This is a genomic window from Rhizobium sp. 01T444 (assembly GCF_056398305.1).
In genome coordinates this window covers 545,127-626,821 of the sequence record NZ_JBFTPD010000003.1, presented here as the reverse complement: position 1 = coordinate 626,821, position 81,695 = coordinate 545,127, and the positions used below count along the sequence as shown (strand labels likewise).

Annotated in this window: 74 protein-coding genes, 1 tRNA gene and 1 pseudogene (1 of these 76 only partly in view); 34 read left to right on the top strand and 42 right to left on the bottom strand. The window is 60.4% G+C overall.

Annotated elements, in window-relative coordinates:
- From AC1DTN_RS08400 to AC1DTN_RS08390, 3 genes are all read left to right on the top strand, one after another.
- Positions 1-598, top strand: a 598-nt coding sequence (locus AC1DTN_RS08400) for a heme ABC transporter permease (protein WP_477920386.1), incomplete at its 5' end; no start/stop codon positions are given.
- Between the two features lie 2 nt (positions 599-600).
- The gene (gene ccmD / locus AC1DTN_RS08395) at positions 601-771 is read left to right on the top strand and encodes a heme exporter protein CcmD (protein ID WP_477821925.1); all 171 of its coding nucleotides are present in this window, start codon (positions 601-603) and stop codon (positions 769-771) included.
- Positions 768-1,376, top strand: coding sequence for a DsbE family thiol:disulfide interchange protein (locus AC1DTN_RS08390; protein WP_477920385.1), 609 nt, complete (start codon positions 768-770; stop codon positions 1,374-1,376). The genes ccmD and AC1DTN_RS08390 overlap by 4 nt, the downstream gene beginning before the upstream one ends.
- 42 nt (positions 1,377-1,418) lie before the next feature.
- Here AC1DTN_RS08390 and AC1DTN_RS08385 read toward each other — a convergent pair whose 3' ends face one another.
- The 6 genes from AC1DTN_RS08385 to AC1DTN_RS08360 form a co-directional block, all read right to left on the bottom strand.
- Positions 1,419-2,006 (bottom strand): DUF2585 domain-containing protein, encoded by a 588-nt coding sequence (locus tag AC1DTN_RS08385; RefSeq protein ID WP_439016800.1) that lies wholly within the window; start codon positions 2,004-2,006, stop codon positions 1,419-1,421.
- Positions 2,003-2,647 (bottom strand): septation protein A, encoded by a 645-nt coding sequence (locus AC1DTN_RS08380; protein ID WP_113319771.1) that lies wholly within the window; start codon positions 2,645-2,647, stop codon positions 2,003-2,005. The genes AC1DTN_RS08385 and AC1DTN_RS08380 overlap by 4 nt, the downstream gene beginning before the upstream one ends.
- Before the next feature lie 59 nt (positions 2,648-2,706).
- Entirely contained in the window at positions 2,707-4,263 is a 1,557-nt protein-coding gene (gene ftsY / locus AC1DTN_RS08375) for a signal recognition particle-docking protein FtsY (RefSeq protein WP_477920384.1), read from the bottom strand.
- 15 nt (positions 4,264-4,278) lie between these two features.
- Positions 4,279-5,553 carry a tRNA (N(6)-L-threonylcarbamoyladenosine(37)-C(2))-methylthiotransferase MtaB gene (gene mtaB, locus AC1DTN_RS08370; protein ID WP_477920383.1) on the bottom strand — a complete coding sequence of 425 codons (1,275 nt, stop codon included), beginning with the start codon at positions 5,551-5,553 and terminating at the stop codon, positions 4,279-4,281.
- Positions 5,550-6,452, bottom strand: a complete 903-nt coding sequence (gene dapF / locus AC1DTN_RS08365; RefSeq protein WP_477920381.1) for a diaminopimelate epimerase — start codon at positions 6,450-6,452, stop codon at positions 5,550-5,552. Before dapF ends, mtaB begins: the two co-directional genes overlap by 4 nt.
- 168 nt (positions 6,453-6,620) lie before the next feature.
- The gene (locus tag AC1DTN_RS08360; RefSeq protein ID WP_310385081.1) at positions 6,621-6,845 is read right to left on the bottom strand and encodes a hypothetical protein; all 225 of its coding nucleotides are present in this window, start codon (positions 6,843-6,845) and stop codon (positions 6,621-6,623) included.
- 501 nt (positions 6,846-7,346) lie between these two features.
- Between AC1DTN_RS08360 and ffh the strand changes: the two genes are divergently transcribed.
- The 10 genes from ffh (at position 7,347) to AC1DTN_RS08310 (ending at position 15,799) form a co-directional block, all read left to right on the top strand.
- Complete coding sequence (ffh, locus tag AC1DTN_RS08355) at positions 7,347-8,930, top strand: signal recognition particle protein (protein WP_113319776.1); 1,584 nt, start codon at positions 7,347-7,349, stop codon at positions 8,928-8,930.
- Between the two features lie 16 nt (positions 8,931-8,946).
- Positions 8,947-9,267: a chorismate mutase gene (locus AC1DTN_RS08350; protein WP_477920380.1), complete on the top strand. Its 321-nt coding sequence runs from the start codon at positions 8,947-8,949 to the stop codon at positions 9,265-9,267.
- Between the two features lie 49 nt (positions 9,268-9,316).
- Positions 9,317-9,685 (top strand): 30S ribosomal protein S16, encoded by a 369-nt coding sequence (rpsP, locus tag AC1DTN_RS08345; RefSeq protein ID WP_113319777.1) that lies wholly within the window; start codon positions 9,317-9,319, stop codon positions 9,683-9,685.
- Between the two features lie 126 nt (positions 9,686-9,811).
- The gene (gene rimM, locus AC1DTN_RS08340; RefSeq protein ID WP_477920379.1) at positions 9,812-10,381 is read left to right on the top strand and encodes a ribosome maturation factor RimM; all 570 of its coding nucleotides are present in this window, start codon (positions 9,812-9,814) and stop codon (positions 10,379-10,381) included.
- 5 nt (positions 10,382-10,386) lie between these two features.
- A complete protein-coding gene (gene trmD / locus AC1DTN_RS08335; RefSeq protein WP_310385092.1) occupies positions 10,387-11,088 on the top strand; it encodes a tRNA (guanosine(37)-N1)-methyltransferase TrmD in 702 nt (233 codons plus the stop codon).
- Positions 11,089-11,287: 199 nt separating this feature from the next.
- Positions 11,288-11,824, top strand: a complete 537-nt coding sequence (rplS, locus tag AC1DTN_RS08330; RefSeq protein ID WP_037070794.1) for a 50S ribosomal protein L19 — start codon at positions 11,288-11,290, stop codon at positions 11,822-11,824.
- 146 nt (positions 11,825-11,970) lie between these two features.
- Positions 11,971-12,768 (top strand): basic amino acid ABC transporter substrate-binding protein, encoded by a 798-nt coding sequence (locus AC1DTN_RS08325; protein ID WP_113319779.1) that lies wholly within the window; start codon positions 11,971-11,973, stop codon positions 12,766-12,768.
- Positions 12,769-12,786: 18 nt separating this feature from the next.
- On the top strand, positions 12,787-13,605 hold the full coding sequence (locus tag AC1DTN_RS08320) for an amino acid ABC transporter permease (protein ID WP_477920378.1): 819 nt from the start codon (positions 12,787-12,789) through the stop codon (positions 13,603-13,605).
- A 244-nt stretch (positions 13,606-13,849) separates the two neighbouring features.
- Positions 13,850-15,259, top strand: coding sequence for a 3-isopropylmalate dehydratase large subunit (gene leuC / locus AC1DTN_RS08315; RefSeq protein WP_113319781.1), 1,410 nt, complete (start codon positions 13,850-13,852; stop codon positions 15,257-15,259).
- Between the two features lie 195 nt (positions 15,260-15,454).
- A complete protein-coding gene (locus tag AC1DTN_RS08310) occupies positions 15,455-15,799 on the top strand; it encodes a cell surface protein (RefSeq protein ID WP_113319782.1) in 345 nt (114 codons plus the stop codon).
- Positions 15,800-15,852: 53 nt separating this feature from the next.
- Here AC1DTN_RS08310 and AC1DTN_RS08305 read toward each other — a convergent pair whose 3' ends face one another.
- Together AC1DTN_RS08305 and AC1DTN_RS08300 are read right to left on the bottom strand one after the other, a co-directional pair.
- On the bottom strand, positions 15,853-16,683 hold the full coding sequence (locus tag AC1DTN_RS08305) for an aldo/keto reductase (RefSeq protein ID WP_477920377.1): 831 nt from the start codon (positions 16,681-16,683) through the stop codon (positions 15,853-15,855).
- Positions 16,684-16,828: 145 nt separating this feature from the next.
- Entirely contained in the window at positions 16,829-17,377 is a 549-nt protein-coding gene (locus AC1DTN_RS08300) for a L,D-transpeptidase family protein (RefSeq protein WP_477920376.1), read from the bottom strand.
- 141 nt (positions 17,378-17,518) lie between these two features.
- On the opposite strand from AC1DTN_RS08300, the gene AC1DTN_RS08295 reads away from it, so the two are divergent.
- Together AC1DTN_RS08295 and AC1DTN_RS08290 are read left to right on the top strand one after the other, a co-directional pair.
- Positions 17,519-18,202, top strand: a complete 684-nt coding sequence (locus AC1DTN_RS08295) for a response regulator transcription factor (protein WP_007814583.1) — start codon at positions 17,519-17,521, stop codon at positions 18,200-18,202.
- Between the two features lies 1 nt (position 18,203).
- Entirely contained in the window at positions 18,204-18,659 is a 456-nt protein-coding gene (locus AC1DTN_RS08290) for a cyclic nucleotide-binding domain-containing protein (protein WP_037101863.1), read from the top strand.
- Positions 18,660-18,663: 4 nt separating this feature from the next.
- Here AC1DTN_RS08290 and AC1DTN_RS08285 read toward each other — a convergent pair whose 3' ends face one another.
- The 6 genes from AC1DTN_RS08285 to tesB all read right to left on the bottom strand — a co-directional run bounded on the left by AC1DTN_RS08285 (position 18,664) and on the right by tesB (position 26,314).
- On the bottom strand, positions 18,664-19,467 hold the full coding sequence (locus AC1DTN_RS08285) for an exodeoxyribonuclease III (RefSeq protein WP_439016808.1): 804 nt from the start codon (positions 19,465-19,467) through the stop codon (positions 18,664-18,666).
- Between the two features lie 202 nt (positions 19,468-19,669).
- The gene (locus AC1DTN_RS08280; protein WP_477920374.1) at positions 19,670-20,353 is read right to left on the bottom strand and encodes an outer membrane lipoprotein carrier protein LolA; all 684 of its coding nucleotides are present in this window, start codon (positions 20,351-20,353) and stop codon (positions 19,670-19,672) included.
- Positions 20,354-20,488: 135 nt separating this feature from the next.
- Complete coding sequence (locus AC1DTN_RS08275) at positions 20,489-23,164, bottom strand: FtsK/SpoIIIE family DNA translocase (RefSeq protein ID WP_477920373.1); 2,676 nt, start codon at positions 23,162-23,164, stop codon at positions 20,489-20,491.
- 238 nt (positions 23,165-23,402) lie between these two features.
- The gene (locus AC1DTN_RS08270; RefSeq protein WP_310385116.1) at positions 23,403-24,836 is read right to left on the bottom strand and encodes an ammonium transporter; all 1,434 of its coding nucleotides are present in this window, start codon (positions 24,834-24,836) and stop codon (positions 23,403-23,405) included.
- Between the two features lie 30 nt (positions 24,837-24,866).
- Positions 24,867-25,217, bottom strand: a complete 351-nt coding sequence (locus tag AC1DTN_RS08265; protein WP_007814595.1) for a P-II family nitrogen regulator — start codon at positions 25,215-25,217, stop codon at positions 24,867-24,869.
- Positions 25,218-25,429: 212 nt separating this feature from the next.
- On the bottom strand, positions 25,430-26,314 hold the full coding sequence (gene tesB, locus AC1DTN_RS08260) for an acyl-CoA thioesterase II (RefSeq protein WP_477920371.1): 885 nt from the start codon (positions 26,312-26,314) through the stop codon (positions 25,430-25,432).
- 84 nt (positions 26,315-26,398) lie between these two features.
- Here tesB and AC1DTN_RS08255 point away from each other — a divergent pair, with 84 nt between their 5' ends.
- Positions 26,399-27,613 (top strand): ubiquinone biosynthesis hydroxylase, encoded by a 1,215-nt coding sequence (locus AC1DTN_RS08255; protein ID WP_477920369.1) that lies wholly within the window; start codon positions 26,399-26,401, stop codon positions 27,611-27,613.
- Positions 27,614-27,622: 9 nt separating this feature from the next.
- On the opposite strand, the gene AC1DTN_RS08250 is transcribed toward AC1DTN_RS08255, so the two are convergent.
- The 4 genes from AC1DTN_RS08250 to AC1DTN_RS08235 all read right to left on the bottom strand — a co-directional run bounded on the left by AC1DTN_RS08250 (position 27,623) and on the right by AC1DTN_RS08235 (position 30,134).
- On the bottom strand, positions 27,623-27,811 hold the full coding sequence (locus AC1DTN_RS08250; RefSeq protein WP_007814601.1) for a Trm112 family protein: 189 nt from the start codon (positions 27,809-27,811) through the stop codon (positions 27,623-27,625).
- A gap of 8 nt (positions 27,812-27,819) precedes the next feature.
- A complete protein-coding gene (locus AC1DTN_RS08245; RefSeq protein ID WP_477920368.1) occupies positions 27,820-28,491 on the bottom strand; it encodes an LON peptidase substrate-binding domain-containing protein in 672 nt (223 codons plus the stop codon).
- Positions 28,492-28,593: 102 nt separating this feature from the next.
- Entirely contained in the window at positions 28,594-29,568 is a 975-nt protein-coding gene (gene trxA, locus AC1DTN_RS08240) for a thioredoxin (protein ID WP_477920367.1), read from the bottom strand.
- 56 nt (positions 29,569-29,624) lie between these two features.
- Positions 29,625-30,134, bottom strand: coding sequence for a prolyl-tRNA synthetase associated domain-containing protein (locus AC1DTN_RS08235; protein ID WP_477920366.1), 510 nt, complete (start codon positions 30,132-30,134; stop codon positions 29,625-29,627).
- 256 nt (positions 30,135-30,390) lie between these two features.
- Here AC1DTN_RS08235 and AC1DTN_RS08230 point away from each other — a divergent pair.
- A tRNA-Gly gene (locus AC1DTN_RS08230) sits at positions 30,391-30,465 on the top strand.
- Between the two features lie 44 nt (positions 30,466-30,509).
- On the opposite strand, the pseudogene AC1DTN_RS08225 reads toward AC1DTN_RS08230, so the two are convergent.
- Positions 30,510-30,785, bottom strand: a pseudogene (locus AC1DTN_RS08225) (IS481 family transposase); the annotation flags it as partial.
- Positions 30,786-30,996: 211 nt separating this feature from the next.
- Between AC1DTN_RS08225 and AC1DTN_RS08220 the strand changes: the two are divergent.
- From AC1DTN_RS08220 to AC1DTN_RS08210, 3 genes are all read left to right on the top strand, one after another.
- Positions 30,997-31,668 carry a CBS domain-containing protein gene (locus tag AC1DTN_RS08220; protein WP_477920365.1) on the top strand — a complete coding sequence of 224 codons (672 nt, stop codon included), beginning with the start codon at positions 30,997-30,999 and terminating at the stop codon, positions 31,666-31,668.
- Positions 31,669-31,755: 87 nt separating this feature from the next.
- Positions 31,756-34,218 carry a phosphoketolase family protein gene (locus AC1DTN_RS08215; protein WP_477920363.1) on the top strand — a complete coding sequence of 821 codons (2,463 nt, stop codon included), beginning with the start codon at positions 31,756-31,758 and terminating at the stop codon, positions 34,216-34,218.
- Positions 34,219-34,316: 98 nt separating this feature from the next.
- Positions 34,317-35,636: a glucoamylase family protein gene (locus AC1DTN_RS08210; RefSeq protein WP_477920362.1), complete on the top strand. Its 1,320-nt coding sequence runs from the start codon at positions 34,317-34,319 to the stop codon at positions 35,634-35,636.
- Between the two features lie 656 nt (positions 35,637-36,292).
- On the opposite strand, the gene AC1DTN_RS08205 is transcribed toward AC1DTN_RS08210, so the two are convergent.
- From AC1DTN_RS08205 to AC1DTN_RS08195, 3 genes are all read right to left on the bottom strand, one after another.
- Positions 36,293-37,162, bottom strand: coding sequence for an ABC transporter permease (locus AC1DTN_RS08205; RefSeq protein WP_310385130.1), 870 nt, complete (start codon positions 37,160-37,162; stop codon positions 36,293-36,295).
- On the bottom strand, positions 37,162-38,082 hold the full coding sequence (locus AC1DTN_RS08200) for an ABC transporter permease (protein ID WP_439016818.1): 921 nt from the start codon (positions 38,080-38,082) through the stop codon (positions 37,162-37,164). Before AC1DTN_RS08200 ends, AC1DTN_RS08205 begins: the two co-directional genes overlap by 1 nt.
- A 61-nt stretch (positions 38,083-38,143) precedes the next feature.
- The gene (locus AC1DTN_RS08195; RefSeq protein ID WP_477920361.1) at positions 38,144-39,694 is read right to left on the bottom strand and encodes an ABC transporter substrate-binding protein; all 1,551 of its coding nucleotides are present in this window, start codon (positions 39,692-39,694) and stop codon (positions 38,144-38,146) included.
- A gap of 138 nt (positions 39,695-39,832) precedes the next feature.
- Between AC1DTN_RS08195 and AC1DTN_RS08190 the strand changes: the two genes are divergently transcribed.
- The 10 genes from AC1DTN_RS08190 to AC1DTN_RS08145 all read left to right on the top strand — a co-directional run bounded on the left by AC1DTN_RS08190 (position 39,833) and on the right by AC1DTN_RS08145 (position 52,853).
- Positions 39,833-40,966 carry an ROK family transcriptional regulator gene (locus tag AC1DTN_RS08190; protein WP_113319800.1) on the top strand — a complete coding sequence of 378 codons (1,134 nt, stop codon included), beginning with the start codon at positions 39,833-39,835 and terminating at the stop codon, positions 40,964-40,966.
- An 8-nt stretch (positions 40,967-40,974) separates the two neighbouring features.
- Entirely contained in the window at positions 40,975-42,417 is a 1,443-nt protein-coding gene (locus tag AC1DTN_RS08185; RefSeq protein WP_477920359.1) for a M81 family metallopeptidase, read from the top strand.
- A 206-nt stretch (positions 42,418-42,623) separates the two neighbouring features.
- Complete coding sequence (locus AC1DTN_RS08180; protein ID WP_477920357.1) at positions 42,624-43,349, top strand: FadR/GntR family transcriptional regulator; 726 nt, start codon at positions 42,624-42,626, stop codon at positions 43,347-43,349.
- A gap of 78 nt (positions 43,350-43,427) precedes the next feature.
- The gene (locus AC1DTN_RS08175; RefSeq protein ID WP_310385142.1) at positions 43,428-44,936 is read left to right on the top strand and encodes an ABC transporter substrate-binding protein; all 1,509 of its coding nucleotides are present in this window, start codon (positions 43,428-43,430) and stop codon (positions 44,934-44,936) included.
- Positions 44,937-44,999: 63 nt separating this feature from the next.
- Positions 45,000-45,947, top strand: coding sequence for an ABC transporter permease (locus tag AC1DTN_RS08170; RefSeq protein WP_477920356.1), 948 nt, complete (start codon positions 45,000-45,002; stop codon positions 45,945-45,947).
- Positions 45,944-46,828 carry an ABC transporter permease gene (locus AC1DTN_RS08165; RefSeq protein ID WP_477920355.1) on the top strand — a complete coding sequence of 295 codons (885 nt, stop codon included), beginning with the start codon at positions 45,944-45,946 and terminating at the stop codon, positions 46,826-46,828. The genes AC1DTN_RS08170 and AC1DTN_RS08165 overlap by 4 nt, the downstream gene beginning before the upstream one ends.
- A 21-nt stretch (positions 46,829-46,849) precedes the next feature.
- A complete protein-coding gene (locus tag AC1DTN_RS08160; protein ID WP_477920353.1) occupies positions 46,850-48,634 on the top strand; it encodes a gamma-glutamyltransferase family protein in 1,785 nt (594 codons plus the stop codon).
- 2 nt (positions 48,635-48,636) lie between these two features.
- Positions 48,637-49,392, top strand: coding sequence for a DUF1028 domain-containing protein (locus tag AC1DTN_RS08155; protein WP_477920352.1), 756 nt, complete (start codon positions 48,637-48,639; stop codon positions 49,390-49,392).
- Positions 49,393-49,426: 34 nt separating this feature from the next.
- Complete coding sequence (locus AC1DTN_RS08150) at positions 49,427-51,265, top strand: ABC transporter ATP-binding protein (protein WP_477920351.1); 1,839 nt, start codon at positions 49,427-49,429, stop codon at positions 51,263-51,265.
- 256 nt (positions 51,266-51,521) lie between these two features.
- The gene (locus AC1DTN_RS08145; RefSeq protein ID WP_477920350.1) at positions 51,522-52,853 is read left to right on the top strand and encodes a glucoamylase family protein; all 1,332 of its coding nucleotides are present in this window, start codon (positions 51,522-51,524) and stop codon (positions 52,851-52,853) included.
- Between the two features lie 2 nt (positions 52,854-52,855).
- On the opposite strand, the gene AC1DTN_RS08140 is transcribed toward AC1DTN_RS08145, so the two are convergent.
- The 6 genes from AC1DTN_RS08140 to hglS all read right to left on the bottom strand — a co-directional run bounded on the left by AC1DTN_RS08140 (position 52,856) and on the right by hglS (position 61,166).
- On the bottom strand, positions 52,856-53,893 hold the full coding sequence (locus AC1DTN_RS08140) for an ABC transporter ATP-binding protein (protein ID WP_477920349.1): 1,038 nt from the start codon (positions 53,891-53,893) through the stop codon (positions 52,856-52,858).
- The gene (locus tag AC1DTN_RS08135; RefSeq protein ID WP_477920348.1) at positions 53,890-55,548 is read right to left on the bottom strand and encodes an ABC transporter permease; all 1,659 of its coding nucleotides are present in this window, start codon (positions 55,546-55,548) and stop codon (positions 53,890-53,892) included. Before AC1DTN_RS08135 ends, AC1DTN_RS08140 begins: the two co-directional genes overlap by 4 nt.
- Positions 55,549-55,611: 63 nt before the next feature.
- Positions 55,612-56,637: an iron ABC transporter substrate-binding protein gene (locus AC1DTN_RS08130; protein ID WP_477920347.1), complete on the bottom strand. Its 1,026-nt coding sequence runs from the start codon at positions 56,635-56,637 to the stop codon at positions 55,612-55,614.
- Between the two features lie 205 nt (positions 56,638-56,842).
- Positions 56,843-58,381 carry an L-piperidine-6-carboxylate dehydrogenase gene (gene amaB / locus AC1DTN_RS08125; RefSeq protein WP_477920346.1) on the bottom strand — a complete coding sequence of 513 codons (1,539 nt, stop codon included), beginning with the start codon at positions 58,379-58,381 and terminating at the stop codon, positions 56,843-56,845.
- 25 nt (positions 58,382-58,406) lie between these two features.
- Positions 58,407-59,690: an NAD(P)/FAD-dependent oxidoreductase gene (locus AC1DTN_RS08120; RefSeq protein ID WP_477920345.1), complete on the bottom strand. Its 1,284-nt coding sequence runs from the start codon at positions 59,688-59,690 to the stop codon at positions 58,407-58,409.
- Positions 59,691-59,759: 69 nt separating this feature from the next.
- Positions 59,760-61,166, bottom strand: a complete 1,407-nt coding sequence (hglS, locus tag AC1DTN_RS08115; RefSeq protein ID WP_477920344.1) for a 2-oxoadipate dioxygenase/decarboxylase HglS — start codon at positions 61,164-61,166, stop codon at positions 59,760-59,762.
- A 103-nt stretch (positions 61,167-61,269) separates the two neighbouring features.
- On the opposite strand from hglS, the gene AC1DTN_RS08110 reads away from it, so the two are divergent.
- From AC1DTN_RS08110 to AC1DTN_RS08100, 3 genes are all read left to right on the top strand, one after another.
- Positions 61,270-62,178 (top strand): LysR family transcriptional regulator, encoded by a 909-nt coding sequence (locus AC1DTN_RS08110; protein WP_477920343.1) that lies wholly within the window; start codon positions 61,270-61,272, stop codon positions 62,176-62,178.
- 70 nt (positions 62,179-62,248) lie between these two features.
- Entirely contained in the window at positions 62,249-62,485 is a 237-nt protein-coding gene (locus tag AC1DTN_RS08105; protein ID WP_007825394.1) for an Lrp/AsnC ligand binding domain-containing protein, read from the top strand.
- A 103-nt stretch (positions 62,486-62,588) separates the two neighbouring features.
- Complete coding sequence (locus AC1DTN_RS08100; RefSeq protein ID WP_439016833.1) at positions 62,589-63,755, top strand: glycosyltransferase family 4 protein; 1,167 nt, start codon at positions 62,589-62,591, stop codon at positions 63,753-63,755.
- Between the two features lie 65 nt (positions 63,756-63,820).
- Here AC1DTN_RS08100 and AC1DTN_RS08095 read toward each other — a convergent pair whose 3' ends face one another.
- The 9 genes from AC1DTN_RS08095 to epmA form a co-directional block, all read right to left on the bottom strand.
- Complete coding sequence (locus tag AC1DTN_RS08095) at positions 63,821-67,132, bottom strand: oligosaccharide flippase family protein (protein WP_477920341.1); 3,312 nt, start codon at positions 67,130-67,132, stop codon at positions 63,821-63,823.
- Positions 67,133-67,221: 89 nt separating this feature from the next.
- Positions 67,222-68,400, bottom strand: coding sequence for a glycosyltransferase family 4 protein (locus AC1DTN_RS08090; protein WP_037072541.1), 1,179 nt, complete (start codon positions 68,398-68,400; stop codon positions 67,222-67,224).
- Between the two features lie 46 nt (positions 68,401-68,446).
- Entirely contained in the window at positions 68,447-70,921 is a 2,475-nt protein-coding gene (locus tag AC1DTN_RS08085; protein ID WP_477920339.1) for a glycoside hydrolase family 2 protein, read from the bottom strand.
- Positions 70,922-70,937: 16 nt separating this feature from the next.
- On the bottom strand, positions 70,938-71,918 hold the full coding sequence (locus AC1DTN_RS08080; RefSeq protein ID WP_442205963.1) for a DUF1839 family protein: 981 nt from the start codon (positions 71,916-71,918) through the stop codon (positions 70,938-70,940).
- Positions 71,909-72,817 carry an amino acid--[acyl-carrier-protein] ligase gene (locus AC1DTN_RS08075; RefSeq protein ID WP_477920337.1) on the bottom strand — a complete coding sequence of 303 codons (909 nt, stop codon included), beginning with the start codon at positions 72,815-72,817 and terminating at the stop codon, positions 71,909-71,911. Before AC1DTN_RS08075 ends, AC1DTN_RS08080 begins: the two co-directional genes overlap by 10 nt.
- A 4-nt stretch (positions 72,818-72,821) precedes the next feature.
- Complete coding sequence (locus AC1DTN_RS08070; protein WP_477920336.1) at positions 72,822-74,003, bottom strand: acyl-CoA dehydrogenase family protein; 1,182 nt, start codon at positions 74,001-74,003, stop codon at positions 72,822-72,824.
- The gene (locus tag AC1DTN_RS08065) at positions 74,003-74,254 is read right to left on the bottom strand and encodes an acyl carrier protein (RefSeq protein WP_112564399.1); all 252 of its coding nucleotides are present in this window, start codon (positions 74,252-74,254) and stop codon (positions 74,003-74,005) included. Before AC1DTN_RS08065 ends, AC1DTN_RS08070 begins: the two co-directional genes overlap by 1 nt.
- A 264-nt stretch (positions 74,255-74,518) precedes the next feature.
- Positions 74,519-75,571, bottom strand: a complete 1,053-nt coding sequence (locus AC1DTN_RS08060; protein WP_477920335.1) for a lysine-2,3-aminomutase-like protein — start codon at positions 75,569-75,571, stop codon at positions 74,519-74,521.
- Entirely contained in the window at positions 75,568-76,632 is a 1,065-nt protein-coding gene (gene epmA, locus AC1DTN_RS08055) for an EF-P lysine aminoacylase EpmA (protein WP_439016841.1), read from the bottom strand. The genes AC1DTN_RS08060 and epmA overlap by 4 nt, the downstream gene beginning before the upstream one ends.
- Positions 76,633-76,782: 150 nt before the next feature.
- On the opposite strand from epmA, the gene efp reads away from it, so the two are divergent.
- Positions 76,783-77,352: an elongation factor P gene (gene efp / locus AC1DTN_RS08050; RefSeq protein ID WP_037101953.1), complete on the top strand. Its 570-nt coding sequence runs from the start codon at positions 76,783-76,785 to the stop codon at positions 77,350-77,352.
- Positions 77,353-77,481: 129 nt separating this feature from the next.
- Here efp and AC1DTN_RS08045 read toward each other — a convergent pair whose 3' ends face one another.
- The 5 genes from AC1DTN_RS08045 to AC1DTN_RS08025 all read right to left on the bottom strand — a co-directional run.
- Positions 77,482-78,210, bottom strand: a complete 729-nt coding sequence (locus tag AC1DTN_RS08045; protein ID WP_477920333.1) for an SIS domain-containing protein — start codon at positions 78,208-78,210, stop codon at positions 77,482-77,484.
- A gap of 13 nt (positions 78,211-78,223) precedes the next feature.
- Positions 78,224-79,375, bottom strand: coding sequence for an N-acetylglucosamine-6-phosphate deacetylase (nagA, locus tag AC1DTN_RS08040; RefSeq protein ID WP_477920332.1), 1,152 nt, complete (start codon positions 79,373-79,375; stop codon positions 78,224-78,226).
- On the bottom strand, positions 79,375-80,406 hold the full coding sequence (locus tag AC1DTN_RS08035; protein ID WP_310385192.1) for an SIS domain-containing protein: 1,032 nt from the start codon (positions 80,404-80,406) through the stop codon (positions 79,375-79,377). The genes nagA and AC1DTN_RS08035 overlap by 1 nt, the downstream gene beginning before the upstream one ends.
- Positions 80,403-81,176: a GntR family transcriptional regulator gene (locus tag AC1DTN_RS08030; RefSeq protein ID WP_310385194.1), complete on the bottom strand. Its 774-nt coding sequence runs from the start codon at positions 81,174-81,176 to the stop codon at positions 80,403-80,405. The genes AC1DTN_RS08035 and AC1DTN_RS08030 overlap by 4 nt, the downstream gene beginning before the upstream one ends.
- 117 nt (positions 81,177-81,293) lie before the next feature.
- Positions 81,294-81,695: the 3' end of an aldose epimerase family protein gene (locus AC1DTN_RS08025; protein WP_477920331.1), read on the bottom strand. It continues 621 nt past the right edge of the window; only the last 402 of its 1,023 coding nucleotides appear in the window; its start codon lies beyond the right edge, outside the window; its stop codon occupies positions 81,294-81,296.

Here is an 81,695-nt window from a genome sequence, read left to right as displayed (position 1 = left end):
GGGCGAGACCGTGCGCATCATGTATGTGCATGTGCCCTCCGCCTGGCTCTCCATGATGTGCTATACGATCATGAGCATTTCAGCGATCGGCACGCTCGTCTGGCGCCATCCGCTGGCGGATGTTTCGGCCAAGGCCGCAGCTCCGCTCGGCGCTGCCTTCACGCTCCTTGCACTCGTCACCGGCTCACTCTGGGGCAAGCCCATGTGGGGCACATGGTGGGTCTGGGATGCGCGGCTGACCTCCGTCTTCATCCTCTTCCTGATGTATCTCGGCCTGATCGCGCTGAACCGCGCCATGGATGAGCCCTCGAAGGCTGCGCGCGTCACCGCCGTCCTCATTCTCGTCGGCTTCGTCAATATTCCGATCATCAAGTTTTCGGTCGACTGGTGGAACACGCTGCATCAGTCTGCAAGCGTCCTGCGCCTCGATGGACCGGCGATCGATCCGGAATTCCTGCGCCCGCTGCTGATCATGGCGATCGCCTTCACCCTGCTCTTCTTCACGCTGCATCTGATGGCGATGAGAAACGAGATCTGGCGCCGCCGCATCGCCTCCCAGCGCCGCATGGCCGCCCGCATGGCAAGCCGGGAGGACTGACGATGGGCTCCTACGCCTTCTACGTCTACGGCTCCTATGGCTTTGCCGCTGTAGTGACGATCGCAGTGACGCTCTGGACCTGGACTGACGGGCGTGCACGCCAGAAGGAATTGGCAGCGCTTGAAGCCGCCGGTATCCGTCGCCGTTCCGCCAGACCGAAGGACGACGAATGACTGCGGCTCCACAAGAGAATAGGCCGAAAAGCCGCAGCGTCAGTCGCTATGCGCTTGCCCTGATCCCGCTGCTCGTCTTCGGCGGCATCGCAGCAACGGCAGCCAAAATGCTCTACGACCAGGATTTTCATGGCAAGAATATCGCCGAAATTCCCTCGGCTTTAATCGGCACCAAGGCGCCGTCGCTGAACCTGCCGCCGCTCGAAGGCTCCAATCTGCCGGCGCTGACGGATGAAGCGGTCAAGGGCAAGCTCACCCTCGTCAACGTCTTCGCCTCCTGGTGCATTCCCTGCCGCGATGAACATCCCCTTCTCAAGCAGCTTGCCGAGAATGGGCGGCTGAACATCGTCGCGATCAACTACAAGGACAAGAACGAGAACGCCTTGCGTTTCCTCGGTGAACTCGGCAATCCCTACCACGCCATCGGCGTCGACCCGAACGGCAAGGCGGCGATCGACTGGGGCGTCTACGGCATTCCGGAAAGCTATCTTGTCGCGCCCGATGGCACGATCATCTACAAGCGTGTCGGCCCCTTCGACGATATCAGCCTAAAGGAAGGTCTTTTTCCAGCAATGGAAAAGGCACTGGGCAAGCCGCTTTCCTAGAGTTTTCCTGGTGAGATTGCAGAATTCTGACCAGGAAAGGCTCTAAACACCGCCCTGCCAGACCTTGATCGCTTCGACCGGCCAGATCAGCATCAGCACATTCAGCGTGAGATTGTCCCGGATCATATAACCGGTGAAAATCTCGAAGAAGATGGCAATGGCAACGGTCAGCGCCACAGGCGCTCTCGAGGCGAAAAAGAAGCCGATGGCCATGAAGATCGTGTCCATGGCCGAATTGATGATGCTGTCGCCGTAATAGTCGAGCGAGATCGTCGCCGTGCGGTAGCGATCGATGATCAGAGGCGAATTTTCCAGAAGCTCCCAGCCGGATTCGATGAGAACAGCCAGGAGCAGGCGCGCCGCAAACGGCTTGCCTCGTAGCACGAGATGCGCCAGCCCGTAGAACAGGAAACCGTGAATGATATGCGACGGCGTGTACCAGTCGGACAGGTGCTGGGAATTGCCGCTGGAATTGACCGTGCCTTCCCACAGCTTGACATAGCCGCAAGTGCAGATCGGGACCCGGCCCATCAGATATTCGGCAACGATCTGCGCGACCAGCACCGCAAGGCAGGCGGAAAACCAGAAGATCTGATGCCGTGACCGGTCGGTGCCCTCGATAACAGTCACTTTTCGCTTTCAGCCTCGGTGGAAATGCTGTGCTTCAGCACCAGCGGCATCTGCGCCATGGTGAAGATGATGGTGATCGGCATCGTGCCCCAGACCTTGAAGGTAATCCAGAAATTATCCGAGAAATTACGCCAGACGACTTCGTTCAGCACCGCAAGAAATAGGAAGAAGATACCCCAGCGGATCGTCAGCTTGCGCCAGCCTTCGGCATCGAGCTGGAAGGCGGCGTTGAAGACATAGCCGAGCAGCGACTTGCCGAAGGCGAGGCCGCCAAGCAGGGCAAAACCGAAGAGCGCATTGACGATCGTCGGCTTCATCTTGATGAAGGTTTCGTTCTGCAGCCAGATCGACAGAGAACCGAAGATCAACACGACGATGCCCGAAACGAAGGGCATGATCGGCAGATGGCCGAGCATGATCTTGGAAACCACCAGCGAGAGAATAGTTGCGCCCATGAACAGCCCGGTCGCCACGAAGAGCGGACCGCCGAGTTCGGCCAATGCCGGAAAACGCGCGACAAGCCATTCACCACGCAGATTGGCAAAGAAAAAGACCATAAGCGGTCCGAGTTCCAGCGCCAGTTTCAGAAGCGGATGATGCCGGTCTGCGGCGCTGGGGGTAATATCGCTTTCAGTCGTCATGCTTCTTCAAACCTGCTTTTTTGCAATGCATGCAAGCCATCAACGGCTAATCTGTGGCATCATTGGCCAATGCCGGCAATGGCCTGCGCAAAATCCTCTGCCTCGAACGGTTCGAGATCGTCGACCCCTTCCCCGACACCAATGAAATAGACTGGCAGCTTATGCTTGGCGGAGATCGCTACCAGAATGCCGCCGCGCGCCGTGCCGTCAAGCTTGGTCATGATCAGCCCGCTGACGCCGGCGACATTGCGGAAGATTTCCACCTGATTGAGCGCGTTCTGGCCCGTCGTCGCATCGAGCGTCTGGAGAACGGTGTGCGGCGCATCCGGGTCGAGCTTGCCGAGCACGCGCACGATCTTGTCCAGCTCGGCCATCAGTTCCGCCTTGTTTTGCAGGCGGCCGGCCGTATCAATGATCAGCACATCGCATTTCCTGGCCTTCGCCTGCTCGAAGGCATCATAGGCAAGGCCTGCCGCATCCGCACCGAGCTTGGTGCCGATGAATTCGGACTTGGTGCGATCGGCCCAGATCTTCAGCTGCTCGATGGCCGCAGCACGGAACGTATCGCCAGCCGCCAGCATCACCTTCAGGCCGGAGCCGGATAGCTTCGCCGCAAGCTTACCGATCGTCGTCGTCTTGCCGGTGCCGTTGACGCCGACAACGAGGATCACATGCGGCTTATGCGAAAGATCGAGCTGCAGCGGCTTGGCGACCGGCTTCAGCACCTTAGCGATTTCGTTCGCCATGATACGGCTGACATCTTCACCGGTCACATCCTTGCCGTAACGCTCCGAAGCGAGCGTATCGGTCACCCGCATAGCCGTCTCGACGCCGAGGTCGGCCTGGATGAGCAGGTCTTCGAGATCCTGAAGCGTCTCGTCGTCAAGCTTGCGCTTGGTGAAGAGTGCGGTGATCTGGCCAGTAAGCTGCGAGGAGGTGCGCGCCAGACCATTGCGCAGGCGCTGGAACCAGGAGAGTCTCGGCTGCGGCGCGGCTACCGGTTCCGGTTCAGCGGCCGGTCCGGTGGCGAAGCCTTTGGGAAGGATGGGGTTCGGTGCCGACCTGTCGGAAGTGGCACCCTCCTCTGTCCTGCCGGACATTTCCCCAAGAGGGGAGATCGGCATGGAACTAGAATCCTGCTCTAGCTCAGCCGAAATTTCCAGGGCGTCGCGAGTCGGAATCTCTTCTGGAAATGTCTCAGTTGGCTCGACCCTGCCTTCCGCTCTTACGGCAGCATCATCCTCCAAATGATCTTTCCCCTTGTGGGGGAGATGTCCCGAAGCGACAGAGGGGGGTGCCACCGCGACGTCATCTGCAGCCGCTTCCGCTTCGGCTTCCAGCAGCGACAAGGGCACGACACCCATATCGCTCAGATCATCGKCGATCGGGAGCAATTCCGGCTCGCCTTCAATAGGCTCCTGTTCTGCTACAGCTTCATCGAGATCGGCCGCAGGTCCGCCAGCCGTGTCCATCTCCTCGGCAAGAACTGGATCGTCAGCAACTGGCAGATCTTCGTCGCGCGAGCGCGGCTCCAGCTCCCTTTCAACTGCCTCCGGCACAGGCTCTTCCGCCGGCTTGCCGAAGGTGAAGACCTTTTTGATGAAACTGAGCGCCATGAGCCGTCCGTGAAGTCAGGCCGCCGCGGCAGCCGTCAATTGCATGTGGAGATGCTTGCCGTCGTGGCCTGATATCGTCGCTTCGACGATATCGCGCGGGCGAAGACCGGGGACAGTGACAAGCGTGAAGTTTTCCGTATGGGCAAGACCGTTATTTTCCACCAGCAGCCATTGCCCCGTTCCGACCATCTTGTCCAGATGGCGCTGGTGCAGCATCTGTCCAGTGGCGCGGAGGCGAGCGGCGCGATCCTTAATGAGCGAGCGATCGAGCTGCGGCATGCGCGCGGCAGGCGTGCCGGGCCGTGGGCTGTAGGGGAAGACGTGCAGATGCGCGATGTCGGCTTCTTCGGCGAGGCGCGCCGCGTTCTCGAACATCGCTTCGGTTTCCGTCGGGAAGCCGGCGATCATGTCTGCGCCGAAACTTATCTCCGGCCGCAGCCGGCGCACGTCTTCGATGAAACGCAGAGCATCGGCACGCAGATGGCGGCGTTTCATGCGCTTTAGGATCATGTCATCGCCGTGCTGCAGGGAAAGATGCAGATGCGGCATGAAACGCGGTTCGTCCGCGATGAGGTCCATGAGATGGCGATCGGCCTCGATACTGTCGATCGACGATAGCCGCAGCCTGCGTATGTCAGGCACCTGCTTGAGCAGTGCCTTTGCGAGCAGACCAAGCGTCGGCTCGCCGGGAAGATCTGCGCCATAGCTGGTAGCATCGACGCCGGTCAGAACGATCTCGCGATAGCCGCTGTCAACGAGATTGCGGGCCTGATCGACCACGGCCCCCATCGGCACCGAACGCGAATTGCCGCGGCCATAGGGGATAATGCAGAATGTGCAGCGATGGTCGCAGCCGTTCTGCACCTGGATGAAGGCGCGCACGTGGCCGTCAATATGCTTGACCATCTGTGGCGCGGTGTGGCGCACACTCATGATATCGTTGACACGAAGCTTCTCTTCCGCCGAAACGCCGAAATCCGGAAGCGCGCGATAAGAGGCAGCCTTCAGCTTCTCCTCATTGCCGAGCACGGCATCAACCTCGGCCATTTCCGCGAAGGTCTGCTTTTCAGTCTGGGCGGCACAGCCAGTGACGATGATGCGGGCATGCGGATTGTCGCGGCGCGCGCGGCGTATCGCCTGGCGGGCCTGGCGCACGGCCTCGCCGGTCACGGCGCAGGTATTGACCAGAATGGCATTGTTGAGCCCGGCCGCTTCCGCCTGCGATCTCATGACTTCGGATTCATAGGTATTGAGACGGCAGCCGAAGGTAATGACCTCGACGCCGCTCACCGCGCTTCCGCCCCACGTTCGGCATCGCGAGACCATGTGCCGGTCGAAGGATCGAGCGCACCGGACCATTCCCATTCGGCAGGGCCGGTCATGACAACATGGTCATCCTCGCGCCAGTCGATGACCAGCGGCTGGCGGATCGGGCTGGAGGCGACGTCGATCGTCACCTTGCGGCCGGTGCGGCCGGTGCGCGCAGCACTGACGGCAGAGGCACAGGCAGCCGAACCGCAGGCAAGCGTCAGGCCGGCGCCGCGCTCCCAGGTGCGTGTCCGCAGCGCCGAATCCGAGATGACCTGCGCCAGCGTGATATTGGCCTTTTCCGGGAACATCGGATGGTTTTCGAGCAGCGGCCCGAAACGTTCGAGATCGAAGCTCATCGGATCGCGGTCGACCCAGAAGATCGCATGCGGATTACCCATCGACATGGCCGAAGGCGAATGCAGCACCGGATTGTCGATCGGCCCGATCTGCAGCTCGATGCGGCTCGTATCGTGAAATTCTTCCGCGAGTGGAATACGATTCCATTCGAAAACCGGCCGGCCCATATCGACGGAGATCGTGCCATCCTCATGCTCGACTGCGTTCAGGATGCCGGCGACCGTCTGGAAGGTGAAGGCCTTCTTGCCGGTCTCGGCGGCCAGCGCCTGCACGACGCAACGCGTACCATTGCCGCAGGCCTGCGCCTTCGAGCCATCGGAATTGAGGATGTCGATATATGCGTCGGTTCCCTGGACCTTCGGATCATGGATCGCCATGATCTGATCGAATTGCGTCTCAGCATCGGCATTGAGTGCGATCGCCGCCTGCGGCGTCACCTTGTCGGTCCGCCCACGCATGTCGACAACCAGGATCTCGTTGCCAAGCCCGTTCATCTTCGCGAATTCGACCGTGTTACTCATCTGACTATTTCCGCTGCGTTTTGGCTGTATATGGCGGAAATGCTCGGGGATTACCAGTGGGTGAGCGCCAAGCGAGGTTCGCCCTCTTTCTTACGCATAAAAGCCAGGCCCCGCGAAATCAGAACGGGTACGGCACAGTCAGCCTTTGGAATCACGCAAAATCCAGATCTATCGCACCGTGCCCTCGGGATTGAGAGACGCCGCATGGGCTTCGACGATAGCAGCGGTAATCACCTTTCTGAGCTCGTAGACCAGCAAGCGGGACCGCTTGCGATCCAGGTCTTGTGCCGCCTTCGCCAAATTCAGGCCTTCCCGCAGAACTATATTATGGGCGCGCGCCAACGCCCAGCTTTCTATATCTGGGTTTATCATTTGATATCTCCGCCGATTCATTCGGCATCAAGGATATTCACGAATCATTTTACAGAATTTACTTAAGTAGAAAGTAGAATCAGAAGCTGAATATTTTGCAACTGGCATTCAGCGCGAATTCGGCTTGCCGATCAAAATATTCAACTAAATATGGGTGAATTTTAAAGCGGATATGTTAGTATATACAAATATGTACTTCCGTTGCCGCGACCGGCTGCATAGCGGAATATCCGCGCACCGCTCCTGCCGCACGACTTCAGACCACACGACTTCAGAAAAGTCCGCCACGACGTCGTTGAACGCATTCGCCTTGACTTTCCCGCGGCTTTCCTGTTTATCGCGCCCAATCTGCGACGAGTAACAGACTCCGAGCCGCCGACCGGGACTGGATTCCGGAGGTCAACACCCGACAGCGCGCTGCGCCCTCGGGTGCTTTTTGGCTTTGCGTCTTGTTTTCGTCAAGGAAAAGCACGACGTTCCAGGGCATCCAAAAACTCCCCGAAACGTATCAAGGAAGAGCCGATGTTTGAGAACCTCCAGGACCGTCTTGGTTCCATCCTGAATGGACTGACAGGCCGTGGCGCGCTTTCGGAAAGTGATGTTTCCGCAGCGCTGCGGGAGGTTCGCCGTGCGCTTCTGGAAGCCGACGTTTCGCTGGAGGTGGTCCGCTCCTTTACCGACCGCGTGCGTGAAAAGGCCGTTGGCGCCGAGATCCTGAAGTCGATCAAGCCCGGCCAGATGGTCGTCAAGATCGTCCATGACGAGCTCATCGAAATGCTCGGCGGCGAGGGTGTCGGTGTCGACCTTCATGCGGCCGCCCCAGTCGTCATCATGATGGTCGGCCTGCAGGGCTCCGGTAAGACGACGACGACGGCAAAGATCGCCAATCGCCTGACGACGCGCGAGAAGAAGAAGGTGCTGATGGCATCGCTCGACACGCGCCGTCCGGCAGCGCAAGAGCAGCTTCGCCAGCTCGGCGCTCAGGCAAACATCGACACCCTGCCTGTTATTGCCGGCCAGTCTCCGACCGATATCGCCGCCCGCGCCGTTCAGGCCGCCAAGCTCGGCGGCCATGACGTCGTCATTCTCGACACCGCCGGCCGTACCCATATCGACGAACCCTTGATGGTCGAAATGGCCGACATCAAGAAGAAGTCGAACCCGCACGAAATCCTGCTGGTCGCCGATAGCCTGACCGGCCAGGACGCCGTCAACCTTGCCCGCAACTTCGATGAACGTGTCGGCATCACCGGCCTCGTACTGACCCGCATGGATGGCGATGGACGCGGCGGTGCAGCCCTTTCCATGCGCGCCGTCACCGGCAAGCCGATCAAGCTGATCGGCGTCGGCGAACGAATGGGCGAACTGGAGGAATTCCATCCCCGTCGTATCGCTGACCGTATCCTCGGCATGGGCGATATCATCTCGCTCGTCGAGAAGGCGGCTGAAAACATCGACGCCGAAAAGGCGGCTGCCATGGCCGCCAAGATGGCCAAGGGCAAGTTTGACCTGAACGACCTCGCCGACCAGCTGCGTCAGATGCAGAAGATGGGCGGCATGGGCGGCATCATGGGCCTGATGCCCGGTATGGCCGGCATGAAGGACAAGATGGCCGCCGCCGGCTTGGACGACAAGCTGTTCGGCCGCCAGATCGCCATCATCCAGTCGATGACAAAGGCGGAGCGCGCCAATCCCGACCTGCTCAAGCATTCGCGCAAGAAGCGTATCGCTGCCGGTTCCGGCACCGATGCGGCTGCCATCAACAAGCTCCTGAAGATGCATCGGCAGATGGCCGACATGATGAAGATGATGGGCGGCAAGGGCAAAGGCGGCATGATGAAGCAGATGATGGGCGGCCTTGCCGGCAAAATGGGGCTGGGGGGCCTCGGCGGCATGGGCGGCATGCCTGATCTCTCGAATATCGACCCGAAGCAGCTTGAAGCGCTGCAGAAGCAGGCGGAGGCCGCGGGTCTCGGAAAGCCGGGTGGGGGTATGCCCGGTCTAGGCGGAGGCTTGCCGGGCGGATTGCCCGGTCTTGGCGGCGCAAAGCTGCCGGGCCTCGGTGGTGGTTTCCCGGGCCTGCCCGGATTGCCCAAGAAGAAGTGAAAGGATCGCCTGCCCCATGATTGATCCAGACGTCAAAGCCCAGCTTTCGAGCTACCGCCAGTCGATCGACAATATCGATGCGGCGCTCGTCCACATTCTGGCCGAACGCTTTCGCTGCACCAAAGAGGTCGGCGTGCTGAAGGCTAAGTACAAGTTGCCGCCGGCCGATCCGGCGCGCGAGGAATACCAGATCGCTCGTCTTCGTCAGCTTGCCGAAGATGCGCATCTGGACCCGGATTTCGCCGAGAAGTTCCTGAACTTCGTCATCAAGGAAGTCATCCGGCATCATGAGCAGATCGCTGCGGACCACGCTGAACAGAGCGCCGCAGCCCKATAACCATGCCGCTCAACGAAGCGGTTCAAGAAAAGCCTAAGGAGTAAAGAATATGGCACTGAAAATTCGTCTCGCACGCGGTGGTTCCAAGAAGCGCCCGTACTACCACGTCGTTCTCGCCGATGCCCGCAGCCCGCGTGACGGCCGCTTCCTCGAGAGCCTCGGTTCCTGGAACCCGATGCTCGCCAAGGACGACGAAAAGCGCGTTCAGCTGAACGGCGAGCGCATCAAGCACTGGCTCGACCAGGGCGCGCTGCCGACCGACCGCGTCCTGCGCTTCCTCGACGAAGCCGGCATCTCCAAGCGCGAAACCCGCAACAACCCGGAAAAGGCAAAGCCGGGCAAGAAGGCTCAGGAGCGCGCTGCCGAAAAGGCTCAGAAGGCTGCTGACGCCGCTGAAGCTGCTGCTTCCGCCGAATAATCGGTTTCGACCCAATCCGGACGGGCGGCATGGCGACATGCCGCCCGTTTTCGTTTCCATTCCCACGCACTTCGTTTATGAGAAGCGTGATCTCAGCTTCTTGCCTGCGTTCGAATGAAGGAACCCATGACCAAGCTTGAAAATCCGGTGCTGATGGCAACCATCGGCGGCGCGCAGGGCATTCGCGGCGAAGTGCGTGTAAAGGCCTATACGGCCGATCCGACCGCGCTCGGCGACTATGGCCACCTGCACAGCATGGATGGACGCGTTTTCGAAGTTCTCGAATTGCGCGAAATGAAGAACATCGTCGTCGTCCGCTTCCGCGGCGTCAACGACCGCAACGCCGCCGAGGCGTTGAACGGCCTGGAACTCTATATCGAACGCGACAATCTGTCGGATGAGGAACTGGAGGACGACGAGTTCTTCTATGCCGATCTGGAAGGGCTCGAAGCCTTCGACGATCAGGGCATCAGTTACGGCACAGTGACCGGGGTCTTCGATTTCGGCGCCGGCGATCTTCTGGAGCTCAAAGGTCCCGGCAAACGTCCGGTGCTGATCCCCTTTTCGGAAGCCTCCGTGCTGGAAATCGACCTTGAAGCCGGCAAGCTGCTCATTAATCCGCTTGCAGCCGGCCTCGTCGACAATCCCGACGACCTGAAGGGGCTCGCCCCCGGCAAGCCGAAGAAAAAGAAGTAGGCGCCATGGCTTTCCGGGCGACCGTGCTGACACTCTACCCGGAAATGTTTCCGGGCCATTTGGATTTTTCGCTCGCCGGCAAGGCGGCAGAGCGTGGACAATGGTCGCTCGATACCGTGCAGATCCGCGATTTTGCGGCGGATAAGCACCGAACCGTCGATGATACACCGGCCGGCGGCGGCGCCGGCATGGTGCTGAAGCCCGATGTACTCGCCCGGGCCATCGACAGCGCATCTGAAAATGACAACCGCCCGCGCTTGCTGATGAGCCCGCGCGGCAAACCGCTGACGCAGGAGCGCGTGCGGCAGCTGGCGGTCGGCGACGGGGTGATCATCGTCTGCGGCCGGTTCGAAGGCGTCGACCAGCGCGTGATCGAGGCACGCGAACTCGAGGAAGTCTCGATCGGCGATTACGTACTGTCAGGCGGCGAGCCGGCAGCGTTGATCCTGCTCGACGCGATCGTGCGCATCCTTCCGGGCGTCATGGGCAATGACCTCTCCGGCCTGCATGAAAGCTTCGAAGGCGGACTTCTGGAACATCCGCATTATACCCGCCCGCAGGAATGGGAAGGCCGCGAGATACCGGCGATCCTCACTTCCGGCAATCACGGCGCCATCGAGAAGTGGCGCCATGAACAATCCGTCTCGCTGACAAAAGAACGGCGGCCAGACCTGATTGGGGCGCAGAAGCCCGAAAAAGCGGGCTGATTTCACAAATTTGTCGCCCAAGGGATGACAGGTGGAAGTCTTTCGTGTAATGGCGCACGCGGAAATGGGGTTTAACCCTGTCTGCCAGCAAACAAAGAATGGCGAATCCGCTCCCGCCCGCAAAGGCAAACTCCGGAGGCATCGACCGAAGGACAGTGTGAGCGCTCTGGCTGTTTCAGAAGAACCAAAGGTTAAGACGATGAACATCATTCAGCAGCTTGAGGCCGAACAGGCCGCCAAGATCGAAGCCAAGCGCACCCTTCCTGAATTCTCCCCGGGCGACACCGTCCGTGTCAACGTGAAGGTCACGGAAGGCAACCGTACCCGCGTTCAGGCCTACGAAGGCGTTTGCATCGCGCGCTCCGGCGGCGGTCTGCAGGAAAACTTCACGGTCCGCAAGATCTCCTACGGCGAAGGCGTCGAACGCGTATTCCCGGTCTACTCCCCGATGATCGAAAGCGTCGAAGTCGTTCGCCGCGGTAAGGTCCGTCGCGCCAAGCTCTACTACCTCCGCGATCGTCGCGGTAAGTCGGCTCGTATCGTCGAGAACACCGGCACCCGCGCCCGCAAGCTCAACGATGCCGAGCGTCAGGCCCTTGCCGAGGAAAAGGCACGTATCGAAGCTGAAAAGGTTGCAGCAGCTCAGGCTCTTGCCGCCGAAAAGGCAGCAGCAGAAGCCGCTGAAGCAAAGGCCGCCGCAGAAGCTGCAGCCGCTGCTGAAGGTTCGGCTGAATAAGCAGCTCGCGAAAGCGAAATCATTGCATGGGAAAGGCGGTCTTTGGGCCGCCTTTTCTTTTTTGCGCCAGTGTGCAGCGCTTGCAGCCTTGCCATATCAGCATCTTCCATGACAATTCTGCCGTTCAAATATTGGGGAGCCACACCATGTTCTTTCGCCGCACTGTTCTTGCCAGCCTGACCGCCGCAATGCTTTCGCCGCTCGCAGCTTTCGCCGGCAGCCTGCCGGACCTTGGCGGCAAGACTGTCGTCGTGGTGACGGAAAACGCCTATCCGCCGCTGCAGTTCGTCGACCCCAAGTCCGGTCAGCAGATCGGCTGGGAATATGACGCGATGAACGAGATTGCCAAGCGGCTGAACTTCAAGGTCGAATACCAGAACACCAGCTGGGACGCGATGATCCAGGCCGTATCCGACGGCCAGTACAATATCGGCATGACCGGCATCACCATCAAGGACGATCGCAAGCAGAAGGTTGATTTCTCCGATCCCTATATGCGCTCGCAGCAATTCATGCTTGTTCGTGGCGATGAGAAGCGTTTCACCGACGCCAAGAGCTTCGGTGCCTTCAACGATGGCCTGATCGGCGCCCAGCCCGGCACTTCGCCTTTCTATACCGCCGTCTATGAAATCCTGGATGGCAACGAACAGAACCCGCGCATCAAGCTCTTCGAAACCTTCGGCGCAACCGTGCAGGCTCTGAAGACCGGCGATGTCGATCTCGTCCTGACCGACAGTGTCGCTGCCAAGGGTTATGTCGATTCTTCGAATGGCGGGCTGAAGGTCGTCGGTGAACCGCTCGGCACCGAGGATTTCGGCTTCATCTTCCCGAAGGGTTCCGATCTCGTCGCTCCTGTCAATGCCGCCATTGCCGACCTGAAGGCGGACGGCACCTTTGATGCACTGAACAAAAAGTGGTTCCTCGACTACAAGATGGGCCAGTAGTCCCCCGAGCGATCGCAGATGGCATTACCACCATCCCCGCGACACGAGAAGGACGACCGTCCCTGGTGGCTGGTCGTCCTTGTTCTGATCGGCGTCGTTCTCGCCGTCGTCATCATTACCAACGATATTTACACGCAGGTCTTCCGGACCGTCGTGAATGGTGCCGGCATTACCGTCTTCGTGACGCTCGTCGCCTTTGTGCTGGCGACCATGCTCGGTCTGGGCATTGCGCTACTTGGCCTCTCCGACAATATCGTGCTGCGCCAGATCGCCCGCTTCTACATCGAGATCATCCGGGGCATTCCAATCCTCGTGCTGCTCTTCTATATCGCCTTCGTCGGCGCGCCGGACGTTGTCGCAGCCTATAATTTCCTGATCACCCCCCTGGTGAAGGCCGGTATTGCCGAGCCGATCCTCGTGCGTGATCTGTCGCTGATGTGGCGCGCCATCATCGCCCTGATGATCGGCTATTCCTCTTTCATCGCCGAAATCTTTCGCGCCGGTTTCCAGTCGGTCGATATCGGCCAGATCGAGGCGGCCAAGTCGCTCGGCCTGTCGCGCTACCGCCGTTTCAGGCTCGTTGTCTTCCCGCAAGCGATCCGGGTGATCTTCCCGCCGCTCTCCAACGACTTCGTCTCGATGGTGAAGGATTCCTCCCTCGTCTCCGTTCTCGGCGTCGCCGACATCACGCAGATGGGCAAGGTCTATGCCTCCGGCTCCTTCCGCTTCTTCGAGACCTATTCGATCGTCACCTATATCTACCTGATCCTGACAATCGGCCTGTCGCTCTTTCTGCGGCGGATCGAGAAGAAGATGAAGCAGATGCCGCGACGCTAGAGCCGTCGCACGATTCGAATTGCCGTTTCGATCAAAAATCGCTATATCCAGCGCCATGGAATCCAAGTTCAGATGCATCGGTGCGCATATTTTCGTGCTGCAGGACCATTATCGCCTGCCGGCACGTTTCTTTGCGTCCGTTTCCGGTGCGCTCAACAGCCGACTTCGTTGATCGAATGACGGCCGGCGGAGCCTGTCCGCCATATCCTTAAATTCCATGCTCCAGCCAAAACGGACTATAGCCATGAGCGCACCGCGTACCCTTTACGACAAGATCTGGGCCGACCACCTGGTGGATGAACAGCCTGACGGCACCTGTCTTCTCTATATCGACCGTCACCTGGTCCATGAAGTCACCTCGCCGCAGGCCTTCGAAGGCCTGCGCATGACCCACCGCAAGGTTCGCGCGCCTGAAAAGACGCTTGCCGTCGTCGACCATAACGTTCCGACCTCACCCGACCGCCATCTCGGCATCAAGAACGAGGAAAGCCGCATCCAGGTCGAAGCGTTGGCAACCAATGCGGCCGAATTCGGCGTCGAGTATTACTCGGCAAGCGACAAGCGTCAGGGCATCGTTCACATCGTCGGTCCGGAACAGGGTTTCACCTTGCCCGGCATGACCATTGTCTGCGGCGACAGCCACACCTCGACGCACGGCGCCTTCGGCGCGCTGGCGCATGGGATCGGCACCTCCGAGGTCGAACATGTCCTGGCGACCCAGACGCTGATCCAGAAGAAGGCGAAGAACATGCTGGTGCGGGTCGACGGCCTGCTTCCACCGCATGTAACCGCCAAGGACATCATCCTCGCCATCATTGGCGAGATCGGCACGGCCGGCGGCACCGGCCACGTCATCGAATTTGCGGGCGAAGCTATCCGCGCGCTGTCGATGGAAGGCCGCATGACGATCTGCAACATGACGATCGAAGGCGGAGCCCGCGCTGGTCTGATCGCCCCTGACGAAAAGACCTTCGAATACATCAAGGGCAAGCCGCGTGCGCCGAAGGGCGAGGCGCTGGAACAGGCGATTGCCTACTGGAAGACACTGCAGACCGATGAAGGCGCTCATTACGACCGCGTCGTCGTACTCGATGCTGCCAACCTGCCGCCGATCGTATCCTGGGGTTCCTCACCCGAGGACGTGATTTCCGTGCAGGGTATCGTACCGAACCCTGACGATATCCAGGACGAGACGAAGCGCACCTCCAAATGGCGCGCGCTCGACTATATGGGGCTGAAGCCGGGCACCAAAATGACCGATATCACCCTCGACCGCGTCTTCATCGGCTCCTGCACCAACGGCCGCATCGAGGATCTGCGCGAGGTCGCCAAGGTTGTTGAAGGCAAGACCGTTGCGTCGACCGTCGATGCCATGATCGTTCCGGGCTCTGGCCTCGTGAAGGAACAGGCGGAAGCCGAAGGCCTCGACAAGATCTTCAAGGCGGCCGGTTTCGACTGGCGCGAGCCGGGTTGCTCCATGTGCCTTGCCATGAACGACGACCGCCTGAAGCCGGGCGAGCGTTGCGCATCAACCTCGAACCGCAATTTTGAAGGCCGCCAGGGCTTCAAGGGCCGCACGCATCTCGTCTCGCCGGCCATGGCCGCCGCAGCCGCGATTGCCGGCCACTTCGTCGATATCCGCGAGTGGAACTGATCTTTCTCGCACATCTGACATGACAAAAGCCCGGCGCTCGCGCCGGGCTTTTGCTTTCAAGGACCTGGCAATGACACTCTTTTGATCGGTTTTCACCCTTTCGGATAATCGACTTGGCCATTCGCTTATGTGCGTGATGGGATCCGCGTTTCAGGAATGGACGTGTTCGAGTTGATATCGCCGGGAGTATGATCGATGAGAAAGAGATTGTTGGCAGTTCTGCCGATCGCGGCCCTCACCGCTTTTGCCACCGTGGCGCCGGTCGATACGGGTATTGCCGCTCCGCTCTATGCAGAACCGCCCGCCATTGCTGGCATCGTCTATCTCGCGCAGGCGCAGCGCGGCTACTGGAATGGATATCGTGGCTACCGTACGCAGCGTCCCGGCTACCGGCAGGGACCGGATGGCTATTGGTATCCTTCGCGGGCATTCCGGGGAAGTGCGGACTATACCGGCTCCATCCGGACGGAGCCCCGGCTGAGGAACACCTGTGACTATGGGTTCCGGCCGACCAACGGCTCTCACTACTGCAATTACTAGAAAGCGGATTGAAAGGCGGCGGCCGATTTGACAGCCGCCGCCTGCTTTACCGCTTAGAACGTCGCCGTGTACGGATCCGGGCCCATGCGAGCGCCGGCGCTATCGAGCTTGGCGATCGCGGCCATGTCTTCGCCATCCAGCTTGAAATCGAAGACATTGAAGTTCTCCTCGATGCGCGAGGGCGTCACCGACTTCGGAATGACGACGAGGTCGGTATCGATGTGCCAACGGATGATCACCTGCGCCGGCGTCTTGCCGTGCTTGGCAGCAATCTGACCGATGACCGGATTGGAAATGAAGCGGCCCTGACCGAGCGGGCTCCAGGATTCCGTGACGATGTTCAGCTTCTTATGCGCTTGCTGCGCCGCCTTCTGCTGAAAGTCCGGATGCAGTTCGATCTGGTTGATGACGGGAACCACGCCTGTATCGCCGACGATATGGTCGAGATGGTCCGTATAGAAGTTCGACACACCGATGGAGCGGACGCGACCTTCTTCCCGCAAGCGCACGAAAGCCTTCCAGGTTTCGCGATAAAGTCCGCGATGTGGCGACGGCCAGTGGATGAGATAGAGATCGATATAATCGCTACCGAGCTTCTTCAGGCTGACCTCGAAGGCACGCAGTGCATTTTCATAGCCCTGATCGGTATTGCGCAGTTTCGTGGTGACGAAGATATCCTTGCGGTCGATGCCGGAGGAGCGGATGCCTTCGCCGACGCCCTCTTCGTTGTCATAACCGGACGCCGTATCGATGTGGCGATAGCCGGCGGCCAGTGCGGTGCGCACGGTCGGAGCCGCGATATCTTGCGGCGTCTGCCAGACGCCGAGACCTACCTGGGGAATGGAATGTCCGTCGTGGAAAGTAATGATGGGCTGAGTGGTCACAATATATCTCCGGAAGTTTGAAGGAATGGCCAAGACACGAATTGAATGGGGCATGAATTGAAGCCGTGAAGCGGTTTTCCCTGGACGCATCGCAGCCCGCGCGTCCGGTCGAAAGTCCATATAGGACAGAGAGCCCGCAATACAATCAGAGAACGCGGAGGATCGTTCCCTTCCTGAGGTGAGGCAGAATGCGGCGCATGTCGCGAGCGTTGATCGCAACACAGCCGGCGGTCGGCTCGTATCCTGGCCGGATCAGATGGAAAAAGATCGCCGAGCCGCGATTGCGCGCCCGAGAGGTCACGTTCCAGTCGAGCACCAGGCAGATATCGTAAAGCCCGTCCTTCCGCTTCATCTCCTCATGGCTCGGTTTGAACGGCGCCTTGACCAGCCTGTTGTAATTCGCATCGGCGGGCTGATCGCACCACAGCATGTCAGAGTGGATGCGCTTTATGGGCAGCGCTGTAGGGAGATGGCCGTTCCGTTCACCGCGCCGGAAACCGTAGAGCAGCCGCATGGCAGCAATCGGCGTCGCCCCGTCGCCTTCCCGCTTGATCACGGTTCGGCCGCTACGGCCGATCGCAGCAGGCAAGGTAAGCGGGCCAAAACAGACAATAGCTCTGTTTGGCTGGCCCGGCGCGGCACGCACCACGAGCGTTGAGGGCTGCCCATTTCGCTCTCGCCTTGCTTTTTCCATTTTTCTCGCATGTTCTTGAATTGCCTTGGGCTTCGATTGAAACCATATGAGACCCTAGGCAGCAACAGCTGCAGATCGCCAATCCTTGCCAAATGTGGAATTTGGCGTAGGAGTATCTGACCAACGCAAGGACGCACCCGCATGACCGCACGCACCATTCTTCTGGTGGATGACGACGACGACCTTCGCCAGACGCTGACGGAGCAATTGTCGTTGTATGAGGAATTCTCGGTCCTGCAGGAAGCGACCGCGGGCAAGGGCGTCCAGGCCGCCCGCTCCAATCCGGTCGATCTGCTGATCATGGACGTCGGCCTGCCCGATATGGACGGCCGCGAGGCGGTAAAGCTGCTGCGCAAGGGTGGCTTCAAGGCGCCGATCATCATGCTGACCGGTCATGACACGGATTCAGACACGATCCTTGGCCTTGAGGCCGGCGCCAACGACTATGTGACAAAACCTTTCCGCTTCGCCGTGCTTTTGGCTCGCATCCGCGTGCAGCTTCGCCAGCACGAGCAGAGCGAAGATGCCACTTTCACTGTCGGCCCTTATCTCTTCAAGCCGAGCCAGAAGCTGCTGACCACAGACAACGGCCAGAAGATCCGTCTGACGGAAAAGGAGGCGGCGATTATCCGCTACCTCTACCGCGCCGAACAAAAGGTCGTGACCCGCGACGTGCTGCTGGAAGAAGTCTGGGGCTACAATTCCGGCGTCACGACGCACACGCTGGAAACCCACGTTTACCGTCTGCGCCAGAAGATCGAGCGGGATCCGTCCAACGCCGAGATCCTCGTGACGGAAAACGGCGGCTACAAGATCATCCCGTAGCATGTCTCTTTCCGACGATATCCATCTGCTGGCGCAGCTGCCGCTCTTCAAGGACATGAACGACGACCAGTTGCGCCTGATTGCCTTCGGCGCAGACCGTCGCGTGATTGCGGCCGGGCAGATGTTGTTCCGTCAGGGATCGCCCGCCGAAAGCGCCTATGTGATCACGAGCGGCAGCCTCGAACTCAGCGTGACGGGCTCGGATGGCATGGCGCGGACCGAAGCCATCGCCGGCCCCGGTGCATTGATTTCGGAGCTGGCTCTTATAACGCTGGTGGAGCGCAAGTTCACGGCAATTGCCCGCGAAGATACCGGCATCATCCGCATTACGCGGGCGCTGTTCCTTCGCCTGATCGAGGAATATCCCTCGGCGGCGCGCATTATGGAAAACCGTATCCGCGACAGCATTGCCGATCTCGCGGCACAGGCCGCAAGCCAGTTTCACCGTTTCAGCTGACGTTTCAGAGGTTGAGATGTACGGTCACCGGCACATGGTCGGACGGCCGCTCCCAACCGCGTGCTTCCTTCAGCACCTCAATGCGCTGCAGATGCGGACCGAGGTCGGGCGAGGACCAGATATGGTCGAGGCGCCGGCCCTTGTCGGCAGCTTCCCAATCCTTCGCGCGATAGCTCCACCACGTATAGAGCTTCTCATTGGCAGGTACATGCTGGCGCATGAGATCGTGCCAGCCGCCACGCTTCATCACCTCGAGCAGCCCGTCGGTTTCGACCGGCGTATGGCTGACGATCTTTAAAAGCTGCTTGTGCGACCAGACATCATGTTCCAGCGGCGCGATATTGAGATCGCCGACGAGAATGGCTGACGTGTTCGGCTCGGCGCTCGCCTTGAGGTTCTTCATCTCCTCGATGAAATCGAGCTTGTGGCCGAATTTCGGATTGATCATCCGGTCCGGCTCGTCGCCGCCGGCAGGAACATAGAAATTATGCAGACGGATGCGCCGGTTGCCGCGCTCGAAGACCGCCGAGATATGGCGCGCATCGCCGACATTGCAGTAATCCTGCCGGTGATCCTCGGTCAGCGGTAGGCGCGAGGCGATGGCAACGCCGTGATAGCCCTTCTGGCCGTGGATGATGATGTGCTCGTAACCCATGGCGCGCAAGGGTGCCAACGGGAAGAGATCGTTCGTAACCTTGGTTTCCTGCAGGCAGAGGATATCGGGCCTGTGCTTCAGCACGAGCTGCTCGACGATCGGCATGCGCAGCCGCACCGAATTGATATTCCAGGTGGTGATGGAGAAGCTCATGCCATACCCTTTCAGATCCCTCTGAAAAGGCTTTAGAGCAAAGGCGTCAGCGAGAAAACCGGCCGCAGGCAAAAGCGGTCGGCGATCAACCGAAAAGCGCTACAGCACCGGCCCGAAAATCGGGATCGATTTTCGGAAAGCCTGATGCGTGGATTCGACGAGATAGAGCGTCCTCTGTGCGCCCGAATGGACACACGGGGCTCTAGTCGCGGTTTGCCGATGTGCCCTTGATATCCTCGTAGGGCACGCGGAAGACGCGCTCGTCGAAGGCAACTCCGGTCTTCACGTTGAAGATCATCACCGACGTGTCCTTGCCCTGGTTGTCGGTGATCGTCCACTGGCGCAAGTCATAGGTCTTCGGGTCGAACATCATTGTGATGGTCGAATTGCCGAACACCGTATTGTTTCCGAGCGAGATCGTCGTCAGATCGGACTCTTGCTTCACGCCCTTCACCATGCCGGCGGAAAGGTCGATATGCGGCGCGAGGAGTAGGCTGAGCGGCGTCTTGGAAAGCGGATAGAGATCCCAGGTCTTCAGCTTCACATTGCCGATCGCGACGTTCCTGCCGTCGGCAATGACGCGCATCGGCGACGGATCGTCATAGTTGAAGCGCAGCTTGCCGGGACGTTCGATGAAGAACTTGCCCCCGGTCTGTTCGCCACGGGGCCCAAACTGTACGAACTCGCCCTGCATGGTGGCGACACTGGAGAAATGATCGGCAATCGCCTGTGCCGTGGCGCTGTTGGCAGCGCGTGCTGCCGCCTGAGCGACCTGGGCGATAGCGGGAAACGGAACGGCGCTTGCAACGGCCGCAACAGCAAAGACGCCAAGAACGTCACGGCGGGTTACCGGCAGGCCGGAAAAGATGGACGCGGAGTTGGTCATGTGAACCTCCTGTATGCGGTCTGCATGCCGCCGAAAGGCGGCGTCTTCAAGGCGCCGCGATCGCCCGGTGAAAGGTAACGGATTACATCCTCCGAGGTTTCCACCGAATGGGCTGCACCATCAAATATTCTTTCCTCAACGGTCGAGGATATCTCCATCTGTCGGCACAAGAATCTCGCGTTTACCGGCATGGTTGGCAGGGCCGATGATGCCCTCTTGCTCCATGCGCTCGATCAGCGATGCCGCACGATTATAGCCGATGCCGAGCCTGCGCTGAACATAAGAAGTTGAGGCCTTTCCGTCGCGCAGCACGATGGCAACGGCCTGGTCATAGGGATCTTCCGAATCGGCAAGATTTGACGTACCTGCCGGACCACCACCATAATCGCCATCCTCGTCGTCATCGGCAGTGATGGCATCGAGATATTGCGGCGAGCCCTGTGTCTTCAGGTAGGAGACGATCTCTTCGACCTCGACGTCGGACACGAACGGACCATGGACGCGCTGGATGYGACCGCCGCCTGCCATATAGAGCATATCACCCATGCCGAGCAGTTGTTCGGCACCCTGCTCGCCGAGGATCGTGCGGCTGTCGATCTTCGAAGTAACCTGGAAGGAGATGCGGGTCGGGAAGTTCGCCTTGATCGTGCCGGTGATGACGTCGACTGACGGACGCTGCGTTGCCATGATGACATGGATACCGGCCGCACGCGCCATCTGCGCAAGGCGCTGCACCGCGCCTTCGATATCCTTGCCGGCGACCATCATCAGGTCGGCCATTTCGTCGATGATAACGACGATATAGGGCATCGGCTGCAGGTCGAACTCTTCGGTCTCGTAAACCGCTTCGCCAGTCTGCCGGTCAAAACCGGTCTGCACTGTGCGCGAGATCGTGTCGCCCTTGGCAAGTGCCTGCTCGACGCGCGTATTGAAGCCGTCGATGTTGCGAACACCGATCTTCGACATCTTCTTGTAGCGCTCTTCCATCTCGCGGACGGTCCATTTGAGCGCGACGACCGCCTTCTTCGGATCGGTGACGACAGGGGAAAGCAGATGCGGAATGCCGTCGTAGACGGAGAGTTCCAACATCTTCGGATCGATCATGATGAGACGGCACTGTTCCGGCGTCATGCGGTAAAGCAGCGACAGGATCATCGTGTTAATGGCGACGGACTTACCCGAACCGGTCGTACCGGCCACCAGCAGATGCGGCATCTTGGCGAGATCGGCGATCACGGCTTCGCCGCCGATCGTCTTGCCGAGCGCCATGGCAAGCTTCGCCTTGGAGCCTTCGAAATCACGCGAGGCGATGAGCTCGCGCAGATAGACGGTTTCACGCGTCTGGTTCGGCAGCTCGATGCCGATCGCATTGCGGCCCGGCACGACGGCGACGCGGGCGGCAATCGCACTCATCGAGCGGGCGATGTCGTCGGCAAGGCCGATGACGCGGGACGATTTGATGCCGGGTGCCGGCTCCAGTTCATAGAGTGTGACGACCGGACCGGGGCGAACATGGATAATCTCGCCCTTGACGCCGAAATCTTCCAGTACGCCTTCCAGCATGCGGGCATTCTGCTCCAGCGCATCGGCCGAAAGCGTGGAATCGCGCACGACATTCTTCGGCTCCGCAAGCAGATGCATGGAGGGAAGCTGGAAGCCTACCGGCCGGATGAACGAACCTTGCGCCTCGCGTTCGACACGGGCGCCGGGCTTTGGACGGGCGGAGGCAGGAATGACACGCGGCTCGGGTTTACCGGCCGATTTGGCCGGCGCGCGGATCATCCAATCGTCATCATCGTCATCAGGCAGGATATCGGCCGGACGCGGCGGCATGTCGGTATCGAATGGCGGATTGTCGTCCTCGTCCTCATCTTCGTTGAGCGAGACGGACGGCGCCGAAACGACCCGACGGCTCGAAGCGGCACGCGGCTCCATGGAAGGATCCATGCGCTCGCCGCGCGCTGCGGGCTTGGCGCGCACCGGCTCGTTCAGCGTACCGAATTCGTCATCGTTGAAGTCATAAGGCGATTCGAAATCGCTCTGGCGGCGCTTGCGCGGTCCCATGCCGAAAAGCCGTCGGAAACGCGCCTGGTTCATATACCAGGCGTGAGTCATGGCACCGCTAAAGGCCATCCAGCGGGATCCATCGTCCTCATCGTCCTCATCGCCGACGACACGCACCTTGCTGCGTGTATCGACATAATCCTCTTCTTCGTTTTCCTCCTCATCGAGTTCGCTGCGGCCGACGATGCCGGCTGCAAAGAGCATCATCCACGCGGTCGGGACGGCGAAGATGCAGCCGACGGCAGTGGCGAAAACGCCGGTCGGATAGGCGCCGACGAAGAGTGCGGGAAAACGCAGGATCATGTCGCCGATAACACCGCCGATACCGTTCGGGATCGGCCAGGTGAGCGGTGGCGGGAAACAGCCGATGACGGCGGAGGAAAGTATGGTGCCCACGAGCCAGGCGCCGGCGCGCGCCGGAATACGGCTGATGCGACGGCCGGAAATCAGCGCCAGCGCCCAAGCGACGATCGGCAGCATCGAAACGACGCTCGCGAGCCCCAGGAACTGCATGGCGACGTCGGCAAAGGCAGCACCGCTATAACCGAGTATGTTGGTCGGCAGGTTGCCCGTGGCGTAGGAATAACTGGGATCGGTGACGTTCCATGTCGCAAGCGCCGCAACCGCGAGCGCTAAGACCAGGAAGACCGCGAAGCCGATGAGAGCCTGGATCTGCCGCAGCATGAATGCCGAGAAGGAGAACCGGTCAGGACGACCATCCATCGCCGGCGACGTGCTTCTTGCCATGTGTCTAACCCGTCCAATGCCTGGGGGCACGCGAATCGCCAATGCTTCGCCGCGCCAAATGCGTCCGCTCCACCTAATCAAAGTAGAGTTAAAGCGATGTTAACCATGCATATGCCGGATCACTAAAAAGAAAAGGGCCCGAACCTGTGAAGGTCCGGGCCAAGAGCGGCTTATGGTTAGATAGGCCGCGACGGGCCGTTCAGCGGCGCCCTTGTGCCAGGCGCCGCAAACCCTGTGATCAGGAGTGGTAAGCGGCTTCGCCGTGCGTTGCGAGGTCGAGACCTTCGCGCTCGGCTTCGACCGAAACGCGCAGGCCGATGATGACATCGACGATCTTGTAGAGGATCGCCGAGCCGATGCCCGACCATAGCAGCGTCGTGAGCACGCCCTTGGCCTGGGCCAGGACCTGCGTAGCCGTGCCGGCATAGGAGGCAGCGAAATCAGCTGTCGAGTAGTCGACGATACCGGCGCCGCCGAGGGCCGGGTTGACGAGGATGCCGGTACCGAGAGCGCCGATGATGCCGCCGATGCAATGGACACCGAAGACGTCGAGGCTGTCGTCATAGTTGAACTTGTTCTTCACGACGTCGACGAAGAAGTAGCAGACCGGCGAGACGATGAGACCGAGAACGATCGAACCCATCGGGCCGGCAAAGCCTGCCGCCGGAGTGACAGCGACGAGGCCGGCGACGGCGCCGGAAGCGCCGCCGAGCATGGAAGCCTTACCGCGAGCGAAGCTTTCGACGATGCACCAGGACACGGCGGCGGCGGCCGTCGCGACGAAGGTGTTGATCATGGCGAGCGATGCATAGGCATTGGCTTCGAGGTTAGAGCCGGCGTTGAAGCCGAACCAGCCGACCCAGAGCAGCGATGCGCCGACCATGGTGAGCGTCATCGAGTGCGGAGCCATGATCTCCTTCTTATAGCCGGTGCGCTTGCCGAGCATGATCGCGCCGACGAGGCCGGCGATACCGGCATTGATGTGAACGACCGTGCCGCCGGCGAAATCGATTGCGCCGTAGGAGAAGATCAGGCCGGCCGGCGAGGTGTAGGAACTCGGACCGCCCCAGAACCAGACCATGTGCGCCATCGGGAAGTAGATAAAGGTAACCCAGAGCACGACGAACAGCATGACGGCCGAGAACTTGATGCGCTCGGCAAATGCGCCGACGATCAGGCCAGGCGTGATGCAGGCGAAGGTCATCTGGAATACGATGAAGGTGTATTCAGGGATGGCGACGCCCTTCGAGAAGGTCTCTGCGAGCGATGAGGTGTTGACCCCGGCGAGGAAAGCCTTGGAGAAGCCGCCGACGAAGCTGTTCAGCGAGCCACCGTCGGTGAAGGCGAGCGAATAGCCGTAGGTCACCCAGATCAGCGCCACGACGGCGGTGATCATGAAGACCTGCATCAGCACGGAGAGCATGTTCTTGGCACGCACGAGGCCGCCGTAAAAAAGCGCAAGGCCGGGGATCGTCATCAGGAGGACGAGCGCCGAGGAGACGAGCATCCAGGTATTGTCACCCTTGTCCATGGTGAAGGCCGGAGCAGCAGCGGCTGCAGCATCGGCGGCTGCCGGGGCTGCTTCCTGCGCGAAAGCGACGACCGGCGCCAGGAGAGCGGCCGAAAGGGCGCCTACCCGTGCGATGTTGGAGGAAAACTTCGAAATTGACATTGGAAATAGCTCCTTGATCTGCCGTTCTTTTTACAGCGCTTCTGAATCGGTCTCGCCCGTACGGATGCGCACGGCATGGTCGATCGAGTAGACGAAGATTTTGCCGTCACCGATCTGGCCGGTCTTGGCAGATGCTGCGATGGCCTCTACCGCCTTGTCGACGATTTCGGATGCGACCGCGATTTCGATCTTGAGCTTCGGCAGGAAGCTGACCGCATATTCAGTGCCGCGATAGATTTCAGTGTGCCCCTTCTGGCGACCGTAGCCCTTCACTTCGGTCACAGTCAGGCCCTGAATGCCGATCGCCGTGAGGGCTTCGCGGACCTCATCGAGCTTGAACGGCTTGATAATGGCCATCACAATTTTCATCTGGTTTCCCATCCTTCGTTATCCTCGGCGCGGAGCCGACTCTCCTTGCCGCTGACGGTTTCTTGACCAGCGACCGGCGATAGACATTCAAAGGACGTGCCAGATTCGTGGCAGTCGATAAGTTATTGAAATATAAAGATTATAATTGAAGACGCCAATAAACAGGCAAATGATGGGCCAATAAGCGCACAAATAATGCGCAAATTTATAAATATGCACATTTTTTATTCATTTGCCTTTTTCCGAATCAGACCCTCCTGCGCCACCGACGCGATCAGGACGCCGGATCGCGTAAAAAGGCTACCGCGAGTCAATCCCCGAGCGCCCGAAGCCGACGGACTGTCCTGCGTATAGAGCAGCCAATCATCGAGCTTGTCGGGACGGTGGAACCACATGGCGTGGTCAAGGCTTGCAACCTGCAGGTTCTGATCGAAAATGGATGTTCCGTGGGCATGCAGCGATGCATCAAGCAGCGTCATGTCCGAGAGATAGGCAAGCACGGCGGCCTGATAGAGCCTGCTGTCCGGCACGGGACCGGTAGCACGAACCCAGACATCCTGCCGCGGCTCGAGCTTCTCACTCGTAAAATAGTGCTTGAGCGAGATGGGCCGGATTTCGATCGGCCTTTCGCGCTCCCAATATTTGCGCACCGCCGCCGGAGCATGAGCGAGATACTGCTCCTTGATCTGCTGTTCGCCGAGCAGCGTTTCCGGCATCGGTACCGGCGGCACAGGCATCTGGTGGTCGAAGCCCGGTTCCTCGACCTGGAACGAGGCCGAGAGCGCGAAGATCGCCTTGCCGTGCTGGATCGCGACTGCCCGGCGTGTGTTGAAGCTCGACCCGTCCCGGATGCGCTCGACCTGATAGATGATCGGCACGGACGGATCGCCAGGACGCATGAAATAGGCGTGCAGCGAGTGAATGAACCGCTCGCCTTCCACAGTGCGCTGCGCCGCCATCAGCGCCTGGGCGATCACCTGACCGCCGAACACACGCTGCCAGCCGACCTGCGGACTGCGGCCGCGAAAAATATCGACCTCGATCGGCTCGATATCGAGCGTCGAAATCAATGTTTCCATGGCAGTGGGCTTGCCCGTTTGTTCCGTCATTTGTTCGGCTCCCGGCGGTAGGAAGTGGTAACTTGATGATCTATATAGATCGCATCTGATCGTAGAAAGTAACAGGAGCGGACGATGCTTGACATGCTGGTTGTAGGCGGAGGTTATGTCGGCCTGTCCGTGGCCGTGGCCGTCAAGCAGGCCGCACCGCATCTCAATATCGGCGTCGTCGAGGCGGCACCTGAGCATGCCTGGAAAAAGGATATGCGCGCTTCTGCCATCATTGCGGCGGCGACGAAGATGCTCGAAGTCTTCGGTATCTGGAACGAGATCGAGCCGGAGGCCCAGCCGATCACAAAGATGATCGTAACCGATTCCAAGATGTCCGATCCTGTCCGCCCGATCTTCCTGACCTTCGACGGCGAAGTGGCCGACGGCCGGCCATTTGCCCACATGATCCCAAATGTCGTTATGGTCGGCGCGCTGCGCGGCGCCTGCGAGCGGCTCGGCATCGAAATCCGCCATGGCTTGAGCGCCACCGGCCTGAAGACGGGTGATACCGATATCGAGATCAGCTTGTCCGACGGCAGCACGCTGCAATCGCGCCTGCTGGTTGCCTGCGATGGCGTGCGCTCTAGACTGCGCGATTTTGCAGGGATCAAGACTGTCACCTGGGATTACGGTCAGTCCGGCATCGTCACGACCGTCGAGCACGAGCGCCCGCACCACGGCTGCGCCGAAGAACATTTCCTGCCATCCGGCCCCTTCGCCATCCTGCCGCTGCGCAACAACCGCTCGTCACTGGTCTGGACCGAGCGGACGAATGATGCCAACCGTCTCGTCGCCGCCGACGATCTGGTTTTCGAGGAGGAACTTGAACGCCGCTTCGGCCACAAGCTCGGCGCTCTAAAGGTGGTTGGCGATAAGCGCGCCTTCCCGCTCGGCCTTACACTTGCCCGCTCCTTCGTCGCGCCGCGCTTTGCGCTCGCCGGTGATGCCGCACACGGCATCCATCCGATTTCCGGCCAGGGCCTCAATCTCGGCTTCAAGGATGTGGCGGCACTTGCCGAAACCATCGTGGATGCCGATCGCCTTGGGCTCGATATCGGCGCCATCAATATTCTGGAGCGCTACCAGAGCTGGCGCCGTTTCGACACTTTCCGCATGGGCGTCACGACAGATGTGTTGAACCGGCTGTTTTCCAATGACATGGCGCCAATCCGCATCGCCCGCGACTTCGGCCTCGGCATCGTCGATCGCCTGCCGGGCCTGAAATCCTTCTTCATCGGCCAGGCGGCAGGAACGACCGCCAAGGACAATCCGCGGCTGCTGTCGGGCGAAATGATCTGATATTACTCTTCAGTCTTCGAGTGTGCGCGCTTCCGAAACGAGCATGATCGGAATGCCGTCCCTGATCGGATAGGCAAGACGCGCCTTTTCCGAGACCAACTCGTTGTGCTCGCGGTCATAGGAAAGCCGTCCCTTGGTAAGCGGGCAAACAAGAAGTTCGAGAAGTTTGGGATCGACCCGGCTCAGTTTTTCGTCCATCGCGCCCTCTACTGCAGCACGGTATCGGAATCGCCGAAAACGCGGGCAAGCACGATTTCGGTGATGGCTATCAGGGTTTCCGCCCTCGTCTTGAGATCGGGCGCTTCGAGCAGCGCCTGTTTTTCGGCCGGGCCGAAAGGCGACATCATCGCGAGCGAATTGACGAGGGTAAGGTTGCTCGCTCGCTCCACGCTCTCCCAGTCCGCCTCGAGCTTATTGGCATCAAGATAGGCCTTGAAAGCCGTCAGCAGAGCGCTGCGGTCAACAGCATCTTCTTCGTTCTCGGCGGAGAGATCTGATATGAACGGCGCGATGCGAAAGCTGCGAAATGGTTGGCCATGCGGTCTCTCTTCCAGCAGCCGGAAGCGGCACACGCCCGTGAGCGAGACGATATAGCGCCCGTCACCGGTTTCGGCATAAGAAGTAATCCGGCCGAGGCAGCCGACAGCCGCAAGCTCGGGGGCATGCGTCTTGTCTTCATGCTCGCCATGTGCCGGCTGCACCATGCCGATCAGACGGTTTCCGGTCAGTGCGGCATCGAACATCGCAAGATAACGCGGCTCGAAGATATTAAGCGGCAGCTGCCCGGCAGGCAGGAGAAGCGCACCGGTCAAGGGAAAAACTGCAATCTCATCCGGTAGATCGCCGGGCTTCAGATATCTCGCATTGCCGACTTGCATGAAGACTAGTCCCGCGCTCTCTCGGCGCGCACATCTGCGGCGCCCGTCCTCACGAGAAATGTGGTGTCCTTGCGTAAAAACGCAAGGGCGGATGCGGCAAACTCAGGAAAACAGGATCGATGAAAGCTTGCGGCGGGCCGAAACCGTCGCCGGATCCTTGAAGCCCCAAACCTCGAAGAACTGCAGAAGCTGGCGACGCGCACCATCATCATCGAAGGCGCGATCCTTGCGCATGATGGTGAGCAGGTGTTCGGCCGCCTCCTCGCGCTTGCCTTCGACATTGAGGATCTTGGCTAGTTTCAGGCGAGCTTCATGATGATCGGGGTTCAATGCCAGCTCGCGCTCCAGGGCGACGGGATCGCCAAGCTTGCGGGCTTCCTCGATCTGGTCGAGCTTCTTCAGGACCGCCTGGATGCCGGCATCCTTGCCAAGCTCTTCCGGCAGCTCGCTCAGCATCTGGCGGGCTTCACCGTGCTGGTCGGCTGCGATCAGGCATTCGGCCATGCCGGCAAGCGCCTTGGCATTTTCCGGATCGGCCTGCATGACCGCGCCATAAAGCTGACCCGCTTCGTTGATGTTGCCGGCAGCAAGCAGTTCGCCAGCCTGCGCCAGAGCACCTTCGATTTCGGCAGCCTGATCCGCACCCTCAGGACCTGCAAGACGATCGATGAACTGACGAACCTGGCTTTCCGGCACCGCGCCCATGAAGCCATCCGCCGGGCGGCCGTTGACGAATGCGATGACGGCTGGAATGGACTGGATGCCGAGCTGGCCGGCGATCGAGGGATGATCGTCAATGTTCATCTTGACGAGCTTGACGCGGCCTTGACCCTCATTGACAACCTTTTCCAGGACCGGCGTCAGCTGCTTGCACGGGCCACACCATGGCGCCCAGAAATCGACCAGCACCGGCTGGTTGCGTGATTCCTCGAGAACGTCCTTGGTGAAATTCGCCGTCGTTGTGTCCTTGATATAGCCGCCGTCCGCTGCCGCAGGCTGAGGTACCGCGCCATAACTTGCCGTTGCCGACATCTGGTTGCCGAAGGAACCGTTATAAGGATTGTCGCTGCCGCTCATAGGTGTCTCCCGCCGCGCCGATCTGCCGGCGTCTCTGATAGCGCTAAAATCGTATGTCAGGACGTCACTTTCAAGACAAGCGGCTTATGCCCTGTCGCTTCCATGAATCGTATCAGATCGGCGCTTGCGATCGAGGTCGTCGCATCATTGGAAAGCGGATGGCAGTTGATGATGTCATCGTGCATCAGATCCGCATCGAGCACGAAAGTGACATTGTTGCCGGCATCGTTGATCGCGCCGAGCGCGGTAACGGCGCCCGGAATGACACCAAGATATTCCATCAGCTTCTCGGGTTTGCCGAAAGAGACGCGGCCTGAAGCACCGATAAGAGTATGGACCTGTTTGAGGTCGATGGCGGCATTTTCTTCCACGGTCAGCAGGAAATAACGATCTTTCTTGTCCTTCACGAACAGGTTCTTGGTGTGCCCGCCCGGGATCTCATCCCGCAGCGCGACCGATTCGGCCACCGTGAAGACCGGCGCATGATCCTTGGTGCTGTGGACAATGCCAAGGCCATCGAGAAAGGCGAGAAGATCCTGGCGAGTCTTGGGCTTGTTTTCGGTCATCGTCATTCCATCAGACAGGAGAGGCAGATTGGACTGTCTGCTTACGTCTGCCTCATGAGCTTGGCAATCTTCACGACCGACGCTTTGCCCTGCTTTCGCGGCGTTTCCGAAGCCGGTTTTCCACCGCTAGAACTTTTCTTCGTTTTTCCATCATTTCCCTGTTGCATTTGAAAATCGTTTGGGCGATATAGCGCCCGTCGCCGCAAGGTGGCGCCCACGGTCCGCTACTTACTACCCCGGACTGCTGTGGATTTGAGCGGGTGTAGCTCAGGGGTAGAGCACAACCTTGCCAAGGTTGGGGTCGAGGGTTCGAATCCCTTCGCCCGCTCCAGTTTTCTCCTTGTCCATACCGAAGACATAGGTAACAGAACGTACCTAACACATGGGTGACACCCTCGTGCCGAACGGGTTGTCGATGGTTTGCAAAGTCCTCTGTTCCAGGTCGATATATCCCAGATCATAGTGCATGAAGCTGACGAGCCAAATGCCGTCATCGACTTCCTTGATTCCAAGCTTCTGTCCGGCCAGTACGGTGGAGATGTTGATCTTCTTGCGATAGATGCAGAGGCGGCCGCAATTGGTGACGAGCGCCTCCCTATCGTGGAAGGGATAGTCGATCTCCGGCAGGCCCCGATAGGGGCGTGACGATGCGACAACTTTCGGCGCCGATTGATCCTACTCAATGCAAACGACGGCAGTATCTGGCTAGGTTTTTCCACACCTTGCGCAGGCAGACGGAGTCCGCGTCGTTCTGCCTCCTCACGACGTATGGCGAACGCCTATTGCCGAACCCAATAATGGATTTAAATTAGCGACAGCTAACTGTAGTATCTTGAGAGGATATAGCCGGAGTTATATCGACATGCTGGTCAAAGATGTAATGACGACAAAGGTCGTCGGATTATCACCTGACCATAGCGTTCGGCATGCAGCCAAGCTGATGTCCGATCAGCACATAAGCGGCGCTCCTGTCGTTGACGACGGTGGGCGCCTGCTGGGCGTCATCAGCGAGGGCGATCTGATCCGCCGAACGGAACTGTCGAGTGGCGCATTCGTTCTGAAGGCGGACATGGGAGTTGGCGCCGATGAGAGAGCGAACGCCTTCGTCAAGCGATGCGCCTGGAGAGTGGGTGACGTCATGACGCCCGATCCTGTGACAATCGACGAGGATGCCCCCCTTTCGCGTGTCGCCAGTCTCATGCAGGACCATGGCATCAAGCGCATTCCGGTTCTGCGGGACGGTAAACTGGTCGGCATCATCAGCCGCGCCGACCTTCTGCAGGTAATCTACTCCGCAAAACCAGACGACACAGCAGCTGGGGACGAAGCCATTCGCCGCAGCATTCTCGTTCGGCTCGGTGAAAATACCGGCCTGGAAGGATTGGACGTGTCCGTCACGGTCACTGACGGGATCGTGCATTTGTGGGGCAACGTCGAAACGGCGGCTTGCCGCAGGGCCGCGCGGATTCTGGCGGAGGGCGTCAACGGTGTCCGCGGCGTGGTGGAGCATTTCCCGGAATCTCCTCCGCAATAGTGCCACAGCGCCGACATGAGACTGCCCCGGCCTTCATGAAAAAGGCCTCATGAGATTCAGCAATGTCATTTTGATTGGGAGACTCAGATGGTTTCGCCCGACACGGCAGTGATGAAAAAAACAGCCTCGGTAGCGTCGCATGGAAAAGCAACGCTCTCAGCCGAGGAACTCCGCCTGATGGATGCTTACTGGCGCGCATCGAACTATCTGTCGGTCGGGCAGATCTACCTGCTCGACAATCCCTTGCTCAAAAAACCCCTCGCACGCGCGCACATCAAGCCGCGGCTGCTCGGCCATTGGGGAACTTCGCCGGGCCTGAACATGCTCTATGTGCACCTTAACAGGGTAATCAAGCGCGACGATCTCAACATGATTTATGTAATCGGCCCCGGCCACGGTGGACCGTCGCTCGTTGCACATGCCTATCTGGAGGGAACCTACAGCGAATTCTACCCGAATATTGGCCAGGACGAGGAGGGCATGAAACGGCTTTTCAAGCAGTTCAGCTTTCCCGGCGGCATCCCGAGCCACGTCGCTCCCGAAACACCGGGGAGCATCCATGAAGGTGGCGAGCTCGGCTATGCACTCAGCCACGCCTATGGCGCAGCCTTCGACAATCCCGATCTGATCGTCGCCTGTGTCGTCGGTGACGGGGAAGCCGAAACCGGCCCCCTCGCCACGGGATGGCATGGCAACAAGTTTCTCAATCCCGCTCGCGACGGATGCGTTCTGCCGATCCTGCATCTCAATGGCTACAAGATCGCCAATCCCTGTTTCCTTGCCCGTATTCCCAGGGAGGAGTTGGAGAAGTTTTTCGAGGGCATGGGGTATGCGCCTCTCTTCGTCGAAGGCCATGAGCCCGATCAGGTGCAGCAGCAGCTTGCCCCAGCCATGGACACCGCCGTCGCGACGATCAAGACAATCTGGGCGGAAGCGCGGGACAAGGGGAATGTTACCCGCCCGGCTTGGCCGATGATCGTCTTCCGCACACCGAAGGGCTGGACCTGCCCGTCAGAAATCGACGGCAAGAAATGCGAAGACTATTGGCGCTCGCACCAGGTTCCGATGGGCGATATGGACAAACCGGACCATATCAGGGTGCTTCAACACTGGATGAAGACCTACAGACCCGAAGAACTTTTCGACGGCGACGGAAGGCTGCGGGCTGAATTGGCCGCCCTGGCACCGACGGGACATCGCCGGATGAGTGACAATCCGCACGCAAACGGTGGTTTGTTATTACGCGATCTGAAGATGCCGGATTTCCGCGATTATGCCGTCTCGGTGCCCAAACCCGGAACGGTGACCGCAGAATCCGCTCGCGTCATGGGCAAGTTCCTGCGCGACGTGATGAAGCTGAACCTTCGCAACAATAACTTTCGGCTATTTAGCCCCGACGAGAACAATTCCAACCGTTGGCAGGACGTGCTGGAGGTCACCGATCGTTGCTATATGGCCGAGATCTATCCCGAGGACGACCACCTTTCCCCTAACGGCCGCATCATGGAGGTCTTAAGCGAGCATCAATGCCAGGGCTGGCTTGAAGGCTATCTGTTGACCGGGCGTCACGGCTTCTTCTCCTGCTACGAGGCGTTCATTCACATCATAGACTCGATGTTCAATCAGCACGCCAAGTGGCTGAAAGTGTGTAACCACATTCCCTGGCGGCGACCGGTCGCCTCGCTGAACTACTTCCTGAGTTCGCATGTCTGGAGGCAGGATCACAATGGGTTTTCTCATCAGGATCCGGGCTTCATCGACCATGTGATCAACAAGAAGGCGGAGGTTATCCGGGTCTATCTTCCGCCGGACGCCAATACACTTCTATCCGTTACCGACCACTGTCTGCGCAGCCGCAACTATGTGAATGTGGTTGTGGCCGGCAAGCAGCCCGCGCCCCAATGGCTGACTATGGATGAGGCCATCAAACACTGTGCCGAAGGCCTCGGCATCTGGGAATGGGCCAGCAATGACCGAGGCTCGGAACCGGATGTGGTCATGGCCTGCTGTGGCGATGTGCCGACTCTGGAAACGCTCGCTGCCGTCCAGCTGATCCGAGAACACCTCCCCCAATTGAAGGTGCGGGTCATCAATATAGTCAATCTGATGAAGCTGCAGCCCTCAAGCGAACATCCCCATGGGCTTTCGGACCCTGACTTCGATGCGCTTTTCACAAAGGACAAGCCGATCATCTTCGCGTTCCACGGATATCCCTGGTTGATTCACCGGCTGACTTATCGACGGACCAACCATAAGAATCTGCATGTTCGAGGGTACAAGGAGGAAGGAACAACCACGACACCGTTCGACATGGTCGTTCTGAACCAGCTCGATCGCTTTCATCTCGTAGAAGACGTGATCGATCGGCTGCCGCAACTTGGCGCGCGCGCGGCCTACTTCAAGCAGGCGATCCGCGGCAGGCTGATCGAGCATCGCCAATATATCGAAGCGCACGGTGATGACATGCCGCAGATCAGCGGCTGGACATGGGGCGTCAAGAGTGCGGAGAAAGCGAAGGCTGCGACCTCCACAGAGGGAGACAATGCCTAGGCTACGCGTTGCGCGCAAACGATCATGCCGGCAGGCGTCCTATCGAGGCCGCCTCCAGATGCTCGACGAAACCATCTGATCTCCTCGGTTAACCTATCATGTCGGAGTTACTGTCCACCGATCCCGAACTGAACCGAATGCCGACGGAGGAGGATCTCGGTCGTCTTCAGTTCACGACATTGCTCTACTATCTGCATTGCACGAATCCGGATAACGGATTGGTTCGGGACAAGACACAGGCCGGCGCACCGGCAAGTATTGCTGCCGTCGGCATGGCGCTTGCCACCATTCCTGTCGTCGTGGAGCGCGGCATCGTCATTCGCGAGTTTGCCGCTAAGATTGCCCGGCGTCGACTGGAATTCCTGATGTCCTGCCACCAGGGACCGGAACCTGACGCGTCCGGCTACAAGGGCTTCTTCTACCATTTCCTGGACATTGAGACAGGACGACGGGTTTGGCAGTGCGAGTTGTCAACCATCGACTCGGCCTTCCTGTTCGCAGGTGCTTTGACCGTCGCGGCCTATTTTGACGCAGACACCGAAGACGAGGCAAAGGTTCGCGCACTCGCCAAATCGCTCTATGAGCGCGTGGACTGGAATTGGGCGCGTGACAACGGGGCTACCCTCACCCATGGCTGGCGGCCGGAAAACGGATTTATTCCCTATCGGTGGCGCGGCTATGACGAAGGTCTGCTTCTTTACATTCTCGGACTCGGCTCGCCCAGCCACCCGCTGCCGCCCGAGAGTTACAGGGCCTATACGGAGAGCTACGAATGGCGAAACATCTTTGGTCGCGAACTGCTCTATTCCGGCCCGCTCTTTACGCATCAGCTTTCGCATATGTGGATCGATTTTCGCGAAATTCGCGACACGTTCATGCGCGAGCATGACAGCGACTACTTCCGGAACAGCCGACACGCCACTTTCGTTCAGCAGGAATATGCAATCCGCAATCCGCTGAACTTCAAAGGCTACGGCGAACATTGCTGGGGTTTCACAGCAAGTGATGGACCCGGTTGGACAAAGCGAAACGTGGACGGCATCGACAGGGAATTCTTCGACTACGTTGCGCGTGGCGCACCCTATGGACCGGATGACGGAACCGTATCTCCGTGGGTCGTGGTCGCCTCCCTGCCATTCGCTCCGGAAATCGTTGTCCCAACCGTGCGAAACTTTGCTCGAATGCAGCTTGGCATGACGCGCCTCTATGGATTCAGACCATCGTTCAATCAGACATATACGATGGAAGACAAGGATGAAGGATGGTGGGTCAGCCCCTACCATTTCGGCATCGACCAAGGGCCTGTCGTCCTGATGATCGAAAACTACCGAACGGGCTTGCTGTGGAACATCATGCGTCGATGCGAGCCGGTCGTCGTCGGGCTAAGACGAGCGGGCTTTTCAGACGGCTGGTTATGACGGCGCTCGCGAGCTCAGCTGTTCAACCTCCGCCACCGGCTCTGATCCGATGGCTCGATGAAGGACGAGTCGATCATGAACAAGGTATCCCAGCCCCTGGAATAGTCACTCCTTCCGATTTTGGTCGATCCACTTCCAAGAGCCGTCCGAACGATATTCGAGAACAGCATCATAGGCTGCGCGTGGAGCACCCGGTTCGGCGAAGTTGACGCACGCAATCCCTCGTTCCGCCAGGAGCCCGACGATGTCGGGCAGAAGTTCGTAGCCGAAGATGGCATCGGCCTTCTCAGCAGAATATGGGATGGAGCTGCGATAATCGCGCTTGCAAGTGCAACGAGCCTTTGTTCGCGTGGCGACAGCAAAGTGGACCAGTCTTGCTCGCTGTCTAGGTCGCCAGGTGTGAGAGGATGCGCCAGGCCCAGCTTTTTCAACAGAGCGAGGATTTTTTCGTCTGTTTCCTCCATCGAGCGATTTTGCAATGCCAGGATCTGGCGCAGGGTTCCTGGGCCGGGCGACGGAGAATGATGCGAGAACGGATGAGCACGGCCTTCTCCGTGGCGATGGTGATACATCGCAGGCAGGGCTCCAAACGAGGCTCGACTCCTGGACAATCGGTCCTGCTTACCGCGCAACACATTGCGCATTGCGTTTATTTGCTATTTTCGCGGATCGAGTAGATCGCGCAGGCCATCGCCGAGAATGTTGAAGCCGAGCACGGTGACCATGATCGCGAGACCCGGAAAGAGCGACATGTAGATGTTGAGACCGAGATAGTTGCGGCCGTCGCTCATCATCGCACCCCATTCCGGAAGCGGCGGCTGCGCGCCGAGGCCGAGGAATGACAGGCTTGCGGCCGACAGGATGACGGTGCCTGCCGTCAGCGTCGACTGCACGATGATCGGGCCGATCGCGTTGCGCAGGATGTAATGCGTCATGATTCGATGGCGCGAAACGCCGAGCGAAATTGCCGCCTCCACATAGTCCATCGCCTTGAGGCCGAGCGTCAGGTTACGGCTGAGCCGCGCGTAAACTGGGACCGAGAAGATCGCGATGGCAATCAGCAGGTTGACGAGACTGGTGCCGAGCACGCTGACGATCAGGATGGCGAGTACGATGCCTGGAAAGGCGAAGAGAATATCCATGCACCACATGATTGCCTGGTCGACATAGCGCCCCGTCATGCCCGAGACAATGCCGAGCGGCACGCCGACCATGATGGCAAGCCCGACGCTGAGAATGACCTCCAGCAGCGAAATGCGAGCGCCGTAGAGCACGCGGGCGAAAATGTCCCGGCCGTTATCGTCGGTGCCGAAGGGATGTTCCCAGGATGGTTCCAGCATGGTCGAAAGCAGATCCTGCGAATAAGGATCGGCCGAGGTGATGAGTGGCGCAAAGATCGCCATCAGCACAATGATGCCGATAAACCCGCCGCCGATGGTGATGCCCTTATGCGTCGCAAGCCAGCGCAAGGCGCGGCGCAAGCCGCTGTTGCCGGTCGAAACCTTTTCCGCTTCGCTCATTGCCATCAGTCGAACCTTATCTTCGGGTTGAGCGCGGCGATCGCCATTTCCGCCAGGAAATTCATGACGACGACACCCGTGACAGCGACGAGCGTCACACCCTGGATGACCGGATAGTCGCGATAGCGCACCGAATCGACGAGCAAGCGGCCGATGCCAGGCCAGTTGAAGACCGATTCGGTGACGACGGCGCCGCCGATCAGACTGCCGAAATTCAGCCCCACGATAGTGACGATCGGGATCAGCGCGTTTCGCAGCGCATGGCTCCAGTAGATCGACCTGGGTGCCACACCCTTGGCTCGCGCCGTGCGGATATAATCCTGTGCCAGCACTTCGATCATGCTGGAGCGCGTCATGCGGGCGATGACAGCCATCGGCAGCACCGCGAGTGTGATCGACGGCAGGATGAAGCTCTTCCACGAGGTGGCGCCAAGAAGCGGCAACCAACCGAGGCTGACGGAGAACGTGTTCATCGCCATCAGCGCCAGCCAGAAATTGGCAATGGAAGCGCCGGCGATGGCAAGCAACATCACGGCCTGGTCCGGCCAGCCATGCCGGTAGATCGCGCCGATCATGCCGGCCGGCACGCCGATCGCAATCGCCAGCAGATAGGCGGTGATAGCAAGACCCAGCGTAAAGGGCATCCTCTCGGCGATTTCATCGACGACAGGCAGCTTCGACTTGAGGGACATGCCGAGATCGCCCCTGACGGCGCCATAGGCGAACGAACCATATTGTTCGGCAATGCTGCGATCGAGCCCCAGGCGGGCGCGCATATTATCGACCGCCTCCTGCGTGGCTTCGGGGCCGGCCATCATGCGGGCCGGATCGCCGGGAAGCGCGCGGATGGCGATGAAGATGAGCAGCGACACGCCGATCAGGATCAGCGGCAATGCGAGCAGCTTCTTGAGAATATAGGCTTTCATCGGACCGTCATTGTCAGTGAAGCAGGCGGACGGCGCATTGCGCGGCCCGCCCGGTTACGCATCAGTCCTTGGTGGCTTCCTTGACCACGACCTGGCCTCCTGGGATGACCCAGGCGCCCTTCACATTGTTGCGGGCGGCATAGAGATCCTGCGTCGTATAGAGGAGAACGTGCGGTGCCTGCTCGTTGACCTCCTTTTGGGCATCGACATAGATCGCATTGCGCGCCTTTTCATCCAGCGTAGAGGCTGCCTTGTCGATCAACTCATCGAGCTTCGGATCGTTGAAGAAGCCGAGATTGGCGCTGGCAGGCGAAGCACTTGCCGAATAATAGAGCGGACGGAACTGTAGGTCGGCGCCATTGACGCCCGAAGACCACGACGCGATCACCGAACCCGTATTGGCAGCCGCCTTACCGGCCGGATCGGCAAAGGCCGCCTTCGCCCAGACGCCGCTTTCCATGCGCTGCACGTCAAGCTTCACGCCGGCCTTCGCCCACATGGCCTGCAGCAGTTCGCCGATGCGTGCCTCGGGCTCCTGCACGATGGTTGTCATCGAGAAGCCATCAGGATAGCCGGCATCGGCGAGCAGCTTCTTCGCCTTGTCGACGTCATAGGTGTAAGGCGCAAGCGTCTTGTCATAGCCTGGTGTGACCGGCGCCAACGGCGAATTTGCAGGCGTCGCATTGCCCTGCATGATCGCCTTGACGAGACCGTCGCGGTCGGTCGCATAGTTCAGAGCCTGGCGCACACGCGCATCGTCGAGCGGCTTCAGCTTGGTGTTGAGCGAAACCCAGAACACTGCCGAACCGTCTGATTTGTTGACCTTCATGTCCGGATTGGCTGCGAGCTGCTTGGCAAAGGCCGCCGGCAGCGGGTTGACGATATCGGCATCACCCGTCTGCAGCGCCATGTTCATGACCGACGGCTCGGCCGTCCAGGTCCACTTGATCTCGTCGGCACCCTTCGGCGCGCCTCCCCACCAGTGGGTGTTCTTCGTTTCCAGCACATATTCGCCGGACTTGTATTCCTGCAGCTTATAGGGGCCGGTGCCGACGGCCTTGCTGCCGATCGTGCCGGCAGCATCCGCGGTCGGGCTGACCATGAGGCAGGCGCCTGTGGTCAGCAGCGCGAGAAAGGCCGGGTAAGGCTTTTTGAGCTTGAACTGGACCGTGGAGGAATCGACGGCGCTGACGCTATCGATGAAGGTCCGCAGGCGACCGCTGGCGGCAAGACCGCGCTTGGTATCGAGATGGCGGGCAAAGTTCTTCGCCACGGCATCGGCATCGAAGGGCGTGCCGTCATGAAACTTCACGCCCTGGCGCAGCTTGAAGGTCCAGACGATGCCGGCGGCATCGCTCGACCATTCGGTGGCGAGCGCCGGCTGGAGGCTCAAATCCTTGGCGCGGGAAAGCAGGCCCTCATACATCGGGTCCAGAACCGCGGCCGTAAACGTCGCCGTCTGATCACCCGGATCCATCGAGCGCGGCGCTTCTGTCTGCATGACCGTCAGCGTGGAAGCGAAGGCCGAAAACGGCGCAAACAGCGCTCCGGTAACAGCGCAGCTCAATGCGAAATGGCGAGTACTGATAAATCTCTTGCGAATGATTTCCATTGGTTCACCCTCTTGTTGATTCTTGAAACCGGCTCTCAGGTCGGCTTTGATCAATTTTGTAATTTATTTTGGTTGATTGGTTCATTTTGTAAACTTATTGTCAAGGCAAAATAGCACGTCGGCAGATCGGGAATTTGTATGTTCAATTCGTCGCAGCGCGAGCTCCTGCGGGTCATAAGCGAGTCGGGCCCTTTAAGCCGGACCGATCTTGCTTCCGCGATCGGGCTCAGCAAAGCGGCGATGAGCGGCATTGCCCGCGAGCTTATCGATCGCGGCGTGCTGCACGAGACGGAGACCATCTACGGCCAGGGCCGGCCCTCCGTGCTGCTCGACCTGAAACCCGAATGCGCCTTCTTCATTGGCATCTCGCTTCTTGAAGATCCCGCTCCGATGATCCTCAGCGATCTCAACGGCAATATCATCGCCCGTCAGCAGTTGCCCCATTCCCGTGATCCCAAGGTCATCGCCAATGCCATCGCCTACGGCCTGCCGGAAATCCTGAAGGGCCACCCGCAGGCAAGCTCGAAGCTTGCCGGCATCGGCGTGGCGCTGTCCGGTTTCGTCGATGAAAAGCAGGCAACCTGCGTGCAGTCCACCCTGCTTGGCTGGCAAGATGTGCCGCTTGCCGAAATCATCCGCCACGCAAGCGGCGTCGATACCTTCATCGAAAACGACGCCAAGGCCGTCGCCGTCAGCGAGAAACTGTTCGGTATTGCCCGCGACACGCCGAATTTCTCGGTCGTTTCGCTGGGAGACGGCATCGGCTGTGCCCATTTCATCGACGGCAAGCTCTATCGCGGCAATCATGGCGGTGCGGGCGAAATCGCCCATGCGACGATCGAGCCCGGCGGTGCACCCTGCCGTTGCGGCAAACGCGGTTGCCTGGATACGATCGCCTCCATGAAAGCGATCAAGGAGATGGCCAGAGCCGCCGGCCTGAAATGCACCTCGCTGTCGGAATTGGAAGAGGAAGCATCGCACGGCACGGCCGAAGCGATTTCCATCATCCACAAGGCCGGCGCGGCTCTTGGCCTGGCGATCTCGCATCTGATTCAGATGAACGATCCGGGCATGATCCTCGTCACCCATGTCGAAGGTTCCTTCGAAGGCTTGTTCGGCACGGTCGTGCAGCAGGCGATCGAAGCCAATGTTCTTCCGCGTTATGCCGGCCAGACGCCGATCCGCACCCGTCGCGTCGATAGTGACGTCTGGGCGCGGGGCGCCGCCAGCATCGCCGCCCATAATTTCCTGATTGGTCCCAATTTAAGCTGAGGTTTCCCATGCGCATCGCCGTCGGTGGCATTCACATCGAATGCAGCACATACAATCCCGTCTTGAACGAGGAGAAGGATTTCCGGGTGGTGCGCGGCGAGGGACTGTTGGCAGCCCCCTATTTCGCCTTCCTTGGGGACTACGACGCCGAATTCCTGCCGACGATCCATGCTCGTGCCATTGCCGGCGGCCCGGTCGCGCGCCACACCTATGAGGCCTTCAAGACTGAGTTCCTGGAACGCTTGAAGCCCCTGCTGCCGCTCGACGGCCTCTATCTCGCCATGCACGGCGCCATGTATGTCGAGGGCATGGAGGATGCAGAAGGCGACTGGATCAGTTCCGCCCGCGCGCTTGTTGGCGATCACTGCACGGTTTCGGCCAGTTATGACCTGCATGGCAACGTCACCCAGCGCATCCTCGATGCGCTCGATATGTATTCCACCTATCGCACTGCGCCGCATATCGATGTCGAGGAGACCATGCGACGCTCGGTCTCCATGCTGGTGAAAAGCCTGAAGACCGGCGTGAAGCCCACCTTGCTCTGGGCGCCGATCCCCGCCGTCCTGCCGGGCGAACGCACCAGCACCGTCGATGAACCGGCAAAGAGCCTTTACGCCGAACTGCCCGGCATCGACGCGCTAGACGGCGTCTGGGATGCTTCGCTGATGGTCGGCTACGTCTGGGCTGACGAACCCCGCGCCACCGCTGCCGCCATCATGACCGGCACCGACCGCGCGGTGCTGGAGCGCGAGGCAAAGCGCCTGGCAAAGGCCTATTGGGACGTCCGTGAGGAATTCGTGTTCGGCTGCGAGACCGGCTCGATCGAGGAATGCGTCGCCAAGGCCATCGCCAGTCCCACCGGCCCCGTCGTGCTTGCCGAATCCGGTGACAACCCGACTGGCGGCGGCGTGGGCGACCGAGCCGACGTATTGGCCGAACTGATTGCGAAGGGCGCCACCGGTGTCGTCTTCGCCGGCATCGCCGATGAGGCGGCCACCGAGACCTGCTATACTGTGGGCGTCGGTGCCACTCTGGAGCTGACGGTCGGCGCCTCGCTCGATACCAAGGGCAGCAAGCCGGTGACGGGACGCTTCATGGTGAAGTTCCTGCACGAGACCGCTGACGCGGCCGACCGCCAGGCCGTTGTCTCGATCGATGGCATCGATCTGGTGCTCTCCGCCAAGCGCCGCCCCTATCACAACATCGCCGATTTTACCCGCCTCGGTCTTGATCCGCGCACGGCAAAGATCGTCGTCGTCAAGTCGGGTTATCTCTCGCCGGAACTCGCACCGATCGCCAATCCCAATCTCATGGCGCTCTCGGCCGGCGTCGTCGACCAGTTCGTCGAGCGCCTGCCGCGCCTGCGCAAAGAGCACCCGACCTATCCTTTCGACAAGGATTTCAGCTTCGAGCCGCAGGCTTTCCTTTCTGCGCGCTCCGCGAACCGCTGAGGCTTGAAAGGCGAACCAATTGATTTTTGGTACCGCACGCTTGCCTGGCGTGCGGTTCTCGTCAAAACGTGCGCCTGCCTTTGGATCTGCCGCAAATCCAGCCATTCGACCAATAAACAGGCAGATATTTATTTGCACAAAAAAGCGCTTGACGATCTGCCGGATTTGGTTTGCATTGAACCAATATTAAATTGGTTCAGTCAATCATGGACGAAACGCAAGGCAATTCGAACTATGCGCTGGAGAAGCTGAGAGCTCTCCTCCAGTCGAATAGTCTCGATGCCGATGGCAAGCTGCCAACCGAGCGTACGCTCTCCGAAATCCTTGGCGTCAGTCGCCGCTCCATCCGGCGCGCGCTGGAAGTGCTGGAAGCCGAAGGCCGCATCTGGCGCCGGCAAGGCTCCGGCACCTTTGCTGGCAAGCGGCCGGACGGTTGGAGCAACCATGTCGATTCCATCATCGCCGACACCGATCTCATGGAAATCATGGAAGTGCGCCTGCGCGTCGAACCGCAGCTTGCACAGCTTGCGGCCATGCGCGCCAAGGCCGCCGACGTCGAGCGCATGTATGATCTGGTGAAAAAGATCTACGAAAGCACGGATGCCGACGGCCGCGAACTCTGGGATGGCGCGCTGCATCGCCAGATCGCCCAATGCGCCGGCAATACATTCTTCCTGACGATCTTCGACGTCATCAACCGAGTGCGCCAGGACGAAGCCTGGCAGACGATCCGCGAGCGCGCCCGCAGCGCCAGCCGCACGCGCGAAGTCACCCATGGCCAGCACACAGCCATCGTCGATGCTATCGCCGCCCGCGATCCGGGAAAAGCCGGCGAGGCCATGCGCCAGCATCTGCTGACGCTGCAGGAAAGCCTCATCCGCATCACCTCTCTCGACCACAGCGAAACGGAGGTCGAGAAGGAATCTACCTGAGCGGGGAAAAGCACGGCGGAGATAACCGCCGGCTCGACACGACAAACGTGAAACAAAAACATAACAGAGGAGAATGAAATGAAATTCGCCAGATTGCTGACCACAGCCACAGCGGCAGCGCTCTTTGCGCTTCCCGCTTTCGCGGTCGAACTGAAGATCGGCCTGCAGGACGATGCAGACGTGCTTGATCCCGCGCAGTCGCGCACCTTCGTCGGCCGCATCGTCTATACCGCAATGTGCGACAAGCTCGTCGACGTCTCGCCCGACCTGAAGATCGTGCCGCAGCTTGCGACGGAATGGAACTGGTCGGCCGACGGCAAGGCGCTCACCATGAAGCTTCGCCAGGGCGTGAAGTTCCAGGACGAAACGCCCTTCAATGCTGAAGCCGTCGTCACCACCATCGAGCGCAACATGACCCTGCCGGAATCGCGTCGCAAGAGCGAGCTGAGCTCCGTCCAGAAGGTCGAGGCGACGGGCGAGTATGAAGTCAAGTTCACGCTGAAGAGCCCCGACGTCACCCTGCTGGCCCAACTTTCCGACCGCGCGGGCATGATCGTCTCGCCGAAGGCCGCAAAGGAACTCGGCGCGAAGTTCGGCGACCATCCCGTCTGCGCAGGCCCCTTCAAATTCGTCGAACGCGTCCAGCAGGACCGTATCGTGCTCGAAAAGTTCCAGGACTACTGGAACAAGGACAATGTCTTCATCGACAAGCTTACCTATCTGCCGATCCCGGATTCGACCGTACGCCTCGCCAACCTGCGCTCCGGCGATCTCGACATGATCGAACGCCTGGCCGCAACCGACGCCGAGACGGTCAAGAGCGATCCGAACCTCGTCTACAAGGATGTCGTCAATACCGGTTGGCTCGGCATCTATGCCAATGTCGGCAATGGTGCGCGCGCCGACAACCCGCTGGGCAAGGACAAGCGTCTGCGCCAGGCCTTCTCGCTGGCAATCGACCGCGATGCCGCCATGCAGATCGTCTTCGAAGGCACCGGCGTTGCCGGCAACCAGCCCTTCCCGCCGAGCAGTCCGTGGTTCGACAAGGATGTCCCGGTTCAGGCTCGCGACGTCGAAAAGGCAAAGGCCCTCGTCAAGGCTGCAGGCTTCGACCGCGTGTCGGTCGAAATGCAGGTTCCGAACAGCCCGGTCACGATGCAGATGATGCAGATCATCCAGTCCATGGTTGCCGAAGCCGGTTTCGATGTCAGCCTGAAAGCGACGGAATTTGCGACCCTGCTCAATGAGCAGACCGCCGGCAACTACCAGCTCAGCCGCTCCGACTGGTCCGGCCGCGTCGATCCTGACGGCAATATCCAGCAGTTCGTCACCTGCGGCGCCGGCCTGAACGACAGCAAATATTGCAATGCTGACGTCGACAAGCTGCTGAACGAGGCTCGCCAGTCCCCTGACGATTCCGTGCGCAAGCAGAAATATGATGCTGCGACCGCAATCCTCAATGACGATTTGCCGATCATCTTCCTTGGCCACCAGTCGTGGATCTGGGCGCTGCACAAGAACATCACCGGCTTCGTTGCTTCGCCCGACGGCATGATCCGCCTCGTCGGCGTGAAGAAGGAAGGCTGATAGCCACACGCTTCAGGAACGCGGCGACCCTCGCCGCGTTCCGTTGATGGTATCGGAGCGCCCATGTACAGGTTTATTGCCAAGCGGCTGTTGGTCGCCATTCCAACTTTGCTGATCATTTCGGTCTTTGTCTTCTCGCTGCAGAAACTTCTACCAGGCGATCCGGTTCTGGCCATGGCCGGCGAAGAGCGCGATCCGCAGGTGTTGGAATTCCTGCGGGAAAAATATCACCTCAACGACCCCGTTCCTTACCAGTATTTCTACTGGCTGGGCTCGGCCCTGAAGGGCGATCTCGGCATTTCGCTGCGCACCAACCAGCCGGTTCTCGAACTGGTGGCCGAAAAACTGCCGGTCACCATCCAGCTCGCCATCATGTCGATGATCTTCGCCTTCGTGATTGGCGTGCCGATGGGCATTCTGGCGGCCGTCAAGAAGAACACGATCATCGATTATCTCGCCAACATCATCGCATTATCCGGCCTGTCGATCCCGAATTTCTGGCTCGGCATCATGCTGATCCTGCTGATCTCGGTGAATCTCGGCTGGTTGCCAGCTTCAGGCTACGAGCCCTTCTTCTCCAATCCGCTGCGCTCGATCCAAACCATGCTGATGCCCTCCTTCGTGCTCGGCAACGCGCTCGCCGCCACGTTGATGCGCCACACGCGTTCGGCAATGCTGAGCGTCTTGAGCGCCGACTACATCCGTACCGCCCGCGCCAAGGGACTTCCGGAAAGCTCCGTCGTGCTGGAACACAGCTTCCGCAACGCGGTTCTGCCGATCGTCACACTGACCGCTCTGCTTTTCGGCGAACTTCTCGCCGGCGCGGTCCTCACCGAGCAGATTTTCACCATTCCAGGCTTCGGAAAACTCATCGTCGATGCCGTCTTCAACCGCGATTATGCTGTCGTCCAGGGCGTCGTCATCTGCACGGCGATCGGCTTTATCCTGATGAACCTCGTAGCCGATGTGCTTTATGTCCTTCTCAATCCGCGCATGAAAGCTTCGCTATGACCGCAATCGATCAAGTCGCAGCCGCGCCCATCACGTCTGCAGAGCAGCGTTCGCCGAGCCGCGCCTGGCGCAAGCTGAAAGCCAACAAGGGTGCGCTCGTCGGCCTCACCATCATCGCCTTCTTCGCAATCCTTGCSATYATCGCGCCGCTCCTGCCGCTCCCCGATCCGAACGCCACGAGCTGGTCGACGATCCGCAAGGCGCCGTCAGCGGCCCATTGGCTCGGCACCGACGACATCGGCCGCGATATTCTCTCCCGCATGATCTGGGGCGCGCAGGCCTCGCTGATGGCAGGCGTCTTTTCGGTGGCGATCGCCGTTCTGATCGGCGTGCCCTTCGGCCTGATCTCAGGCTATTTTGGCGGCTGGATCGACATGAGCATATCTCGCATCACCGAGGCCTTCCTGGCGATGCCTTTCCTGATTACCGCGATCGCGCTTGCCGCCTTCCTCGGCCCGAGCCTCAGCAATGCGATGATCGCGATCGGCCTTTCGGCCATGCCTATTTTCGTGCGGCTGACGCGTGGCCAGGTACTGGCGGTCAAGACCGAAGAATATATCGAAGGCGCGCGTTCCATCGGTCTTCGCCATTTCAGCATCATCACCCGCTACATCCTGCCGAATGTTTTCGCGCCGATCCTCGTGCAGGCGACGCTGACGATAGCAACCGCCATCATCGCCGAAGCCAGCCTCTCCTTCCTCGGCCTCGGCCAGCAGCCGCCGGCGCCMAGCTGGGGCTCGATGCTGAACGTTGCCAAGAATTTCCTGAGCCAGGCGCCGTGGATGGCGATGTGGCCTGGGATTGCCATCTTCCTCGTCGTTATCGGTTTCAATCTCTTGGGCGACGGCCTGCGCGATGCGCTCGATCCGCGCGAAGCATGACCCTTCGAAAGGACATATGAAATGACCGCATTCACGACCCGCCCCGAAATTCTGGGCACATTCGGCGTCGTCACCTCAACGCACTGGATCGCCTCTGCCGTCGGCATGAGCATCCTGGAAAAGGGCGGCAACGCCTTCGATGCGGCGGTTGCTGCCGGCTTCACCCTGCAGATCCTCGAGCCGCACCTCGTCGGCCCCGGTGGCGACATGCCGGCGATCATCTATTCGAAGAAGAAGGACAAGGTCGAGGTCATCTGTGCTCAGGGCCCTGCCCCGGCAGGCGCCACTATCGAGCACTATACGTCCGAGGGCCTGAAGCTGATCCCCGGCGACGGCCTGCTTGCAACCGTCATTCCCGGCTCCTTCGACGGCTGGATGCTGATGCTGCGCGACTACGGCAGGCTGAGCGTGCGCGACGTGCTGGAGCCGGTAATCTACTACGCCGAAAACGGCCATCCCATGCTGCCGCGCGTCTCCGCCACTATCAAGGGGCTCGCCGAATTCTTCGAAAAGGAATGGCCGACCTCCTACGAGACCTGGGTGCCGGGCGGTTCAGTTCCCGAGCCACATTCCAACTTCAAGAACCCGGTTCTCGCGGAAACCTGGAAGCGCATCATTTCTGAAGCGGAAGCAAAGCAGGGTCGCGAGGCGCAGATAGAAGCGGCCCGCGACGCCTTCTACCGCGGCTTCGTTGCCGAAAAGATCGCAAATTATCTGAAAACGGCCGAAGTGATGGATGCAAGCGGCAGTCGCCACAAGGCGGTGCTGACGGCCGACGATATGGCCAACTGGTCGGCAACGATCGAAGAGCCGCAGACCTATGACTATCACGGCTGGACGGTTGCCAAGATCGGCCCCTGGGGCCAGGGGCCTGTCTTCCTGCAGACCCTGTCGCTCCTCAAGGATATGGATATCGCCTCGATGGCGCCAGATGGTGCCGATTTCGTCCATACCGTCACCGAGGCCATGAAGCTCGCCTTTGCCGACCGCGAGGTCTACTATGGCGATCCTGACTTCTCCGATATACCGCTCGACCATCTTCTGTCAGACACCTACGCCGCCACCCGCCGCAAGCTCATCACGGGCGAAGCCTCCTTCGATCTTCGCCCCGGCAAGGTGGCGGGTTTCGAGCAGCAATATGATGTAACGATGGACATGCTCGGCGCAGACTCCAAGACCGGCGCCGTCTACGAGCCGACCATGGCGCATCTGACGGAAAAGCGCGGCGACACCGTCCACATCGACGTCATCGACCGTGAAGGCAACATGGTYTCGGYCACCCCCTCGGGCGGCTGGCTGCAGTCCTCGCCGATCGTTCCGGGCCTCGGCTTCTGCTTGAATTCGCGGGCCCAGATGTTCTGGCTGAAGCCCGGACTGCCAACGTCGCTTGCTCCTGGCAAGCGCCCCCGTACCACGCTCACGCCTTCGCTCGGCCTTTATGAAGGACGCCCGACGCTCGCCTTCGGCACGCCCGGCGGCGACCAGCAGGAACAGTGGCAGCTCTCCTTCTTCCTCCGTTATGTGCACCACAAGATGAACCTGCAGGCCGCAATCGACCAGCCACTCTTCCACACCTCGCATTTCCCCGGCTCCTTCTATCCGCGCACACGTGAACCGGGTGGTCTGATGGTGGAAGGCAATTTCAGCGCTGCCGTACTCGACAGTCTGCGTGCCCGTGGCCACAAGCTCACCGTCGCCGAGCCTTGGACCATCGGCCGCCTGACAGCAGCCCGCCGCGATGCCGACGGCCTGCTGCGTGCCGCCGCCACGCCGCGCCTCATGCAGGCCTATGCGGTCGGGAGGTAGGTATGACCTGGTCCATCGTCGCCCGTGATCCTGAGACAGGCAATCTCGGCATTGCCGTCGCCACCCGCTTCTTTGCGGTCGGCGGGCTGGTGCCGCATATCCGCGGCGGCATCGGCGCAGTCGCGACGCAGGCTTTCGTAAGCCCGCTCTACGGTACGGATGGGCTCGCTTTGCTTGCTACCGGCAAGGCGCCGGATGAGATCATCACCGAACTGACCGCCCGTGATGCCGGCCGAGACCAGCGCCAGCTTCACCTGATCGATGCGCGCGGCCGCAACGCCGCCTTCACCGGCGCCCAATGCATCGACTGGGCCGGTCATCTGATCGACGACAATGTTTCCGTCGCCGGCAATATGCTGGCCGGACCCAATGTCGTCGCCGAGACGCTTGCTACCTATAAGAAGGCGTTGGATAAGCCCTTCATCGAGCGCCTGCTCGAAGCCATGCAGGTTGGCGAAGATGCCGGCGGCGACAAGCGTGGCAAGCAGTCTGCCGCTCTCCTCGTCCACCGCGATCAGGATTATCCCTGGCTTAGCATCCGCGCGGACGATCATCCCGACCCGCTCGCCGAACTGCGCCGGCTCTTTGCGGTGGCGCAGGAGCGCTACATGCATGTCGCCGAAACGATGGCGACCAAAGCGAACCCGAACGGAATGATTGACAGGCGCGAGATCGATGAAAAGATCGCGGCGCTGGAAGCGGTGCGCATTGCGGAAGGACGGCCGTCGGCCTCCTTCGCCACGCCTCTGAAGACCTGAAAGCCCCTCCGGCACAAAAGAATAAGGGAACGATATGAGTGATCAGCCTGCAGCATCCGTCTCTCCGGTTCTTTCCGTCCGGAACCTGACAACCTCCTTTCTCGCCGACGGCGAATGGAGATCCGTCGTCCGCAACGTCTCCTTCGATGTCATGCCGGGGGAAACAGTCGCCATCGTCGGCGAGAGCGGGTCTGGCAAGAGCGTCACCTCGCTTTCCATCATGCGCCTGCTCGCAAAGGGCTCAAGCCGCGTCGAGGGCAGTATCACGCTCAACGGGCGCGATATCCTTTCCCTCTCCGACAAGGAGATGCGTTCCGTGCGCGGCAAGGATGCGGCCATGATCTTTCAGGAACCGATGACGAGCCTGAACCCGATCTTCACCATCGGCCGGCAGATTTCCGAGGCACTCACCTGCCACGGCGATATCAGCAAGGCTGACGCACGAGCCGAAACGATCCGCCTCCTAGAGAAGGTGCGCATTCCGAACGCCGCATCCCGCTTCGATGAATATCCGCACCAGTTTTCCGGCGGCATGCGCCAACGGGTCATGATTGCCATGGCACTCGCATCAAGGCCGAAGCTCTTGATCGCCGACGAACCGACCACCGCGCTCGACGTCACCATCCAGGGCCAGATCCTCGACCTTATCAAGGTGCTGCAGGAAGAGGAGGGCATGTCCGTTCTCTTCATCACCCATGACATGGGCGTCGTCGCCGAGATCGCCGATCGCACTATCGTCATGTATCGCGGCGAAGCAGTCGAAACCGGCACGACGGACGATATATTCAATCGCGGCAAACATCCCTATACACGCGCCCTGCTCTCTGCCGTGCCGCGGCTCGGCTCGATGGATGGTCGCAAATGGCCGTTGCGTTTCCCGGTGATTGACACCGCGACCGGCGAACGCCGCGAGCCGGTAGAAGTGGCCGAAACCGTCGACCGCCGAAAGACGCCGATCCTCGAAGTGAAGAACCTCGTCACCCGCTTCGATATTCGCGGCGGTCTCCTCGGCCGCAAGACCGGCGCCATTCATGCGGTCGAGGACGTTTCCTTCGAACTTTTCCAGGGCGAGACGCTGTCGCTCGTCGGCGAATCCGGCTGCGGCAAATCCACCACCGGACGTTCGATCACACGCCTGGTGCAGCCGAACGCCGGCTCTGTCAGCCTTGACGGCTATGACGTGCTGAACCTCGACGCGATCAGCCTGCGTCAGATGCGCCGCAGCATCCAGATGATCTTCCAGGACCCCTTCGCCAGCCTCAATCCGCGCATGACGATAGGGGCTGCCGTCGCCGAACCCATTGTCGAACACGGGCTCGGCACCCGTGCTCAGGCCCGCGAAAAGGCCGCCGACCTGCTCGAACGCGTCGGCCTGAAGCCGGACATGATGAAGCGTTACCCGCATGAATTTTCCGGCGGCCAGCGCCAGCGCATCTGCATCGCCCGCGCTCTTGCGCTCGACCCGAAGGTGATCGTCGCGGACGAAAGCGTGTCCGCCCTCGACGTTTCGATCAAGGCGCAGGTCTGCAACCTGCTGATGGATTTGCAGCAGAGCCTCAACCTCGCCTTCCTTTTCATCTCCCACGACATGGCGGTGGTCGAACGCGTCAGCCACCGCGTTGCGGTCATGTATCTCGGCGAGATCGTCGAGATCGGCCCGCGCGAAGAGCTCTTCCGCAATCCGCAGCATCCCTACACCAAGAAGCTGATGGCGGCTGTTCCGGTGCCCGATCCCGCCCGCCGCGGCATCCGCCGCAACCTCGGCACCGACGAACTGAAAAGCCCCGTCCGTCCCGTGGGTTACGTGCCTCCGAAGCGTCAGTTCCGTGAGGTCGTAGCAGGCCATATGGTACGGACGGAGGAAGCTGCCTGAGCTAGTCCAGGAGGCTCAACGGACAGTTTAGAGATGGTAGGTATTGCACGGAACGGACCACATACGGGGGGTGCGGTTTAATCCCTTTTGCTGCATCGCTTATATCATTTATTCCAGATATTATTTCAGTGGGAATTATTAACGCCAATCGGCGACGTTTGTGTTCTCTTATCCTTGCGAATCAAAAAGGTTTGATTTGCCTGGGGGCAGCCACCATGTTGAAGCATGGGGCGATAGAACAGTTGGGCAGGAGCACATGCTGCAACGGATTGAAGACATTGATGCCGCGCTAGTCGATAGGCTGCAGCATTCAGCGTTCAAATATTTCCTGAAATATTCCAATTCTGAAAACGGCCTTGTGCCGGATACGTCGATCCCCGGCGTGCCGGCGAGCATCGCCGCGGTCGGCTTCGGACTTTCCTCCTATCCCGTCGGCGTCGAGCGCGGCTGGATCAGCCGCGCGGAAGCTGCCGAACGCGTCTTCAACACGCTGCATTTTTTMGCCAACGCCAAGCAGGGCACGGAACGCCACGCGACCGGGCATCGCGGTTTCTTCTACCACTTCCTGCACGTGGATACCGGCAACCGCGCCTGGAACAGCGAGCTTTCGACCATCGATACTGCTCTGCTCGTCGCCGGTATCCTGACCGCCGCGCAATATTTCGACGGCGAGGATCAAACCGAGACCGAGATTCGCGCGCTCGCAAAATTCATCTATGAGCGCGTCGACTGGCGCTGGGCGCTGAACAAGGGCGATTGTATCTCGATGGGCTGGAAGCCCTCTTCGGGCTTTCTGCGCTGGCGCTACCATGGCTTCGATGAAGCGATCATTCTCTACACACTGGCGCTGGCATCACCGACCTACCCGATCCCGCAATCGAGTTATGACGCCTTCACGGCAAGCTATTCGTGGATGATCTTCAACGAGCAGCCCTATCTCTATGCCGGCCCGCTCTTCATCCATCTCTTCTCCCATGCCTGGATCGATTTCCGAGGCATCCAGGACAAGCCGATGGTCGAGCGGAACTGGGACTATTTCCGCAACACGCAGGTCGTCATCAACGTCCAGCGCGACTACGCGGAACGCAATCCCGGCCAGTTCGTCGGCTACAGCAAGGATATCTGGGGCTTCACGGCTTGCGATGGCCCGCCGCCGACGCGGCGCATGCGCGGTGGCCGCAGCCCGAAAGTACTGGGTTATGCTGCCCGCGGTGCTCCGCTCGGCCCCGATGATGGCACGATCGCGCCCTGGGCAGCGCTCGGCTGCCTGCCCTACGACCGGCAGGCTGCCCTGGACGGCACCAAGGCGCTGCTGACGACCTATCCGAACCTGCTCCTGGAAGGCGGCTTCCCTGGCGGCTTCAACCCGACAGTCCAGACCAAGCGGCCTGAGGGTTGGGTCGATGACCGAACCGTGGCCATAGACCAGGGCCTTCTCGTCATGACGATCGAGAACGACCGCTCAGACTTCATCTGGAAGCTGATGCGCAAGTCGCCGGTCATCCGCCTCGGCCTCGAGCGCGCTGGCTTCACCGGCGGCTGGCTGGCCGGCGAAGAGCCGCAGGAGCTGGTTCTGAAGGCAGGCTGAACTTATCGCGAAAAGACGTGCGCCTTGCCGGCGATATCGAGGCGAACGAGATCGCCCCGCGCCGGCAACGCCACGCTCGATGTCTTGATGAGGATCGGCGGCAGGGCGACAGCGGCAAGCGACACCGCCACCGTGCAGGTCGCGCCGCCGAATTCTACATCCACGACACGCCCGCCATATTTCGCGTTGTCCTCACCGACAACGACGCGGATCTGCTCCGGCCGCAGCATGATTTCCGCCTTGCCCTGATGGGCTCCCTCAACCGGCACGCTGCCGAGCGCACAATCGGCAAAACCATTCTTGATGATCGCCGGCAGCATCACCGCATCGCCAAGGAAAAGCGCCGTCTCGCGATCCCGCGGCTTGAGATAGAGCGTCTGCGGCGTGCCGGCCTGCACAAGCCTCCCCTCGCGCAATACCGCAACCTGATCGGCAAAGGACAGGGCCTCACCCTGATCGTGGGTCACGAGGACGGCGGTGATGCCGGCGGCCTGCAACACGCGGGCCACGGCCTTTCGCATGTTTTCACGGAGGCCCGTATCCAGGGCCGAAAACGGCTCATCCAGCAGCATCAGGCGCGGCCGGCGGCCGAGCGCACGGGCAAGCGCTACACGCTGCTGCTGGCCGCCCGAAAGCTGGTGCGGGCGGCGATCCAGCATACTGTTTTCCAGCTCCACCATTTCCAGAAGGTCGAGAATTCGCTTTTCGCGATCCGGCGCGCCGCGCTCGAAACCGAAACCGATATTCTCGGCCACGCTCAGATGCGGAAAGAGAGCGCCATCCTGCGAGACGATGCCGATGCCGCGCTTGTGGGCGGGAACGCACGCCGGCCCGTCAGCGAGCACCTCACCATCGAGCGTCACCCGGCCGACGTCAGGCTGTTCGAAGCCGGCAATGATGCGCAGCAGCGTCGTCTTGCCGGAACCGGAGGGACCGACAACCGCCGTGCGGCTGCCCGCCTGCACTTCAAGCGAGATATCCTTCAAGGCCTGAACCGGCCCATAACGCTTGCTGATAGCGTCGATCGTAAGCAGCGTCATTGGCCGGCAGTCCGTTTCGATTGGGCATAGAGCATGAGGGTGAGCGGCAGCGACAGCACGACCATCATGAAGGCATAGGGTGCTGCGGAGACATAATCGATCTCGCTGGTCATCGACCAGAATTTCGTCGCCAGCGTATCGACGCCGTTTGGCGACAACATCAGCGTCGCCGTCAGTTCATTGGTGATGCCGAGTGCTGCGAGCGCCACGCTGGCAGCGGCCCCCGGCGCTGCGAGCCGCATGGTGATCTGGCGCACTGCCTGTCCCGGCGTGCGGCCAAGCCCCATTGCCGCCCGCTCCAGCTCGACAGGCGCCTGCGCGATGCTGGCGCGCAGGCCGACCATGGCGCGCGGCAGGAAGAGCAGTACATAGGCGACGAGCAGCGTTGCAAAGGTCTGGTAGAGCGGCAGGATGAGACGGACGGTGATCGAGACAAGCGCAAGCGCCACGACGACACCGGGCAGCGAACCGACATAATAGTGGCAGGCTTCGAGGATGCGCTGGAGGCGGCCCGGCGCGCGCACCGAGAGCCAGGCCATAGGGGCAGCGGCGATCGTCGTCAGCACGCCACCGGCGACGGCGAGAACGATCGTCTGTGCAAAGGCACTCGCCACCTCGATGCGCCAGATGCCGAGCCCGCCGAGATAGAGCCAACGCCCGAGCGTGATCAGCGGCACGCCGAGCGTCAGCGCTGCGAGGACGATCGGCAGCGCCACGGCGGGCACTACGAACCAGCCGAGCCGGCGACGGCCTGCCGGGCGCGCTGAGCCGGAGCCAACGCGTGCATATCGCTCATTGCCGCGCAGCAGGATCTCGAGGCCGAGCAGGAACAGGCAGCAGGCGACGAGCACGCCGCCGAGCATGTTGGAAGCCGGGCTGTTGTAGGAAGACTGGAACTGATCGACGATCGCGGTCGCAAAGGTATCGAAGCGGATCATCACGAACAGACCGTATTCCGACAGCAGGTGCAGCGCGATCAGCAGCGAGCCGCCGCAGATGGCCAGGCGAAGCTGCGGCAAGACCGTGCGGAAGAAGACGCGCCAAGGATCGAGGCCAAGCGAAGCAGCGGCATCCTCGATGGCGGGATCGAGCCGGCGGAGTGCCGCGGCAACCGGCAGATAGAGGAAGGGGTAATAGGCAAGCACCGAAACGAATACGCCGCTCTGCAACCCGCGCATGCCTGGAAGCAGGCTCACCCAGGCATAGGAATGCACGAAGGCCGGCACGGCAAGCGGGGCGATGGCCAGCCATGCCCAGAGCCGTGCGAACGGGATATCTGTCCGCTCCGTCAGCCAGGCAAGTGTGACGGCAAGCGCGATAGACAGCGGAACGGTGATCGATTCCAAAAGAACCGTATTGACGAGAAGCTCGCCGACACGCGGGCGAAAGACCAGCGTTTTTACCGTTTCCCAGCCGACATCATAGGTCACCCAGCCGATGAAGCCGAGCGGCACGAGGCTGAAGATCGCTACGATTGATGCGACGAGAACGACGGAAGCGTGCGGCATGCGCCAGCGCGGCAAAACCATTCGCGAGGCCCTTGGCGCCTCGTTGCTGGATGCGAGCAATCTATTGTCCTGCAGCAAGGCCGATGCCTTCACACGCTGAAAAAGGAAGGCAACCGCCTTTGAGGAGCGGTTGCCAGATTTCGTCATGCCCTAAGGTTTTCTTGAGCCAAAAGCAATAGTTTTGGCTGGAAGAAGACTGCGGCAGAAAGGTTAGATAAGGCCGGCGGCCGTCATCAGCTCCACGACCTTCTTGCTGTCGAGGGTCGAGGCTTCAACCTTCGGCGCGTTGAGGTCGGAAAGCGGCACCAGCCTGTCGTTGGAGGCCGCATCCTTGCCGATGGCGTATTCAAAGGAATCGCCGTCCTTGAGCACGGTCTGGCCAGCCTTGCTGGTGAGGTACTTCAGGAAAGCCTGAGCTTCCTTCATGTGTTGCGTGGACTTCAGGATACCGCCGCCCGAAACGCTGACGAAGGCGCCCGGATCCTGGTTCTTGAAATAGTGCAGSSCGACATTCTTGCTGTTCTCRCCRGTCTTGGCCTGATCGCCGAACYAGTAGTAGTGATAGATGATCGCGCCTTCGACTTCACCGGCATTAACCGCCTTCATGGCAACGCTGTTGCCCTTATAGGGGGTGGCATTGTCCTTGAGTCCCTTCAGCCAGACCTTGGTGGCGTCTTCACCCTTCAGCTGCAGGAGGGCGGCAACGATTGCCTGGAAGTCGGCGCCTGCGGGAGCCGCGCCCCAGCGACCCTTCCAGGCCGGATCCTGCAGATCGAGCATCGACTTCGGCAGCTTGTCTTCGGTCAGCTTCGTCTTGTCATAGGCAAAAACGGTCGTGCGCGCGGCGATGCCGGTCCACATGCCGTCAGCCGGGCGATACTGCTCGGGGATCTGCGCGAGCGTATCCTTGTCGACGGGGGCAAAGAGGCCGGCGCCATCAACCAGCGTCATGGCCGGCGAGTTTTCGGTGAGGAAAACGTCGGCGGGCGAAGCATCGCCTTCCTGGATGATCTGATTGGCGAACTGCATATCGCTGCCCTGGCGCATGGTGACCTTGATGCCGGTCTCCTTGGTGAAGGCATCGATCCATTCGCGGCCGAGGCTTTCGTGCTGGGCATTATAGACGACGATGCCTTCGGACTGCTGCGCATTGGCACTGCCTGCGAGCGCGGTGGCTGCGAGAAGTGAAGCGGCAAGCGCAAGCGCGCCGGAAAGACGGTTAAGAGCAATTTTCATGATGGCCTCCGTAGCGATGTCACCCGAGCTCCCAAGGGTGATGGCAGGCGTATATTTTTGTTGACTGATTACTTCAAGTTTCGAGGTCAAAAATAACATCACATTATCTTGACTCAATCTTTCATCTTCGCGGGGAATAAATCCGGATTTCGTCAAAAAAAGCGACGCCGGTGAGGCGTCGCTTTTTAGATTCCAATGCGTTAGCTTATTCGACGTCGAACTTGACGCCCTGCGCCAGCGGCAGGGTCTTGCCGTAATTGACGGTGTTGGTGGAGCGTCGCATGTAAGCCTTCCAGGCATCCGAACCGGATTCACGACCACCGCCTGTCTCCTTCTCGCCGCCAAAGGCTCCGCCGATCTCAGCACCGGACGGACCAATATTGACATTGGCGATGCCGCAATCCGAACCGCGCGAAGACAGGAAGGTCTCAGCTTCGCGCATATTGTTGGTGAAGATCGAGGACGACAGGCCCTGCGGCACAGCGTTGTGCAGCTCCAGCACAGCGTCGAAATCGCTATACTTGATGACGTAGAGGATTGGCGCGAAGGTTTCCTGCTCGACCGGGCCGGTTTGCTCAGACATTTCGACGAGTGCGGGGCGAACATAGAAGGCTTCTGCCGAACCGTTCTCGACGCGCTCACCACCGACGACAGCGCCGCCGGCGGCCTTTGCCTGGCCGAGAGCCGTCTGCATCTTGTCAAAGGCCTGCTCGTCGATCAGCGGGCCAACCAGCGTGCCTGTTTCCAGCGGGTTGCCGATCGTCACCGAACCATAGGCCTTCTTCAACCGCGGAACGAGCTGGTCGTAGACGCTCTCATGCACGAAGAGACGGCGCAGCGTCGTGCAGCGCTGGCCGGCCGTGCCCATAGCCGMGAAGGCRAYGCCYCGCAGCGTCAGATCAAGATCGGCCGTCGGGCAGACGATTGCGGCATTGTTGCCGCCAAGCTCCAAGATTGCGCGGGCAAAGCGCTGCGACAGGCGCGGACCTACGGCGCGGCCCATGGCCGTGGAGCCGGTGGCCGAAACGAGCGGGATCTTCGGATGGTCGACCAGCACTTCGCCAACCTCGCGGCCACCGATCAGGAGCGTCGAGAGATTTGCCGGCGCCTTGCCGCCTTCAGCAACAAAACGCTTCAGCGCCTTCTCGAACAGCGCCTGGACGGCAAGCGCCGTCAGCGGCGTCTTTTCCGAAGGCTTCCAGACCGTGGAATTGCCGCAGACGATGGCGAGTGCTGCATTCCACGACCAGACAGCCACAGGGAAATTGAACGCCGAGATGATGCCGATGGCGCCAAGTGGATGCCAGCTTTCCATCATCCGGTGCTCGGCGCGCTCGGTGGCGATCGTCAGGCCATAGAGCTGGCGGGAAAGGCCGACGGCGAAATCGCAGATATCGATCATTTCCTGCACTTCGCCGAGGCCCTCAGAGGTGATCTTGCCGACTTCGATCGAGACCAGGCGGCCGAGCGCAACCTTGGAAGCGCGCAGTTCTTCGCCGAGCAGGCGGATCAGCTCGCCGCGTTTCGGCGCCGGGACGGCCCGCCATTCGAGGAAAGCCTTGTGCGCCGCGTCGATCGCCGCCTTGGCGTCCGCAACAGAATGCTCCTTAAGCTTTCCGATTTCCTTGCCCGTGATCGGTGATGTCACCGAAAGCGTACCGCCGGTGTATCTGTTGGCATCGACGCCGAGATCGGCGAGCAGCTTGGCGGTTTCGGTAGCGAGATCGAGGACGGCGATGGTCATTGTCTTGGTTCCATTCTTGTTGTTCTCAGAAACGGGCATCGGCGAAATGGGCGACCTGAGCGCCGGCTTCGTACCATAATTCCTTGAGTGCGCGGAAGCTCGGCTCACGCGGATCGGTCAGCGGCAAAGGCAGATTCGCTTCGGCCATCCGGCCAAGAATATGCTCCGCCAAAGTGCGGCCGAACACTGTCCCGGGCGCGATCCCGCGGCCATTATAGCCCGAAAAGCCGATGACATTGGGAGCGAATTTGTGGAAGCGCGGCAGTGCATTGTCGGTCATGCCGATCTGCCCGTACCATTCGCACTCGAATTCGATATCGCCGATCTCGGGGAAAAGCCGCTTCAGCGAGCGCTTCGCCCAGCCTTTGTGCACGGAAAGGCCAGTATTGCGCAACGCCCCGACACTGCCGAAGACCAGGCGGCCGGCCTGATCCATCCGGAAGGAGGAGAGGATTTCCTTTGTATCCCACGCACCCTCGCGATTGGGCAGGATCGACTGGCGCAGATTGTGGCCGAGCGGCACGGTGGCAAAATTGAAATAGGGCAGAAACACCTGCTCGTTGCGCACCTGCTCCCAGGGTCCAGTGCTATAGGCATCCGTCGCTACAATGATCCAGTCTGCCGTGACCTGTCCGCGCGCCGTCTTCACCACCCAGCGGCTGCCCTGCCGCTCGGTTGCGATAACAGGGCTTGCCGTATGCAACACGACACCCGCCTTCTGCGCCGCATGGGCAAGCCCGCGCGCATAGGCAAGCGGCTGCAGCGTTCCGGCCCGCATATCGAGCAGCGATCCGGCATAGGCATTCGTACCGATGCGTTTTGCCGTCTCATCCGCATTGAGCAATGTGACGGGCGCGCCGCGCGCCGACCATTGCTTGTAGCGCTCCTCGACTTCCTTCAACCCATCGGGACCGACGGCGCAATGCAGCGTACCCTGCTTTTCGAGCTCGCAAGCAATGCCATGCTTTTCGATCAGTTCCATCACCAGCCGTGGCGCGTTGCCAAGCAGGTCGAGCAGACGCTCGCCATAAACCGGGCCGAGCACACCGGGCAGGTCATCAGGCATGACCCACATGCCGGCATTGATGAGGCCGACATTGCGACCTGCGCCGCCGAAGCCGATCTCCTTGGCCTCGAGCAGCACGACCCGCGATCCGGCTTCGGCCAGATGCAGGCCGGAAGAAAGACCCGTATAACCGCCACCGACGATGACGACGTCGGCCTCGATAGCGCCTTCCAGCACAGAGGTGACGGGTGGCTGGGGAGCAGTCTTTTCCCATAGGCCGTGGGAGCGTGGATCATTGAGCATCGGACAGTCCAGTCAGGATCGAAATCGGCACTCTAGCGCCGCCTCCGCCCTTGCGGAAGCGGCCAAATATCAGGCGACCGTCTTTAGCTTCAGGCCGGAAAGGCAGAGCTTTTCCATGGCCATGTCGAGCGAGGCGGCCTGCCGCTCGGCATAGAGCGCGAGCTCGTCCTGGACCTTCGCGCCGAGCGCCTCCTCGAAGGCATCCCGATTCGAGCGTGTCGCATAATTCTGCTGCTGGTCCGTGCCGAGGTTCGACTGGAAGATACCGGCCGCGCTGACGGGCAGGAAATCCTCGTAGATGATGGGATCGAACCGCAGATAGCCCTCGGCGATCAACGCATCCGGATCGGAGGGCAGCTGTCCCTTGGCCGCAATACCTTCGGGCGTCACCGAATAGTGGAAGAAGGCAAACCCCTCGCGCCGCAGCTCGTCCCAGCTGTCCGGCAGTGCTTTGAAACGCTCGGCAAGTTCGACATCGTAGTCGCCGGCCTTGGCGCCGGATGCGCCGACCTGCACTTCGCCGCGCACCGAGGCAAGCAGCCGATCATAGAGCGCCCGGCCCTTGGCCGTCAGCGCCACGCCGCGCTGTTCGATCTCGCCGAAGCGGGCCGTATGCGTGCCTGATGTCGTCCCGGCCTCGCCGGCAAAAGCAATCGGTTCTTCCAGAGCCTTGAAGCTCGTCTGCCGCAGCAGGATATCGCAATTGCGTCGCGGCGGGCCTTCGATGACGGCCTTGGGCGCGATGCCGCGCTCCGGCATGCGCCGTTGCACTTCATCAATATCGAGCGTGCGCGGCGTCAGATGGTTGATATGCGGCCCCTTGAAACTGACGACGTCTGCAATGAGGCGGTGGGCATCATGCAGACGCTTGTAGGTCTCGGCGCTGACCGTCGCCTCGCCGTGCCAGCGGAAGGTTTCCAGCGCCCCAGCAACGAACTCCGCAGCTTCCGCTTCCGTCAGACCGCCGGCTTTCTCATGCTGTTCGATGAGGACGATGGCGCGCGGTGTGTAGATGCGCCGTCTTGCGAGGATTGCCGCGGCTTCAGCGCGCAACTCTTCGTCTTCGATCAGTTCCAGGCGCAACAACGAGGTGAAGACGCGGAACGGATTGACGTTCAGCGCCGCTTCATCGACAGGCCGGAAGCAGGTGGAATGTACGGGAACGCCGGCGACCGAGAGATCGTAGTAACCGACCGACTGCATCCCCATGACGGCAAAGAGCCGGCGGATCGTAAACAGCTCTTCGGCCGTTCCGAGACGGATCGCGCCATGACGCTCGACATCGATGCGCTCGAGCTCGCCTGCGCGCCGAAGCCGCTCGCTCAGTCCCTGGTCTTTTGCGAGGACTTCGGCGTTGACCTCTCCCACGAGCTCGATCAGCGTGCCGTATTGCGGCACCTCCGTCCGGTACATCTGCGACATGGCTTCGGTGAAAAGCGAACGGATGCGATCCGTGGAGACGAAAGCGCCGGGCATGAAGAAACTCCGCGTTCATTCCGATTTTGCAGGATGAAGTTCTTTACAAGGCCGCCGAAGCGGTGAATATCGACGTTTCGGAAATAGTTCATTCTGAAATGGAATGATCATGCTCTCACCAAGACGTTTTTTGCCGTCGATCTCGCACCTCGCCGCCTTCGAGGCGGTCGCCCGCACCGGCAGCGTTACGTCAGCCGCCCGCGAACTCGACCTGACACAGAGCGCCGTCAGCCGCCAGATCAAGGCGCTGGAGGAGCAACTCGGCGTCGAGCTTTTCCTGCGCGAACGCCAGACCGTGCGACTTACTCTTGCCGGAGACGCCTACGCGCGTGAGATCCGCGAGGCACTCCGCCGTATCTCCAGCGCCTCGCTAAACCTCCGCGCTAACCCGCATGGCGGTACTTTGAACCTCGCAATTCTGCCGACCTTCGGCACGCGCTGGCTGGCGCCGCGCCTCGGCCGCTTTCTCGCCACCAATCCGGGCGTCACGATCAACCTCGTGACCCGGCTCTCCTCCTTCGATTTCCGGCTCGATACCATCGATGCCGCCATCCACTTCGGTCATCCCCACTGGCCGGGCGCGGAACTCGCCTTTCTGATGTCGGAACGCACGCTGCCCGCCTGCAGCCCGGATTTCCTCAAACGCAACGCGATCTCCCGCGCGGAAGACCTGCTGACAGCGCCCCTCCTGCATCTGACAACCCGGCCCGACKCCTGGGAACGCTGGTTTGCCGACAACGGCGTCGTCTTCGAAAGCGTGCACGGCATGCTGTTCGACCAGTTTGCGACGGCAGCGCAGGCAGCGATCGCCGGCCTCGGTGTTGCCCTGCTGCCGACTTTCCTCATCCAGGAAGAACTGAAGCGCGGCGATCTCATCCCCGCCGTCGACCGCGAGATGGAAAGCCGCGAACGCTATTATCTCGCTTTTCCGCCGGAACGCGCAGATTACGCTCCGCTTGCCGCCTTCCGCGACTGGATTGTCTCCGAAGCCCGTTCGGGTCCTGAAATGTAAGGAAGGCTTGCATCGCAGCAGCGGTTTCGACCATTATGCGCGCCATCAGAATTCGATGCAGGAAATTCCCATGAAGCCGATCTTCGTCCAGCTCCAGTGTGCTCCAGGCAAGACCTATGAGGTCGCCGACGCCATCTACAAGACCGAACTGGTCTCGGAGCTCTATTCGACATCAGGCAATTACGACCTGCTGCTCAAGGTCTACATCGAAGAAGGCCAGGATATCGGCAAGTTCATCAATGACAACATCGCCAACATCCCCGGCATCGTCCGTTCGCTGACGACATTGACCTTCAAGGCGTTCTGAACCAGTTAACCCTTTTGTTAATAAAGCCGCTCGGGGTGCATCTTCATATACCGCACCTTAACGGCCGGCGTGGCTGGTCATTCCCACAGAGAATAGGTGGGAAATGTCCGTCTCCATGACAGTGACCGTCGAAAAAAGGCCGCAGCTTGATGCTGCGCCTCTCATCGTGCACGTCGTGCGCCAGTTTCTGCCGAACCGCGGCGGCCTGGAAGATGTGGTCGCCAATCTCGCCCGCCAGACCCTGAAACGCGGATACCGCGTTCGCGTCGTCACGCTCAATTCCCTCTTTACCGCACCTGAAAACAAGCTGCCGGCGCGCGAAATCATCGACGACATCGAGATCGTGCGCATCCCCTGGTCGGGCAGCAGCCGCTATCCGCTGGCGCCGCAGGTGTTCCGTCATATCGGCGATGCCGACCTGATCCATGTCCATGCGATCGACTTCTTCTTCGATGCACTCGCCTGGGGCAGGTTCCTGCACCGCAAGCCCATGGTCGTCACGACCCATGGCGGCTTCTTTCACACGAAGAAATTCCTGGCGATCAAGAAGGTCTGGTTCAGGACGCTGACACGGCGCTCGGCGAGCGCCTATCGCCGCGTAGTCTGCTGCAGCGCGTCCGATCTCAGCCAGTTCATCCAGATCGTGCCCGATGGCATTACCATCGAGAATGGCGCCGATATCGGCAAATTCGCCGATGCCTCCTCGCGCACCCCCGAACGGCGCGTCGTCACTATCGGGCGCTTCTCGGTAAACAAACGGCTCGATCTGCTACTGGATGCAACGGCAGCGCTCGTCGAACGCAATCCCGGCTGGCGTCTCGATATCATCGGCGCCGAATCCGATCTCAATGCCGCCAATCTCAGGCGCGAGATCACCGCAAGGTCGCTGGACACGGCCGTCACTCTGACTATTTCGCCGGATAATCAAACGATCCGCGAGATCATCGCAAAAGCTTCTCTTTTCGCTTCCGCCTCGGAATATGAGGGCTTCGGCCTCGTCGCGCTGGAAGCGATGAGTGCCGGCCTGCAGCCAGTCCTGAACTCCAATGAGGCTTACCGCGTACTTGCCGGGCGGCACGAGCAGATCATTCTCGCCGACTTCATGAAGCCGGATCGGGCCGCTGACGCGATCGAGGAAGCCTACCGGAAAGTAAGCGCCGAGGGTACAGCACTGCGGGAGAGCCTTGTTCAGGCCGCGCACGCTTATTCGTGGGACGCCGTCGCCGAACGCTATATCGACCTCTACCGGTCGATCGGCATTGCCGCCTAGCGCAATTCCGAACACAAAACCGCTGCGCAGTTTTGCGGGAATTGCTCCAACAAATCAGGAAATTCTCAGGCCTTCGCTAACCGAACGATCTCGTCCAGCACCAGCTTGCGCGATTCCGGCGGCGTCAGGTTGTGATCAGCATCCTGCAGCATCACCACCCGCACATTCGGATGCCGTGTAAACTTGTGCCCGCGCGGGCCGAAATGGAAATACATGTGGTCGAGACCGACATCGCCTTCGCTGTAGATCAGCGTCAGCGGCACCTTGCGCCTGCCAAGCGCCGCAAAGGACTGGCGCACTTGCCGCGCGATATGACGGCGGCCTGGAATGAGTTCGACAAGCGGCGCGATGCGCGGCGAAAGCCGGCGGCCGATCGCGATGAAGATGTTCTGCAGGGCCGCAAAGACATCGACCTCGCCGCGGAACAGCCGTCTGACCGTGTCGAGCCGCATCATCCGCTGACCGTAGTCGTCGACGCTGCGCGGAACAGAGACGACATGCTCGCGCCGCACCGGCATCTCGGGATCCCAGTAGTAGACGAAGGGATTAATCGAAACGATCGCCTTCAAACGCTCATCCTCGATGCCCGCGCGCAGGGCCACATAGCCGCCGCTGCAGCGACCTGCGACCATGATCGGTCCGGCGACAAAGCTTTCCAAGAGATCCAGCGAGGCGAGCGCGTCTTCCGTCTGTGTCGCCGAATAGAGAACCTGTTCCGGCGCATCCGGGCGCGGAACGCTGTCGCCGACATTGGCGGAATCGAAGCGGAGTGAAACGACTCCCTGGCGAGCGAGCGCACGCGCCATATCGACAGTCGTACGACCCCAGCCGGCATGCCGGTCATAGGCCGTCGACATAAAGAGCACGGCATTACCCTTGATCTCGCCCTGCGGCCGGCTGATGACGCCGATCAGATGCTGGAAGGCTCCGAATCGAACCGGAATTTCCTCAAAACCATCACCCGCGAGCGACTGGTTTCCGACTTCCTGCGGAGAGTGCCCCGCGGATGCGGCAGACACGGTTGTCTCGACAAGCCATTCGGTGAGCAGCGCGATGACTGCCATCGGCGTCTTGGCAAAGAGCGGGTTCGTGACCAGCTCGTCATAACCTTCGAAAACGCGCTGCTCGACATTGCCGCCGAGCGCCTTCAGGGCGTCGGCGAAGGCCGTATCGTCACCCCGAACCGGGCGTTCGAGGATGAGGTAATTCGGCGCCGCCAGGTCCTGCGGTGAACTGATGTTGAGCTTGCCGATTTCCGCAGCAATCGCGTCGTGCAAGGTCAGACCGGCGATCTGTACCTGTGTACTCGGCGCATGTTCCTTGCCGAGACCGAGGTCGGCATGGATGATCCGCGACCACATGTTGATTTCACGCAGATGACCTCTGCCGCTCAAAATAGGCGCAAGCAGCACAACACTGTCGACGCCCTCGATCGAATGGCCAGTCAAATGAGCAAGCGTGCCGCCGAGACCCTGGCCGACAAGGATGATCTGCGAGCAACCACTGAGAGCCTTCAGCTTTACAGCGGCCGCGCGGATGGAGTTCTTCCAGATTTCCAGGCTCGGCGTCTGATTTCCGAAATCGAGTGCGTCACCCGTGCCCGTATAGTCGAACCGCAGGCTCGGTACACCGATATCGGAAAAATGCTCTGCCGCCACACGATAGAATTTCCGCGTGCACATTTCCTCGAAACCCCAGGGGCTGACGAAGAGGACGGCAGCCGAGCGTCTTGCGACATCAGGCTTTTCGGGCATGAACAGACCAATCGTGCCATCGAAGACAACGGGAAGAGCAGCGGCACGGCCGGCGCCTTCTGCTGGTTCACGCGAGAATTCTTCGTTGACCGGCTTCTTCGCTTCTCCTTCTCGGGTCGGCGGGGTGATGAAATTGACCACGCGCCTTGCCGGTCCCTTCAGCAGCGCCGGCATCTTGTCGAGGATCGAGCGCAGCACCTGGATATCTTCGGCCGGAACGGCGCGCAGGACTTTCAACGCAGCAAAATAAGTAAATGTGCCAGCGATGATCGCCGCGACAAGACCAATCGGACCCTGGATGAGCTCAAGTGCAGTGATGGCACCGCAGCCGCAAAATACCGCCGCGAGAGTAATCTTCGTAAGGCTGAGATAAAGGCCCGAAAGCTGCGTTCCGAATCCCGTTTGCCTGACCATCATTACCGACATCGCAACAAATACGGCTATGCGCACAAGCGCGGCACCCTCGGCGGCAAGACTAGGTACGATGAGTAAACAACCCACTACCATCAGGAGGCCACCTATCACACTGATTTTCAACCGTACATTGGCCTTGTCGATTGAAAGCAGGTACAGGCTGAGAACCTGCATGAGAGTGTAGGCAGGCGCGACAAGCGCAAGCAGGGCGACAACTCCGCCGCTTCGGTCGAAGGCTTCGCCGAAGACCACATGCACAAGTTCAGTAGAGATCGCAGCAAGCCCGAGGCTCATCGGCAGCACAATATAGGCCATGCTGCGGATGACGGCGGCAAAGGCCTCGACCGGGAATTTCGAGTCGGCGCTGGCATGCCGCCGTTCAGAATAATAGGGCAGCAGGCTGCCGCTCATCTGGATGGGAAGCTGCAGCGCGATATTGGCGATCGACAGGCCGGCAGCATAGAAACCGACCATTTCCACCGACCAGAACTGCTGCAGAAAGAGCAGTTCAATGCGGTTGAGGAAGATCGAATCGATGATGAACTGCATAGACAGGATGACCGACGACGACGCCAGATATTTGAGCGAGACGCCGCAGCGGTCACGACGGGTAAAGAGGATCGGCAAGGTAGCGACGAAAAGCACGAGCTGGCCGAGCGCATAGCCGACGAGCACGCCCAGCACCCCATAAAAAACGGCACCGACCGCCACACCCACAAGCTGAAAGACCGAGACGATCAGCGTCAGCTGAAAGAAGGTGCCAAGCCGCTTTTCGCCGATGAGGTAGAATTTGACGAAGGAGCCAATCGCCTGGACGAAGAAGAGAATGCCTGTCACAAGCGCCACCGACGGCGCGGTATTAGCCCAGTGCATTTCCTCCGATGTCAGGAAGAACAGGGCATAGAGCCCCAGCAGCACCAACGTGGAGCAGACCATGAAGGTGACCAGGATCGAGGCAAATCCCCTACGTTGCTCGAAACTGTAGCCCTGCGCCGAAAGCTGCGGCAGCGTCTTCAGAAGCGTGATGCTGGAGCCGAGCTCAGCAATCGAGGCCCCTGTGACAACGAGCCAGAGCGAAAAGGCGACGATACCGTTGGCCTCGGGGCCGAGCAGGCGTGCGGTTATGATCGAGGATACGAATCCCGTCACCAGAAGCAGCATGCCAGCCGCCGCATTCATCACCGAGTTTGCAATAATGCCCTTCGACATCCGTCCATCCGCTAGAAGCCGCATCGCGGCCGAAAACAAGCCATCTCTAAATTGGAAACGTTAAAATAAAGGGGAGTGAGGCACTCAGCTTAGCTTGCCTGCATCGTCGAAAGCCTCGAAAGCGCCTTGTCATAACTGTGCTCGGCAAGATGGCGCATCAGATAGGTCCGAGCCCCCTCCGCTTTTCGCCTCGCACCATCAGAATCGGAATAGATGCTCTTCAGATGCGCTGCCGCGGCCACTGGCGAGGGATCGGCCCAGACGGCATTCTTGAGATCGGCAAATTCCGGATGGCTGTCGACGACGGGAATGAGCGACGGCTCGACCAGCCAGGTATTGTCGGGATCACAGAAATCGGCCGTGCCCGACCATCCTGTCGAGATGACGGGCGTGCGGTGCATGATCGCTTCAGCCACCGTCAGGCCGAAGCCCTCCGAGCGGTGCAGCGAAAGATAGGCATTGGAATCGCGGATAATGCCGTTGATCTCCGAACTCGCCAGATTGTCGGTAACGATCCGGATGTTGCGGTCGCCTTCCACGGACTGCATCAGTGCCCGAAGCGTCTCGTCCCTGGCCGGGTTGCCGCTCGCCTTCATCAGCAGGAAGGCATTGGGGCATTCGGCGCTGAAGAGCCTGAAGGCTTCGATCACCGCCTGCGGGTTCTTGCGGTTGATCGAGGAGCCGGCACTGAAGATGAACGATACGAGGAAAGCATCCTCGGCAATTCCGAATTTCTGCCTGATACCGTCAGCCGCCGGCCGCTCGGTAACAGGGTGCGGCACGACAATGACGGGTGCAGTCGTATGCGGCGCGATTGCTCGCCTGGTGAATTCAGAGGGAACGAAGACGGCGCTCATATAGTGCATGGCATTGCGCCATTCCGCCGGCACCACTTCAAGCTCCCAGGCCCAGTAGCCGATGTTGAAGGCACGAGTGAAATTCCCGAGGCCTTTCTTCAGGATCGCGCGCGGCAGCATGGGCGGATTGAGATGCCATATGCGGCTTCCCGGCTGGCCGTCGGAAACCTGTGTAGATGCCCACCCCACCAGCTTGCCTTCATCCGGATGCGTGCTGACATCAGCCAGCATGATCTCACGGCCCGCCCGCGAAAGCGCACCAACGCAAAGTCGCGCGGATTCGCCTACACCCGCCGCCATCGACAGATAGCCGACAATCTCAACCGGCCGGCGCGGATTGAAGGCAAGCCGCGATTTGACGATAAGCCGCTGCAGTAGATGCCCGCGCACGCTCCGATAGACGCCCCGCAGAGCCTCTTCCGCCTGCACTCTGATGGTCATGACCGCTCCCTAGCCCTTAAAGCGCGAAACGGCGCGCGGCGCCGACGCTCCTGATTTCGCCTGCCGGCAATGCATCGCCATCAGTGCCCGCAGCGGCGATGAGCTTCACTCGCTTGGCAGGGCCCGGTGCCAGATGGAACCAGTCCTCTTCCGCCCGGTAGCCTTCGACATCGATATGGACAGATTGGGCCAGCCTGTCGGTCGCAAGCGTGATGAACCAATCATCGCCCTCACGCATGAAAGATGCCTCGATCGTCGCGTCGTGGAAGGCTTTGGCTCGGCCGCGCGGAAAATGGAAAGCCTGTGCGAGCAACGCTCCGTCCATCGTCGACCGCAGCCAGGCAACGCTGACGTCATGCGACGGCGCACCAAAACGGAAGGCATAGGTCGCATCGAAGAAGCCGCCGAAGAGATCGGTGCAAGCGATACGCTCCACGCTTCTCGGGTCGAGATTGAAAGCCTTGCTGCCGCTCGCGACCTGCTGGCGCCCCTCGCGCAGGCAGGCGACATCGAGTTCGACAGCGACCACCTTATCCGTTTCGTTGATGACGTGGACATAGAGGCCGTTCGTCCCCTCGTCCGTAAAAACCGCCTGCACCGGACGGAAGGCGCGGCGCATTGCATGCCAGACAGGCTTCGGCTCGCCGGTTGAGTCGATCACGCCCCAGCCGGGACCTGGCAACAGATCCTGCAGGGTCCAGACGAGCGCGCCATTACAGGACGATCCCTTGCGTCGCCATTCGGCAAAAGTCTCCTCCAGCACCTCGCTCGTCACAGCGCGCGAAAGATCGAGATAACGCTCGGGGTCTTCTCGACGGAGCCTGGCCGCATCGAGATCGTAGAGAAGCCCGAGATAGAAATCTCTGATATCCTCGAAATCCCAGGAAGCACCGCGGTCGCGCGGCACCCGCTCTTTCCAGAGCGGACTGTGAACTGGGGGCACGTCGAGATGCCGTTGCAAGGTCCGCTGCTGCGGCACATGGGCAAAGGCGAGGCTTTCGGCCGCAAAGCGCACCTCGGCGCGGCGCGCATCCTCGAGTGGCCGCATATAGGCGCCGACGCCGTAATAATGCGTCACGCCGGCGTTGGGCGAAAAGGGCATCGCCCCGCCATAGGGCGAATTCGGCACATAGGGCACATCCGGCCGCATGCGCTGGCAGATCGCCGGGATGATCTCGTCGGTGATCGGCCCGCTCCAGAAATCCGGGGGCAGACCGAACATCGCCGCCTGCTGGTGGATTTCGCTGCCGCCGCAGAGCACGGCAAGCGAGGGCGAGAGCTGTACGCCATGCAGAAACTCTTCCACCTCGGCATGTACATGGCCGATAAAAGCCTTGTCATTCTTCGGATAGTCGAAATTGGCGAACATGAAGTCTTGCCAGACCATCAGCCCGAGCACATCGCAGAGCGCGAAAAAGTCAGGCGTTTCATAGGCCATGGTACCGCCGATGCGGATCATGTTCATGCCAGCCTCGGCAGCAAGCCGCAGGAAGGGCTCGTAATCGGCCCGCTCGCCAGGCAGCCGTGCGATATCGGCCGTTGTCCAGACCGCACCGCGGCAGAAGACCTGCTCGCCGTTTATGACAAGCGCGAAATCATTGCCATCAGCGCCATGGTCAACCTCGATACGACGAAAGCCGGCTTTGCCCAGCGAATGTACTTCGCCATCGATAACCAGCGTCACATCATAGAGATGCGGCACACCATGCGTATGCGGCCACCACGCCTCGATGTCGGAAAGCTTGAGAATCGCCGAATAATGCCGATCGCCGATCTTCTCGAAACCCTGCTCGGCGCCGGCGCAACGCAACAGCATCACCGGCTCTTCGCCAGCGGTATAAAGCGAAACGCTGAGTCGCCCCGCGCCGTTTTCCTCCAACACCGCGCGCACCGAAACATGATCGACCGAGGCCACGCCCCGGCGCACGAGCGAAATCTGCCGCCACGGCCCAACGGCATGGATCTCCGGACACCAGCCGGGCATATGCCCGAGCAGCGTGTTGCGGACATTCTTCAGCCCTTGAGGCGTAATCATCTGCGGTCGCCAGCGAGCACGCGGCCCGGGCTCCGACAGACGAGGGCCAAGCGCCCGGAAGCAGAGCGCCAGTTCATCACCGCCTGTCAGCGTAACCGGCATTTCGTGCGCAGTGAACATGCTCTCGGAAAAGAGGATTTCCTGGCCGTTGAGAAAAACATGGCAGATCGTCGCCAGCCCCTCAAAACGCAGGATCGCCTCACCCGGCTCCGTATCGAAGAGGCGGGTCAGGTACCAGGCGTCCTTGGTGTTCAGCGGCTGTGGATTTTCCCGGTCGAACAGCCCTGCTCTTTCGAGCGCCGCTGCAACGGTGCCGGGAACAGGTGCAGGAATGAACTGCGCCGAAAGATGGATGTCGTGGGGTGTCGCGCAGGCGCCAGGCTCGGTCAGAACCAGATTCCACCCTTCGGAAAGCAAGCTTTCCTCAGCCCCGATGCTTGCCAACCGCCCCCGCATGGTCAGATCTCCGGCCTCAGACTCGCTCCGCGAGCGATGCCATCATCGAATCCCATGCATCGGCTGCCGGATCAAGTGCCGCTTTCAAAGGCTCGAACTTGCGGCGGGTGACGGCGCGGGCAAGCTGGAACTGAACCGACTTCGCCACTTCCGAGATCCGGCGCGCCTCTCCGGCCGCAACACCAAACTCGCCGGCTGAAAGCCAAGTCAGATGATCGGCCGCGAGTTCGAAATTCGCACCTACCTGCCGCAGCGTGTTGAAGGCATATTTGTGGAAGAAACCGAAGGGCCGATCGGCTACTGCCTCGACCTGCAACGGAAAGACCTCGGCAAAGGCGCGGATCGGATTGGCGCTTGGGCGGCGATGGAAATGGAAGCCCAGGAGCCGCCGCGAAACCTCGCGCAGATGTGCTTCGCCGACAGGGCGTTCCGGGAACTTGGCGAATTCGGTATAGGGCAGGAACGGCGCATCCTCATCCGTCAGATGGGATTGGAACAAGCCGTCGAAATCCTCGCCCTCGATGCGGAAATAGCCGGCATTATGGAAGTAGTCGACACGCTTGCCGGCAAAGTCCAGCCGGTTGATCGCAACCGTCGTCTTGCCATGTTCCTGCCGGTAGGCGGTGCCGCGCGTATCTGGCATGTAGAAGGAATCCATCTCGATGAGGCAGAGCCGCCCGCGGGCGATCTGCACCTCGATATGCCGCTCGACGCGGTCGTAGATCGCAAGCTCGGTGGCGCGAATGCCGTAGAGCGCTTCGAGATCCTCCAGCGGCACCTTGAAGAAGGTGAACTGGTCGCCCTCGAAATCCTGGGTCAACGTGAAACCGAGCATCGCTTCCGGCGCAACGCCAAAGGTCGAGAGAACCTCGATCCAGAGATCGATGTAGCAATTGGTCTCCGGCCACATGCGCTCACCGGAATGCAGCGCATGCGCCTTGTAGGTATCGGGGTCGATACCCGCAAAGACCGATGTCATCGAGCCGCTCAGCCCCACAGGACTTTCCGCACACTTGCCGGCCATTCCTTGACGTCAAGGCCGTGATGATGGAAGAGCGCGAGCGCAATGCGCTCCAGCCCGAAGCCGACGCAGGCGGTGTGGGCCACGCTGCCGTCTTCAAGGTTCAGGCCCCACTTCACGCCGAACGAGTCCTGATGATAGTTGAAGCTCATGCAGGCCGTTGGGTTTGCAGAGGACGTGATCGGGATCAAGAGCTCGAACTTCAGGTTCTGGTCGCGCTGGTTGTTGACCATCATCTTGCCGGCACGGCCGAAGAACGGGTCGTTGGCAACGTCGATCGTCACGTCGAGACCGACCTGCTTCATCATTTCGACACCGCGGTCCATCCAGCTCTGGCGGAAATCGGTCACATGCTGCTCGGTGCCCATGCAGACATATTCGCGCATGCGGAAAAGCTGCTGCCGGGCCGGATCCTTGGAAGGCTCATGACGGAAGCAATAGGATTGCAGATCGAAGAGACCGCCCTTGGCCGGCAGGTTGCCGCGCTTGGCGACCGTCGGATAAAGCGGATAGCAGGCTGCCGGCGTCAGCACGATGTCGGTCGCCTTCTGGTCCTTGGTCCAGTCCTCGCCGACTTCCATGCACTGCAGCAGGCTCATATGGTCGAGCTCGGCGCCGCAGAAGCTGTGCACCGTGCCGGCAAGCTGCGGGAAGCTCTTCATGTAGCCGCTCTTTTCGAAGAGCGCGCGGTTCATGCCGGGCGGAAAACGCATCGCCTCGGCGCCGTCAGCGCCGCCGAACCTGTCGATCAGCCGTTCAAAGGCGGCAATGACGTCTTCGAACTGGCCGCTGCGGCCGTAAAGACCGTCAACGCCGGTATCGATCAGCAGACCTGACTCGAAGAGCCGGTCCAGAAACGAAGTCTGCATATCCATGGCTTTACCCCAGTAGGCTAGTGTCCTGCTTATGGACAAGAAGCATGCTCGACGTATTGCCGAGGATGCGGTCGTTCGAGATCATGAGCTGTGCGGAATGGGCATCGCGCAGATGACGTCCGAGGCTGAAGGGCGTACCGTTCTTGTAGCCCATGATGCCGCAGATCAGCATGGTGTGATTGACGATTTCCAGGATCGTTTCCGAAGAGGCGATCTTCACATTGTTCATCGCCACGGCAAAGCCCATCGACGAGAGCTTGTCGCCGTCAGTTTTGGCATCCTCATAGGCCTTGAGGCCGGCAACGACGTTCGATTTCACCATCTGCAGGAGGTTGGAAACCTCCGCGAGGCGAAGCGCGCCGGGCGGCGTGGCGTCGGGAGACTTGCGGGCAGCAGCGCGCACGAAAGCCTGTGCGCGGGAAACGGCATCGACCGCGATGCCGTACCAGACACCGCTCCAGAGCAGGTGCGAGGAGGCGAGCATCGACTGCGCAGCGATTTCAGCGAAGGGCTTCGGCAGGATCTGTGCGGCCGGCGCTTCACCCTTGAAGAGGAAGCCGTCGGAGCAGGTACCGCGCATGCCGAGCGTGTTCCAGATATGCGTCTTTTCGAGCGTGTACTGATCCCTAAGGAAGGCAGTCAGTACCTGATCGGAAGAAGCGGCCTGCGGATGGCTGCGCGAGGTGATGAGAATTGCATCGGCATGCGAGCCATAGGAAATGACGGTCGCATCCTTTTGCAGCCTGCAGATATCGCCGTCGATTTCGATGGCGCAGATGCTGTTGCGCAGATTGCCGCCGATCCCACCTTCGGTGGTGGCGGAAGCGATCAGGAGCTGTTCGGCGGCGATACGGCGCATGAAGGCGCTATGCCATTCGCTGTCGACGCCATGTTCGACGAGGCTCGAAAGCTTGATCTGGTGCATGGCGAAGACCATCGCGCTTGCCGCGCAGGCCTGGCCAAGAATCGAGCACAATTCGGCGATCTGGGTGATGGAAGCGGCCTCGCCACCGAGATGGCGGGGAATCTGGATGCCGAGCAGGCGCTCGGTCTTCATCGCGTTGACGGCTTCATGCGGGAACCGGCCTTCGAAATCGACGGCATCCGCATGTTTTGCCGCAATTTCTGCGACGCGGGCAGCCCTTGCGACCAGGCTGTCTTCCGTGATCTTGACCGGGAAGTTCATCAGGCGACCTTTCGGCTATCCCGGATGAGATCGACCGTCTTGGCGATCGCCGAGATGCTTGCAAAGGACTTGCGGTTCAAGAGATTGTCAGGAAACTCAATGTCGAATGCCTCTTCGATGCCAAGCATGAGCTGCACCGAAGCGAAGGACGTCAGACCCGCAGCGTAGAGATCCGCATCGTCGGCAACCTGATCAACAGGAACAGGAAGCTTACCGAACTTGGCTACGAGGTCGCGGATTGTCTTGTTCATCCCATTAACTCCAGATTTTCATGATCCTGAGCCGGCATTCATCGCCTTTTCATGGGAGTGCTTTTAGTGCGGAAAACAGAAAATTCCGCTAATGTAATTAGTTAAATATGACTATCACTCATACTTTGCATTTTACAAATCATGCCCGCTTGCGGCCTAATACTTCATTCCTATCAATAGTTTGATGTAGCCCGAGATGACCGGCAGAAAATGGCCCCGGCTGTATCGAGTGCAGAAATGGTACGCCGGGAGCACGCTTTTGCGTTAACCGGCAGGCGGATAGGAATGCTCGCCGCCGCGATAGTCCGACACCGAGTAGCAGCCCTCCCCGGTCGCCTTCACAGCGCTCTCGCCGATGACGGCCTTGCCGTAACCACCGGGAATATCGAGAATATAGGTGGGCTGGCAGAGACCGGAGATGCGGCCGCGAAGCGAGGCAACGATCTTCTGCCCCTCTTCTATCGACAGCCTGAAATGGCTGGTGCCGGGCGCAAGGTCCGGATGATGCAGATAATAAGGTTTCACGCGCGTCTCGACGAAGGCCCGCATAAGTTCTGCCAGCACGTCGGGATCGTCATTGACGCCCTTCAGGAGCACCGACTGGCTGACCATGACGATGCCGGCATCCACCAGCCGGGCGCAGGCGGCGCGTGCTTCAGTCGTCAGCTCACGCGGATGGTTGGCGTGAAGCGCGACATAGACAGTCTTGCCACTCGCTTTCAGCGCCGCAATCAGCTCCGCATCGATCTTCTGCGGATCGACGACGGGCACGCGCGTGTGGAAGCGCACGATCTTCACATGCTCGATCTCGGCAAGCTCGCTTAGAATGTCGCCGAGACGCCTTGGTGAAAGCACCAGCGGATCGCCGCCGGTCAGGATCACTTCCCAGATCTCGCCATGCCCGCGGATATAGTCGACGGCTGCAGCCAGCGCCGCCGGATCGAGCATGCCGAGCCCCTGCGGCCCCACCATCTCGCGCCGGAAGCAGAAGCGGCAATAGACCGGGCAGACATGCACGGCCTTCAACAGCACGCGGTCCGGATAGCGATGCACGATGCCCTCGACCGGGCTGTGCGCATGGTCCCCGATGGGGTCGGCCCGTTCCTCGGGCGTGGTAACGAGTTCCGCCACATCGGGCACGAACTGCCGGGCAATCGGATCGGCCGGATCGGCATAATCGATCAACCTTGCCATGGCAGGTGTCAGCGCGATGGCATAGCGCGCGGCGACCTCATCGAGCGCCAGTCGCTCCGTGTCCTCGACCAGCCCCGCCCTGACGAGATCGTCGACGCTCTTGATCGGACGCATGACATTCATCGGCCGTACTCCGCGACCGGCGCCCAGAGCACCTGATCGATCCGCGATGCACCTGTCGCCAGCATCACCAACCGGTCGAAGCCGAGCGCGATGCCGCTCGCTTCCGGCATGACCGCCAGCGCCGCCAGAAAATCCTCGTCGAGCGGATAGGTCTCGCCATAGACCCGCATCTTCTCCGCCATCTCGATCTCGAAACGGCGCCGCTGCTCGGCGGCATTTGTAAGTTCGCCAAAGCCGTTGGCAAGCTCGACCCCGCACGCATAGAACTCGAAGCGCTCCGCTACGCGCGGATCGCGCGCCGAAGGCCGCGCAAGAGCCGCTTCTGAAACAGGATATTCGTCGAGAATGGTGACACGGCCAAAGCCGAGATAAGGCTCGACCTTCTCCACCAGCACCCGACTGAAGAGATCAGCCCAATGATCGTCATCGGCAACGCGCATGCCGACCCGCCGCATTTCCGCGGCAAGATGCTCGCGTTCGGTCGAGCCGTCAGCAGATACAGACGCCAGAAGATCGATGCCGGCATGGCGACCGAACGCTTCTGCAACGCTGATGCGCTCCGGCCCGGCGAAGGGATCGCACTCAGCGCCGCGATAGGTAAGCGTTGCGGTCTTCACCGTTTCGGCAGCGAGCGCCAGCATACGCACGCAATCCATCATCAGGCTCTCATAGCTCTCGCCCGCCCGATACCATTCGAGCATTGTGAACTCAGGATGATGCAGCGGCCCGCGCTCGCGGTTGCGATAGACATGCGCAAAGCAGGCGATGCGTTCTTCACCGGCGGCCAAAAGCTTCTTGCAGGCAAATTCCGGCGACGTGTGCAGGTAGAAGGGCGCAGCCTGTCCGTCCGTCGTCAGCGCTTGCGTCGCAAAGGCATGCAGATGCGCCTCGTTGCCCGGAGACACCTGCAGCGTCGCAGTATCGACCTCGATGAAATCCTCACGGGCGAAATAACCTCGCAGCGCTGACTGGATCGCGTTACGCCCGATAAGGAACGGGCGGCGATCGGCATGCACTGATGGTGTCCACCAGGGAGACGCTGTGGCGCTCGTGAGGTTCATTCAACGCTTTCCTTGCCGGATTCGGCCGGGATGGGGTGGCTATTTACGCGATTTTAGGTTAGTGCCGCCCCGAAGAAAAAACATTTTGCGTCTTCAGGGCCATTCTGACTGTCCTCTACGACGCCGAAAGCTGACTTACAAGGAAGTCTTATGGTCAAGGTCATCGCCTCTTCGGTCCGCAAGGGCAACGTTCTCGATGTCGACGGCAAGCTCTACGTCGTTCTCACGGCTCAGAATTTCCACCCGGGCAAGGGCACGCCGGTTACCCAGGTCGACATGCGCCGCATCGTTGACGGCGTGAAGGTTTCCGAGCGTTGGCGCACCACCGAGCAGGTCGAGCGCGCCTTCGTCGAAGATGTGAACTTCCAGTACCTTTATGAAGACGGCGAAGGCTTCCACTTCATGAACCCGGCCACCTATGATCAGGTCGTCGTCGACGTTGACACCATGGGCGACCAGAAGGCCTTCCTCCAGGAAGGCATGACCTGCATCCTGTCGATCCACGAAGGTATTCCGCTGGCGCTCGAACTGCCGCGCCACGTCACCCTCGAGATCGTTGAGACCGAACCGGTCGTGAAGGGCCAGACGGCATCCTCCTCATACAAGCCGGCGATCCTGTCGAATGGCATCCGCACTTTGGTTCCGCCGCATATCGATGCCGGCACCCGCGTCGTCATTGCAACGGAAGACAATTCCTACGTCGAGCGCGCCAAGAACTGATTGCATCAGTTTCCAGACATTCGGACRGCCTGAAGCAACCGCTTCGGGCCGTTTTCATTTGATCGGAAATACTCATTCGCTTCCGGCAGCGCCGATAGACAAAGACCGGCAAAAACGCCGGCCTCCTGCTCAGAGATGCGGGTTACGCGGCCGGTATTTCTTCACCAGCTTCTGATTGATTTCTGCAGCGCCCGGCATGTTGGCGCTGAGGTAAACAGGCGCATCGCCCGATTTCGAAAGCTCGGAGGCGACATCCGCAAAGATAGCATTGATGATGGTGACGCCCACAGCCGTCGATACCGGCCCGACCCGAAGGCCCGTGCCATCGAGATCAAGAACGGCATCACCCGGCGGCAGCCCATTATCCAGCACCACGTCGGCCACATCGGCAAGCCGCCGGCGCCCATTGGCGATCGCCGTCGAATAGGCGATCGAGGTGATGGCGATGACCTTGGCGCCAATTTCGCGTGCATAGTCGGCCGCCTCGATCGGCGCGGCATTCACGCCTGAATTGGAGGCGATGATGATGACATCGCCCGGCTGCATGCCGTAACGCTCCAGCATTGGCCGCACCAGGCCCTGTGTGCGCTCATAGACCGAGCTGATGACCGCACCCTCATGCAGCATGGCCGAGCCGACGAGAACGGGCACCGTAAAGGCAAGCCCGCCGGCACGGTAATGCACCTCTTCCGCCAGCATATGCGAATGGCCGGTGCCGAAGACATAGACACGCTTGTCGCCATGGGCAGCCTCAAGGATCGCGGCGGCGGCCTGCGCCATTGGTTCGGCCAGTGCCCGCTTCAACTCTTCCAGCCGGCCGATCAGATTGGAGAAATAGGCGTCCGTGATGTCACTCATCCGCCGCTCTCCTTCAAGCTGCTTCGCCGTTTAGCCAGGTCGCCGTCACTTCGATCGCATCGGTGAAATGCACGAGATCGGCGCGCGCGCCTGGCGAAAGGTGGCCGCGATCGGCAAGCCGAAGGAAACGCGCCGGATAGAGGGTCGCCATCCTGAGTGCCTCGGCAAGCGTCAGCTCCAGATAGGTGACGCCGTAGCGGATCGTTGAAGCCATGTCGACATCCGAGCCCGCTAGCGTGCCGTCCGAAAGGACCAGTTTCGAACAGAAGCCGCCCCTTTCGCGCCGCACGGTGCGGCCGTTCAGCGTGAACGTATCCATCTGCGAGCCGACCAGCGACATGGCGTCGGTCACAAAGAAAAGCTTGCCCTCGCCCCGCTTGGCACGCAGCGCCGTGCGCAGCGCCTTCGGATCGACATGATGGCCGTCGGCGATGATACCGCACCAGACCGCCGGATGATCGATCGCCGCACCAACGAGCCCCGGCGCGCGGTGCGCCAGCTGGCTCATGGCGTTAAAGAGATGCGTCACACCGCGAGCCCCGGCATCGAAGCGGGCTTCCGCCGCCTCACTGGTGCTGTCGGAATGGCCGATACTGACGATGACGCCCGCTTCGCTCAGTTCGCGCACCTGCGAAACTGCCACCTGTTCCGCCGCCATGGTGACGAGCAGCGTGCCGATCGCCTCGCGCGCGGCGATAAAGCCCTTGACGTCCTTGTCCTCGACCGGACGCATCAGCTCGGCGAGATGTGCACCCTTGCGCGCCGGCGCCAGATGCGGACCTTCCAGATGCAGGCCGGCAACACCACGGTTGGTCTTCACCGCAACTTTCGCCGCCTCGATCGCGGCGGTCGTCGCTTCTGCCGTATCGGTAATCAGCGTCGGCAGCAGCGCCGTCGTTCCATACGGCCGATGCCCGTCCGCGATCATGTACATCGAACCCGGCGACGGCTCGTCGTTCAGCATGCGGCCGCCACCGCCATTGACCTGCGCATCGATGAAACCGGCAGACAGCACGCCGCCTGCCAGTGTCACGACCTCGCCCTCGGGCAGATCATTCGGGCCGACGATCGTCTCGACGCGTCCGTCCTTGACGATCAGCGCCCGTTCGTCATGGAAACGTTCGCCATCGAAGATACGCGCGCCGGTGAAGATCTTGCGGGTCATCAGACGGTCTCCGTCACCTTGAGAAGGTTGGCCGGCTTGTCCGGATCGAAGCCCTTCCGACGGGTGACGGACTCGATCAGGCGATAGTAGACGAGCAGCGAAACCAGGGGATCGACGAGACCGTTGCCGGTCGTCGGAACCTGCAGATTGACGCCGGCGAGCGGCTTCGTCGAGAAGGGCACGGTGGTAGCGCCAAGCTTTTGCAGGCGCTCCAGTGCCTTTACATTGTTGTCGTAGGCGGCATCTTCAGGCACGAAACCGATGATCGGGAAGCCCGGCTGTACGAGGCGCATCGGGCCGTGCATCAGTTCCGCAAGAGAGAAGGCCTCGGCGTGAAGACCAGCTGTCTCCTTGGCCTTCAGGGCCGCCTCAAGAGCGATGGCGAAAGCCGTGCCGCGGCCGCCGGTATAAAGCGAGGCGGCATTGAACAGCACATCCTCGGCTGCCTTGGTTTCGATGCCGGACGTCGCGGAAAGAGCGGCCGGAAGCTTCTCGAGCGCCGCCTGCAGGTCGGCCTTGCCGCTGATCGCAGCCGTCACGCCAGCGAGGGCGGCAACAGACGCGATGAAGGATTTGGTCGCCGCAACGCTCTTTTCAGCACCGGCATTGAGGCCAAGAACGAGATCGGCCTGCTTGGCGAGCGGGCTGTCAGTGACGTTGACGACGGCAATCGTCGTCGCCCCGCCCTTCTTGGCCGCTTCCTGCAGCGCAACGATGTCAGGGCTCGCGCCCGACTGTGAAACGGTGAAATGGATGCCGCCCTTCAGATGCAGGGAGGCACCATAAACGGAAGCAATAGACGGCCCAATCGAGGCGACCGGCACGCCGCAGGTAATCTCGAACAGATATTTGAAGAAGGTCGCAGCATGGTCGGAAGAGCCGCGCGCCGCTGTCGTGACGACGCTCGGGCGGGCGGACGAGAACAGCCGAGCGATTTCTGCGAAGACCGGCTTTTCTTTTTCGAGCAGGGTAGCGACCACTTCAGGCGACTGGCCCGCCTCCTGCAGCATCAACGACTGGTTCTCACTCATAGGTCATCTCCAATTCTCAGTTCGGCGACGAAATCATAGGCGTCACCACGATAATGCGAGCGGGTGTATTCAACGACGCGCTGGTCTTCCAGGCGTGAAACGCGTTCGATCAGAAGCGCCGGCGCACCGGCCTTGACATCGAGGATAGCCGCCGATGAAGGATCGAGCGTGACGGCGGTCAGCCGCTGCATGGCGCGTACCGGCTTGTGGCCGCTCTGGGCGAGCGCATCATAGAGCGAGCCTTCTCCGCCGGCATCCTCGCCGAGAAACTTGACCGGCACGACCGCGCGTTCGATGGCGAGGGGCAGCCCGTCAGCCAGACGAAGGCGGTCGAGCCGCAGCACGGGCTCATCGACACCGAGGCCGAGCAGGAAGGATTCTTCGGGAGACGGATTGTTGATGGTACGCGACAGGATCTTCGCCGCCGGCGAGCGCCCGCGCGAGCGCATGTCCGCCGAGAAGGAGGAAAGCCGCCAGAGCGACTGCTCCATGCGCTCCACCTTGCTGGAAACGAAGGTGCCGCTGCCGTGGCGAGATTCCAGCGCACCCGATGTCATAAGATCGCGATAGGCTGTCCGAACCGTCACGCGGCCAAGCTTCAGGGCTTCCGCCAGATCGCGCTCGCCGGGCAGCGCGGTTCCGGGCTTCAGCAGACCTTCCTGAATGAGGCCCGTGAGCGCCTGCGCCAGCCGCTTGTAAAGCGGCCCCGTTGCCGCCTCATCGCGCAGCCCACGACCATTCAGTTCCGCTATCAGACTGGTTCTATCCATGGACGCATAATAGAACCTATTTAGAACCAATCGGCAAGTCGGATTCGCTTCACCAAAAAGAAAAACCCTCGCGGGACACCGCGAGGGTTTTCATTCATCCTGACAGGATGGGTGATCTCAGTTCTTCGTGAAGATGTAATCCGTTTCCTGCCGCAGCACCTCCCCTGGACGCAGAACCGCGTTCGGAAAATCCGCGTGATTGATGGCGTCGGGCCAGATCTGCGTTTCCAGGCAGAAGCCTGCGAATGGCGCATACTTGCGGCCACCGAGACCCGGCACCGGCACGCCTAGCTTGAAGCCGGCATAGAACTGTACGCCAGGCTCGGTCGTGCGCACTTCCAGCGAGACGCCGGAATGCAGGCTGCGGGCAAGTACGACGGAGCGCTTGGCCGTGCGCTCGCTCGAGAAGCAAAAATTATGATCGTAGAGCGCCTGCTCCTGACCGGCGAAACGCTTCATCGGCGCCATCGCGCGGAAATCGAACGCGGTGCCTTCGATAGAGCGGATCTCGCCGGTCGG

Excerpts from the sequence above, each read along its gene's own strand:
- ccmD (WP_477821925.1), top strand. The coding sequence starts at position 601 with ATGGGCTCCTACGCCTTCTACGTCTACGGCTCCTATGGCTTTGCCGCT.
- AC1DTN_RS08390 (WP_477920385.1), top strand. The coding sequence starts at position 768 with ATGACTGCGGCTCCACAAGAGAATAGGCCGAAAAGCCGCAGCGTCAGT.
- AC1DTN_RS08380 (WP_113319771.1), bottom strand. The coding sequence starts at position 2,647 with ATGACGACTGAAAGCGATATTACCCCCAGCGCCGCAGACCGGCATCAT.
- dapF (WP_477920381.1), bottom strand. The coding sequence starts at position 6,452 with ATGAGTAACACGGTCGAATTCGCGAAGATGAACGGGCTTGGCAACGAG.
- AC1DTN_RS08360 (WP_310385081.1), bottom strand. The coding sequence starts at position 6,845 with ATGAATCGGCGGAGATATCAAATGATAAACCCAGATATAGAAAGCTGG.
- ffh (WP_113319776.1), top strand. The coding sequence starts at position 7,347 with ATGTTTGAGAACCTCCAGGACCGTCTTGGTTCCATCCTGAATGGACTG.
- rpsP (WP_113319777.1), top strand. The coding sequence starts at position 9,317 with ATGGCACTGAAAATTCGTCTCGCACGCGGTGGTTCCAAGAAGCGCCCG.
- rimM (WP_477920379.1), top strand. The coding sequence starts at position 9,812 with ATGACCAAGCTTGAAAATCCGGTGCTGATGGCAACCATCGGCGGCGCG.
- trmD (WP_310385092.1), top strand. The coding sequence starts at position 10,387 with ATGGCTTTCCGGGCGACCGTGCTGACACTCTACCCGGAAATGTTTCCG.
- rplS (WP_037070794.1), top strand. The coding sequence starts at position 11,288 with ATGAACATCATTCAGCAGCTTGAGGCCGAACAGGCCGCCAAGATCGAA.
- AC1DTN_RS08325 (WP_113319779.1), top strand. The coding sequence starts at position 11,971 with ATGTTCTTTCGCCGCACTGTTCTTGCCAGCCTGACCGCCGCAATGCTT.
- AC1DTN_RS08320 (WP_477920378.1), top strand. The coding sequence starts at position 12,787 with ATGGCATTACCACCATCCCCGCGACACGAGAAGGACGACCGTCCCTGG.
- leuC (WP_113319781.1), top strand. The coding sequence starts at position 13,850 with ATGAGCGCACCGCGTACCCTTTACGACAAGATCTGGGCCGACCACCTG.
- AC1DTN_RS08310 (WP_113319782.1), top strand. The coding sequence starts at position 15,455 with ATGAGAAAGAGATTGTTGGCAGTTCTGCCGATCGCGGCCCTCACCGCT.
- AC1DTN_RS08300 (WP_477920376.1), bottom strand. The coding sequence starts at position 17,377 with ATGGAAAAAGCAAGGCGAGAGCGAAATGGGCAGCCCTCAACGCTCGTG.
- AC1DTN_RS08295 (WP_007814583.1), top strand. The coding sequence starts at position 17,519 with ATGACCGCACGCACCATTCTTCTGGTGGATGACGACGACGACCTTCGC.
- AC1DTN_RS08290 (WP_037101863.1), top strand. The coding sequence starts at position 18,204 with ATGTCTCTTTCCGACGATATCCATCTGCTGGCGCAGCTGCCGCTCTTC.
- AC1DTN_RS08285 (WP_439016808.1), bottom strand. The coding sequence starts at position 19,467 with ATGAGCTTCTCCATCACCACCTGGAATATCAATTCGGTGCGGCTGCGC.
- AC1DTN_RS08280 (WP_477920374.1), bottom strand. The coding sequence starts at position 20,353 with ATGACCAACTCCGCGTCCATCTTTTCCGGCCTGCCGGTAACCCGCCGT.
- AC1DTN_RS08270 (WP_310385116.1), bottom strand. The coding sequence starts at position 24,836 with ATGTCAATTTCGAAGTTTTCCTCCAACATCGCACGGGTAGGCGCCCTT.
- AC1DTN_RS08265 (WP_007814595.1), bottom strand. The coding sequence starts at position 25,217 with ATGGGAAACCAGATGAAAATTGTGATGGCCATTATCAAGCCGTTCAAG.
- tesB (WP_477920371.1), bottom strand. The coding sequence starts at position 26,314 with ATGACGGAACAAACGGGCAAGCCCACTGCCATGGAAACATTGATTTCG.
- AC1DTN_RS08255 (WP_477920369.1), top strand. The coding sequence starts at position 26,399 with ATGCTTGACATGCTGGTTGTAGGCGGAGGTTATGTCGGCCTGTCCGTG.
- AC1DTN_RS08250 (WP_007814601.1), bottom strand. The coding sequence starts at position 27,811 with ATGGACGAAAAACTGAGCCGGGTCGATCCCAAACTTCTCGAACTTCTT.
- AC1DTN_RS08245 (WP_477920368.1), bottom strand. The coding sequence starts at position 28,491 with ATGCAAGTCGGCAATGCGAGATATCTGAAGCCCGGCGATCTACCGGAT.
- trxA (WP_477920367.1), bottom strand. The coding sequence starts at position 29,568 with ATGAGCGGCAGCGACAATCCTTATAACGGTTCCTTCGGCAACCAGATG.
- AC1DTN_RS08235 (WP_477920366.1), bottom strand. The coding sequence starts at position 30,134 with ATGACCGAAAACAAGCCCAAGACTCGCCAGGATCTTCTCGCCTTTCTC.
- AC1DTN_RS08220 (WP_477920365.1), top strand. The coding sequence starts at position 30,997 with ATGCTGGTCAAAGATGTAATGACGACAAAGGTCGTCGGATTATCACCT.
- AC1DTN_RS08215 (WP_477920363.1), top strand. The coding sequence starts at position 31,756 with ATGGTTTCGCCCGACACGGCAGTGATGAAAAAAACAGCCTCGGTAGCG.
- AC1DTN_RS08210 (WP_477920362.1), top strand. The coding sequence starts at position 34,317 with ATGTCGGAGTTACTGTCCACCGATCCCGAACTGAACCGAATGCCGACG.
- AC1DTN_RS08205 (WP_310385130.1), bottom strand. The coding sequence starts at position 37,162 with ATGGCAATGAGCGAAGCGGAAAAGGTTTCGACCGGCAACAGCGGCTTG.
- AC1DTN_RS08200 (WP_439016818.1), bottom strand. The coding sequence starts at position 38,082 with ATGAAAGCCTATATTCTCAAGAAGCTGCTCGCATTGCCGCTGATCCTG.
- AC1DTN_RS08195 (WP_477920361.1), bottom strand. The coding sequence starts at position 39,694 with ATGGAAATCATTCGCAAGAGATTTATCAGTACTCGCCATTTCGCATTG.
- AC1DTN_RS08190 (WP_113319800.1), top strand. The coding sequence starts at position 39,833 with ATGTTCAATTCGTCGCAGCGCGAGCTCCTGCGGGTCATAAGCGAGTCG.
- AC1DTN_RS08185 (WP_477920359.1), top strand. The coding sequence starts at position 40,975 with ATGCGCATCGCCGTCGGTGGCATTCACATCGAATGCAGCACATACAAT.
- AC1DTN_RS08180 (WP_477920357.1), top strand. The coding sequence starts at position 42,624 with ATGGACGAAACGCAAGGCAATTCGAACTATGCGCTGGAGAAGCTGAGA.
- AC1DTN_RS08175 (WP_310385142.1), top strand. The coding sequence starts at position 43,428 with ATGAAATTCGCCAGATTGCTGACCACAGCCACAGCGGCAGCGCTCTTT.
- AC1DTN_RS08170 (WP_477920356.1), top strand. The coding sequence starts at position 45,000 with ATGTACAGGTTTATTGCCAAGCGGCTGTTGGTCGCCATTCCAACTTTG.
- AC1DTN_RS08155 (WP_477920352.1), top strand. The coding sequence starts at position 48,637 with ATGACCTGGTCCATCGTCGCCCGTGATCCTGAGACAGGCAATCTCGGC.
- AC1DTN_RS08150 (WP_477920351.1), top strand. The coding sequence starts at position 49,427 with ATGAGTGATCAGCCTGCAGCATCCGTCTCTCCGGTTCTTTCCGTCCGG.
- AC1DTN_RS08140 (WP_477920349.1), bottom strand. The coding sequence starts at position 53,893 with ATGACGCTGCTTACGATCGACGCTATCAGCAAGCGTTATGGGCCGGTT.
- AC1DTN_RS08135 (WP_477920348.1), bottom strand. The coding sequence starts at position 55,548 with ATGACGAAATCTGGCAACCGCTCCTCAAAGGCGGTTGCCTTCCTTTTT.
- AC1DTN_RS08120 (WP_477920345.1), bottom strand. The coding sequence starts at position 59,690 with ATGCTCAATGATCCACGCTCCCACGGCCTATGGGAAAAGACTGCTCCC.
- hglS (WP_477920344.1), bottom strand. The coding sequence starts at position 61,166 with ATGCCCGGCGCTTTCGTCTCCACGGATCGCATCCGTTCGCTTTTCACC.
- AC1DTN_RS08105 (WP_007825394.1), top strand. The coding sequence starts at position 62,249 with ATGAAGCCGATCTTCGTCCAGCTCCAGTGTGCTCCAGGCAAGACCTAT.
- AC1DTN_RS08100 (WP_439016833.1), top strand. The coding sequence starts at position 62,589 with ATGTCCGTCTCCATGACAGTGACCGTCGAAAAAAGGCCGCAGCTTGAT.
- AC1DTN_RS08095 (WP_477920341.1), bottom strand. The coding sequence starts at position 67,132 with ATGTCGAAGGGCATTATTGCAAACTCGGTGATGAATGCGGCGGCTGGC.
- AC1DTN_RS08085 (WP_477920339.1), bottom strand. The coding sequence starts at position 70,921 with ATGCGGGGGCGGTTGGCAAGCATCGGGGCTGAGGAAAGCTTGCTTTCC.
- AC1DTN_RS08075 (WP_477920337.1), bottom strand. The coding sequence starts at position 72,817 with ATGGATATGCAGACTTCGTTTCTGGACCGGCTCTTCGAGTCAGGTCTG.
- AC1DTN_RS08070 (WP_477920336.1), bottom strand. The coding sequence starts at position 74,003 with ATGAACTTCCCGGTCAAGATCACGGAAGACAGCCTGGTCGCAAGGGCT.
- AC1DTN_RS08065 (WP_112564399.1), bottom strand. The coding sequence starts at position 74,254 with ATGAACAAGACAATCCGCGACCTCGTAGCCAAGTTCGGTAAGCTTCCT.
- AC1DTN_RS08060 (WP_477920335.1), bottom strand. The coding sequence starts at position 75,571 with ATGAATGTCATGCGTCCGATCAAGAGCGTCGACGATCTCGTCAGGGCG.
- epmA (WP_439016841.1), bottom strand. The coding sequence starts at position 76,632 with ATGAACCTCACGAGCGCCACAGCGTCTCCCTGGTGGACACCATCAGTG.
- efp (WP_037101953.1), top strand. The coding sequence starts at position 76,783 with ATGGTCAAGGTCATCGCCTCTTCGGTCCGCAAGGGCAACGTTCTCGAT.
- AC1DTN_RS08045 (WP_477920333.1), bottom strand. The coding sequence starts at position 78,210 with ATGAGTGACATCACGGACGCCTATTTCTCCAATCTGATCGGCCGGCTG.
- nagA (WP_477920332.1), bottom strand. The coding sequence starts at position 79,375 with ATGACCCGCAAGATCTTCACCGGCGCGCGTATCTTCGATGGCGAACGT.
- AC1DTN_RS08035 (WP_310385192.1), bottom strand. The coding sequence starts at position 80,406 with ATGAGTGAGAACCAGTCGTTGATGCTGCAGGAGGCGGGCCAGTCGCCT.
- AC1DTN_RS08030 (WP_310385194.1), bottom strand. The coding sequence starts at position 81,176 with ATGGATAGAACCAGTCTGATAGCGGAACTGAATGGTCGTGGGCTGCGC.